The organism is Caballeronia ptereochthonis, assembly GCF_001545075.1.
In the GTDB taxonomy this organism is placed as follows: Bacteria; Pseudomonadota; Gammaproteobacteria; order Burkholderiales; family Burkholderiaceae; genus Caballeronia; species Caballeronia ptereochthonis.
Window position 1 is genome coordinate 1 of record NZ_FCOB02000016.1, and the last position, 111,901, is coordinate 111,901.

A 111,901-nucleotide genomic window follows, 5' to 3' on the forward strand; every position below is an offset into this window, starting at 1 on the left:
CTTCGTGCTGACTTGCCAGTGTCATCCGGTGAGCGAGCGGGTGGTCGTGAGTTTCGACGAGCGCTGAGCGCCACGCAAAGTCAGCGTGCCGCACCCCGGCCCGAACGACATTCGATTCGCGTAGACTAAGGATCGCTCGTCCGAGCGGTCCTTAGTCTTTCTGGCATGCCGACACCATGAACACGATTCACGTCGCGAATGGCGACAGCGCGGCTCAATCCCTCACGGAAGCCCTGCGACGCGCGGAACGCGAAGATCGCGTCGTCACGCTGCGCGACGATCTCGCGGTCGGGCCGGTCAGGGACATCGACGATTCGCCGCTTGCCCGCGCCGCGTTCTGGCGCCAGGTGCTGAACAGCGCGATCGATTTCGAGGGCGAGCTCGAAGAACAGCTGACGCTGCTCGCCCGCCTCGCGCGCGGCGACGCGCAGATCGTCGCGTGGCACGGTCAGAGCGCGGCCGATCAGTTGACCTTGCGGCGCGTCGCCTATCATCTGCGAAACGCGCCCCAACGTCTGAACGAAGCGAAGCTGTCTCACGACGACCTGAAAATCGCGACGGACGACAAGGAATCCGCGCACCTCGGCCGCGCCGACCGCGCAACCGCCGTCGGGATGTTCTCCCCGAAGCAGCTGCTCGCGAAACTGCCCAGCGCCGCGCCGATTTCGGTCCTGCGCATCAGCCGGCTCGCGCTCGAGTGGCAGGAAGCGAAACACGTCAACGCCGAGACGCGCCGCCTGCGCGACAACATGCTCGTCGCCGGAACCTGGCTCGACGTCGATGAAGCGCTGCTCCATCTTGCCGGTCCCGAGTGGAAGCCTGCCCGCAAAATCGCCGGCGCGGCAATGGGACAGCGCTTCGATTTCATGCTCTCCGATTCCATCGCTTTCTGGCGCTGCCGCGAGCTCGTCACGGCGGGCCGGCTGAAAATCCGCGGCACGCCGTCCGAAATCGAGCAGGCCGAACTGCGCCGCTAAATCAAACCAATAAGAACGCATTCTTCGAACACATGGCCCGTACCAAAGCGCCCGATCACGAGACGCAACGCGAACAGATCCTGGAACTCGCCGCTGCGAAATTCGCCCAGACGAGCTATCCGAGCACGTCGATGGCCGATCTGGCCGCAGCCAGCGGCACGTCGAAAGCCCGCCTCTATCACTACTACGAGAGCAAGGAAGCGATCCTCTTCGATCTGCTCGATCGCTACACCAAGCGGCTCATGCTGATCATCGCGGAGGTCGAAGGCGCGAGCCAGCGGCGCGGACTCGGCGAGCGCGAGGCCTTCGCCGAGCTCGTGCGCGCATTTCTCGTCGAGTACGAAACGTCGCATAGCCGGCACGTCGCGCTGCTCAACGACGTGAAGTATCTGGAGGACGCGCAGCGCGAGATCATCCTCGATCGTCAGCGCGATATCGTGGCGGCGTTCGCTCGCCAGCTCGCGCGCGCTTATCCGAAGCGCGCCTCGAAGGACAACCAGACCGCGCTCACGATGATGGTCTTCGGCATGATCAACTGGACCTTTACCTGGCTCAAGCCCGGCGGCACGCTCGGCTATCGCGAATTCGCGGAACAGGCGGTCGACATGATCGAGCACGGGCTCGGCGGCGAATAGCAGAAATGTTGCGTCACAACAAAACGCCCGTTCGCGGGCGCGTTGCTTTTGCACACTAGACACAAGCCATTGATTTATATCGATTTAAATCGTTTTCAGCGGTTATTTAGAACGACTCCCCTAGGTCTTTTTAAGGGTTTTCCCGTACTCGTTTCTCCGGAATCCGCTAAAATTCGTTTTGCTTTGCAGCACGCTGCATGACGAATGAAGGAGGAACTGCCGTGGAACTGACCATCAACCGCACCGCCGAGCAGATCGTCGCGAACGATCAGTTGCTCAAAGACGCGCGTATGCCGGCTCTCGTCCGCGAACTGTCCTCTGCCGACCGCGAGCGTCTCCTTACGCACTTTCTCGCGCTCGACGAGGACGACCGTCTCCTGCGCTTCGGCCAACTCGTGCCGGATCACGTGATCGAGAACTACGTGCGCAACATCAACTTCTCGAACGACAAGGTGTTCGGCGTATTCGGAAATTCGCTGGAGCTCGTCGGCGTCGGCCATCTGGCCTATCTGCCCGCCGAGGGCGACAAGCGCACCGCCGAGTTCGGCGTGTCCGTGCTCGAAAGCGCGCGCGGCCGCGGCATCGGCACGAAGCTGTTCGAGCGTGCGGCCATGCGCAGCCGCAATACGCATGTGTCGGTGCTCTACATGCACTGCCTGTCCCGCAACTCGACGATGATGCACATCGCCAGGAAGTCGGGCATGAAGATCGAATACGCGTACGGCGAAGCGGACGCCTATCTTTCGCTCGCGCCGGCGGATCAGAGCAGCATCATGGCCGAAATGCTCCAGGAGCAAGCCGCCGTGTTCGACTACGCGATCAAGCGCCAGGCGCACCGCGCGTCGCAGGTTTTCCAGGCGTTCATGCCGACGGCCGACGCCGCGTAAGTATTCTCAGGACAGCGCGGGGTTGGCGCTGCGAGCGGGACCAGCACAACAAGGGCGGCTTCGACCGCCCTTTCTCATCTCCGCGCGATTCAGCGCAGCGGCAATACCGTCGTCTCCTTGATGCGCTCGAGCGAGAAGCTCGAGCGCACGTCGATCACCGAAGGGTGATGCAGCAGTTGATCCTGTACGAAGCGCGAGAAATCGTCCATGTCGCGCACCTGCACACGCAGCAGGAAGTCCATTTCACCGGTCATCGCGTCACAGGCGACGACTTCAGGCCACGAGCGCACCGCCTCGCGAAACAGGTCGCCGTGCGTCGGCGCTTTCGGCCTGCCCGCCGCAGCCTGCACGCCGCCGCGTTTTTCGAGACGCACGTTGACGTAGGCGAGCAAGCCGAGCCCGAGCTTTTTCGCATCGAGCAACGCGACGTAACCGCGAATCACGCCGATTTCCTCGAGCCGCCGAATGCGCCGCAGACACGGACTCGGCGACAAATTGACTCGATCCGCGATTTCCTGATTCGACAATCGCCCATTTTCCTGAAGAATCGCAAGGATCTTCAGGTCTATCGTGTCCAACTCGGTCTCAGCCATTTCATGGCTCCAAAGTGCATTGTATTGGCAGCATCGTGCGCAATAATATGAAGGCGCGATTTGTTTCGCAAGTTATTGCCGCGCCCGGCTGACTACACTGTCTCCACGTTGCGCACTCGCGCCGAACGCATATCAGGAGACACCGCATGACCGCATCGAACTGGGAAAATCCCGTCGGCACCGACGGCTTCGAATTCATCGAATACACCGCGCCGGACCCCGTCGCGCTCGGCAAGCTGTTCGAGCAGATGGGTTTCACCGCGATTGCGAAGCACCGTCACAAGAACGTGACGCTGTATCGCCAGGGCGAGATCAACTTCATCGTGAACGCCGAGCCGGATTCGTTCGCGCAGCGCTTTGCACGCCTGCACGGCCCGTCGATCTGCGCGATCGCATTCCGCGTCGCGGACGCCGCCCAGGCGTACAAGCGCGCGCTCGAACTCGGCGCCTGGGGCTTCGATCACAGGACCGGCCCGATGGAGCTGAACATCCCGGCGATCAAGGGCATCGGCGATTCGCTGATCTATTTCGTCGACCGCTGGCGCGGCAAGAACGGCGCGCAGCCGGGCAGCATCGGCGATATCAGCATCTATGACGTCGACTTCGAGCCGATTCCGGGGGCGGATCAAAACCCGGTCGGTCACGGGCTCACCTATATCGATCACCTGACGCACAACGTGCACCGCGGCCGCATGGTCGAGTGGGCGGAGTTCTACGAGCGGCTCTTCAACTTCCGCGAAGTCCGCTACTTCGATATCGAAGGCAAGGTGACGGCGGTGAAATCGAAGGCGATGACTTCGCCGTGCGGCAAGATCCGCATCCCGATCAACGAGGAAGGCTCGGAGAACGCGGGCCAGATCCAGGAATATCTCGACGCGTACCACGGCGAAGGGATTCAGCACATCGCGCTCGGCACGAGCGATATCTACAGGACGGTCGACGGCCTGCGCGGCGCGAACATCGCCCTGCTCGACACCATCGACACGTATTACGAACTCGTGGACCGCCGCGTGCCGAACCACGGCGAATCGGTCGCGGAGCTGAAGAAGCGCAAGATTCTGATCGACGGCACCAAGGACGAAATCCTGCTGCAGATCTTCACGGAGAACCAGATCGGCCCGATCTTCTTCGAGATCATCCAGCGCAAGGGCAATCAGGGCTTCGGGGAAGGCAATTTCAAGGCGCTGTTCGAATCGATCGAACTGGATCAGATGCGCCGCGGCGTGCTGAAGGACACTAGCGCGAGCTGAACGCTCAAAGACCGGGCGATAAAAAAGGGACATGGACCGCGAAGGTCCATGTCCCTTTGTCTATTCTGGCGGCCCATCCTGACGATATGGACCGCGATGACGGGATCAGCCCGCCGTCTCGTCGTCGCTGCTTTCCGACGCGCGGCGCTTTTCGGCGCCAGCCTGGACGGATTGAACGCGCGCTTGCGCGACCTGTGCAACCGACGACGCCCCGAATGGCGACGCATTATTCGCCCGGGCGCCGCTCACCGGCGCGCTGATGGCGAAAAAGGCCGCCGAAACCATGAGAAAGCTCTGGATGTGGCGTTGTTTCATCGTTATCTCCTTCTAACTACATGCGTACTACTGGCTTTCGGAATCTAATGTACGCGAAAAAACACAGCGCAGAAATTCCGGAAGAGCCATTTTAGACTGAGTTGAGCCGGAGGGTTCCCCGATCCGGTCGGTTTTACACGCTGTAACAAAGCCACCGCAATCCAGGTCAAACCGTCAAGAATTTGACGCAAAGCGCTGTTAAGTGAGGAATTTTTTAACGGGTTTATACCAGTGCCTCAAAGCGGGCCGCCCCGGCAAACTTGAAGTCCCGGCCTACGCGTTCACAAGACGCCGCGGTCCGAAACATGCTTTGGCGATCCCAAACTCGGGTGGAGGAAGACACATAATGAACGCCCCGCTAGACGCAGAACAAAGAGCTTCTCTAGAAGCCGCGTTGAAGTCCGTCACGCTAGACGACAAATACACGCTGGAACGCGGCCGCGCCTACATGAGCGGCATCCAGGCGCTGGTGCGCCTGCCGATGCTCCAGCAAGAGCGCGACAAGGCCGCCGGCCTCAATACCGCCGGATTCATCTCCGGCTATCGCGGTTCCCCCCTTGGCGGTCTCGACCAGTCGCTCTGGAAGGCGAAGACGCATCTCGCCGCGCATCAGGTCGTATTCCAGCCGGGCGTGAACGAAGATCTCGCCGCCACCGCCGTGTGGGGCTCGCAGCAAGTCAACCTGTACCCGAGCGCCAAATACGACGGCGTCTTCTCGATGTGGTACGGCAAGGGCCCGGGCGTCGACCGCTCCGGCGATGTCTTCAAGCACGGCAATTCCGCCGGATCGTCGCAGCACGGCGGCGTCCTCGTCCTCGCCGGCGACGATCACGCCGCGAAGTCATCGACGCTCGCGCACCAGTCGGAGCACATCTTCAAGGCGTGCGGCCTGCCGGTGCTGTTTCCGTCGAACGTGCAGGAATATCTCGACTTCGGCCTGCACGGCTGGGCGATGAGCCGCTACTCCGGCCTCTGGGTCGCGATGAAATGCGTGACCGACGTGGTGGAGTCGTCGGCGTCGGTCGATATCGATCCGCATCGCACGAAGATCGTGATTCCGACCGATTTCGTGATGCCCGAAGGCGGACTGAACATCCGCTGGCCCGATCCGCCGCTCGTGCAGGAAGCGCGTCTGCTCGACTACAAGTGGTACGCCGCGCTCGCCTATGTGCGCGCGAACAAGCTGGATCGCGTGGAAATCGATTCGCCGCATGCGCGCTTCGGCATCATGACCGGCGGCAAGGCGTATCTCGACGTGCGTCAGGCGCTGACCGATCTCGGTCTCGACGATGCGACGTGTTCGCAAATCGGCATCCGTCTCTATAAGGTCGGCTGCGTGTGGCCGCTCGAAGCGCAAGGCGCGCATGAGTTCGCGCGCGGGCTCGAGGAAATCCTCGTCGTCGAGGAAAAGCGCCAGATTCTCGAATACGCGATCAAGGAAGAGCTTTACAACTGGCCGGATGCGCAGCGTCCGCGCGTCTACGGCAAGTTCGACGAAAAGGACGGCGCGGGCGGCGAATGGTCCGTGCCGATGGGCAACTGGCTGCTGCCGGCGCACTATGAACTGTCACCGGCGATCATCGCGAAGGCGATCGCCACACGCCTCGAGAAATTCGACCTGCCCGCCGACGTGCGCGCGCGCATCGCGACGCGCATCGCCGTGATCGAGGCGAAGGAGAAGGCGCTCGCGCGGCCGCGCGTCGAAGCGGAGCGCAAGCCGTGGTTCTGCTCGGGCTGTCCGCACAACACGTCGACCAACGTGCCGGAAGGCTCGCGCGCGATGGCGGGCATCGGCTGCCACTACATGACGGTCTGGATGGACCGCAACACGAGCACGTTCAGCCAGATGGGCGGCGAAGGCGTCGCGTGGGTCGGCCAGTCGCCGTTCTCGAACGACAAGCACGTGTTCGCCAATCTCGGCGACGGCACGTACTTCCACTCCGGCCTGCTCGCGATCCGCGCGGCGATCGCGGCGAAGGTAAACATCACCTACAAGATTCTCTACAACGATGCGGTCGCGATGACGGGCGGCCAGCCCGTCGACGGCGTGCTGACCGTGCCGCAGATCACCCATCAGCTGGCGGCGGAAGGCGCGGCGAAGATCGTGATCGTCACGGATCAGCCGGAGAAATACGACGCGAACGTCGGTCTTGCGCCGGGCATCGAAGTGCATCATCGCGACGAACTGGACGACATTCAGCGCCAGTTGCGCGAGATTTCCGGCACGTCGATCCTGATCTACGACCAGACCTGCGCCACCGAGAAACGGCGCCGCAGGAAGCGCGGCGCGTATCCCGATCCGGCGAAGCGCGTCGTCATCAACGAGGCGGTCTGCGAAGGCTGCGGCGATTGCTCGGTGAAGTCGAACTGCCTGTCGGTCGAGCCGCTCGAAACCGAGTACGGCACGAAGCGCCAGATCAACCAGTCGACGTGCAACAAGGACTATTCATGCCTGAACGGCTTCTGCCCGAGCTTCGTCACGGTGGAAGGCGGTCAGTTGAAGAAGCCGAAGGCGACGGGCGCCGCCGGCGACGCGATGCCGCCCGTGCCCACGCCGGAGCTTCCGGAAATCGCGCGGCCGTATGGCGTGCTGGTGACGGGCGTCGGCGGAACGGGCGTCGTGACGATCGGTGCGCTGCTCGGCATGGCGGCGCATCTGGAGCAGAAAGGCGTCACGGTGCTCGACGTCACCGGTCTCGCGCAGAAAGGCGGCGCCGTGATGAGCCACGTGCAGATCGCAAACCGCCCGGCCGACATCCACGCGACGCGCATCGCGATGGGCGAGGCGGATCTCGTCATCGGCTGCGATGCCATCGTCACGGCGAGCAACGAGTGCGGCTCGCGGATGCAGCCGGATCACACGCGCGTCGTCGTGAACAGCGCGCAGACGCCGACTGCCGAGTTCATCAAGAACCCGAACTGGAGCTTCCCGGGCGCGAGCGCCGAAGCCGACATTCGCGCGGCGGCGGGTCAGCACGTCGCGCTCGTGGATGCGAACCGCTTCGCCGTCGCGCTGATGGGCGATGCGATCTATACGAATCCGTTCGTGCTCGGGTTTGCGTGGCAGAAGGGATGGGTGCCGCTGCGGCACGAGTCGCTCGTGCGTGCGATCGAGCTGAACGCGGTGCAGGTCGAAAAGAATCTGGCGGCGTTCGAATGGGGACGCCGCGCCGCGGACGATCTCGAAGCGGTGCGCCGGATCGCGGATGCTCAGCAGGGCGCGCAGGAGAGCCCGAGCAAGGTCATCGCGCTGCATACGCCGAAGGCGCTCGATACGCTCATCGACAAGCGCCTCGACTATCTCGCGAAGTATCAGAACGCAGCGTATGCCGCACGTTTTGGGCGGCTGGTCGCGGAAGTGCGCACGAAGGAAGCCGAGCTCGCCGGCGGCGACAGCCAGTATCCGCTCACCGAAGCCGTTGCGAAGAATCTGCACAAGCTGATGGCTTACAAGGATGAGTACGAGGTTGCGCGGCTCTATGCGGATCCGGCGTTCCTCGACAAGGTGAAGAGCAGTTTCGAAGGCGACTGGAAGATCAAGGTCCATCTCGCGCCGCCGAGTTTGTCGAAGAAGGATGCGCACGGGCATCTCGTCAAGAAGCAGTACGGTCCGTGGATGATGTCGGCGATGCGCGTGCTCGCCCGACTCAAGTTCCTGCGCGGCACGGCGCTCGATCCGTTCGGGCGCACGGAAGAACGCAAGATGGAACGCGCGCTGGTCGGCGAGTACGAAGCGCTGGTGAAGGAGCTGATCGCCGGATTGACGGCGCAGAAGCTGCCGCTTGCGATCGAACTCGCGAATCTGCCGGATTCCATGCGCGGGTACGGGCACGTCAAGGAGAACAACGTGAAGGCGGCGAAGATCAGGTGGGAGAAGCTGCTGGCGCGTTGGCGGACCAACGAGGGTGGAGAGAAGCGGCAGGTGGCTTGACGCGCGGCCTTCATCCGAGGCGGTTCGTGAAAACGCGAACCGCTTTTTTTTCGCCCATGAAAAACGGCGATCCAGTCACCCGGATCGCCGCTCATCGCAACATCGAAGCAGAAGACGTTACTTCGCCTTCGCCACGCTCGCATTCGCCGAAGCCACTGCCGTCATATTGATGATCCGCCGCACGGTCGCAGCCGGCGTCAGAATATGAACGGGCTTGGCAGCACCCAGCAGGAACGGCCCGACCGTCACGCCCTCGCCACTCACCATCTTGAGCAGGTTGTACGTGATGTTCGCCGCTTCCACGTTCGGCATGATCAGCAGATTCGCCTCGCCGTGCAGCGTCGTCCCCGGGAACGCCGCCTTGCGCACCGCCTCCGACAGCGCCGCATCGCCGTGCATCTCGCCATCCACCTCGAGATGCGGCGCGCGCTCCGCGATCAGCTTGCGCGCTTCAGCCATGCGCTTGCTCGACGCGCTCGGCACGCTGCCGAAGTTCGAGTTCGACACCAGCGCCACCTTCGGCTGAATGCCGAACCGCTCGATCTCGCGCGCCGCCAGAATCGTCATGTCGGCAAGCTGCTCGGGCGTCGGCGTCTCGTTGACGTACGTATCGCTGATGAACAGATTGCGCCCCTGCAGCATCAGCAAATTCATCGCCGCGAAGTTGTTCGCGCCTTCAGCCTTGCCGAGCACCTGTTCGACGAACTTCAGGTGATCCTGATATGTGTCGATGAGACCGCAGATCATGCCGTCCGCATCGCCGGTGTGGATCAGGATTGCGCCGATCAGCGTGTTGAACTTGCGCAGCGCGGCCTTCGCGCTTTCCGGCGTCACGCCCTGCCGCGCCGCGATTTCCTGATACGCCTGCCAGCTCTTCTGATAGCGCGGATCGTCCTCCGGGTTCACGACCTCGAAATCGACGCCCGGCTTCAGCTTCGAGCCCATCTTCTGCAGACGCATCTCGACCACGGCCGGACGGCCGATGATGATCGGCTTCGCGATCTTCTCCAGCAGCACGAACTGCGCGGCGCGCAGCACGCGCTCGTCCTCGCCTTCCGCGAACGCGATGCGCGCGGGCGCGGCCTTCGCCGCCGCGAACACCGGGCGCATCACCATGCCCGTGCGATACACCGTCGCGCCGAGCGTCTCGCGGTACGCGTCCATGTCCTTGATCGGACGGGTCGCGACGCCCGAATCCATCGCGGCTTGCGCCACCGCCGGCGCGATCTTGATGATCAGACGCGGATCGAAGGGCTTTGGAATCAGATATTCCGGACCGAATTCGAGCGAGTGACCTTCGTACGCCTTCGCGACTTCATCGCCCTGGTCGGTTTCTTCCGCCAGCTCGGCGATCGCGCGGACGCACGCGAGCTTCATCTCTTCCGTGATCGTCGTCGCGCCGACGTCGAGCGCGCCGCGGAAGATGAACGGGAAGCACAGCACGTTGTTGACCTGGTTCGGATAATCCGAACGGCCCGTCGCGACGATGCAATCCGGGCGCACCTTCTTCGCTTCTTCCGGGCGGATTTCCGGCTCCGGATTCGCGAGCGCGAGAATGAGCGGCTTGTCGGCCATCGTCGCGACCATTTCCGGCTTCAGCACGCCGGCGCTGGAGCAGCCGAGGAAGACGTCGCAGCCGTGCATCGCATCGCCGAGCGTGCGCGCGTCGGTCGTCGCCTGATAGCGCTCCTTCGACGCATCGAGATTGCCGCGGCCTTCGTAGATCACGCCCTTCGAGTCGACCACGAGCGTGTTCGACTTCTTCAAGCCCAGATGGACGAGCAGGTCCAGACACGCGATCGCCGCCGCGCCCGCGCCGGAGCAGACGAGCTTCACGTCTGCCAGCTTCTTGCCGACCACCTTCAGCCCGTTAAGAATCGCCGCCGACGCAATGATCGCCGTACCGTGCTGATCGTCATGGAAAACGGGAATCTTCATGCGCTCGCGCAGCTTCTTCTCGATGTAGAAGCATTCCGGGGCCTTGATGTCTTCGAGATTGATGCCGCCGAGCGTCGGCTCGAGCATCGCGATCGCATCGACGAGCTTGTCCGGATCGGTTTCGGCCAACTCGATGTCGAACACGTCGATGCCCGCGAACTTCTTGAACAGGCACCCCTTGCCTTCCATCACCGGCTTCGCCGCGAGCGGGCCGATGTTGCCGAGGCCCAGCACGGCCGTGCCGTTCGTCACGACGCCGACGAGGTTCGCGCGCGAGGTGTACTTCTGCGCGTCGAGCGGCTCGTCGTAGATCGCCATGCACGCGGCCGCGACGCCCGGCGAATACGCGAGCGAGAGGTCGAGCTGGTTCGAGAGGGGTTTGGTCGGCGTGACCGAAATCTTGCCGGGACGCGGATTCTGGTGATACGCGAGGGCGCTTTGCTTCAGTTGTTCGTCCATGATTGACCTGAGACGTTTGGGAATTATTTGAACAGGGTTCACACTGCCGTCGACCGTGCTGCAATGAATGCGGGAATGTGAATCGATGGACCAAGTTTCACGTGCTCGGCGCGTCGGATGGACGCAGCGTGCCGCTCGCAGGGGATGACGCGAGCGGACGGAGCTATTTTTTTGGGACGTCCAGTGTACACCCCGAGCCTGAAATGACGCGAAGCAGCATTGCGGCGCGCGCCGGGCGCCTTCGTCGGACAAACTCGCGCGACGTCACTCGAGTTCGGCGCCGCGCTTTTCGGGGATCAGGAAGAGCGTCGCGATGACATCGAGCAGATAAATCGACGCCAGAAACGCAAGCGCGACCGCGAACGAATAGCGCGCCGCCAGCGCGCCGACCGCCACCGGCCCGAGACCGCCCACCGCGCGCCCGATATTGAACAGCACGTTCTGCGCGGTCGCGCGCGCTTCGGTCGGGTAGAGCTCGGAGATGAGCGCGCCGTAGCCGCCGAGCATGCCGTTCACGAACACGCCCATCACCGCGCCGCCGATCAGCAGCGCCGCCGGGCTCGTCAGATTCGAGTAGACGAACACCATCGCGACGGCGCCGAGCTGATACGCCAGAAACGCCGGCTTGCGGCCGAAACGGTCCGCCGCCAGGCCGAACAGCCAGATGCCGAGCGCCATGCCGAGCACGGTGGCCGCAGTCCAGAGCCCGGACCTGGTGAGCGAATAGCCGAACGTCTTCGAGAGATAGCTCGGCAGCCAGATCATGAGCCCGTAGTAGCCGAAGTTCTGCACCGAGCACAGGATGATCACGCCGAGGCTCGCGCGCGCGGTGCGGGCGTCGTCGAAAAGGCGTCTGAGCGGCAGCTTGCGTGCGGCGGTGGAAGCGGCGGACGCGCGGCGCTCGACGAAGATCCCGGGCTCGGCCACGCGCCGCCGCACGAAGAACGAAACGACGGCGGGCAAAAGCCCCACCGCGAACATGCCGCGCCAGCCGATCACGGGAAGGAGCATCGGCGTGATCAGCGCGGCGGCGAGCACGCCCAACTGCCAGCCGATCCCCACATACGACGACACGCGCGCCCGCAGCCGCGCGGGCCACGCCTCCGCAACCAGCGCCATGCCGATGCCGAACTCGCCGCCAAGCCCGATTCCGGCGATGGTTCGGTAGATCAGCAGATCCGCATAGCCTTGTGAGAGTGCGCACAAGCCGGTGAAGATGGCGAAAACGAGGATGGTCCACGTCAGCATGCGCACGCGGCCGAAGTAGTCGGAGAGCATGCCGAACACGACGCCGCCCGCAACCGCCCCGGCGAGCGTCCACGTGACGAGTGCGCCGGATTGCGCGGGCGTCAGATGCAGGTCGGCTGCGATCGCCGGCAGCATGAAACCGAGGATGAGCAGGTCGAAGCCGTCCATCGCATAGCCGAGCGCGGACGCGACGAGCGCATGCAGTGCGTGACGGGAGGGAGCGGCGGCGGAATCGGCCGTGGGAGAGCGGGGAACGGATGTCATCGGGGAAAAGAAGAATATTCAGCAGCGCCGGGAGTTTACGTGCGAGCGTCGCGCCTTCACAACCTTGAAACAATCGTCGTGGGCGCCTGCTACCGCAGCCCTCGCCCCGGCACGCCGCCTCGGGTAAAATTGCGGGCTAGCTGTGCATGGGACTGTCCTGAGGCGCTGAAGCGCCAGGTCCCGTCGACACGCGCGCAGGAAACGCCAAAAAGCCGGTCACGAGACCGCTCGTTTCGCGTCGAATCATGCGCCAGGGCCCTCGCGGCCGCCTCCCGCTTCTTCAAGCGCCATATCAAGTCCAAGGATTCGCCCATGACAGGCTTCGATCGCCAGACGATCTCCGACACCACCGCCAAGATGCTGCTCGAAGTGCAGGCGGTGCACTTCAACGCGGAAAAACCGTACATCTTCACGTCCGGCTGGGCGAGCCCGGTATATATCGATTGCCGCAAGCTGATCTCCTACCCGCGCGTGCGCCGCGGCCTCATGGAAATGGCCGAGGCGACCATCCTGCGCGACGTCGGCTACGAGCAGATCGATGCGGTCGCGGGCGGCGAAACGGCGGGCATTCCGTTCGCCGCGTGGATCGCCGACCGCCTGATGGTGCCGATGCAGTACGTGCGCAAGAAGCCGAAGGGTTTCGGCCGCAACGCGCAGATCGAAGGTTTGCTGACCGAAGGCCAGCGCGTGCTGCTCGTCGAAGACCTGACGACGGACAGCCGCAGCAAGATCAACTTCATCAATGCGCTGCGCACCGCCGGCGCGACGGTGAACCACTGCTTCGTGCTGTTCCACTACAACATCTTCAAGGAGAGCGTGTCGGTGCTGAAAGACATCGACGTCGATCTGCATGCGCTCGCCACGTGGTGGGATGTGCTGCGCGTCGCGAAGGAACAGGGTTACTTCGAGACGAAGACGCTCGATGAAGTCGAGAAATTCCTGCACGCGCCGGCGGAATGGTCGGCCGCACACGGCGGCGCGACCGCTGCTCCGCAATAAGCATTACCGTTCGCGAAGCATTAACAGAAAAAAGCCGCTGATAAAAATCAGCGGCTTTTTTTATTTCAGCGAGCCGAAGCAACTATAGCGAATGCGGGTTCGAAACCGACGAATCGTCAGTATTTCCGTCGCCGGAATACGCGGAAAGATTCATTAACCCGTTGCTTTGCGCGTACTGAAATAGTTCGGAATCGCGTTCAATGCCGAGTTTTCGCATAGCCGTATTCTTTTGCGTGCTGATCGTCTTGATACTGCGCCGCAATTGACCCGCGATTTCCGTGATCGTCATGCCCGAGACGAACAGCCGCACCACTTCGAGCTCGCGCTTGGACAGGATCACGCTGCGCTGCTGCCCGTTCGCGCCGAGCCCCATGCTGTCGAGCGCCGCCTTGACCGACGGGCCGAGGTACTCCTGCCCGCGCATGACGTGCTGGATCGCCCAGCCGATATGATTCATGTCGTCGGCCTTGTTGATGATGGACATCACGCCCACCTCGCGCAAACGTTTGAGCAAGGCCGGATTCTCGAGCATGGTCAGCACGACGAGCTTGACGCGTGGAAACTGCCGCCCGATATAGCCGAGCAGCGGCATGCCGTCGCCATACGAGCCGCCGGGCATGGCGAGATCGGTGACGAGGACATCGCATGGTGTTTTCTGCAGGAGCTGGATGAGTTCGGTCGACTGGCGCGCCTGACCGACGACATCGACCTCGGGAAACTTGTTGAGCGCCTGGGTCGCGCCGAACAGAATCACGGGGTGGTCGTCTGCGATGATGACTTTTATTCGCTGGCTCATTTAATTCTCCTGCAATTCGGTCGATTAGATGCCGCGCGAATCTGCATCGAATTACTCATTTTTACATTCAATATCGTCGGAAGTCACTGCCGTCAAGGCGCCGCGCGCTTCCGTCCAAACCGATGTACGCACTCCGTGCTATCGGTTAATTCCCAAGGGTTCGGGGCTTTAAAGCTTTGTTGCAATGTTAAACTGCAACCTGTCACGAAGCGCATCCCTGAGACAAAAAACATCGTTGCAGTCAGCGAAACGCTGATATAACGCGACGATACCGACAGGAGTTCAGCCCATGCGCCTCACAGGCCGAAGCGGGAATTCGATTGGCCTTGTCGCATTTTCACTGTTCATCACCTGCGCGGCCGCGGTTCTCTCGAATTCGCGCGAGGCCGCGGCCGAACCCGCCTTCACCGTCTCGAGCGCGGACCTCGCGTCGGGCAAGACGATCGGGCGCGAACTGCTTTTCGACCAGTCCGAGTGCAAGGGCGGCAACCGTTCGCCGCAGATTTCATGGCATGGCGCGCCGGCGAACACCCGCAGCTTCGCCGTCACCATCTTCGATCCCGACGCGCCCGGGCGCGGATGGTGGCACTGGGCCGTCGCGGGCCTCCCTCCCGGCACGGATCGCCTGCCGAACAACGCGAGCGCCTCGGGCGTCCTGCGCAAGCTGGGCGCCGTCGAGGCGCGCAACGACTGGGACACCGACGGCTACGGCGGCCCGTGCCCGCCGCCCGGCAAGCCGCATCGCTACGTGGTGACGGTCTACGCGCTCAACAGCGACGATCTGCGCCTGCGTCAGGGCACGCCCGCGCTGATGTTCGAGCATGAAATCCGCACGATGAGCATCGCCAGCGCACAACTCACCTTCACTTACGGCCGTTAGCCTTCATGGCGAGAACCGTACGCTCGCGCCGGTAAGCCGGAAATCGTCTTTGCTAGACTGGCCGGAATCATCCGCCGGCCGCGTCCGATCACATGTTCGCGCCGAGCGCCACCGGCTCGCGAGCCCATCATCCGCGCTTCTGGCGCGCCGCGACGCGCGGAAAGACTCAAGGACATCATGTCGAATATCGTCATCGTTTATCACAGCGGCTATGGCCACACGAAAAAAGTCGCGGAAGCCGTGCGGGCCGGCGCGACCCAGGCCGGCGCCGACGTCAGACTGATCGCCGTCGGCGACCTGGACGACGCCGCCTGGGCCGAGCTGGACGCCGCGGACGCCATCGTCTTCGGCGCGCCGACGTACATGGGCGGGCCATCCGCCGACTTCAAGAAGTTCGCCGACGCGAGCTCGAAGCCCTGGTTCGCGCAGAAATGGAAGGACAAGATCGCCGCCGGTTTCACCAATTCCGCGGCCATGAACGGCGACAAGTTCCTGACCATCTCCTATTTGGTCACCCTGGCGATGCAGCACGGCATGATCTGGGTCGGCACCGGCATGATGCCGTCGAACACGAAGGCGGCCACGCGCAACGATCTGAACTTCGTCGGCGGCTTCACGGGCCTGCTCACGCAGTCGCCCGCCGACGCCTCGCCCGACGAAGCGCCGCCGCCCGGCGACCTCGAGACGGCGAAGGCATTCGGCGCGCGCATCGCCGCCGTAACGGCGCGCTGGACCGGCAGCCACGCAAGCGGCGAAAACGGCGGACATCAACCCGCCTCGGAATCGCCTTAAAATGTCGGTTTTGCGGCGAGCGCCCGCACGAACCAGCGAGATCGAGATGACCACGAAAGTATTTGTCGACGGACAGGAAGGCACCACCGGCCTGAAGATTTTCGAATATCTGTCGCAGCGCCGTGACATCGAGGTGTTGCGCATCGACGAAGCGAAGCGCAAGGACGTCGAGGAGCGCCGCCGGCTCATCAACGCGTCGGACGTGACGTTCCTGTGCCTGCCGGACGTCGCGTCGCGCGAGTCGGTTTCGCTCGTCGACCGCGACAACACGCGCACCGTGATGATCGACGCCAGCACCGCGTTTCGCACGCAGGACGACTGGGCATACGGCCTGCCCGAGCTCGCGCGCGCGCAGCGCGAGCGCCTGCGCACGGCGAAGCGCATCGCGGTGCCGGGCTGCCACGCGTCGGCATTCGTGCTCTCGGTGCAGCCGCTCGTCGCGGGCGGTCTCGTTTCCGCCGATTTCGACGCGCACGCCTACTCGATCACCGGCTACAGCGGCGGCGGCAAGAAGATGATCGCGGAGTACGAAGCGGGCGGAAACGAGAAGCTCATGAGCCCGCGTCCCTACGCGCTCGGCCTGACGCACAAGCATTTGCCGGAGATGGCGGTGCGCACGGGCCTGAAGCGCGCACCGGTCTTCACGCCGATCGTCGGCGCGTTTCTGAAGGGTCTCGCGGTCACGACCTACTTCTCGCCGGATCAGCTCGCGCGCCCCGCGAAGCCGCAGGACGTGCGCGACATGCTCGCCGAGTACTACAACAACGAGCCGTTCATCCGCGTGCTGCCGTTCGATGCCGAAAGCAACCTCGACGCCGGTTTCTTCGATGTACAGGCCTGCAACGAGACGAATCGCGTGGATATCTTCGTGTTCGGCAACGACGAGCGCTTCGTGACGGTCGCGCGCCTCGACAATCTCGGCAAGGGCGCGTCGGGCGCGGCGATCCAGTGTATGAATCTCGCCATCGGCGCGGACGAGGAGACGGGTCTCGCGCGCTGATCCCGCGCCGTCCAATAGCAGCATCAACGCAAAAGGCCGATCCGCTTCATCGCGGATCGGCCTTTTTTATCGATGTCGGTGCACTGCAGCATCGATGCGTACGGACGAAAAAAAGCCCGCCAATGCTGGCGGGCTGAATCCATATCAGTGGAGACATGGAGGAGACAGGAGTAAATATACCAAAAACTTTGGTGCATCGCAACATCACGTGTTGCGGCACGCTGACGCACGCCCGTTCGAAAACTCTCAGGGCTGCGTCATCGAGAGGATGAAGTGCAGCTGATCCGCCGAGATCGGCTTGACGAGATGCACGTCGAAACCGGCGTCCAGCGTCATTTCCCGATGCTGCGGCTGGCCCCAGCCGGTGAGCGCGACGAGCATCATCGCGTGGCCGTTCGGCAGGCGGCGCAGCTCCCGCGCCGCCGCGAGACCGTCCACGAGCGGCATGCCGAGATCGAGAATCACGACTTCCGGCTCGAACTGGGCCGCGACTTCCACCGCCTGCGCGCCGTTCGCCGCGAGCGCCACTTCGTGTCCCATGCCGTTCAGCAGGTACGCGAGGCCTGCGAGCGCATCGTCGTCGTCATCGGCTATGAGGATGCGCTTGCTCACGATGACCTCAGCGGGATCCGGAAACTTCGAGTTTCAGCTTGTTCGATCCCGCCTGCGCCGCCGTGATTCCGGTGCGCGCGCCGCGTGCGCCCATATAGAAGTGCTGGCGGGCGGGCGAGTTCTGGTCGTGCGTCGCGTCGGGCAGGCAAGACGCGATATCGGCCGCGACGCCTTGCAGCGCGTCGGCGCTGGAGCCGCCGTGCGGCGTCCAGGTGCAGCGATAGCTGGTCTGCGAGGCGGCGCAGGTCACGTCGTCTCCGCAGGGCAGCGCGACCGCGCGGCCCTCGGTCGCGGAGAGCGGCGAGAAGTTCGGCGCCGCGGCCACGATGTGCTTGAGCGCGTTGCACGGGCTGGGCGTGTCGTCGGCGCGGACGGGCGCGGAGATCGCCAGAACGCCGCAACAGAGCGGCAAGAGCGCGGCCCGGACGGCGCGTCGGCCAGTCAGATGCATGAGGCGTCTCCTTTTTGGCTGTTCTTGTCGGTTTCGTGGCGAATCGGACGGACGATCGTCACTATCCGCCCGTCGCTTGCGAATGTATGTTCGAAAGCGAATGAAGCACTGCAGACGCGAGCAAGTCGTGCGCCCGCTCATCCAGACATTTTGCGGTCAGTGGCGCACGAGCGCCATCATCGCGCCGAAGCCGACGAACACGCCGCCCGTCAGCCGGTTGAACGCCTGCGCGACGCTCGCGCTCTTCAGCCGGTCGCCGATGCGCGCGCCGAGGCCCGCGTACACCGCGTACCAGCTCACTTCGATGACGGCGAAGCTCGACACGAGCACCGCGAACTGCGGCAGCACGGGGCGGCTCGCGTCAATGAACTGCGGCAGGAGCGCCGCCGCGAAGAGAATCGCCTTCGGATTGCTGCCCGCGACGAGAAAGCCGTTGCGAAAGAGCGCGAGTCGCCTGGTCGATTGCGCGGCGCCGCTTTCATCGCGGACATCGACCGCACTCGCCTTTGCACGCCAGCTCTTCACGCCGAGCCAGACGAGATAGGCCGCGCCGAGCAGCCGCAGCGCATCGAAGAGGCGCGGCCACGCTTCGAGAAAAACGCCGAGCCCCGCCGCCGACACCGACAGCATGATGACGAGCGCCGTGAGACAGCCGGCCATCGTGGCCGTCGAGCGCTCGAGGCCGTGACGCGCGCCGTGCGTCATGACGAGCAGCATGTTGGGACCGGGAATCGCGGAGACGACGAAGACAGTGGCGACGAACAGCCACCAGACATGCAGATTCATTGCGGCGGGCGAGGAAGAAGGAAGGACCCGCATTATGCCGTCTGTGGGCATTGATCAAGGCAGAACGCCGCCTTCGCCGTACCACCGCAATGGAATCAGCGGAAATCAACGCCCCGCGCGACGCGCCGCCACTTGACCCAGCACGGCGAAATCCTTCTCGCCGTCGCCGTGGGCGAGCGCATCGACGAGGTTGTCGCGCACGACGCTCGCCACGGGCAGCGGCACGTTCGCGGCGTCGCCCGCGGCGATTGCGAGGCGCACGTCCTTCAGCCCGAGACGCGCCTTGAACAGCGCGGGCTCGTAGCGCCGCTCGGCGATCATCTTCCCGTAGCCCTGATACACCGGCCCCGGGAACAGCGAGTTGGTGATGACGTCGAGCAAGGTCTGCGCCTCGATGCCGTGGCCGCTCACGAGCGCCGCCGCCTCGCCGAACGACTCGATCGCCGAGGCCAGCATGAAATTCGCCGCGAGCTTGAGCACGTTCGCGTGCTGCGGTTCGCTGCCGACACGCCAGGTTTTCTGCCCGAGCGCATCGAGCACGGGCTGCACGCGGTCGATGGCATCGCTCGCGCCCGCCGCGAGGATATTGAGCTTGCCCGCAGCCGCGACGTCCGGCCGTCCGAGCACGGGCGCGGCGACATACGCGACGCCATGCTGCGCATGCAGCTCGGCCAGCTCGACGGCGAGCGCCGCCGAGATCGTCGCCATGTTGACGTGCACGAGGCCTTTCGGCGCGTGCTTGAGCAAACCGCCATCGATCAGCACGGAGCGCAGCGCGTGGTCGTCGGCGAGCATGGAGAACGCGGCGTCGCCGGCGAACGCCTGCTCGGCCGTATCGACCACGGTCGCGCCCTGATCGGCGAGCGCGCGTGTCTTGTCGCGCGAGCGGTTCCAGACGCGCACCGTGTGCCCCGCCTTCAGCGCGTTGCTCGCCATCGCGCTGCCCATCTCGCCCAATCCAATGAATCCGATATCCATGCTCGCTCCCTTGCGTTTGTCCGCTCGCCGCTCGCCCGGTGGCGGCGCGGCCCGAGCGGCCAGTTAAGCACATCGCAGGAAAGCGCGCAGAGGCGCGCGATGCGATACTGCCTGCATGGTCAAGGCGCGCTTTCACTTCCATCGCGAACTGAACGATTTCCTCGCTCGGCCCATGCGCGGGCACACGTTCGCGTGCGCGTGCGCGAAGACGTCGTCGACCAAGCACATGATCGAGGCGCTCGGCGTGCCGCATACGGAGGTCGGGCTGATCGTGAGGAACGGCCGCCCCGTCGGCTTCGATGCGCAGATCGAGCCGGACGATTTCATCGAGGTCTATCCCGTGCGCCACGCCCCCGAAGGCATGGCGAACGGAGCGCTGCTGCTGCGCCCGCCGCTTCATGCGGCCGACCTGCGCTTCATCGCGGACGCGCATCTCGGCGGGCTCGCGCAACTGCTGCGGCTGGCGGGCTTCGATACGCGCTACGACAACAACTTCCCCGACGACGAAATCGAGCAGCTCGCGCAGGACGAATCGCGCATCGTGCTCACGCGCGACCGGGAACTGCTCAAGCGCCGCAGCGTGCTGCGCGGCTGCTACGTGCGCGCGCTGCAGCCGGACGAACAATGGCGCGAAGTCGCCGACCGGCTCGATCTCGCGCCGCACCTGCGCCCGTTTCGCCTCTGCCTGATGTGCAATGCGCCGTTGCGTCCCGCCGGTCTGGGCGAGATCGACGGCCGCGTGCCCGAAGGCGTGCGCGAGCGGCATACGCGCTTCGTCACCTGCGACGTGTGTCATCGCGTGTTCTGGGAAGGCTCGCACTGGCGGCGCATGCGCGCGCGCATCGACGCGCTGGCGGAAACGAGCCGTTAGCGCGCGTCTCGCGTTCCGTACAATACGGCCCCTGGACACAACCTCGCCCCTGGAGCATCGCGTGAACAAATTCGAACTGGAACAGAACAAGGCGTTCAAACTCGCCAACGACCTCAAGCAAGGCAGCCGTGCGCGCGCGGGTGCCGCGGAAGCGCAGAAAATCGACCGGCGCGAGCAGCGCAAGCTCGATCAGGCGAAGGGACTCGTGCCTTTTGCCTGCAAGCTCGATGAAAAGCTCGTGAAGCAGTTGAAGGAGCGCGCCGAAGCGCACGAAGGCGGCATGACGGAAGTGGTGGCCGAGTTGCTGGTGAAGGCCGGGCTGGAGCGGTGAATCCTTCGCTCGCCCGGCGCTATTTGTCTGCGTAGTGTCCGCGGCAGCGAACGATGAGGCGCTGCGCCTCCGAAACCGCATAGGCGAATCGATTCTTCTCGTCGATCCGCCTTGCCGTACCGTCCGGCGGACTACGGCAGCGCTCGTTGATGAGACGAGTCAGTTTCTCGAAGTTCTTTGAGTCTGATCCGCGCCGGTGCGTCGTAGTCGCGCCCGACTTTCTCAACAATCCTTACCATTCCGCCGTCGCACCCGTAACAGCGCAACGAGAGGCGGATTATCCCGGCCAGCGCCGCGTACCTTCGAACGAGTCGTCCCTCAAACGCTGCCTTCCTTCTCGATCACGAGAATGCGCGCCTCTCCGACCGGTTCGGCGAAATGCTCGTCGCCGGCCTGCGCGTAGAAGATGTCGCCCGCGCGGAGTGTCAGCGTGCGCTCGCCCTCGCCGTCGCGCACATGCATGCGCACTTCGCCCTGCATCACGGCGAACACCTCCTCGCCGTCGTTCACGTGCCATTTGTACGGCTTGTCCGTCCAGTGCAGACGGCACGACGTGCCGTTCATCACGCAGATGTCGAGCGCGCCCCACGCGCGCCCGGCCGTGAATTTGCCGCTTTCGATCACTTTCATTTCGATGCCGCCTAACGGACGATGTCGCGCGCTTCGTCGACGTCCGCGTGACGCGTCGCCGGGATGCACGCCACCGCGATCAACGAGAGCGCGAGGCCGCCCATCACGTAGAAGGTGGGCGCGAGTTGCGATTCCGTGACGCGGATGAGCCACGTCACGATGAACGGCCCGAAGCCGCCGAAGATCATCACCGCGATGTTGTACGCGAGCGAGAGGCCCGTCGAGCGCACGTGCGCGGGGAAGAGCTCGGCGATGAGCGCGCCGAAAGGACCATAGTAGCCCGACAGCGCGATGGAAAGCAGGCTCTGCACGATGACGAGCCGCATCACGCTCGGCTCCGCCCCGAGCCACGCGAACAGCGGATAGATCGCGACGAGCGTGATGAGCAGCGACCACAGCGACAAGCCCTTGCGCCCGATGCGGTCCGACCACGCGCCCGCGACCGGCGAGAGCACCGTCAGCAGCAGATTGCCGACGATCAGCGCCGTGAACGACTGCCCGAGCGGCAGCTTCAGCTGCTTGACGGCAAAAGTCGGCAGATAGGCGATCAGCACATACACCGTCACCGTCAGCGCGATCACGGAACCGAGCCCGCACAGCACTTCGCGGCTATGGCTCTGGAACACTTCGCCGAGCGTCGCGCGGCGCGCGGTCTTCTGCGCGTGCAGGAACGCCTCGGTGTCGGCCATGTTGCGGCGGATGTAGAGGCCGATCGGGCCGATCACGAGGCCGAGGATGAACGGTACGCGCCAGCCCCAGGAATCGAGCGCTTCGGGCGAGAGGCCGCGCGAGATCGCGGAGCCGACGAGCGCGCCGAGCAGCAGAGACGCGGCCTGGCTCGCCATCTGGAAGCTGCCGTAGAGACCGCGTTTGGAAAACGGCGCGGCTTCGATCAGCAGCGCGGTCGAACTGCCGAATTCCCCGCCCGCCGAGAAGCCTTGAAGAAGACGCGCGAACACGATGATGAGCGGCGCGCCGATGCCGATCGCCGAGTACGGCGGCGCGATCGCGAGCAGGAAAATGCCGAGCGTCATCAGCGCGATGACCAGCGTGAGCGCCGCCTTGCGCCCCGCGCGGTCGGCGTAGAGACCGAGCACGATGCCGCCGACCGGCCGCATCACGAACGCGACGCCGAACGTCGCGGTGGTGAGGAGAATCGACGAGTAGTCGCTCTCGCTCGGAAAGAACAGACGCGCGATGACCACCGTCATGAAGCCGAACACGGTGAAGTCGTACCACTCCAGCGCGTTGCCGATGACCGCCGCCGTCACGGCGCGCGCGTTCAATGGTCTTCCTGTCATGCGATCCCCTGAGTTCATTGGGTTCGTGCCGAGGTCGGTAAGGTCAGGCGCCCCCGCCCCGCTGGTCTGGTCGTCCGCGTTTCGCCGATCGGAATCGCACGCGCGGCTCTTTTTGCCTTGGCGAGTGTAAAGACGGATTTTCTCCCGATCAAGCTAATTGCAAACGAAGAAAAGCGCGCCGGGCCTTGCAGCCGGGCGCGCTCGCCGGAAAATGCCTGTCGCGTTATGCCTTCTTCACGTAAGCACTGCACCAGCCCTTCGATGCGACCAGCTTGCTGCTGAACATCGGGCACGGCGCAAAGGCGTCCGTCGGCTTGCCCTGATAGAACTGGCAATTGCCGCAGTCCTGGCCGGCGGCGTACTTCGCGAACTTGGCCTTGTCGACCTTGCTCGCATCGGCCTTGTAGCCGAGGGCCTGCGCGGTGGGATCGGCTTCGTCGACCTTCGGCGCATCGGCGAAGGCGGTTCGGGCGCCGAGCGCGAACGTCGAGGCGACGCCCACGCTGGTAATGAGAAACGTGCGACGTGATGTCTTCATGGTGACTCACTCCATGTTGTATTGGGGGATTGCGCCGTTCTTGGCGACGGCGATATCCGAGCATAACAACCTGGAAGCAAATCGAAGAAGTCAAATGTTAGAGATAAGAGACGACGGAAAGTCGCATGTAAGCTAGCGCGCCATGTCCGCTACGCGTTCGGCGATCGCGAGCGACGCGGTGAGCCCCGGCGACTCGATGCCGAACAGATTCACGAGCCCCGGCACGCCGTGCGCCGACTTGCCCTGGATCATGAAGTCCGCCGCCGCCTGACCGGGACCGGAGAGCTTCGGCCGGATGCCCGCGTACGCGGGTTGCAGCGCGTCGTCGGGCAGGCCCGGCCAGTACGCGCGGATCGCGGAGTAGAAGGAATCGGCGCGACGCGGATCGACGTCGTAGTTGAGCGTCGGCACCCACTCGACGTCCGGGCCGAACTTCGCCTGCCCGCCGAGATCGATCGTCAGGTGCACGCCGAGGCCCGCTTCATTCGGCATCGGATAGATGAGCCGCTCGAATGGCGCGCGTCCGCTCACGCTGAAGTAGTTGCCCTTCGCGAAGTAGAGCGGCGGCACATGGCGATCGTCGAGGCCGCGAATCTTGCGCGCGATCTCATTGGCGTGCAGCCCCGCGCTGTTGATCAGATACGACGCCCGGAAGCGCGCGGGCGATTCGCCGCCGGTATCGACGATGAAGCAGCCCTCGCGCGCATCGATGGCCGCGACCGGCGTATGGAACACGATGTTCGCGCCATGATTCTCCGCGTCGCCCTGGAGCGCGAGCATGTACTGATGACTGTCGACGATGCCCGTCAGCGGCGAATACACCGCCTCGACGCACTGCAGTTGCGGCTCCATCTCCGCCGCCTGCGCGCCGCTGATGCGCTCGAGCCCCTCGACGCGGTTCTCGATGCCCTTCTGCTCCAGCGCCGCGAGCTGCGGCACCTGATTGCGCGCCGTGGCGACGAGCAGCTTGCCGCATTGCCGGTGCGGCACGCCGTAGGCCCTGCAGAACTCGTAGAGCATGTCGCGGCCGCGCACGCACAATTCCGCCTTCAGCGAGCCGCGCGGGTAATAGATGCCCGCGTGGATCACTTCGCTGTTGCGCGAGCTCGTGCCGATGCCGATGCCCTCGCCCGACTCCAGCACGACGACTTCGCGCCCGCGCATCGCCAGCGCCCTGGCGATCGCCAGCCCGACGACGCCCGCTCCGATCACTACACACTCGATCCGATCCATGTCTTTTTTCCGCCGCAGATTCATCCCAACTATTTTACGTTCGGGACTATTGCGTGATACACAACAAATGCATCTGGATTGCATCGTTTTCCGGTGCAATTCAAAAAAAGGCAGGAATCTGGCCGCCGGATGTCAAAAATGACAGGTTTTGGCGGCCTTTTTGGCAATTTCACGATCAGCGACTTTTCAGAAACCGATTGCTTTCCGGCGCGAATTGCGGTCGAGCTGGATGTCGCGCGCCTCGACGTGATGCCTTCCGTCGATGCGCGCGTTGCCGAACGCGTTGAGCATGGCGCGCCGCATGCCGCGCGGCGAGGCCTGCGTAAGCGCGTCGAGCGGCGCGTCGCCGAGCGTTCCGGGAAAGCGCGCCCCCCACGTGTGGGCGTTGCGGATTTCGGCGTAAATCGACTGCGCGATGCGGCGCGCACCCTCGCGGTCCGGCGCGGGAATCTCGTAGACGTTCATGCGGTTCACGAGCGGCTCGGGAATCGCGCGCGCGTCGTTGGCGGTCGCGATCCACACGACGTTGCCCGCGTTGATCGGCACCTCGGCGAATTCGTCGATGAAGGCCTGCGCCGTATCGTGCTCCAGCAGCGCGTAGAGCGCGCCGAGCGGGTCGTATTGCGCGTCGCCGGTGGCCTTGTCGATTTCGTCGACGGTGATGACGGGGTTTGCGTAGCTGCCGTTGACGAGCGCGTCGAAGACCTTGCCGGGCTTCGCGTTGCGCCATTGCGACGACGCGCCCGACAGAACCCAGCCCGCCGTGAGCGAGCTCATCGCGACGTAATGACAGGACGTGCCGAGCAGCCGCGCCAGTTGCTTGGCGAAATGCGTCTTGCCGATGCCCGGCTCGCCGAGCAGCAGCATCGGCATGAGTTCGAGGCGATCGTCCGTTTCGAGGCACAGTGCGATCTGCTTGCGGATGTCGGCGAGCGGCTCCTCGAAGTTCGGCAGCGTGGCCGCGAGATCGTCGATGGACGGCATGCGATTCGGCTTCACGCAGAAGCGCAGGTTGCCCACCTTGAGCATTTTTTCGTAGGTGGCGCGCAAGGCCTCGCTCGCGCCTTCGGACAGGTCGTTGAGCGCGGTTTCCACGTCGTCGAGACTGTAGACCTTGCTGAACGATGCCACCGCGAGCTCCTGTTTGACCACGGCTGTCGTCATGTCACACCCCGTCATTTTTTATGGTCGACAGGCTCAGTGTATCGACGCCAAAACGCCGGGCGAAGCGAGCAGTCGGGCCGGTGTGCTGCTAATCGGAACGCCCGTTTCCCCCGATGAAGCCGCGATCTGCGCGCGCTAGTATCATCGTCTGGATCGACGCGGCGGGCGGGTTCGAAACGTGCTTTGTCCTCTGCCGGGTTGAGTTGTGTTTCGGCCAGCCCCATATGCGTATTTCACGGGCGCGCTGAACCGGCTCCGTGCCGCCGTGTCAGAAAGAAGTCGCCGAGGAACGCCGATCCAGCGGCCGCCGCAAGGCGTGCCGCCATCCGAACAGTCCGCGCGCAGGAGTTGCTTTCAATGCAAACAACCTTACGCAATACATTCAGCACCGTTTTCCTGAGATCCGCGCTGATCGCGAGCGTCTGCCTTGCCGCGGCGATCGGCGCTCAAGCGCAGACCGCGCCGCCGCAGCCGGTGACCTGGGAGCTGCAGGTCGTGCGCGACGGCCAGCAGATCGACTCGTTCTCAGCCACGACCAACGTCGGCCAGGCGCGCACCGACACGCATCACGACAAGGTGCAGAACCGCGTCGGCTGTGCGGACCAGCCCGCGGGCAACATCGACCTGCAACGCACGCTCACGGTCTCGCCGACCCACGCGAGCGCCGACGACATCACGCTCGCCATCGATGCGCAGGAAACCCTGCAGGAAGAAAGCACGCGCGTCTCGCCTTCCGGCTGCAAGCTGCCGCCGGTGCCGCGCCAGGTGAGCGCTTCGCATCCCGGTCTCGTGCTCAAGCCGGGCGAATGGGCGCAATGGCAGATCGTCGACAGCAATCCGTCGCTCGCGTACCGGGTCCGCGCGAGCCTCGGTTCATCCCCGGCGGCGCAATGAGAACCGCGGTGACATAGACTCAAATGGCCGCCGCCCGAGACAAAGAACGCATGCGAAACCCAGAACATCTTCCGCCAGGCCCGTCCGCCTACTCGGCCACGCCGGATTTCACGGCGGTCAGCTGGAACCTCCACAAGGGCCGCTCGCCGCTCGGCCTGCGCGCCTGGAACGCGATGCAGCGGTGGGTCCAGACCACCAACGCGGACGTCTATTTCCTTCAGGAAGCGATGGCGCGGCGCCTGCCGCAGCCCTTGCTGGCAAGCGGCTTCGGCAATCCGCTCAGCGTGCCGCTCGACGATGTCTGGCATTGCCAGGCGACCGAGATCGCGACCGCCCTCGAATTGCAGATCGCGCTCGGGCCGAACGTATTCAAGCCGTCGTGGCGGCACGGCAATGCCATTCTGTCGCCGCATCCCCTCGATCTCTCCGGACGCTGGGACATCTCGGCGCATCGCTTCGAGCGCCGCGGGCTGCTGGTTGCGCGCGCCACCTTCGCCGGTCAGGCGATCACGCTGCTGTGCGCGCACCTCGCGTTGACGCGCCAGGCGCGGCTGCGCCAGATGAACTGGATCGCGCACTGGATCGCGAAGGAAGCGCCCGAAGGCCCGCTCGTCCTCGCGGGCGACTTCAACGACTGGCGCAACGACTCCGTGCCGCTGTTCAGCGAACTGGGCATGAGCGAAGTCGCGACGATGCTCGGCGAATCGGGGCGCACGTTCCCGGCGTTTTCGCCCGCCCTCGCGCTCGACAAGATGTTCGTGCGCGGGCTGAAACCGGTCGAGTGGATCGTGCCGACGCAGGACACCGCGTGGCTGTCCGATCACCTGCCGTATATGGCCCGGCTGCGGGTGGAGTAAAAACGCCTAGGCTCTCGGCCTGGCGAGCACCACTTCCAGATCGGCAATGCTGATGGGCTTCGTCAGATGATGATCGAAGCCCGCGTCGAGGGCGCTCTGACGGTCGGCGTCGCTGCCCCAGCCCGTCAACGCGAGCAGGAGGGCGTCCCTGGTCGCCTCGCGCTTTCTCATCTCGCGCGCGACGTCGAAGCCGCTCATGCCCGGCAGGCCGATGTCGAGCACGACCACATCGGGCTTGAAATCGTCGATCGACGCGAGCGCGCGCGGGCCGTCGTGCTCCGTGCGCACCTGATGCCCGAGCGCTTCGAGCAGCATCGACAGGGCAAGCGCAGCATCGACGCTGTCGTCGACGAGCAGGATGCGGTGGCACGGCGCCGCGCCGCCGCTTGCTTCGGCGGTGGTGTTCATGCGAGTCCCCATGAGTCGTCGCCGCGCTAAACCGGTCGTCCGACCGTCGTCGCGACTTTATTGAGATGATCCGCCGACTGTAGCACAGCGTCCGCGCGCAAAAAAATGGAGGAGCAATACGGCGCGCGACGGCTCTGCTATCGTGAACGCTTCACGCGCCGCCGTCCTTTACGCACCCCGTCATGTTCGATCTCTTCGACGACATCCCCAAGCCCGACATCGTGTGGCACCCGGACTGGCTCGGCACCGACGAAGGCTCCGACCTGATGGGCGCGCTGATCGAGGAAGTACGCTGGCAGCAGGACACGATGACGACGCCCGGCGGCCGTGTGCCGCTGCCGCGCCTGACCGCGTGGCAGGGCGAGCCGGACGCGGTCTACGTGTATTCGGGTATCCGCAACGTGCCGCAGCCGTGGACGCCGGCCGTCGCGCAACTGCGCGAGCGCGTCGAGCAAGCGTGCGCCGCGCGCTTCAACAGCGTGCTGCTCAACCGCTATCGCAGCGGCCTCGACAGCATGGGCTGGCACGCCGACAAGGAACGCGAGCTCGGCCCCGAGCCGGTGATCGCATCGGTGAGTCTCGGCACGACGCGCACCTTCGAGTTTCGTCACGCGCGCACCCACACGACGCACACGCTCGCGCTCACGCACGGCAGCCTGCTCGTGATGCGCGGGCGCACGCAGCTCGAATGGGTGCATCGCGTGCCGAAGGAGCCGGCAGCGCGCGGGGAGCGCATCAATCTCACTTTCCGCTGGGTCGATGCGTCGAAGCGCGTCGTGAAGCGCGCTTAGGTCCGCTTCGCGACGAAATCGATCTCCACGAGCGCATCGCGCGCAAGCCCCGTCACGCCGATGCAGGTGCGCGCCGGCAGCGGCTTCGGCAGGAAGTACGAGCGATACACCGCGTTCATCGCGTCGTAATCGCGCTTGAATTCGGTCAGGAAGATGCGCACGCTGACCACGTTGTCGAGCGTGAGGCCAAGCCCGGTCAGCACGAGAATCAGATTGTCCATCACGCGCCGCGTCTGGGCCGCGACGCCTTCGGGCAGCGGCGCGCTGTCGTCGTTCGGGTCGGTGGGCATCTGGCCGGTCAGGAACACCCAGCCGTCGGCTTCGGCCGCGTGCGAAAAAGGGCCCACCGGCGTCGGCGCGGCATCGACCATCGTGAATTTGGGCAGCTGGCTCACTTCGTCTCCTCGATTGCGTTTCGTATCGTCGGGAACCGGCACGTTAGCGCGCCAAAATTGCGCACGCGTGTTTCAGCCTCGCGACTGCCGCGACGATGCTTTTAGTGCGAAGATGGCGCGGCTTACAATCACATTCTTCCGCGCGATGCTCCCCTACCCCATTCTCGCCGACGCCGTCATGCGCATGCTGACCGCGATGCTGATCGGCTGCATCATCGGCATCGACCGCGATCTGCACGGCAAGCCGACCGGCATGAAGACGCTCGGGCTCGTGTCGCTCGGCGCGTGCATCGCGACGATGTGCGCGCAGGGCTTCTCCATGACGCTTTCCGACAACGCCGACGTGTCGCGCGTCGTGCAGGGCATCGTGACCGGCGTCGGCTTTCTCGGCGCAGGCGTGATCCTCCAGAATCCGCGCGAGAACCGCGTGCGCGGACTCACCACGGCGGCGTCCATCTGGGTGACGGCCGCCGTCGGCATCGTCTGCGGGTTGGGCGTGTGGAGCGTCGCGTTCATCGCCGTGATCCTGCTCATCGCGCTGCTGACGATCGGCCGCGTCGTCGAGAAGCGCCTGTTGCGGCGCTGGATGAACAAGCCGGAAAACGAACGTGAGAGGTACGGAGACGTCGAAGAGATTTGACGCCGGCGGCTCAACTCAACTCAACTCGACTCAGCTCAGCGCGTCGGCGGCGGGCGCCTTCACGCGATTGCGGCCCGCGACTTTCGCCGCGTAAAGCAGGCCGTCGGCGCGGGCCATCAGCGAGGCGAGCGATTCGCGCCCGTCCCACGCGGCGATGCCCGCGCTGAAGGTGTAATGCAGCACGCCGCCGGGCACACTGGAGGGCGTCGCCTCGACCGTCTTGCGCAGGCGCTCGACGAGCGCGGTCACATCATCGAGGCACCCGGCCGTGCAGAAGAGACAGAACTCCTCGCCGCCGATGCGACCGAACGCATCGTCCTCGCGGATGCGAGCACGCACGATCGACGCGAAATGGCGCAGCACTTCGTCGCCGGCCGCGTGGCCGTAACGGTCGTTCACGCTCTTGAAATGATCGACGTCGACGACCGCGACATACTCGCGCCGCCCGTCCTGCGCCGCGCGCGCGAGCCGTTCGGCGGCCGCCGCGAGCAGCGCCTTTCTCGATAACGCGCCGGTGAGATCGTCGAAGCGCGCGAGCCGCTCGAGCCGCTGCGCGAGACGATCGTGCGCCATGATCACGAGGCCGATGCACAGCGACGGCAGCACCAGAATGCCGAGCGCGAGGAACGTGATCTGCATCGGGCCAGGCTGCAGCAGCGCGGCCTGCGCGGGCGGCTTCACGACGTAGATCGCGCCGCGGATCGTGTGACCGAGCGCGCCGAGCGCCGCCGCGCCGACGACGAACAGATAGTTGTAGCGCGGCCGCTCCTTCGGGCGTGCGAGCAGCACGCGTCCCGCGATGGCGAGATCGCACGCGGCATGAAACGCGGAAACGATCACCACGCGCACGTGCGCATCGGGCACGACATAGGTGAAGTATGCGATACCCGCCAGCACGCCGAGCCACATCATCCAGCCCGTCCAGCGCCGCGTGCCGCTCGTGCGCACGTCGAAGAAGTCATTGCAGCCTTCGTAGACGAGCAGGATCGTCGCGGCCAGCAACTGATTCGCGACGACGATGCCGAGCCAAGCGGGCGCGACGTTCTGCAGCGCGAACAGCACGAGCGAAGCGATTGCGAGCACGTTCGCCCAGATCCAGCGCGGCACGCCGGCGATCGCGTGCGAGCGCAGCGAAATCAGCACCAGTATCGAGAGAATGCTCGACAGCGCGGTGACGACGAGAATGCTGACTGGACTGAACATCGCTGAAAGTGGATGGGATATCGCTCATGCCGAGGGACGGCGGCGCCGGATGCGCGACGCGGCGAGAAGATCCGGCGGCAGGATGCGCGACGAAAACAGCACGAGTACCCGGCATCGCTCACGCGTTTACGGCACGAACGTCCGAACCTTGAGCCGCTTCGGATGCGGCACGCGGTCGCTCCGGGCGGGCAAAACGTGACGCAAGCAAAAACGCGGCGCGGCCTCCCGGCCCGCCGCGTTCAGTTGCGGATCACGATGTGCGATCGGCATGGATCGCACATCGCCACTGCAGCTTACCAGCCGTGACGCTCGCGCCAGCGTTCTTCGCGATGCATCTCATGACGCCAGTGACGCTCGCGCCACTCATGGCGGCGCCATTCGCGCTCGCGCCAGTGGTCGTCGCCATCGCCGTATCCGTAGTAGCCGACCGGCACCGCGGGCTGCGCGTACACCGGCACGCCCACGCCCACCGCCACGTCGACGTGCGCATTGGCCGACGCCGACATTGCAAGCGCCGCAATCCCCGCAAGCCCGATAGCCGTTCCGAGAAGTTTCTTCTTCATGTCGCTTTCTCCTTGCACCGAGTGCTCCGTGAGTCAGATGCAGTCTAGAAGGCGATGTCTGATACAGGTGCAACGGGTCTGCCAGAAAGGTAACGCCAGGTAACGGTCAGGCAGCGCGCATGGGAGTCAGCGCACGCGCTTGCCGGATCCGTCGATCACGACTTCGCCGTCTTCCTTCGTGAACGGCCCTTTCTGCGGCTCGGGCAGGATATCGAGCACGAGCTCTGACGGACGGCACAACCGCGCACCCTTCGGCGTATCGACGAACGGCCGGTTGATGAGGATCGGATGCGCGAGCATCGCGTCGATGAGCTGATCGTCGGTCAGGCCCGGATCGTCGAGGCCGAGCTCGGCATACGGCGTGCCCTTTTCGCGCAGCGCCTCGCGCACCGAGAGACCCGCGCGCGCGATCAGCGCGACGAGCGTCTCGCGGCTCGGCGGTGCGATCAGATACTCGATCACGGTCGGCTCGATGCCCGCGTTGCGAATCAGCGCGAGCGTGTTGCGCGAGGTTCCGCACTTCGGGTTGTGGTAGATGGTGACGGTCATTGTCGCGATATCCTTGCGTTCGTGAGGAGGAGTGCAGCCTCGCATTCTAGAACCGTTGCGCGCATTCGATCTGCGGCGCATCGATGACATGCGCGCCAGCCTCGCGTCACGCGCACGACCGCCTGCGCTGCGAATGTTCAATTATCCTGTTCATTCCAGCATCCGCGGCCTATAACGAAATGTGCAGCGCGGCATGCGTTTTCTGCGGACCCGCGGGTCCCATTCGCCGGCAAGGGCACCGGCGCTCCGGCTGCATCGCATCGGCAGGAGGCCGTGCGTGAGTCGCATACGAACAAGTTCGGAATACCGGCCGCGGAACACGCAGCCAGACCGGGAACCGGCACCGATGTCGGTCCGCCCGGCGCGCCACGCATGACAAACGGAAGACACGTGGCACGCTCCGTGCGGATCAACGATCCGAATCAGCGAATAGCGTTGCGCGGTGTATACGCGGGCGCCGATCAAGGAGTCGACATGAAATCACGTATCGCCATGGCGGCGCTCGCCGCCTCGTTACTCGCCGCCGCGGGACTCGCCTCGGCCCAGCAAACCTACTACCGTACGGCCCAGGTGCCCGGACAGGCAACGGCCGATACCTGGACCGATCCCGGCGCGCCACAGCAAAGCGCCATGCAGGGCCAGCCAAACGACATGTCATATGGCGGCGCGCCGATGACGCGCGGTGAGGCCGGCTCGATGACGATGGACAGCTCCGCATCCAAGCCCTGCACGCGCGGGCCGCAATGCAACATCTTCTTCGGCAACTGAGCGCACGACGAAGCTTTCGCAACTGCGCTAGCATAGGTGCATGACACGGCGCATCCGTTCGCCCCGAACGGATGCGCCCTTCCCTTTTGCGACCCGGGATGACCGACATGCATCGCGACGAATTTCCCGCATCTTCTTCCAGCGCAGGCTTCAACGATGTCGTCACGGGCAGACGCGAGCCGCGCGCCGGCCGCGAGCAGGCGGACGATATCGCCCGATGACCACGCGAAAACAGACAGCCCGCACTGCGCGCATCCACGTCGGCATCGGTGGATGGACCTTCGAGCCGTGGCGCGGCACGTTCTATCCGGAAGACCTCGTGCAGAAGCGCGAACTCGAATACGCGAGCCGCGCGCTCACCTCCATCGAAGTGAACGGCACGTTCTACGGTGCGCAAAAGCCCGCCAGCTTCATCAAGTGGCGCGACGAGACGCCCGATGGCTTCGTGTTCTCGCTCAAGGCGCCGCGCTATGCGACCAATCGCCGGGTGCTCGCCGAGGCGGGCGATACGATCGAGCGCTTTTTCGCGAGCGGCGTGCTCGAGCTTAAGGACAAGCTCGGTCCGATCAACTGGCAATTCGCGCCGACCAAGAAGTTCGATCCCGAGGACTTCGAGCGCTTTCTCGAACTCTTGCCCGCGAAAGTCGAAGGACGTGAGATTCGCCATGCCGTCGAAGTCCGGCACGAGAGTTTCTGCGACCCCGCGTTCGTCGCGCTTGCGCGCAAGTATCGGGTCGCGGTGGTGATCGCGGGGGATTCGAAGTATCCGCAGATTGCGGACGTGACCGCGCCTTTCGTCTACGCGCGCATCATGGGCACGACCGAAAAGCACGCAAAGGGCTATTCGAAGGCGGCGCTCGATCGCTGGGCCGAGCGCGCGAAAGCATGGGCCGCGGGCGGCTCGCCGGACGACCTGCAGACGTTCGGCGAGCCCGCCGCGAAAGCCGTACCGCGCGACGTGTTTCTCTACGTCATCAGCGGTCACAAGGTGCTCAATCCCGCGGCGGGGATGGCTTTGATCGAGCGCCTGAACACGTAGAAGCGGCGCGCGCCGCTTCTACCCTGCAAGGCTCAACGCACGAGACACGGACGCTTGTTGTCGAACGTCCAGTTCGGGATCAGATATTGCATCGCGACGCCGTCGTCGCGGGCACCGAGGCCGTGCTGCAAATAGAGCGCGTGTGCCTTTTCCACTTCGTCCATGTCGAGCTCGACGCCCAGGCCAGGCTGCTCCGGCACCTTCACCTTGCCGCCCACGATCTGCAGCGGATCGCGCGTGAGACGCTGACCGTCCTGCCAGATCCAGTGCGTGTCGATCGCCGTGATCCTGCCCGGGGCGGCGGCCGCGACGTGCGTGAACATCGCGAGCGATACGTCAAAGTGATTGTTCGAGTGCGAGCCCCACGTGAGACCCCAGTCGTTGCACATCTGCGCGACGCGCACCGAGCCCTGCATCGTCCAGAAGTGCGGATCGGCGAGCGGGATGTCGACGGATTGCAGCTGGATCGCGTGCCCCATCTGGCGCCAGTCGGTCGCGATCATGTTGGTCGCGGTCGGCAGACCCGTTGCGCGGCGGAACTCGGCCATCACTTCGCGGCCCGAATAGCCGTTCTCCGCGCCGCAAGGATCCTCCGCGTAAGCGAGCACGTCGTGCTTGTCGCGGCACAGGCGGATGGCTTCCGCGAGCGACCACGCGCCGTTCGGATCGAGCGTCACGCGCGCTTCGGGGAAACGCTCCGCGAGCGCGGTGGCCGCTTCCATTTCCGCGTCGCCCGCGAGCACGCCTCCCTTCAGCTTGAAGTCGTTGAAGCCGTAGCGCGCCTTCGCCGCTTCCGCAAGACGCACGACCGCTTCCGGCGTCAACGCGACTTCGGTGCGCAGCCGCTCCCAGTCGTCCTTGCCGTCCGCGCCCGACGCGTAGGGCAGATCCGTCTTCTTGCGATCGCCGACGTAGAACAGATAGCCGAGCATCTCCACTTCGTCGCGCTGCTGGCCTTCGCCGAGCAGGGCCGCGACGGGCACGCCCAGATGCTGGCCGAGCAGATCGAGCAGCGCGGCTTCGAGCGCGGTCACGGCGTGAATCGTCGTGCGCAGGTCGAAGGTCTGCAGGCCGCGGCCGCCCGAGTCGCGATCGGCGAACGCCGTGCGGACCTTGTTGAGCACGGCCTGCATGTTGCCGATCGATTGTCCGACGACGTAGGCACGCGCATCGTCGATGGTCTTGCGGATATTCTCGCCGCCCGGCACTTCGCCGACGCCCGTGTTGCCCGAGCTGTCCGTCAGGATCACGATGTTGCGCGTGAAGAACGGGCCGTGTGCGCCGGAGAGGTTCATGAGCATGCTGTCGCGGCCCGCGACCGGCACGACGCGCAATTCAGTGACTGTCGGAGTGGCGTTCGGTTTGACTGCGTTCGTGGACATGAGCGTGATCCTGTGAGTTGTGACGTATATGACGTGATTGACCGATGGCGAGAGCCGCGCGGCGTCAGTGCGCCCCGCGCTGCACCGCGTGCCCGCCCTGCGTGTGATCCGGGCGGCGATTGCGTGTGAGGAAAGCCGCGGCGGCCGCAATCAGCGAGGCGACGCCGAGGCCGTACAAGCCGCCGGACACCGAACCCGTATGTTGTTGAAGATAGCCGAAAGTCGCGGGCGCGAAGAAGCCGCCGAGGTTGCCGACCGAGTTGATGAGCGCGATCACGCCGGCCGCGACGCGCGCATCGAGATAGCCTTGCGGAATCGGCCAGAAGAGCGAGGCCGCCGCCTTGAAGCCGATCGCGGAGAAGCAGATCGCGACGAAGGAGAGCACCGCGTTGCCGGTCGTCGAGGCGAAGAGCCCGCAGGCCGCGATCACGAGCGCGGTGGCGAGCCACGCCTGCTGGAAGCGCCAGCGCGCCGAAAGCAGCGCGAAGCAATACATCGCGACCATCGCGATCAGCCAGGGCACCGCATTGAACAAGCCGACCTGGAAGTCGGAGAGGCCGCCCATCTTGCGGATGATCGTCGGCAGCCAGAAGGTCGCCGCGTAGATGGTGAGCTGGATCGCGAAATAGAGCAGGCAGAAGAGAACGATCTGCGGATCCTTCAGCAGCTTGATCGCGGGAACGTGACCGCCGCCGGCGGCTTCGCGCTCGGCTTGCTCGGTGGCGATCGCCTGTTGCAGCGCGCGCTGTTCGTCGGTGCTGAGCCAGTGCGCGTCGCCGATGCGCGATTTCAGGAGCATCCAGCTCGCGCCGCACAGCAGCACGGAGAAGCCGCCTTCGATCAGGAACATCCACTGCCAGCCGTGCAGGCCGAGACCGCGGATCGACAGCAGACTGCCGGTGATCGGGCCGGACAGCACCGATGCGAACGCCGAGCCGCCGAGGAAAATTGCGACCGCCTTGCCGCGCTCCTTCTGCGGCAGCCATTGCGTGAAGTAATAGACGACGCCCGGAAAGAAGCCCGCTTCCGCGATGCCGAGCAGAAAGCGCAGCACGTAGAACGAGGTGTCGTTCCAGACGAAAGCCATCGCCGCCGCGACGATGCCCCACGTGCCCATGATGCGCGTGAGCCACGCGCGGGCGCCGTACTTCTGCATCAGCACGTTCGACGGCACTTCGAAGAGCGCATAGCCGACGAAGAACAAGCCGCTGCCCAGACCATACGCCGCCGCGCCGATGCCGAGATCGGCCTGCATGTGCGAGTTCACGAAGCCGACGTTGACGCGATCGATGTAGTTCGCGATGAACATGATGAGGAACAAGGGCAGCACGTGGCGCTTGACCTTGGAGCTGGCCGACTCGAGGGCGTCGGCGGCGGGACTGGCGAAAGCGGTGTTCAACGGATGTCTCCTGAGCGCATCATGTGGTACGTTGTCTGATGACATTGTATGACGACTATCATTTGGCGCCAATCGCGCGTTTACCCTTTGTCGCCTGATGGCTTAGTAGCAAGGGAGCTTGGGAGATTCCAGGATGCAGGCCTGTTCAGACGCTGGATCGAACTAAGACGTCAGATGACTGTAGCTGGGATGGCGCGGTAGCCGAAAGCCACAAAGCCGGCTCTCGCCGGCTTTGTCGGTCCTGCCTCGCTGCCCTCGGAAGTCGGGCCTTCAACTGAATCCGCTTGAACGGCCCCGCGAGCAGGCCGTACGCGAGGATCGCCGCGATGCCGTGCGCGCCGACGAACCACAGCGCGCGGTCGAACGAGCCGGTGCTCGCCACCACATAGCCGATGATGACCGGCGTCACGATGCCCGCCGTGTTGCCGATGCCGTTGAAGACGCCGCCTGACAAGCCCGTCATCTCGCGCGGCGCGACGTCCGAAAGCACGGCCCAGCCGATCGCGGCGAGCCCCTTGCCGAAGAATGCGAGCGACATGATGACGACGATCGCCGTATTGGTCGACGCGAGCGGCGCGGCCATGATCGCGGTCGCCAGCAGCATGCCGATCATGAACGGGGTCTTGCGCGCGAGCGACACTGACGCGCCGCGTCGAATCAGGAAGTCCGACAGCAGTCCGCCGAGAATTCCGCCCGAGAATCCGCAGATGGCCGGCAGCGCGACGACGAAGCCCACGGTCATCACGTTCATGCCGCGTTCCTCGATCAGATGGATCGGGAACCAGGTGATGAAGATGTATGTGAGCGCCGTGATGGAGTACTGGCCGATGTAGATCGCCCACAGCATGCGGCTCGTGAAGAGCGTCGAGAGTTCGCGCCGCGTGAAGCGGCGACGCGTCGGCATCCGCTCGCGAAGCGCCGCGCGATCGCCGCGAAGGATCTCGGCGGCCGCGAGCGGCGTGCAAGCGGATTACGCGCAGTTCATCGACCAGACGCACACGATCGTCGCGCTGGTGCGCGCGGGCATCGGCGTGGCGAGCGTGCCGGCGTCGGCGCGCGAGCTGTGCTTCGAGGAAGTCGTGTTCCGGCCGCTGTGGACGCAGGACGCGCATGCGGACATCGACCTCGCGTGGAGCGAGGAGCGGACGAATCCGGCTGTGGAGAATGTGCGGCGCTTCGCGATCGAGAATTTCGCGCGCATCGCGAAGCGTCCTTCAAGGAAGACCTGAAACGAAGCTGCCGGCGCGAAGCCGGCAGCTTTCCGGAATGACGCGCGCGGCTTACTTCGCGCCCTGACCGATCTCGTGATTGGCCATGATCTCGAGCGCGCGCACCATGCCCGAGTGGTCCCACGCCTTGCCGCCGTGCGCCGTGCATGCATTGAAGAGCTGCTGGCACGTCGCCGTGGTCGGCAGCGCGACGCCGAGCGATTGCGCCGTCGCGAGCGCCAGGTTCAAATCCTTCTGATGCAGTTCGATGCGGAAGCCCGGATTGAACGTGCGCTTGGTCATGCGTTCACCGTGCACCTCCAGAATGCGCGAAGACGCGAAGCCGCCCATCAGCGCGGTGCGCACTTTCTCGGCATCGACGCCCGCCTTCGACGCAAGCAGGAGCGCTTCGCCCACCGCCTCGATGGTCGCCGCGACAATCACCTGATTGGCGACCTTGCACACTTGCCCCGCGCCGACTTCACCGATGAGCGAGATGTTCTTGCCCATCATCTCGAAGAGCGGCTTGACCTTGTCGAAGGTGGCCTGCGTGCCGCCGACCATGATCGTGAGCGAGCCCGCCTTCGCGCCGACTTCGCCGCCGGAGACGGGCGCGTCGAGATAGTCGGCGCCTTTCTCGCGCACCTTCGCCGCGAACTCGCGCGTCGCGATCGGCGAGATCGAACTCATGTCGACGACGATCTGCCCGGCCTTCAGCGTGCTCGCGACGCCGTTCTCGCCGAACAGCACTTTTTCGACGTCGGGCGTGTCCGGCACCATGAGGAAGATCACCTCTGCCTTCTCGGTGACGGCGGCGGCCGAATCGCACGCCGTGGCGCCCGCCTGCGTCAGTTCGGCGGGCACGCCGCTGCGCGTGTAGGCCGCGAGCTGCACGCCGTTCTTGAGAAGGTTGGCCGCCATGGGATTGCCCATGATGCCCAGTCCGACAAAGCCTGCCTTTTGCATGTATCGCTCCTTGCTTGATATCGATCCGTTTGAGAGTGGCGTGCGTGGTGCAGCAGCGTTCACTCCGGGATGAAGTGTTTCCTCATGGCCTGTGCCGCGTTCCTGAGCAGGCCGAGGTCGGCGCACACGGCGACGAACGTGCTGCCCATCGCGATATATCGCTCGGCGTCTTCCCGCACCGGCGCGAGGATGCCGCTCGGCTTGCCCGCCGCGTGCGCGCGCTCGAACACATGCGCGATGGCTGCCTGCACGTCGGGGTGACCCGGGTTGCCGAGGTGCCCGTACGCGGCGGCGAGATCGGACGGCCCGACGAACAGCGCATCGACGCCTTCGACCGCGACGATCTCGTCGATCGACTCGACCGCCGCGCGGCTCTCGATCTGCACCGCGACGCAGATATTGTCATTTGCGGCCTGGAAATAGTTCGCAACCGTTCCGTACCGGTTGCCGCGATGCCCGACCGACACGCCGCGGATGCCATGCGGAGGATAACGCGTCGCGGCGACGGCGCGCCGGGCGTCGGCGGCGCTGTCGACGAACGGGATCAGAAAATTGACGAAGCCCGCATCGAGCAGCTTCTTGATGGCGATGGCATCGTTCGCCTGCGGACGCACCACGGGCGCGCTGACGCTGTCCTTCAGCGCCATGAGCTGCGGGATGAGCGTAAGGGCGTCGTTCGGCGCGTGCTCGGCATCGAGCAGCATCCAGTCGAAGCCGACCACGCCGACGAGCTCGGTGACGATCGGGCTTGCAAGCGACATCCAGCATCCGATCAGCTTCTTGCGCTCGAGCAGCGACGTTCGGAACGCGTTGGGCAACGGTTGGTACGGTGACGATGACGGCATGATGCCTCCCTGTGACGACGGCGATCCGATTTGCAAAGCGGCACGTCCGAGAGCGCTTATGTCATCAGACGTCTTAACACAGAGTACAGGCAGATCAAGGTTTAAAGACAGGCGCGTTAACCCCTAGTCCGCTTGATTATCCGGGGTTTAAGTTGTTGTGCATCAACCTTTGTTTGTACGATGTCTTATATCATCGCGCGATGAGAGCACTGGGAGTCGCCGAATTGACGAAAGGACCTCTGGGCAGGATGATGCGTTGTCGGACATCCTCGGTCGCAACCGTGCGTGCCCTTCCGGGTGTACGCATCCCACGATGCCACGTCATGCGAAGACGTCCGACAACGAGCGAAAAACGCCGAGTTCCGAAACAACAACCAATCACGATCAGCAGCGAATCAACATGAGCAGTCTCACCGATAAAGTCGTCGCAACCTTGTTCGAGGATATCGAGCGCGGGGTTCTGCGTCCCGGCGACAAGATCCCGACCGAAGTCGCGCTGATGAAGCAGTTGTCGGTGAGCCGGTCGGTCGTGCGCGAAGCGGTGTCGCGTTTGCAGGCGGCCAATGTCGTCGAAACGCGCCATGGCGTCGGCACGTTCATCCGGGCGCCGGAGGAGCGCGAGTCGGTACGTCTGCCGGACGCCGATCTGTCGAGTCTGCTCGACATCATGGCGATCATCGAGTTTCGCATCGATCTGGAAGGCGCGGCGGCGGCGCTCGCCGCCGGACGGCGCACGGACGCGCATCTGAAGCAGATTTCAGCGGCGCTCAGGAAATTCGAGGAGCAACTGGCGAACGGCAGCACGGACGTGGTGCAACACGACGTCGAGTTTCACTTGCAGATCGCGCGCGCGAGCGGCAATCGCTATTTTTACGACGTGCTGAGCCAGATGGGGCGCGGTGTGAGTCCGCGCACGCGCCTGGGCAAGGCGGAGATCGAGGAGCTGGATCAGATCGAGCGATTGCGTCACGTGCTCAGCGAGCACAAGGCGATCTATCAGGCGATCGTGCGGCAGGATCCCGACGACGCGCGCGCCGCGATGCGCATGCATTTGAGCAATAGCCGGGAGCGGTTGAGGCAGGTGCATGGGGCGGCGTGAGGTCGAGCTACTTCGCGCCGCGCGGCTTGCGGTTCGGTGACTTGCCCGATCGCCACCTGTGTCTCGCCTTCGGTTCAATGAATGCGCGGAGAAGGCGCGCTCAATTTCCGGGCGATGCGGCCCGATTGCCTAAGTAAACAAAAGAGTTCGTATGTATACGTGGTAGTAGTTAACAAGCATCACGGATCTCCGTGGATAACCGGCGTTGCGCGTTTTGCATCAGGGACTTATCAGGAAAACAAGTCCGGTATATCGCGTCCGGTTTTGGCTTGAGCCTGGGACAACTTTTGAGACGCGTCGACAAGTGTCGAGTTGTTCAGAAAGCGCCAACAGTTAATGCCACGATGTGCCAACAAGGTTGTCCACAGGCGATCGGAGGATAGTCGTCACGATGTCGCCGGTTGTGACTCGTCGTCGCGCTCGGGCGGCACATTCACGCTGGTTACGTGCGACGACAGGAAGATCGGGCACGCCGGCAACGGAGATAAAAACGGAGATAAAAAAAGCGCCTCCGAAGAGGCGCTTCCAGACAAGAAGACACATCAACAATCCGCGTCGATCACTCCACCGTGACCGACTTCGCCAGATTCCGCGGCTTGTCGACATCCGTCCCGCGCGCACAAGCCGTGTGATACGCCAGCAACTGCAACGGCACGACGTGAAGAATCGGCGACAGCGCTCCGTAGTGCTCCGGCATGCGGATCACATGAATGCCGTCCTCGCTGACGATGCGCGTATCCGCATCCGCGAACACATACAGCTCGCCGCCGCGCGCGCGCACTTCCTGCATGTTCGACTTGAGCTTCTCCAGCAGCGCATCGTTCGGCGCGACGGTCACGACAGGCATCGCCTCCGTCACGAGCGCCAGCGGCCCGTGCTTCAGCTCGCCCGCCGGATACGCTTCCGCGTGGATGTACGAGATTTCCTTCAGCTTCAGCGCGCCCTCCAGCGCGATCGGATAATGCAGCCCGCGCCCGAGGAACAGCGCGTTCTCCTTGCGCGCGAACTCCTCCGACCACGCGATGATCTGCGGCTCCAGCGCCAGCACGCTGTTCAGCGCCGCCGGCAAGTGCCGCAGCTGCGCGAAGTACGCCGCCTCCTGCTTCGCATCGACATGACCGCGCATCTTCGCGAGCGTCACCGCGAGCACGAACAGGGCGGCGAGCTGCGTCGTGAACGCCTTCGTCGAGGCCACGCCGATCTCCGTGCCCGCATGCGTCAGGAACGCGAGCTCGGTCTGGCGCACCATCGCGCTCGTCGCGACGTTGCACACCGCCAGCGTGTGCTTGTGACCGAGCGATTGCGCGTGCTTCAACGCAGCGAGCGTATCGGCGGTTTCGCCGGACTGCGAGATGACGACGACCAGCGCCTTCGGATTCGGCACCGACTCGCGATAGCGATACTCGCTCGCGATCTCCACTTGCGTCGGAATCTTCGCGATCGATTCGAGCCAGTACTTCGCCGTCAGCCCCGAGTAGTAGCTCGTGCCGCACGCGAGAATCAGAATGCTGTCGATGTTCGCGAAGGCCTCGGCCGCGCCGGCGCCGAACAGGACCGGATCGAAATGATCGGCTTGCGGAATCGTGTCGGTGATCGCGCGCGGCTGCTCGAAGATTTCCTTCTGCATGAAGTGGCGATACGGCCCGAGTTCGACCGCGCCGCCGTAGGCCGTCACCACGCGCACTTCGCGCTCGGCGGGCAGGCCTTCGCGATCGACGATCTTCACGCCGTCGAGCCCGATCTCCACCACGTCGCCTTCTTCGAGGAACGCGAAGCGGTCGGTGCTGCCCGCGAGCGCAAGCGCGTCGGAGGCGAGGAAGTTCTCGCCCTCGCCCACGCCGACGACGAGCGGCGAGCCCTGGCGCGCGCCGACCACCGTATGCGGCTGATCCTTGTGCATCACGGCGATCGCATACGCGCCGTGCAGTTGCTTCACGGCGTCGCGCACGGTCTGGAACAGGTCGCCGCGATACATGCTGTGAATCAGGTGCGCGATGACTTCGGTATCCGTCTGCGACACGAACTCGTAGCCCTTGCCCTTGAGCATCTCGCGCAGCGACTCGTAGTTCTCGATGATGCCGTTGTGCACGAGCGCCACCGTGTCGCGCGAGAAAATGGGGTGCGCGTTGTCCGTGACGGGCGCGCCGTGCGTCGCCCAGCGCGTGTGCGCGATGCCCGTCGTGCCGCCGAGCTTCGACTCGCGCACTTGCGCATCGAGATCCGACACGCGCGCGACGCTGCGCGCGCGGCGCGGCTCGCCGTTGCTCAACACGGCCACGCCACACGAGTCGTAGCCGCGATACTCGAGGCGGCGCAGGCCTTCGACCAGCACCGAGACGATGTTACGTTGCGCTACCGCGCCGACAATTCCGCACATGGGCGTTCATCCTTTGAAACTTGTATTTGAAAGCGCGGCGCATGAGAGGCCGCGCGTCTGACTGAACGAGATCGACAGCCTTAAGACTTCTTCTTGACCGGGCGCACGTATCCCGCACGGCTCACCTGCACCTTGTCGTTGAGCACCAGCTCGCCTTCGCCCACATCCTTCCACACCGTCGTGCCCGCCGCGATCGTCACGCCGCGCCCGACGCGCACCGGCGCGACCAGCTGCGTATCGGAACCGATGAACACGTCGTCCTCGATCACCGTGCGATGCTTGTTCGCGCCGTCGTAATTGCAGGTGATCGTGCCCGCGCCGACATTCACGCGCGCGCCGATATCGGAATCGCCGATATAGGTGAGATGGTTCGCCTTGGAGCCGTGCCCGAGCACGGCGTTCTTCACCTCGACGAAGTTGCCGACGTGCGCTTCATCGCCGAGCGCAGCGCCCGGACGCAGCCGCGCGTACGGCCCGAGCACGACATTCGCCCCGGTCGTGGCCCCTTCGATGTGCGTGTACGCATCGACCCGCGTGCCCGCGCCGATGACGGCATCTCGAAGCACGCAGTTCGGCCCGATCGTCACGTTGTCGCCGATCGTCACGCGCCCTTCGAACACGCAGTTCACGTCGATCGATACATCCGCCCCGCATTCGAGCGTGCCGCGCACGTCGATGCGCGCCGGGTCCATCAGCGTCACGCCCGCGTCGAGCAGCGCGTTCGCCACGTTGCGCTGGTGGACGCGCTCCAGTTCCGCGAGCTGAATCTTGCTGTTCACGCCGAGTGTTTCCCATTCGGCATCCGGCTGCGCGGTGACGACCTCGACGCCCGCCTCGATCGCGCGCTCGACGACATCGGTCAGATAGAACTCGCCCTGCGCGTTGTCGTTCCTCAACGACGCGAGCCACGCTTCGAGCGTGCGCGTCGGCGTAATCACGATGCCGGTGTTGATTTCCGCGATGCGCCGCTCCTCCTCGCTCGCATCCTTCTGCTCGACGATCTTCCTCACCTTTCCGCCCGCGTCGCGCACGATGCGCCCGTAGCCGGCCGGATCGCTCACGGTCACCGTCAGCACGCCGTAGCGGTCGGCGCCCGCGGCATCGATCAGGCGCTGGAGCGTGCTCGCGCGCGTGAGCGGCACGTCGCCGTACAGCACGAGTGTCGGCACCGAGGGATCGAGAAGCGGCAAAGCCTGCTGCACCGCGTGTCCGGTGCCGAGCTGCTTGTCCTGGATGGCGAACTGGACGTCCGGCGCGCCGACGGCCTCGCGGACCTTCTCCGCGCCGTGTCCGACGACGACCACGAGACGCGTCGGCGACAGCGTGCGCGCCGTGTCGATGACGTGAGCGAGCAGCGGCTTGCCCGCCAGCGAATGGAGTACTTTCGGCAGGGCGGAGCGCATGCGCTTGCCCATGCCGGCAGCCAGTATCACGATGTTCATCGCACGAAGCCTTGCTGGGTATGACGAGCCGCCAATATATCATCCGGCTCTTTGACGCAGTGCGGCAAAACCCACGCTGCGCCTTGTTGGACAATGGTTACAGGTCGTCGAACTGCACAATTGAAATAGCGTTCGACGATGCCGACGGTTCGCTCGCACACGGTTCCTCGTCGAACGCGATGTCGCCTTGCGGGTCGGCTTCGCCCGTCGCGCGCAGGCCGGCGAACGGGAAGAGCCGGTGGTCCATCAAGTGCGACGGCACCACGTTTGACAGCGCGTTGAACATGTTGTCGACGCGCCCCGGGAAACGCTTTTCCCACTCGCGAATCAGCGCTTTCATCTCCGCGCGCTTCAGGTTCGGCTGGCTGCCGCACAGGTTGCACGGAATGATCGGGAACTCGCGCAATTCGGCGTACTTTTCCAGATCCGCTTCCTTGACGTAGGCGAGCGGACGGATCACGACGTTCTTGCCGTCGTCCGATTGCAGCTTGGGCGGCATGCCCTTCAGCTTGCCGCCGTAGAACATGTTGAGCAGCAGCGTCTGGAGAATGTCGTCGCGATGATGGCCGAGCGCGATCTTGGTCGCGCCGAGCTCGCCCGCCACGCGGTACAGGATGCCGCGGCGCAGGCGCGAGCACAGCGAGCACGTGGTCTTGCCTTCCGGCACCAGGCGCTTGACGATGCTGTACGTGTCCTGATTCTCGATGTGGAACGGAATATCGAGCTTCGCCAGATACTCCGGCAGCACGTGCTCCGGAAAGCCCGGCTGCTTCTGGTCGAGATTCACGGCGACGATCTCGAAGTCGATCGGCGCGCGCTCGTGCAGGCGCAGCAGGATGTCGAGCATCGCGTAACTGTCCTTGCCACCCGACAGGCACACCATCACCTTGTCGCCGTCCTCGATCATGTTGAAGTCGCCGATCGCCTGGCCGACCTGCCGCACGATCCGCTTGAAGAGCTTGTTGTTCTCGTACGCTTCCTTCTGCTGGCGCTTCGTCAGCGTCTCGCGCACGGGCTTCTGGTCCTCGAAGGTTTCTTCGCGCGCGTTCATGCTCGTTCCTCTTTGATGCGAAAGACTTCGACGCCCACCGCGTCGCAGTCGGGATAGACGTCGGGCTTTTCCGTCGACACGGCCACCGCACGCACGTGCGGATGCGCGAGCAAGGCGGCGGCGACGTCGTCGCACAGCGTTTCCTGCAGGTGGATATGGCCGCGCTTCACGCGCGCCGCGATGGTCGAGCGCATGAAGTCGTAATCGACCACTTCGGCCAGCTTGTCCGCGACGGGCGTCGACAGCGCGAGCGGCACGAACAGCTCGACATTGATCACGACGCGCTGCTCGCCGCGCTTCTCGAAGTCATGCACGCCAATGTTGATGCGCACTTCGTAGTTGCGCAGAAAAAGCCGCCGGCAATCGGTCAGCCGGGGATGCGAAAGTGCGGCAAGCATGGTTTCGTCCAAAAGTTATACGTGGCGCGCCAAGGCTTACGGCTGGCGCGTGCCGATCATGTACATCACGTCGCGCGGGCTCGGCACCAGATGCTGCCCGCCATCGACGACGAGCGTCGTGCCCGTCACGCCGTGCGCGTTCGCCAGGTAGCATGCGGCCTGGGCCACGTCCTCCACCGTCGATGCGCGGTTGAGCGGCGTCACGCGATGCGCCGACTCGAACGATGCGGGCGTCTGCCCGGTGGAAATCAGCGTCAGACCCGGCGCCAGGCCGACGACGCGCAGTTTCGGCCCGAGCGCCTGCGCCAGCGCGACGGTGGCGTTCTCGAGCGCCGCCTTCGTCAACGTGTACGACAGGTAATCCGGGTTCATGTTGTAGAGCTTCTGGTCGAGCACGTTGATGACGACGCCGCGCAGGTCGTCGCTCTCCGTGGCGGCATCCGGCACGATCTCGTGCAGCATCCGCGCGAGCGTGAGCGGCGCGGCGACGTTCACGGCGGTCATCTCCAGCAGCTTCGCGTAGCCGAAGTCGATGGCCGTGTCCTCGTCGAAGCGCGACGCGCAATTCACGACGCAGTTCAGCCCGCCGAACGCCTCGATGCACGCGGGAACCAGCCGCCCGACTTCCGCCTCGACGCCCAGATCCGCCTTCAGCGCGACCGCGCGCCGTCCGAGCGCCTCGATATCCGCAACGGTTTCGCGCGCCTCGCGCTCCGAGCCGCCGTAGTGCACGGCGACATCCCAGCCCTGGCGCGCGAACTCCAGCGCGACACCGCGCCCGATGCGCTTCGCCGCGCCCGTGACGAGCACGGCGCGGAAACGGGGGGCCGAACCGGAAGACGGCGAGTTGGCGAAAGAAAACGGCGTGGAGGCGCTCATTTACAATACGGGGATGAATCTGAATGCTCGACAATCCGATAGTTTACCTGCTCCGGGCGCCGACGCGCTCGCGCAGTCAGAAGCGCTTGCAGACCTGATCCGCGGACGCATCGCGGCGGCGGGCGGCTGGCTGCCTTTCGACCGTTATATGGATCTCGCGCTCTACGCGCCCGGGCTCGGCTATTACGGCGGCGGCGCAATGAAGTTCGGCCGCCGCGCCGAAGACGGCAGCGACTTCGTCACGGCGCCCGAATTGTCCCCGCTTTTCTCGACCACGCTCGCGCGTCCCGTCGCGCAGGCGCTCGCGCGGAGCGGCACGCGGCAACTGATGGAATTCGGCGCGGGCACCGGCAAGCTCGCCGCCGGCCTGCTGACCGCGCTCGCCGATCTCGACGTGCCGTTCGACAGCTACGCGATCGTCGATCTTTCGGGCGAGTTGCGCGAGCGCCAGCGCGAAACCATCGAGAAGCACGCGCCCGCGCTCGCCGCGAAGGTGAAATGGCTCGACGCGCTGCCCGACCGGTTCGAAGGCGTCGTGATCGGCAACGAGGTGCTCGATGCAATGCCCGTGCGCCTCGTCGTGCGCAAGCTGGGCGCGTGGCACGAGCGCGGCGTCGTGGCGCTGAACGATCGCTTCGCCTTCGACGACCGCCCGATCACGCCCGACGCGCAGATCGACCTGATCGACGCCGCCATCGACGAAGCCAATGACGAACCGTTCGCGGAATACATGACGGAAACGCACGAGGCCGCGCTCGCCTTTACGAAGACCGTCTGCGCGATGCTCACGCGCGGCGCGGCGTTCTTCATCGATTACGGCTTTCCGCGCCGGGAGTTCTATCACGCGCAGCGCGCGACCGGCACGATGATGTGTCACTACCGGCATCGCGCGCACACGGACCCGTTTTTGTATCCCGGTTTGCAGGACATCACGGCGCATGTGGAATTCACGGGCATCGCGGAAGCGGGCGTCGAAACCGGCGCCGATCTGCTCGGCTTCACGTCGCAGGCGCGTTTTCTGATGAACGCGGGTATCACCGATGTGCTCAACGACCTCGATCCCTCGGATGTCAGGCGCTTCCTGCCGGCCGCAAATGCCGTGCAGAAGCTGCTTTCCGAGGCGGAGATGGGCGAGCTTTTCAAGGTGATCGCGTTCTCGCGCGGCATTCCCGGCACGCTCGACGCGTTCGCCGCCGGCGATCGCTCTCACACGCTATGAGTGCGCGATCATGATCCGCTGGCTGCTGACCACCTTCATCGCGCTCGCGATCCTCTCCGGTTCGATGCCGTGGCTCAGGAAAATCGGCATCGGGCGGCTGCCGGGCGATTTCACGTTGCGGATCTTCGGGCGAGAGTACTCGTTTCCGTTCATGTCGACGCTGTTGCTGTCGATACTGCTCTCCTTCATCGCACGAGCGCTCTGACCGGCGCGTGCAAGACGGCATTTCGCCGGCTGCTTCCGGATTCGGATCAGGATTAGGCCACGCGTCGCCACCCGCATCGACAATCGGTCGTTTTGCCGGTCGACGGACACGTGAGCTGCCCCGCCGCGCTCGCTGTACCGCGCCTTCGAAACCCGAACGGGAGACGCGCATTGTCGGTATCCGAAAACGATCCATCCTTCGCGGATGAGAAATGTTCCGAAGCGGAAGACTGTTATCGGAACGGTCGATTCGATGAAGCACTGAACGCCGTCGACGCCGCGTTCCGGGCCGGTTTCGAGTCGGCCGCGCTGTGGAACGTGGCCGCCGCGTCGTTCATGGCGCTCCGGCGCGAAGCGGATGCGGAGCGCTGCCTGCGCCGCGCCATCGAGCTATATCCCGCGTCCTGCCAGGTTCACTCGAATCTGGGCGCGCTGCTCTCGGCTCAGTCGCGTTACGCGGAAGCCGAAGCCGAGTTTCAGGAAGCGCTCAGGATCGATCCCGCTCACGCCGAAGCCAGCAACAATCTCGGTGTCGCGCTGCAGGCGCAAGCTCGCTGGGCCGAGGCGGAAGCAGCCTACCGGCATGCGCTTCGCGTGAAGCCGGATTTCGCAAACGCCTCCTTGAACCTCGGCATTCTGTGTCGCGATCAGGGCCGTTTCGACGACGCGAAGGAGGCGTTCTGCCGCCTGCTCGCCGGACGGCCGGATCAGCACGATTCGGCGCGCATGAATCTGGGCATTCTCTATCGGGACAATGGCCGCCTTCCGGAAGCCGAGGCCGCCTTCAGACAGGTGTCGACCGATCATCCGGAACAGGTGTCGGCAAAGGCGGAACTCGCGCATCTCGCGCTCTGCGCCGGAAACTATGCCGAGGGCTGGGCGCTTTATGAGAACCGGTACGACAGCCGGCTGCGCGGACGCAACACCATCCCGCCTGACATCGCGCTGCCACAGTGGCGCGGCGAGTCGCTCGCGGGCAAGTCGGTGCTGGTGTTCCACGAGCAGGGCAACGGCGACACGATTCAATTCAGCCGATACTTTCCCGTTCTCAAACAGATGGGCGCCGCGCGCGTCACGTTCGCGTGCCCGGAGCGCTTGCATCGGCTGATGAGGACGGCGCGCGGTCTCGATGTGGTCATCGGCGACGAAACGCTGCCGGCCCCGAAGGGTTACGACTGCTGGACCTTCCTGATGAGCGTGCCGCTTCACGCGGGAACCACGCTCGAAAACATCCCGGACGCGCCCGGTGTGTTGTCCGTCGCCGAGGAGGATATGCACCGCTGGCGTCCACGCCTCGCGGGGCTGGAAGGCGTCAAAGTCGGACTCGTGTGGAAAGGCAGCGCCATTCATCCCAACGACCAGACGCGCTCGCTGCCCGGGCTCGCGGCGCTCGCGCCGCTGTGGACTTGCCCGTCCGTGAGCTTCGTGAGCCTGCAAAAGGGACAAGGCGAAGACGATGCGGCGCATCCGCCGCCCGGCCAGCCGCTCGTGCACGTCGGCTCCGAGCTGAGCGACTTCGCCGACAGCGCGGCCGTCATTGCTCAGCTCGATCTCATCGTGTGCGTGGACACGGCCATCGCGCATCTGGCGGGTGCGCTCGGCAAGCCTTGCTGGATGATGCTGCCCGCGATTCGCACCGACTGGCGATGGATGCGCGATCGTCCGACCACGCCCTGGTACCCGACGATGCGCCTCTTCCGGCAAGCCCGCCTGCACGACTGGACGACGCCCATCGAGGCGATGCGCGCCGCTCTGGCCGCCGGGTCGCGCCTTTAAGCCTGCGGAGCGTCGATGCCCGCGCCCTGCAATGACGCTTTCACCGCGGCGACACGCGCGTCGTGCACGGCTTCCTTGATCTTCGCAGGCTGGCTGGCGTACTGCTGAGCGACCGCGCCCGCATCCACGGAGCGCGCCGCGACGAGCGCCTCGCGCAAGCGCTCCGCCTGCGGATACGGCTGCTGGTCGAGCCCGAGCCTGCCGCGTGCATCGGCGAGACACGCCTGCAGCGCTTCGGCAAAACGCGCCGGCTTGCGCAGCGCATCCGCGCGCTCGAACAGCCGCACGAGCGCGGCCGCGCCCATTTCCATCACGCGATGGATATTGCCGTGCTCGCGCGCGACGAGCACCGCCAGATCGCGGCATTCGTTCGGCACGCGCAGGCGCTCGCACAACGGCCGCAGCAGATCGACGCTGCGTCCTTCATGTCCGATGTGACGGGGCAGCACGTCTTCGGGCGTCGTGGCCTTGCCGAGATCGTGCGTGAGCGCCGCGAAGCGCACCGGCAACGCGAATCCCTGCGACGCCGCGTAGTCGAGCACCATCATCACATGCACGCCGGTGTCCACTTCCGGGTGATAGTCGGCGCGCTGCGGCACGCCCCACAGCGCATCGACCTCGGGCAGGATGCGCACGAGCGCGCCGCAGCCGCGCAGCACCTCGAACATCCGCGACGGCTTCTTTTCCATCAGCCCGCGCGACACTTCCTGCCACACGCGCTCGGGCACGAGCGCATCGACTTCGCCGGCTTCGACTATCTTCTTCATCAAGTCGGCGGTTTCCTGCGCCACATCGAAATCGGCGAAGCGCGCCGCGAAACGCGCGAGCCGCAGAATCCGCACCGGATCCTCGATGAACGCATCGCCGACATGCCGGAAAAGCTTGTTCGCGAGATCGGCCTGGCCGCCGAACGGATCGATCACCGGGCCGGTCAGCTCGCCCGCCGGGTTCACCTCGCGCGCCATCGCGTTGATGGTGAGATCGCGCCGCGCGAGATCCTCCTCGAGCGTCACGTCCGGCGAATAGTAGAACTGGAAGCCGTGATAGCCCGCGGCCGTCTTGCGCTCGGTGCGCGCGAGCGCGTATTCCTCGTGCGTCTCGGGATGCAGGAACACCGGAAAGTCCTTCCCGACCGGACGATATCCCTGCGCCACCATCTGCTCGGGCGTCGCGCCGACCACCACGTAATCGCGATCCACCACCGGCACGCCGAGCAGTTCGTCGCGGATCGCGCCGCCCACCGCGTAGATGTTCATCGCGCTTCCTCGCGAGCGCCGTCGATCCACGCCGCGACCGCGGGCAGCTCGGTAATGCGCTTCGCATAGGCGCGCGACGTCTCGCTCAGTTCGGGCTCGTAGGAATTGAAGCGCATGACGACCGGCGCGAACATCGCGTCCGCAATGCCGAACTCGCCGAACAGGAACGGCCCGCCGGACTTCGCCAGGCACTCGGCCCAGATTGCCTCGATCCGCGCGATATTCGCAAGCGCGCCCGGCGTCGCGCCGGCGCCCGGCGCGTGCATCGTGATTTCCATCGGCATGTGCTGGCGCAGGTCCGCGAAGCCCGCGTGCATCTCCGCGCTGATGCTGCGGGCGCGCGCGCGGGCGGCGGCGTCGCGCGGCCACATCGCGTGCCCGGGATGCATTTCGGCAATCGTCTCGACGATCGCAAGCGATTCCCACACGGCCTCGCCCGCATCGGTGACGAGGCACGGCACCTTGCCGGACGGCGAGACTTCGAGAATCTTCGATTTCGTGTCGGGGTGGCTCAGGCGAATCAGCGTTTCCTCGAACGGGATGCCGAAATGCTTGAGCAGCACCCACGGACGCATCGACCAGGAAGAGTTGAACTTGTCACCGATAACGAGTTTCATGCAATCAAAGGTAAGAGGTTTAACGATGCGCGGTTGCGCGGAAAGCGTTGAAGCGCGAGCGCGACGAGTTGCCGGTGAGATACAGCGGCGCGATGGCCTCGATGCTCGCCGGCTCGTCGATGCCGAGTTCCGGAGCGAGCGGCCCGCTCGCGATGCTCGGCGTCTTCATCGAATCGAGATTGTCGCGCGAGAGGACGGGCACGCCGGGCGCCATTTCCATCGTCATCGCCTGCAGGCGGCCGAGGCTTTCGGGCAGCTTGACGATGCGCGAATGCTTGCCGATGGTCGCGCCCGCGAAGCGCACGAGCTCCGCGAGCGTGTAGACGCCCGGGCCCGCGAGTTCGTAGATCTGGCGGTTGGCGGCATCGAGATCGAGCACGTTGACGATCGCCTTCGCCACGTCGCCGACGAACACCGGCTGGAACTGCGCATCGGCGCAGGCGAGCGGAATCACGGGAAATATGCGCTCGAGGAACGCAAACTGGTTGAGCAGATTGTCCTCGGGGCCGAACACCACCGAGCTGCGGAAGAGGGTCCAGTCGAGACCGGATTCGCGGATGATCTTCTCGCCGTCGCCCTTCGAGCGCAGGTACATGCTCGGGCCTGCGGGATCGGCGCCGATCGCGCTCATGTGCAGCAGGCGCCGCACGCCCTTCGCCTCGCACGCCGCGGTGATCTTGCGCGGCAGCTCGACGTGCGCCTTCGCGAAGTCCGGTCCGTACGGTTCGTCGCGCCGCCCCTGCAGAACGCCGACGAGATTGATCACCGCGTCGCTCTGATCGATGAACGCGGCGAGCTGCACGGGATCGTGCACGTCGGTTTCGATGACGTCGATGGGCAGCAGCGTGAGATGCGCGGCGTTGGCGCGCCGCCGGGTCGCCAGGCGCACCTTCTTGCCGAGATCGACGAGCGCATTGACGAGATGGCTGCCGATGAAACCAGAACCGCCGATCAGCGCTACATGTTGGTGTCGCATATTCGCCCCTTGGGTCGCGGCTTGACGGATGCGGCTTCGGAACGGCGAGCCGAAAATGAGAACGCCCGCGCGTCCTGTCATTGGACGCGCGGGCGTGAGGGTTCGCGTCAAGACGCCGTCAGGGAGCGATGTAGCCCAGACGCGCCTTCAACGACTGCGGACGGCCCTCGAACAATGCGGCGTAATAGACGGTGTTCGACAGCACGTTCTTCACGTAATCGCGAGTCTCGGTGAACGGAATGGTTTCAGCAAAAACCGCGCCCTCCACGGGCGCGCGCAAATCCTGCCGCCACTGGCGCGGCCTGCCCGGACCGGCGTTGTAGCCGGCGGTGGCGAGCACGGGCGAGTTGTCGAATTGATTGTAGATCATCGACAGGTAATTCGTGCCGAGCAGGATATTGGTGTTGATGTCGTTCATCTGCGCGCGCGACACCGGGCCGAGACCGATCTTCTTCGCGACCAGTTGCGCGGTGCCGGGCATCAGCTGCATGAGGCCGCCCGCCCCGACTTCCGAGCGCGCGTTGATGATGAAGCGCGACTCCTGGCGGATCAGGCCGTACGCCCATTCGATATCGAGGCCGGTGCTCTGCGCATCGCGCTCGACGATGTCACGGAACGGCGACAGATAGCGCAACGTGAAGTCGTGCTCGGCCTTCGTCTTGTCGGCCGTGTTGACGGTGCGGTCGAACAGCTCGATGCGCTTCGCGTACTGCGCGGCGGCGAGCAGTTGTCGGTCGGTCATCGTGCGCAGCGGCCAGTTCCACTCGCGGTTGCCTTCGAGGCGCATGTTCAGCGCGTAGAAACGCTGCGAGAGCGCGAAGCCCGGCACCGACTGCATCTGCGCGATTTCCTCATCGGAGACGGTCGTGCGCGGCGGCACGGTGATTTTCTGGCCGAGTTCTTCCAGCGCGAGCTGGCCGTAGAAATTGTATTGGTCGGAAATCGTCTGGAATTCCTGATTCGCCGTGGCCGTGTCGCCGGCCTGCTTCACGGCGCGCGCGTGCCAGTAGACCCACGCGGGCTGGCTGCGCAGCGTGGGCGGCATCTGCTCGATGGACCAGCGCACCATGTTCCAGTCGCCGACGAGCAGCGCACTGCGCGTGCGCCATTCGTAGGCCGGATTCGACAATTGCGCATTCGCCGACAGGCGATACCAGTCCGCCGCCGGCGGCATGCGCTTGATCGCCGCCTGGTAGCCGATCGTGCCCCAGCCGGTCGCACGCTCGGTGGGCGTGAGGCTCGGCGCGACCGAGCTGAACGTGGCGGCGGCCATCGCCGGATCGTTGCGGGCCATGCGCGTGATGGCGAGCAGCGTCAGCTGGTGCGCGGGCGTGTTGGGCATCACGCCGCGCGCGATGTAGAGCGGCGGCTTGTTGACGGCGTCGTCGAGCAGCGAGTCCTTCGGCTTTTCCTTCCCGAGCGCCTCGACGATGTTCGCGCCCGTCGTCGTGTAGTTCTGCTCGTAGGCGAGGCGAATCTGCTGCCAGATGTCGTCGCTCGTGAACTGGCCCGACTCCGCGAGCGCGCCGATCAGGTCGACGCAGCCGTCGCCGTACCATTTGGGCTCGACGAGCAATGCGCGCGCGGCATCCGCGACATTCTCGCCGCGCGACAGGCGCGCTTCGAGCGCGTAGCACTTGACCTGCGTGTCGTCGTTGAGAACGAAACGGGAATACTGCTGCTCGAAGTTCTTCCAGTCGTGACGGCTGCCGAGCACGACGAGATAGTCGTTGCGCATGCGATCGGCGATCGCCTGGCCGTCGTAGCGCTGCAGGAACGAGAGCACCGGCGCGTCGGGCGCGTCGATGCGCGCGTGACCCTGCGAATCGAAGAGCTGCGGCTTGATCGTGAAGTATTCGAGATAGCTCGGCGCCGGGTAGTCTGGAATCTGCGCGGCGAGCGCGGCGGCCTTGCCGGCATCGTTCGTGCGCGCGGCATCGCGCAGCTGCATGAAGATGCGGTCGTCGGACGAAGGCGAGAAATCGGCGTCGGGACGAACGGCGGAAGCCGTTCCACAAGCGACGAGCGTCACCGCGGCAAGGGCTGTACCGACCGCGAGATATACTCGGTTGAGGCGTTTTGACATCTTTATTTCTGGAGCGCGAATGGTCTTGAACCGGGTCCTGAGATCGGAGGAAAGCATAGCACGCAACGTTTGCGTGGAACCCAAGAGCGAGCGGAAAAGCGAACCGAAAAGCGCCTTGCGCGCAACACTTCTCGAGCGCCGCGAGGCGCAGAGCGAGCAGCCCGGACAAGCCGCGAAGAACGAGGCGCTCGCCAAGCGTCTTCAGGAAGTGCTCGCGCGGCACTCGGCGACGTGCATCGGTTTTTGCTGGCCCGTCGCGGGCGAGTTCGACGCGCGCGACGCGATGGCGCACTGGCTCGCCGCCGGCACGACGCGCGAAGCCGCGCTGCCGGTCGTCGTCAAGCCGCATGCGCCGATGGTCTTCCACGCCTGGCGCGCCGACGCGCCGATGAAGGAAGGCCGCTACCGGATTCCGGTGCCCGCCGAAGAAAGAGTCGTGGTGCCGGACCTGCTGCTGATTCCGTGCGTCGGTTTCGATGCGGACCGTTATCGGCTGGGATACGGCGGCGGCTATTTCGATCGCACGCTCGCCGCGTGGCCGGACGCGAAACGGCCGGTGACCATCGGCATCGCGTACGAATCGGGCAAGTGCGGCGCGTTGCCGCGCGAGGCGCACGACATGCCGCTCGACGCGATCGTCACCGAAGCGGCGACTTACTAGAGCGAGGCGGCCGCGCGCGCGGCGGTGTCGTAGAGACCGGATGCATTGCGCATCAACTGCGCGGCCTCGCCAATCTGCTCGTTGGTGAGGCCGCTCTCGCGCAGCGTGGCGATGAGGCAGGCCTCGCGCACCTCGCGATACTTGCCGCACAGTTCGCGCCCCGCCGGGGTCGCGGAGAAGAACACTTCCTTGCCCGTCTTCTCGCTTTGCACGTAGCCGCGAGCGACGAGCTTCTTGAGTGCATACGTGGCGACGTGCGTGTCCTCGATGTTCAGCACGAAGCAGATGTCGGCGAGCTTCTTCTTGCGGTCGCGATGGCTCACGTGATGCAGCAGCGACACTTCCACCGCCGTCATGTCCTTCGCGCCCGCCGCGGACATGCAGCGCACCATCCAGCGATTGAACGCGTTGCCCGCCATGATGAGGCCGTACTCGAACTCCGACAGTTCCGCGCTGGTTTCGGAGACGAGATGCTCGGACGAGACAATCTTCGTGGGATGGCGCGGCATGGTATCGAACGGTGAGAAATGCGTTGAAGTTTATTGGCGCAACGTCTTTTTTGCGAGCAGACGGAGCGCGTCGGAGAAAACGTGAATTGATAATTTCTTGATAATTTATTGACAATGTACCATTCTGCGACGGCGCGAAGGTCGCTCGATCCAGCAATTTTCGCGCGCGCAAAGGCAATCAGAGGCATGACAAGACCACGCATTTATCCGCTGGGCGAAACCGCGCTCGTGTGCGAAGCCGCGCCGCCCGCCACGCTCGACTGCCAGCGCCGCATCTGGGCGCTGGCGGAGCACGCGCGCCTCATGCCGCATGTCGTCGAGGTGGTGCCGGGCATGAACAATCTGACGATCGTGTTCGATCCGCTGGTAGCGGATTACGAAACGCTCGCCACGCAGCTGGAAAGCGGCTGGGACACCGCGCAGGCAACCGGCGCGGAAGGCGCCGAGATCGAGATTCCGGTGCGCTACGGCGGCGCCGACGGCCCCGATCTCGTCGCGCTCGCGGAACATACGGGCCTGTCCGTCGACGAGGTCGTGAAGCGTCATACCGAGGCCGAATACATCGTGTTCTTTCTCGGCTTCCAGCCGGGGTTCGCGTATCTCGGCGGGCTCGATCCCGCGTTGCACATGCCGCGCCGCGCCGAGCCGCGGCTGGAGGTGCCGGCGGGATCGGTGGGCATCGGCGGAGCGCAGACGGGCATCTATCCCGCAACCTCGCCGGGCGGATGGCAGTTGCTCGGGCGCACCGAACTGAGGCTCTTCGATCCGGCCAGAAATCCGCCGACGCTCCTGCAGCCCGGCGACCGCGTGCGCTTCAGCGCGCTGGAGGTGCGAGCATGATCGACGTGATTCGCGCAGGCGTGCTGACTTCGGTGCAGGACCTGGGCCGCCACGGCTATCGCCATCTAGGTGTGAGCTCGGGTGGCGCGCTCGATGCGCTGTCGCTCGAAGTCGGCAATCGCATCGTCGGCAACAGGCCGGACGCGGCGGGCATTGAAGTGACCTTCGGGCCGACCGTGCTGCGCTTCAAGCAGGCGACGCGCATCGCCATCGCCGGGACGGATTTCGGCGCGACGCTCGACGACAAGCCGGTGTATTCATGGTGGAGCCTGCCGGTGCGCGCGGGCCAGGAGCTGACGCTGCGCGCGGCGAAGCGCGGCATGCGCTGTTATGTGTGCATCGCGGGCGGCATCGACGTATTGCCGATGCTCGGCTCGCGCTCAACCGATCTCGCCGCGTGTTTCGGCGGTCTCGGCGGACGCGCGCTGCGCGACGGCGACCGCCTGCCAGTTGGCGTGCCGCAGCCGCACAAGGGCATCGCGTTTTCGCCTGAGGAACCCGCGTTCGGCGTGAAGGCGCCCGCCTGGTGCAAGTTCGTGCTCGTCGACGAACCCGTGCGGCGCGGACGCCATTCGCCGGGCCTCGCGTGGGCGGCGCCGATCCGCGTGCTGCGCGGTCCCGAGTACGAAAGCTTCAGCGAACAGGGGCAGCGCGATTTCTGGAACGAGGAATGGACGATCACGCCCAACAGCAACCGCATGGGTTTTCGCCTCGCGGGCACGGCGCTCGAGCGCAGCCGGAAGATCGAGCTGCTGTCGCACGCGGTGCTGCCGGGCACGATCCAGGTGCCGCCGAACGGCCAGCCGATCGTCCTGATGGGCGATGCGCAGACGACGGGCGGCTACCCGAAGATCGGCGCGGTCATCAAGGCGGATTTGTGGAAGCTCGCGCAGGTGCGGCTGAACGGCGGCGTGCGCTTCATCGAAGCCTCGGTGGAAGAGGCGCGGCGTGCGCTCGCGGAGGAACGGCAGTACGTGGGTCAGGTGGAAACCGCGATCGCCATGCACGAGGAACGCATCGCGCGCGCCGGCTCCTGAATCGAAAGCCGCGCGACAGACGCGGCGCATCACATTCAACACTCAACGGAACGACCGCAAAAGACATCATGGAAATCGATCTCAATGCCGATCTCGGCGAAGGCTGCGGCTCCGACGAAGCGCTGCTCGATCTCGTGAGTTCCGCGAACATCGCGTGCGGCTGGCACGCGGGCGGCGCCACCGCGATGCGCGATTGCGTGCGCTGGGCCGTCGAGAAGGGCGTCGCCATCGGCGCGCATCCGAGCTTCAACGATCCGGAGAACTTCGGCCGCAAGGAAATGAACCTGCCGCCCGAGGAAATCTACGCGGGCGTGCTGTACCAACTGGGCGCGCTCTCGGCGATCGCGCAGGCGGAAGGCGGGCGCATCGCGCACGTGAAGCCGCACGGCGCGCTCTACAACCAGGCGGCGAAGAGCCCCGAAATCGCCGATGCGATCGTCTCCGCCGTGCACGACTTCGATCCGTCGCTGCTCGTCTTCGGGCTTGCGAACAGCGGACTCGTCGAAGCCGCGCGGCGCGCGGGGCTGACCGCGATCGAGGAAGTGTTCGCGGATCGCGGCTATCGCGCGGACGGCTCGCTCGTGCCGCGCAAGGAGCCGGGCGCATTGCTCGACGACGAAAACCTCGTGCTCGACCGCACGCTCGCGATGGTGCGCGAGCAGCGCGTGCAGGCCGTGTCCGGCGAATGGGTGCCGCTCAATGCGCAGACCATCTGTCTGCACGGCGACGGCGCGCATGCGCTGGCATTCGCGCGGCGCATCCGCGGTGCGCTCGCCGATGCGGGCATCGAAGTACGCGCCGCCCACGCCACCGCCTGACGCCGCAGTCGAAAGATAGAACGCCCCGCGAAACCGGGGCGTTTTAGCAAGCGGCCGTCGCAGGCGAAAAGAGCCGCATGTCGTAAAACCACGCGCCCGGTTCGAGGCGTGACGTTTGATTCGTTTGGAGAACTCATGGCAACCCCAGTCAATCTATGGCCGCTCATCGGCGTGGCCGTCATCATCGTGGGCTTCGTGCTGCGCTTCAATCCGATGCTGATCGTCGCGGCCGCGGCGATCATCACCGGCTTTGCGGCGCATTTTCCCGTCGAGCGAATCCTGACCGCGATCGGCAGCGGCTTTCTCAAGACGCGCAACATACCGCTCATCATCCTGCTGCCGCTCGCGGTGATCGGCCTGCTCGAGCGCCACGGCCTGCGCGAGCGCGCGCAGATGTGGATTTCGAGCATCAAGGCGGCGACGGCCGGACGTCTCCTGATCGTCTATCTGTTCGTGCGTGAAATCACGGCCGCGGTCGGCCTGACGGGCCTCGGCGGCCATCCGCAGATGGTGCGCCCGCTGCTCGCGCCGATGGCCGAAGGCGCCACCGAAGCGCGCTACGGCAAGCTGTCCGACGCGGTGCGCTACAAGCTGCGCGCTTACTCGGCGGCGACCGACAACGTCGGCCTGTTCTTCGGCGAGGACATCTTCGTCGCGTTCGGCGCGATCGTGCTGATGGTCACGTTCCTGAAGGAAGCGGGCATCGTCGTGGAGCCGATGCACGTCGCCGTGTGGGGCATTCCCACCGCGATCTGCGCGTTCCTGATCCACGGCTTCCGCCTGTGGCTGCTGGACCGCAGACTCGCGCGCGAGCTCGACGCGCTCACGCGCAACGTCGCGGGAGAGAAAGCATGACGTTCACGATCAACTATCTCTTCTATCTCGTCGGCATCGTGCTCGTGGTCGTCGCGGGCATGATCCTCACGGACAAGTCGCATCCGCGGCGGCTGTCCACGGGCGTTTTCTGGCTGATCTACGCGCTCATCTTCCTCGTCGGCGACTGGCTGCCGGTGACGGTGGTCGGCATGCTCGTCGTGGCGATGGCGCTGATCGCGGGCCTGGGCGGCGTCACCGGCGCGAAGCCGAAGATGCTCTCCGAGGAAACGCGCCGCCAGAGCGCCGTGCGGCTCGGCAACAAGCTCTTCGTGCCCGCGCTGACGATTCCGGTCGTGACCGTGATTGTCACGCTCGGCGCGAAGTATCTCGTGTTCGAAGGCACGCCGCTGATCGAGCTCAAGAACGTGACGCTGATCGGCTTCGGCATCGGCTGCGTGATCGCGCTCGCCATCGCGTGCGTGATGACGCGCGACACCGTCGGCCAGTCGATGCGCGAGACGCGGCGGCTCATCGACGCGCTCTCGTGGGCCGCCGTGCTGCCGCAGATGCTCGGCATGCTTGGTCTCGTGTTCTCGGATGCGGGCGTCGGCAAGGCGGTCGCGCACGTGACGACGGCTTACGTCAACATGGATTACCGGCTCGTCGCGGTGGCGGTGTACGTGGTCGGCATGGCGCTCTTCACGATGGTGATGGGCAACGGCTTCGCCGCGTTCCCGGTGATGACGGGCGGCGTCGGCGTTCCGATTCTCGTCGGCGTGTTCCACGGCAATCCCGCGACGATGGCCGCGATCGGCATGTTCTCCGGCTACTGCGGCACGCTGATGACGCCGATGGCCGCGAACTTCAACATCGTGCCCGCCGCCTTGCTGGAGTTGCCGGACAAGAACGCGGTGATCAAGGTGCAAGTGCCGACTGCGTTGACGCTCATGATCGTGAACATCTTTCTGTTGAACTGGCTGATGTTCATTTGAGCACATCCCGGCGCGCGTTCTCGCGATGAGTTCCGCACGCGCATCCCTTCCTGCAATGCGCATGTCGCGGACCGAATCCGCGCATGCGCGCCTCGCGCCGTGTCACGGCGGCCGCGACGATCCGTCTCCTCTCCCTCATCACAACACTGGTGTCTCAGCGCAGTTTGATTGAGACATTCGCTGCCGTTTCCCCGCCTTATTCGACGCACGATTTCCCTGCCTCACAGGATCGACTTCGCCGGTTTCGATGACACTCAAAGGTCATCATCTGACCCCGGCTAATTAAGACACCGCCTATGGCTGCTACATGCACCTATCGGGGAGACTCTCGCTCGTTCCGATCGGAGCTTGGACCGCATGGCTGCATTGACCGCACCGCGTGATCCCTTCATGTCGTATGGCGCCTGACGCGTCGCGCAAACCGCAAACGACGCTCCGATCGCGTGTTTCCTGAATTGACCGAGGACATCGGCTCTCCCTCCTGCGCTCATCGCGCGGACTTCGACAAGCCGGCCTCCGTCATCGATTCCCGTCATGCGTTTGCCGAGTTATTCCCATCTGCTCGCCTTGCCCGCTGGTCCCCACCTGCTGCTTCGCCTGCTCGAAACGATCGTCGTCGCGGCTTGCTCGATGGCCACTCAACGGCTCTGCGGCAATAGCACCGCCGCCGGCTACGACAGCGCGGTCGCTGCCTTCGCGATCGTCTTCGCGTGGAGCCTGCTGTCCGGTTCTTACCTCAGACGTCCGGCGCGCCGCCCATCCGCGTGGCGCGCGGTGTTCCTGCCGGCGCTCGGCTGGGTGCTCTGCGAAGCGGGCGCCGTCGGCATCGTGAAATGGATGAATCCCGAATACGCGCCTTCGATGGACCGGCTCGCATGCTTGGGCGCGCTGACGGCGGCGAGCGTTATCGTCTGCCGCGTCGTCGACCGCATCGCCGGCGCGCGGCGCCCCGGCCTCGCTTCCGTGGCCGTCGTCGGCTGTGGCGAACGGTGCGCGGCGTTCGTGCGCCGCATCACGGCGATGCGGGATCCGGCATGCAGCGTCCGCGCGCTCTTCGACGTGCACCCGCACTCCGGCGCGAAGGCGGCGGGCGTCCCGCTCTTTCACGACATCGAGACATTCGCCGCCCATGTGCGCACGCATCGCATCGACGAGTTGTGGCTCGCGCTGCCGCTCTCGGACGAAGAAACGCTGCTGCGCTTTCTCGACGTTTTCCGCGACGACCTGCTGAACATCCGCTTCCTGCCAGACGTGCGTCATGTCGCGCGCTTTCACGGCGAGCGTGTCGATCTCGATGGCGCGCTCGCAATCGATCTGGTCGCCGCGCCGCTCACCGCGCATGCCGTCAGCAAGGCGCTGTTCGACTTCGTGTTCGCCGCCTGCGCGGTGGTCGCGAGCGCGCCTCTGCTCATCGCGATCGCGCTCGCCGTCAAGCTGTCGTCGCCCGGGCCCGTGCTGTTCAGGCAGCGGCGCCAGGGTGCGAACGGCCAACCCTTCGAGATCTACAAGTTCCGCACGATGCACGTGCATGCGAACGACGACGGCACGCTCGTGCAGGCGACGCGCAACGATCCGCGCATCACGCGCATCGGTGCGTTCCTGCGCCGCACGAGCCTCGACGAGCTGCCGCAGTTCTTCAACGTGCTGCGCGGCGATATGTCGGTCGTCGGGCCGCGCCCGCATGCCATCGAGCACGACGCGCTCTATCAGCACCTCGTCGATGACTACGTGCACCGCTACCGCATCAAGCCAGGCATTACCGGCTGGGCGCAGATCAACGGACTGCGCGGCGAGACGGATTCCGTGGAGAAGATGCAGCGGCGCGTCGAACACGATCTCTATTACCTCAGCAACTGGTCGTTCGCGCTCGACATGCGCATCGTGCTCTTGACCATCGTGCGGGGCTTCGTTCATCGCAATGCGTACTGACCCGCAGGACCACACCATGAAGTACTCGATAAAGCACATGCGCCAGACGATGCGGCGCGCTTCGTTTCCCCGGGCGGCGTCGGCGCTCGCGCTCGCCGGCCTGCTCGGTGCGTGCGCGTCCGCGCCCGGCTTTCGTATGCCGGTCAGCCAGGGCGCGGCGGCGAATCAGGCCGACGGCCCGTACGTCGAAGCCACCGCGGCGACACCCGCGATTCCCATCACGGAGCTCGATCTCGGTCTCGTGAAGCGCCTCGCCGCGGAGCGCAGGAATCGACAGGACGACGAGGCGCAACGGCTCTTCGGCGCGCCGGACACCTACACGGTGGGCGCCGGCGACGTGCTGCAGATCGTCGTGTGGGATCACCCTGAATTCGCCGCGGCGCTCGGCGCGGCGCAGAACCAGGCATCGGCGAAACCGAGCGATCCCGCGTCCGGTTTCGTCGTCGATCAGAACGGCAATCTGCAGTTTCCCTATGCGGGCAAGCTCGCCGTCGCCGGCTTGCGCACCGACCAGATTCAGCAGCGGCTGACCGCCGCGCTTTCGACGTATCTCGTCAGGCCGCAAGTCACCGTGCGCATGGCGTCGTACCGCTCGCGCCAGGTGTACGTCGACGGCGAAGTCCACAACGCCGGCGCGCTCTCGCTGACCGACGTGCCGCTCAGCTTCTACGATGCGATCGCGCGCGCCGGCGGCTTCAGCGACAGCGCAGATCAGAGCGATGTCGTGCTGGTGCGCGCAGGCGCATCGCACCGCATCGACGTGCCGCAGCTGCTGGCGCAGGGGCTCAGCCCGTCGAGGCTGTATCTCAAGGCCGGCGATCTCCTGCGCGTCACGTCGCGCGACGAAAACGACGTCTACGTGATGGGCGAGGTGAACAAGCCGGGCTCGGCGCTGCCGCGCCGCGACGGCCGGCTCTCGCTCGCCGATGCGCTCGCGCAGGCCGGCAGCATCAACTCGAACACCGCCGACACCGCGCAGATGTTCGTGATCCGCTCGCGCGACGGCGCGCCGCGCGTGTTCCATCTCGACAGCCGCTCGCCGGTATCGATGCTCGTGGCGAAAGAATTCGAGCTGCAGCCTAAGGACATCGTCTATGTCGACGGCAGCGGTCTTGTGCGCTTCAACCGCGTGATCAGCCTGTTGATGCCGCTTATCAACGCGGGGCTCACCGCCGGAGTGATCGCGAAATGATCCGCTCTGTGCTGATGGTCTGCGAGGGCAACATCTGCCGCAGCCCGCTGGCGGCGGCGCTGCTCGCGCGGGCGATGCCGCAAGTCGAGGTGAAGTCGGCAGGGACACACGCGCTGGTGGGCGAGCCCGTGAACGCGGCCATCGCCGATCTCGCGGGTGCTCATGGCATCGCGCTCGACTCGCATGTCGCGAGGCAACTCGACGCAGGCCTCGCCCACGCCGCCGACCTGATCCTCACGATGACGCAAGCCCAGCGCGAATGGGTCGAGTCCGCCTGGCCATCGACGCGCGGCAAGGTGTTCCGCCTGTGCGATGAACAGGGCGCGGATGTCACCGATCCCTACAAGCGCCATCGCGCGATATTCGACCTGGCCTTCGCCCAGATGCGGCAGGGCATTTCGCAATGGACCCGCACGCTCGCGGAACAACGATGAACGATCTTTTCCTCCAACCTTCCCGGCACCCGGTCCCCGCAGCCGGTGACGACGAAATCCGCCTCTCGGAGATTTTCGCCGTGTTGCGCGAGAGCCGCGGGCTCATTGCGCTCGTCACCGCGTGCACGCTGGCGGCCGGCTCGTTGTATGCATTCCTCGGGACGCCGACCTATCGCGCCGACGTGCTCGTGCAGGTCGACGACGACAGCGGCTCGGGCACGCTCAACGACAAGCTGGGCGACCTCGCGGCGCTGTTCCAGAACAAGGCGAGCACGGACGCCGAAATCGAACTGATGCGTTCGCGCAGTGTGATCGGCGATGCCGTCACGCGACTGCATCTCGATATCGATGCGCGTCCGCACTACTTTCCGCTCGTCGGCGCGCCGTATGCGCGCTATACGGCCGGCGACGCGCTCGCGCGCGCGCCGCTCCGGCTCGGCGGTTACGCATGGGGCGGCGAGCGCATCGGCGTCTCTACCTTCGACGTGCCGGCACGGCAATACGACCAGGCCTTCACGCTGATCGCCGGCGACGGCGAGCGCTACGAATTGCGCTCGCCCGACGGCACGACGATTCTGCGCGGCCGCGTCGGCGAAACCGAAACCGCCCGCGGCAGCGCCGGCCCGATCAGGCTGACGGTGATGTCATTGCTCGCGCGCCCCGGCACGCGCTTCGATCTGAAGCGCGCGTCGACGCAGCAGACCGTCGCCGATCTGCAAAAGGATCTCAAGATCGCCGAGAAGACCAAGCAGTCGGGGATCATCGGCATGTCGCTCGACAGCGCGAATGCTGAACGCGTCACGACGACGGTCAATACCATCGCGACGCTCTACGTGCAGCGCAACGTCGACCGGAAGTCCGCGCAGGCGCAGCAGATGCTCGCGTTCCTCGGCGATCAGTTGCCGCAGCTGCGCGCCGACCTCGATCGGGCCGAAGCCCGCTACAACGCATTTCGCGCGCGCAACGGCGCGGTCGATCTGGAAGAGCAGAGCAAGCTGCTGCTGCAGTCGGTCGTCGATAACCGTTCGAAGATCGTCGAGCTGCAGCAGCAGCGCGCCGACCTCGTGCAGCGCTATACCGCGATGCATCCGTCGGTCACGGCGATCGATGCGCGCATCGGCGAATTGCAGCGCCAGTCCGGCGACTTCGAGAAGCAGATCGGCGCGCTGCCCTCGGTTCAGCAGGACGCCGTGCGCCTGCTGCGCGACGTGAAGGTCAGCAACGATCTCTACACGAATCTGCTCGACAGCACGCAGCAGTTGCGCGTGCTGAAGGCTGGACAGCTCGGCAACGTACGCACCGTGGACTACGCGGTGATTCCGGAGAAGCCGGTCGCGCCGAAGAAGGCGCTGACTATCGCGCTTTCCCTGGTGTTCGGATTCATGGCCGGCTGCGCGCTCGCGCTCGGGCGGCGCATGTTCAATCGCGGCCTCGAAACGCCCGCGGAAATCGAGCAGGCGATCGACCTGCCGGTCTACGCGATCATCTCGCACTCGGAACAGCAGGCGGCGCTTCAGCTTTCGCGCCGGCATGTGCCGACCAAGCCGCGCGTGCTTGCCGATCTGTCGCCGAACGATGTTGCCGTCGAAGGGCTGCGCAGTCTGCGCACCGCGCTGCAGTTCGGCGTCCTGGCGCCGCGCAACAACGTCATCATGGTGACCGGTCCTCGTCCCGGCATCGGCAAGTCTTTCGTGGCGGCGAACTTCGCGACCGTGCTCGCCGCGGGCGGCCAGCGCGTGCTGCTGATCGACGGCGACATGCGGCGCGGCGATCTCCACCGGATGTTCGCGCTGCCGCGCAAGCAAGGCTTCGCGGAGCTGCTCGCCGGCGTCGAGCCGGATGCCGTGATCCATCACGACGCGCTTGCGCAACTCGACGTAATCACCGGCGGCAGCGCGCCCAATCTGCCTGCGGAACTCCTGATGCGCGAGCGTTTCGCCCGCGTGCTCGACGACCTGCGCGCGCGTTACGACTTCGTGATCATCGACTCGCCGCCGGTCCTGGCGGTCACCGATTCCGCGCTGATCGGCAGGCACGCTGGCGCGACGCTGCTCGTCGCGCGTCACGGCAGCCATAGCGCCGCCGAACTCGTCCAGACCAGGCATCAGCTCGTCAGCGCGGGCGTCCAGGTGGATGGCGTGCTGCTCACGGATACGCCGCCGCGCGGCATGGCCTACGGCGCCTTCTCCCAATACGCGAATCGCGGCGAATGACCTGTCGCGCCACACGAATTTCCCACCAGCCTCGACCTCTGTGAAGAAACTGCTTTTTACGTTCGGCACCCGTCCCGAAGCGATCAAGATGGCGCCGCTCGTCAAGCGCCTGGCGCTCGACGCCGGCTTCGAATGCCGCGTGTGCGTGACGGGCCAGCATCGCGAGATGCTCGATCAGGTGCTCGCGCTTTTCGATATTTGCCCCGACTTCGATCTGAACATCATGAGGCGCGGGCAAGACCTCTATGACGTCACCGCCGCGATTCTCGCCGGCATGCGCGGCGTGCTCGCGACGTACCGTCCGGACATGGTTCTCGTGCACGGCGACACGACCACCACGATGGCGACGACACTGGCCGCGTTCTACCAGCGCATTGCCGTCGCGCATGTCGAAGCGGGCCTGCGCACCGGCAATCTCGCTTCGCCGTGGCCGGAGGAAGCGAATCGCAAGCTGACCGGGGCGCTCGCGTCGCTGCACTTCGCGCCGACCCTGCGCGCGCGCGACAACCTGCTTGCGGAAGGCGTGCGCGACGAGACCATCGTCGTGACCGGCAATACCGTCATCGATGCCTTGCTGCAGGTTCGCGAGCGCCTCGCGAACGATGTCGAGCTCTGCGCGCTCGCCGATCGCGCGCTGCCGTCGTTCGCGCCCGGCCGACGCCTCGTTTTGGTGACGGGCCATCGCCGCGAGAGTTTCGGCGGTGGCTTCGAGCGCATCTGCACGGCGCTCGCGCAGATCGCGCATGCGTCGCCCGACGTCGACATCGTCTATCCGGTCCATCTGAATCCGAACGTGCGCGAGCCCGTGAACCGTCTGCTGACCGGCATCGCCAACGTGCATCTCGTCGAGCCGCTCGACTATCTCCCGTTCGTCCGGTTGATGGATCGCGCGGACGTGATCCTGACCGACTCGGGCGGCATCCAGGAAGAAGCGCCGTCGCTGCACAAGCCGGTGCTCGTGATGCGCGACACCACGGAGCGTCAGGAAGCGGTGGACGCCGGCGTGGTGAAGCTCGTCGGCACCGACGCGCGCGCCATCGTCGACAGCGTCATGCACCTGCTGCGCGACGCCGATGCGTACGCGGCGATGAGCCGCGGCGCGAATCCCTACGGCGACGGTCGCGCATGCGACCGCATCGCCGCGGCCTTGCAGCGGTTCGAGCTTCCTCTCGCTCTGGCCGCCTGAACACCTTCGCAAAATAGAAGCACAGTCTATGGAATTCGAAACCATCTCCGTCATCGGCCTCGGCTATATCGGCTTGCCGACAGCGGCCGCATTCGCCGCGCGGCGCAAGAAAGTGATCGGCGTCGACGTGAATCAGCATGCCGTCGATACGATCAATCGCGGCGAGATTCATATCGTCGAGCCGGAGCTCGACATGCTGGTGCAGGCGGCGGTGACGCAAGGCCATCTCACCGCGACGACCGCGCCGCAGCCGGCCGATGCGTTCCTGATCGCGGTGCCGACGCCCTTCTCCGATGGCTACAAGCCGGATCTTTCCTACATCGAAGCCGCGAGCCGTGCCGTTGCGCCTGTGTTGAAAAAGGGCGATCTCGTCGTGCTGGAGTCGACGTCGCCTGTCGGCGCGACCGAGCAGATGGCTGCGTGGATGGCGGAGTTGCGTCCGGATCTCACTTTTCCGCAAGAGGCGGGCGAGGCCTCGGACATTCGCGTCGCGCATTGTCCCGAGCGGGTGTTGCCCGGCCATGTGATTCGCGAGCTGGTGGAGAACGATCGCGTGATCGGCGGAATGACGCGCCGCTGCGGCGAAGCGGCGCGCGAGTTGTATCAGATCTTCGTGCGCGGCGAATGCATTCTCACCAACGCGCGCACCGCCGAGATGTGCAAGCTGACCGAAAACGCGTCGCGCGACGTGGGCATCGCGTTCGCGAACGAGCTTTCGCTGATCTGCGACCGGCTCGACATCAACGTGTGGGAGTTGATCCGGCTTGCCAACCGTCATCCGCGCGTGAACATCCTGCAACCGGGGCCGGGGGTCGGCGGTCATTGCATCGCGGTGGACCCGTGGTTCATCGTCGACTCCGCGCCGGACGAGGCGCGGCTCATCCGCACGGCGCGCATCGTCAACGACTCCAAGCCGCATTGGGTGGTCGAGCGCGTGGAGCGCGCGGCGATGCGCTTCAAGGAGCCGGTGATTGCTTGTCTGGGGCTGGCGTTCAAGGCGGATATCGATGATCTGCGCGAGAGTCCGGCGGTGGAGATCGCGGCCGATCTGGCCAGGCGGCATCCGGGTTGCGTGCTTGCCATCGAGCCGAACATTCGCGAACTGCCGGCGCATCTGAGAGATGCGGTCGAACTCTGCGCGCTGAACGAAGCCTTGCTGCGCGCAGACGTGATCGTGATTCTGGTCGATCACGCGCCGTTCAAGAGCGTCGATCCGATTCGCTTGCAGACGAAGGTCGTGATCGATACGCGTGGGATGCTGGCGCGGGCATGATGCAATTCCGGCGGAAACAGGCTGAGGCGCGTGGCACCGCGGCGGGAGCAGGCGGGAACGCGCGCATCGGCCGCAACGTGACTGTGATGGTGCTGTCGTTCGTCGGCAATTACGCGGCGGCGTTCGCAACGTTTCCGTACCTGACGCGCGTGCTCGGACCGATGCATTTCGGCATGCTCGCTTACGCGATGGCGATCACGGCGTACGGCACGCTGCTCACCGAGTGGGGCATCAATCTGTCGGGGCCGCGAGCCGTCGTCGCCTGCCGCGACGATCCTTCTCTCCTCAACGCACTGCTTTGGTCGGTGTTGGGTGCGAAGACGCTGTTGTGTATCGCGGCAACGTTCATGCTCGTCGTGCTGCTGGGGTCCGGCATCGGCGCTGCCGCCGCGCGTCCGGTGTTGTGTCTGTCGTGGCTTGGCGTCATCTCGAGTGTCTGCACGCTGTACTGGCTGTTCCAGGGCCTCGAGCGATTCAAGCTCATCGGCTGGATGATTTTCGTCAACCGCGCCGTGACGCTGCCGCTCACGTTCTGGCTCGTGAAAAAACCGCAGGACGTCACGATCGCCGCTGCCATCCAGGCGGCCGGCCCGGTCATCGCCGCGGTGTTCTCAGTGTTTATCGCGATGCGCGAGGGCTTGCTGCGGCGGCCCGTGCTCAGCTGGCGCGCGATCATGACCCGCCTGACCGAAGGAGCGGACATGTTTGTCGCAACCGCATCCGTCACGCTGTTCGGCGCTGCGAACTCGATCATCCTTACCTCGTATTCGGGCTCCTATGCCGCGGGCATCTATGCCGGGGCTGACAAGATCCGCACAGTCTGCACGCTCGTGCCGGCGCAACTCGGCGCCGTGCTTTATCCGCGTATCGGACGCATGTTCGAGCGTCGGAAGCGCGAGGCCGCGCGTCTCACGGCGTATGGCGCGGGCTTGACGATGCTGATCTCTCTGCTGGGGGCGGCGATTTCGATCGCCTTCGCCGAATCGATCACGTCGATCGTGCTCGGCAAGCAGTTCGCCGGTGCGTCCGGCGTGCTGCGCGTGTTGGCGCTGTCGACCGTGTTCGGCAATCTCGCCTACTTCGTCGGGTTGCAGATCCTCGTGCCCTCAGGCGCCAGCAAGCTGCGATCGGCGACGATCTTCGCGACGGGCTGCATGAACGTAGCGCTCGCGCTGCTGCTGGTCCGGCGCTATGAAGCGATGGGCGCCGCGATGTCGTTTCTCGTCTGCGAGGCGCTGATACTCGCGATCTACGTGGCCCTCATCGTCAGAAGTCGGCGGCTGCGACGTTATCTGTCGCTTTGTTCGGTCGGCCGACGTCACGTCGCCGTCCACGAAGGAGCCGAAGCATGAAGGACGTCAGCAATATGCGGCCCATACGTGTTCTGCACGTCGGTCCGGGTTGGGGGCAGCGTGGCGGAATCGCCTCGGTGCTCGAGGAACTGAAAGCGTTCTCCGACGTGTTCCTCGCGCGTGGCGTCAGTGTGCGTTTCTGCGAGACGCACGGCTTCAGGCGCAGTAGCGGGATGCTTCGTTTCTTGGTGACCGATGTACCAAACTTCCTACGGCACCTGATCGGAGGCGTCGACATCGTGCATCTGCACGTGTCGGTCAAGGGCTCCTTCTACCGCAAGCTCTTGCTTTGCGCGATCGCCCTCCTGCTGCGCAAGCGCATCGTGTTTCATCTGCACGCGGGCAACTTCTCCACGTTCGTCTGCGAATCGAAGCGATTCGTCACCGATGTCGCGCGTGCGTTCCTGCGCGCGTCGAACGCGATGATCGGCGTTTCGCACGCAATTGCGGAGGAGCTGGTCGAACTCGGTGGCGACCGTGCGCGTCTTTTCGTCGTCGGCAACAGCGCCAGTCTGGCCGAGCGCGCGTTGGCCGAGGCCGGACCGTGCGACCCGGCGCGCGTCGAAGAGCCGCCGCACATCCTCTTCGCCGGACGTCTTGCCGAAACGAAAGGTATTGGTGATCTGCTCGAAGCCGTCGCGTTGCTCGTCGCTCGGGGCGTGGCCGTGAGGCTCATCGTCGCGGGGAGCGGCGATCTGAAACGCTGGGAAGACGAAGCGCATCGGCTATCGATTCGTGATCGGGTGGTGTTTCCCGGCTGGCTCGAAGGCGATGACAAGCTGGAGTGTTATCGAACCGCCCGAATCTTCTGCATGCCCAGTCACTACGAAGCATTCGGCATCGCCACGCTGGAGGCGATGTTCGCGGGACTGCCTGTTGTCGGGACGAGCGTAGGCGGCTTCCCCGATCTGGTCGAACAGGGACGCAGCGGCTTCCTCGTATCACCGTCGAATCCGTCCGAGCTTGCGCAGGCCTTGCGCACGCTTCTCGATGACGATGCGCTGGCCGCAGAGATGGGGCGACGTGGCCGGCAGCAGGCGTTTGAGCGTTTCTCGTGCAATTCGATCGTCGAACGCTATGTCGACGTATATCGGCGAACGATGAGGAGCAAGCCTTGAATCCATTCCGCCATCTCGTTGCTTTGCTCCGTTCGCGGCCGGTTCTGGTCGCGTGGAGACGCTGCACCGTTACGACTGCAATCTTGGGGAGCGGCGCTCTTTGCGCGCAGAACCAGCAAGTTCTCTATCAGACGAACTGGCAGGACGGCCTCGACCCGCATTTCGGCGTTCAAGCGAATTCCGGCGATATCGCCATCGTTGCCGATCCTGCGGGTGAGTACACGAAGGCGTTGCAGACGACGATCCGGCTCTCGGAGGACTTCTCGCACGTTGCAAACGGCGTACCGCGTGCCGAGTTGCTGTTTCCCTCACCGGTGCGGTTTGCGCAAAGTCAGACATATCGTGTCCGCTGGTCGACCATGTTGCCACCCGGGACGCAGTTCGACGCGCGCCAGTTCGTGATCATCACGCAGATCAATCAAGGGACTTGGCTCGGCGGGCCCACCTTGGCGCTTGCCCTGCAGGGCAAGCGATACGCGATCTCCCAGCGCGGTGGCGGGCGGCACGACACGGTCTCGGCGGGCAAGTGGTTGTGTTGCGCGGATGCCGACGTCGGCAAATGGGTTCATTGGGAACTCATCTACGGTCCGCAGGAAAGCGGCAAGAACGCGGTTACCGAGTTGCGCCGTGATGGAAAACAGGTCTTTCTCGCGCAAGACGTTCCCAACGCTTATCCCGGCGTTCAGAACGCCTATCTGAAAATCGGCCTGTACAAGCCCGACTGGCAAAAGGAAGCCACGGACGTTGCGCAGGTGTCGCTGCTGTATGGGCCGGTGACGGTATCACGCGAGTGATCCCCTCCAGGTTCGAAGTGAGAGTTGAGGAATCGAAGTGAATCGCATTGAGTTGTTTGGCTGTCCCGCGGATGTTTCGACGATGGACGAGACGGTCGAGTGGATTGGACGACGTATCGAGAAGCGCCAGTTCACGCAGCACGTCGTCGTGAATGTCGCGAAGCTGGTAAACGCGCAATCCGACCGGAAACTGGCGGAGTCGGTGCGTGCTTGCGACATCGTCAACATCGATGGAATGGGTGTCGTATGGGGCGCGCGGCTGCTGGGATTCGGAGTTCCCGAGCGCGTCGCCGGCGTCGATCTTTTCGCGCGCCTGCTGGCGCTTGCCGCGCAGCGCGGCTTGCCGATCTTCCTTCTCGGCGCGAAGCCGGAGATCGTCGAGGAGGTGGCACGGCGATCCACGGAAGCGAATCCCGGGCTGCGGATCGCAGGCTTTCACCACGGCTACTTTTGGGACGATGAGCGCGCGGTCGTCGAGCGGATTCGTGCGTCGGGCGCGAGGCTGCTGTTCGTCGCGATCACTTCGCCGAAGAAGGAGAACTTCATCAACCGCTGGCGCGACGAGCTGGGCGCCGATTTCGTGATGGGCGTCGGCGGAACGTTCGACGTGGTCGCGGGCAAGGTGAAGCGCGCGCCGCCGTGGATGCAGCGCGCCGGCCTTGAATGGCTTTACCGCGTCGTTCAGGAACCCCGGAGAATGTGGCGGCGATACCTCGTCACCAATTCGAAGTTCTCCCTGATGCTGGCAAAGGCCTGGGTCCTGCGCCGTTTCAGTCAGACGAAGCAAGCATCGTGAACGCGCTTCGTGTCGTTGCTGCTACCTTGCAGCCGAAAAAGCCGAAACGACTTGGTCCGGTAACGATCTTCACTGCAGCGTATCTTGTCTATAACCTGCTGGGCTTGTTGCGGGCGCCCTGGATGATCGCGAACGCATATGACAAGTCGCTCTGCTGGGACCTGTTCCTGATCGGGCTGGCAGGCCTCGCGGGTGGCGCGTGGCTCGGCAGGAGAATGCTCCGCGTGCGCCGGCGAGCGGCGCCGGCACGCGGCCGCACCTCGAAACAGCTATCGATGCTGTTTCTGTTGACGTTCTGCGGATGCATCGGCTTCGCGGTGATCGCCAATCACGGCATTCCGCTGCTACAGGGTGAAGATCGTTTCGGCAATTCCGCGCTGATATCGAATCTCGCGCCCTTTTACGGCTTCTGGGTGCTGGTGCGGTTGATCTCCGATGCGGAGCACGGCCGACGTCCTTCTCTTCTTCCGCCGCTCGTGTACGTGACGGGCGTGCTGATACTCGGCTATCGCTCGCCGGTTCTGGCGTTCGTTTTAACGTACACCTGCTATCTGGCGATATTCCGGCTGTCACGCCGCCGCGCTGTTTGGTGCGGGCTGGCGGTCGGCGTGGCGCTCGTGGTCTTTGCGGCGTCGCTCGCACTCTTTCGCGTGACGCAAAACTACGACGCAGCCCGATTCTTCGCCAACGTCGACGTCGCCTTCATTGCCGATCATCCTTATCTCCTGCCGGTGATACCCGCGCTCTCGATGTTCGATTTCAGCCAGAGCACGATCGCAGCGCTTGGCTCGGTACTTCACGAGCCGATGTATGGAGGCCTCTTTCTCAGCAACTTCGAAACGTTCTTGCCCGGCAAGCATTGGGGCGCACGCAACATCATCGGTGATCTGACCGGCGCCCGCTGGATCGCGGGGCGCCCGATGAGCATAACGCCGACGCTGCAAGGAGCGCTCTTCGTCGATTTCGGCCAAGCTGGAGTATTCGCAGGCTTCTTCCTGCTCGCGATCGCGATCCGCATGTGCCACGCCGCCGCAACATCGGGCGGAGCGTTGGCGCGATTCTGCTTCTGTTTCTTCTTCGCGATGACTTTGATGGCGATTCACGCCGGCTACTGGGACGTCAGCTTCGTTTTCGTCGGCATCTTCGTGCTGACGATCAAGGTGTTCGACCGGCTCAAGGCTTTCAGTCGGACACACGAATCACTTACCTGAACGTTACGACATGATCTACATCTTCCGTCTGTCCAGTTTGCTGCACCGCCTGCGCGTTCCGTTCTTGCCGTGGATATTGAAGGTGCTGAACCGCATCCTGTTCTCGGTCGCGCTGCCGCCGTCCGTCAAGGTAGGCCGCAACGTCACGTTTGGCTATCAGGGACTCGGCATCGTGGTGCATCGTCACGCGGTGCTCGGCAGCAATATCGTCATCGCGCCGAACGTGGTGATCGGCGGACGCGGGCGACCGGGCGCGCCGGTCATCGGGGACGACGTGCTCATCGGCGCGGGTGCCTGTGTGCTCGGGCCGATCGCGATCGGCAAGGGCGCGAGGATCGGCGCGAATGCCGTTGTGCTGACCGATGTGCCGCCGGGAGCCACGGTGGTCGGCGCACCGGCGCGGATGATCGAAGATTGAGGAACGCGGAGTGACTCACGCCGCCTCCACGACAAATCCCCTCTTCCTGAGCAGTTCGAGCACGCCCCTGGGTCCGCCGAGATGCAACGCCCCGATCGCCACAAACACCGGCTTGTCCGGCGAGGCCAGCTGCACCATCCGCTGCACGAACCGCCGGTTCCTGTCATACACCACGCGATTGTCGACCTGCGCCGCCAGCGCCTTCGACCGCGCGAGCTTGCTGCTCTTCGCGTCGTCCCAGGCCTTGAGCGCATCCGCATCGCCGATGCGCCATAGCCGATGCAACTCCTTCACGTCCGCGATATTCTCCGCGGGCGTCTGTGCCAGGTCCTGCCCGAGCATCTCGCGCTGTTGCGCGGACGTCAGCCGCGTGAACGTCGAGATCTGCTCGTTCAGGCTCTCCAGCCCGACGATCTTCCCCCGCGCCCGCAGATACACATTCTGCAACTGCGCCTCGGTGCCGTACTCGCTCTGAAACCCGGCCTTCAACGTGTCGTACGTTTCGATCAGCATCGACGCCAGCCACGGCCGCGTATGGCGCAACTCCTTCAGCGCCTCCGGATTGCCGCGCATGCGCGCCTCGACCTTCTTCCACATGGCGTCCGGCAGATAGTCGATCAGGCACTCGCTGCGGCACATGCCGTAGCGGTTCACGTCGTCCTGGGAAAGCAGCAGCTCGTCGGGTGAGATTTCGAGCGCCAATGTCGGCGATGCATCGAGCGCGGCGAGAATCGGTTGGCGAAACGGTTGCCCGGGCGGATAGTCGCTCGCGAAACCCACATGCAGCGTGCCCAGCACGTAGAGGGTCGTCGTGCCCTTCGTCGCAACGTAGAACGGCATGCGCGGCGGCTGCGCGCGCACCGGGCCGCTCGCGGTCGTGCCGTTCAAGCGGTCCGTGCGAGGCGCGGGAGCCGGCTTGGAAGCCGTGGCGGCCGTTCCCGCATCCCCCGCGGCTTGAGGCGTGCGCAATCCGACCACGGCGAAACTCGTCGTCGATACGGCCACGCCCGCCGTAAACAGCACGAACGACAGCACGAAGGCTGTCGCTTTGGCGAACGCCGCGCGGCAGAAACGCGGCTTGTCGTATGAATCCGGCACGACCGACATCTTAAAACATTCGTGTGTCGCGTCGTGCACCCGGCCCCGCGAATCAGGCCTCGTCGTCCCCGACTTCCTCGGCGCGATGGCACGAGACCTGACGCCCGTCCACGACGCGCAGCTTCGGCTCTTCCACGCGGCAACGTTCGATCGCATACGGGCAACGCTGATGGAACGTGCAACCCGAAGGCGGATCGAGCGGCGACGGCATTTCGCCCTGCAGCTTGATCTTGATGCGCCGGTCTTCCTCGAACAAGGCGGGCGTCGCGGACATCAGCGCGCGCGTGTACGGATGACGCGGCTTCGCGAAGATCGTCTGCTTGTCGCCCAGCTCGGCGATGCCGCCGAAGTACATCACCATCACGTCATCGGCGATATGCTCCACCACCGACAGGTTGTGCGAGATGAACACGTAGCTCGTGCCGAACCGCTCCTGAAGGTCCATGAACAGATTCAGGATCTGCGCCTGAATCGACACGTCGAGCGCGGACACAGGCTCATCGGCGACGACGATCTGCGGATCGAGAATCATCGCCCGCGCGATCGCCACACGCTGGCGCTGGCCGCCCGAGAACATGTGCGGATAGCGCGACGCATGCTCCGGCCGCAGGCCGACCGTGCGCATCATGTGCGCGATGCGCTCGGCGCGCTCGTTGGCGCTGAGCTTCGTGTTGATCGCGAGCGGCTCGCCGAGCGTCTGCTCGACCGTCTTGCGCGGATTCAGCGACGCGAACGGATTCTGGAACACCATCTGCACGCGCTGGCGCAAATGGGCGATCTTCTCCTTGCTCGCACCCGCGACGTCTTCTCCGTCGATCAGGAGACGCCCCGACGTGGGCGTTTCGATCATCGTCAACTGGCGCGCGAGCGTGGACTTGCCGCAGCCCGATTCGCCGACCACCGCGAGCGTGCGCCCGCGCTTCAATTCGAACGAGACACCGTTCAGCGCCTTCACCGTGCCCTGCTCGAACATGCTGCGCTTCACGGTGTAGTGACGCGCGAGGTTGTCGGCGGCGAGCACGATGTCCTGATTGATTGCCTTCGGTACCGCGTTCATCGCGCGCCTCCTTCCACCACGACATCGATATTCAGCGGCTTGATACAGCGCGCGCGCACCGCCGGATCGTTGCTGTCGAGCTGGAACAGATTCGGCCGCCCCTTCCAGCAATCCTCGACGGCATACTTGCAGCGCGGCGCGAAAAGACATCCGCTCGGACGATCGTCCTTGCCCGGCACCATGCCCGGCAGCGCGGCGAGACGCGCGGCGCCGCGGCTGTGCTCGGGAATCGCGGCGAGCAGCGCCTCCGTGTAGGGATGATGCGGCTCGCTGAAGATCGTCGGCACGCGGTTCGTCTCGATGATCTCGCCCGCATACATCACCGCGACGCGCTGCGCCACTTCCGACACCACGGCGAGATCGTGCGAAATCAGCACGAGCGCCATGCCGCGCTCCTTCTGCAGGCGCACGAGCAGCTCCATGATCTGCGCCTGGATCGTCACGTCGAGCGCGGTGGTCGGCTCGTCGGCGATCAGGAGCTTCGGATTGCATGCGACGGCCATCGCGATCATCACGCGCTGGTTCATGCCGCCCGACATCTGGTGCGGAAACGCGTTGATGCGGCTCTTCGCATCCGGAATGCCCACCTGATCGAGCAGCTCCAGCGCGCGCCTGTCGAGCGCGTCGCCGCGCAGGCCCTCGTGCAGCTTCAGCACCTCCTTGATCTGATAGCCGACGGTGTAGCTCGGGTTCAGGCTCGTCAGCGCGTCCTGAAACACCATTGCGATGTCCTTGCCGATGATCTTGCGGCGCTCGCGCGCCGAAGCGTTCAGCAAATCCTTGCCGTCGAAACTCACCTGGTCTGCCGTGACCTTGCCGGGCGCATCGATGAGGCCCATGAGCGCCATCATCGTGACGCTCTTGCCCGAGCCGGATTCGCCGACGACCCCGACGACCTCGCCCGGCTTCACCGAGAGATCGATGCGGTCGACCGCCTGCGTCCCGCCGAACGTGACCTGCAAATTGCGGATAGTCAGAAGATCGTTCATGTCATCCCATCCGTTTCAGTTTCGGATCGAGCGCGTCACGCAGCCCGTCCCCGAGCAGGTTGATGACGAGCACCGAGACCAGGATAGACAGACCCGGCATCGTCACGATCCACCAGGCGCTTTCGATGTAATCGCGCGCGGACGCCAGCATCGCACCCCACTCGGCCGCCGGCGGCTGCACGCCGAGACCGAGGAAGCCGAGCGCGGCGGCATCGAGAATCGCAGAGGAGAAGCCGAGCGTCGCCTGCACGATGAGCGGCGCAGCGCAGTTCGGCAGCACTTGCGAGAACATCAGGCGCACCACGCCCGCGCCCGCCACGCGCGATGCCGTCACGTATTCCTTCTGCAATTCGCCGAGCGCCGATGCGCGCGTCAGGCGCACATAGCCCGGCAGCGCGACGATCGCGATCGCGAGCATCGTGTTGACGAGGCCCGGCCCGATGATCGCGACGACGGCCACCGCGAGCAGCAGCGACGGCAACGCGAGCAGCACGTCCATCACGCGCATGATCGGCGTATCGAGCCAGTGGAAGAACGCGGCCATCAGGCCGAGCACGATGCCCGGAATCAGCGCGAGCATCACCGACACGAAGCCGATCCAGAACGACAGCCGCGCGCCGTACATCAGGCGCGAAAGGATGTCGCGGCCCGCCTCGTCGGTGCCGAGCAGGAACATGCGGTTGCCGCCTTCGAGCCACGCGGGCGGAATCTTCACGTAATCGCGGTATTGCTCGATCGGGCTGTGCGGCGCGATCAACGGAGCCGTCAGCGCGACGAGAATCAGCAGAACGACGATCACGCCCGCGGCGACGGCGCCGCGATTGCGCGAGAAGTTCGCCCAGAACTCGCGCGCCGCGACCATGCGGCCGGACGGCGGCGGCGTGATCGCCTGCGGCGGGAGATTGTTTTGAATGTCAGCCATCAAGTTACCTCACCTCGTATGGCGAATGCGCGGATTCAACACGCCGTAGAGCAGATCGACGACCAGGTTCACGACGATCACGAGCGTCGCGATCATCAGAATGCCGCCTTGCACGACCGGATAGTCGCGCCGCGAAATGGCGTCGATGAGCCACTTGCCGACGCCCGGCCACGAGAACAGCGTCTCCGTGAGCACCGCGCCCGCGAGCAGCGTGCCGACCTGCAAACCGATCACGGTGACCACGGGAATGAGCGCATTGCGCAGCGCATGCACGACCACGACACGCAACGGCGACAGCCCCTTCGCGCGCGCTGTACGGATGTAGTCCTCGCGCAGCACTTCGAGCATTGACGAGCGCGTCATGCGCGCGATCACCGCGAGCGGAATCGTGCCGAGCACGATGGTCGGCAGGATCAGATGGCTCACCGCGGACGTGAACGCGCCTTCATCCGTCGAGAACAGCGAATCGATCAGCATGAAGCCCGTGACGTGCGGAATGTCGTACTCCACCGCGATGCGGCCCGACACCGGCGTCCAGCCGAGCTTTGCGGAGAAGAACATGATGAGGATCAAGCCCCACCAGAAAATCGGCATGGAATAGCCGGTGAGCGCGGTGCCCATCACGCCGTGATCGACGACGGTGCCGCGCCGGAGCGCCGCCGCGACGCCCGCGGGCAAGCCGACGACGAGCGCGAAGATCATCGCGCAAATCGAGAGCTCGACGGTGGCCGGAAAGCGCGCTAGGAATTCGCCCATCACGCTGGTATTCGTGATGATCGACGTGCCGAGATCGCCTTTCAGCGCATTGCCGACGTAGTGGAGATATTGCAGCGGAAGCGGCTGGTCGAGGCCCAGGCGCTTCATGGCTTCGGCGTGCATGGCCGGATCCACGCCGCGCTCGCCCATCATCACTTCGATGGGGTCGCCCGGGATCAGGTGGATGAGCGCAAACGCAAGAATCGTAATGCCGATGAACGTCGGTATCACCATTCCTATGCGTCGCAAAACGAATCGGAACATGATCGCCCTTTGGTTCGTTCTTGGGAGGACAGAATGTGCATCCGGCGGCGAGATCTCGTGGACCGCGCCGCCGGAGCATTTCGAATAGTTATGGTTTAGTGCAAAAAGCGTTCCGCAGCAAAAAACTTACTGCATGCCGACGCCGTCGAAGCGTGCGTAGCCGAGCGGCTCGATCTTCATGTTGGTCACCTTCTTGCTGACGGGCTGATAGACCGTCGAGTGCGCGATCGGCGAGAACGGCAATTGCTGCGCGAAGATCTGCTGTGCGTCGGTGTAGGCCTTCGTGCGCGCGGCGACGTCGGTGGTCGAGCGGCCCTTCACGACGAGATCGTCGAACGGCTTGTAGCACCACTTCGAGAAGTTGCTGCCCTTGACGGCGTCGCAGCCGAGCAGCGTGCCGAGCCAGTTGTCGGGATCGCCGTTGTCGCCGGTCCAGCCGATCAGGAGCGCATCATGCTCGCCCGCGTGCGCGCGCTTCAGATACTCGCCCCACTCGTACGACACGATGTTCGCCTTCACGCCGATCTTCGCCCAGTCGGCCTGGATCATTTCCGCCATCAGGCGCGCGTTCGGGTTGTAGGCGCGTTGCACCGGCATCGCCCAGAGCGTGATCTCCAAGCCGTTCGGGTAGCCCGCCTTCGCGAGCAGCGCCTTCGCCTTGGCGGTGTCGTACGCCTGACTCTTCAGGTTCTTGTCGTAGGACCATTGCGTCGGCGGCATCGGTGCGGTGGCCGGCTGGCCCGCGCCCTGATACACGGAATCGATGATCGCCTTCTTGTTGATCGCCATGTCGAGCGCGCGGCGCACGTCGGTGTTGTCGAGGCCCTTCTTCGTCACGTTGTACGCGACATAGCCTTCGTTGAAGCCCGCCTGCGACGGCGTATCGACGTTCGACGCCGACTTCAGCGCCGCGATATCGCCCGGACGCGGATAGCTCATCACCTGGCATTCGTTGCTCTTCAGCTTCTGCACGCGCACGGCGGCATCCGGCGTGATCGAGAAGATCAGCTTGGAGATCTGCACCGCGTTCGGCTTCCAGTAATCGGGATTGCCGTCGAAGCGGATGGTCGCGTCCTTCGTGTAGCTGCGGAAGATGAACGGGCCCGTGCCGACCGGATACTGGTTGATGTCCGCGGCCTTGCCGTCCTTCAGCAGCTTGTCCGCGTACTCGGCGGAGAGGATCGACGCGTATTCCATCGCCATGTTCTGGATGAACGGCGCGCTCACTTCCTTCAGCGTGAACTTCACGGTGTACGGATCGACCTTCTCGATCTTCGAGATCAGCTTGTCCATGCCGAGGTCCGTGAAGTACGGGAACTGCACGTTGTACGCCTTGCGGAACGGCTGATTCGGGTCGAGCATGCGGTTGAACGTGAAGAGCACGTCGTCCGCGTTGAATTCGCGCGTCGGCTTGAAGAACGACGTCGTCTGGAACTTCACGCCGTGACGCAGATGGAACGTGTAGGTCAGACCATCCGGCGATACGTCCCACTTTTCCGCGAGGCCCGGCTCGACCTTCGTGCCGCCGCGCTCGAATTCGACGAGGCGGTTATAGACCGTGAAGGTGTTCGCGGTGAAATCGGTGCCGGTCGTGTACTGGGCCGGATCGAAGCCGGCCGGACTGCCTTCGGAGCAGTAAATCAGCGTCTTGTTCGGGATGGCGGCGTTCGCCGCATTCCCCGCGGTCGCAGCGAAAAGCGCTGCCGTGGCCACGGCGCCCGCGAGCGCCGATCTGCGGACGGCTCGCAACAGGCTGTTTTTCTTCATGTTTCCTCCAAGTCGATGCCGGCTTCTGGCCGGCGTGGCGCGAGTGTACTTGATCGCGCCGCCCCCGTTTTGCGGCGTGCATGCGCGAAGTCGGGCGCTACCCTAGCACGAACAAAAGTGACGCGCGTACTTGGTTTTCCCCACTAGAGTTTGTCGTCGATGGCACTTCGATAAGAGTAGGTTATCGGCCATGCGCGAAGGTAATGGACTGGAGGACGAAATATTGCGCGCGTGGGCGCGAGCCGGCGCAAAAAGGCGAAAATCACAAGGGAAGAGAAAAGAACCGCGCGGCGGACGCCGCGCGGGCGAAGCAGTGATGCGTTTTCAGACGCTCTTGAAGCCGAGGCGCTCGCAGATCGTCTTTGTGGCCCACGCGCCGTTGAGCGTGTAGAAATGCAGGCCGGGCGCGCCTTCGTCGATGAGGCGGCGGCACAGGCCCGTCACCACATCGACGCCGAAGGCGCGAATCGACTCGCGGTCGTCGCCGAAGCTTTCCAGTCGGCGCGCGATCCACTTCGGCACTTCGGCGCCGCACATGTCGGAGAAGCGCATCAGTTGCGAGAAGTTCGTGATCGGCATGATGCCCGGCACGATCGGCACGTCGACGCCGAGCTTGCGCGCTTCCTCGACGAACTCGAAGTACGCGTCCGCGTTGAAGAAGTACTGCGTGATCGCGGAATTCGCGCCCGCTTTCACCTTGCGCACGAAGTTTTCGAGATCGGCGCGCGGCGACTTCGATTGTGGATGGAACTCCGGATACGCGGCCACTTCGATGTTGAACCAGTCGCCGTGCTCCTGGCGGATGAACGCCACGAGCTCGGACGCATAGCGCAGCTCGCCGACTGCGCCCATGCCCGAAGGCAGATCGCCGCGCAGCGCGACGATATGGCGAATGCCGTGCTCGCGGTACTGCGAAAGAATCGCGCGCAGGTTCTCCCTCGACGAGCCGATGCACGACAGATGCGGTGCGGCCTCGAAGCCTTCCGCGGCCATTTCGAGCACCGTGTCGAGCGTGCCTTGCTGCGTGGAGCCGCCGGCGCCGAAGGTCACGGAGACGAACTTCGGCGAGAGTGTCGCCAGTTGCGCGCGCGTCGCGCGCAGTTTGTCCACGCCTTCCTGCGTCTTCGGCGGGAAAAACTCGAATGAGAGTTCGATCGGTTTCATGATGATGGTTGATCGAGCGGCGGCGAGGCCTGATCGACCCGACTCAGCCGAAGTTGCGGTTCCCGAAGATGAGCGCCGACAGCAGCCACGACACGATGCTGTAGAGAATCGAGCCGAAGAACGCCGACCAGAATCCCGACACTTCGAAGCCCTTCAGCAGCGACGAGCACAGCCAGAAGCACAGCGCGTTCACCACGAGGATGAACAGCCCGAGCGTGAGGATCGTCACCGGCAGCGTGAGGAGGATGAGGATCGGCCGGATCACCGCGTTGATGAGCCCGAGCACCACTGCGATGATGAGCGCCGTGCCGAAACTGCGGATGTGAATCGACGGCACGAGATAGGTGATGATCAGGAGCGCGAGCGCGTTGATCAGCCATGTCAGCAGCACGGTCATCTAAAGTTCTCCGGTTGATGCGTCAGGTCGCAAGCGCCGCACGGATGCGCGCACCCGTGCGGACGTACGCCGCCGCTTGCGATTAATAGCGGTAGTGGTTCGGCTTGAACGGGCCGTTCTTGTCGACGCCGATATAGCCGGCCTGCTCGTCCGACAGCACGGTCAGATCCGCGCCGATGCGGCCCAGGTGCAGGCGCGCGACCTTCTCGTCCAGATGCTTCGGCAGCACGTACACCTTGTTCTCGTACTTCTTGCCTTGCGTGAACAGTTCGATCTGCGCGAGCGTCTGGTTGGTGAACGAGTTCGACATCACGAACGACGGATGGCCCGTCGCGCAGCCGAGGTTCACGAGACGGCCTTCAGCCAGGATGATGATCTTCTTGCCGTCCGGGAAGACGATGTGATCGACCTGCGGCTTGATGTTGTCCCACGTGTACTGACGCGTCGACGCGATATCGATTTCCGAGTCGAAGTGGCCGATGTTGCAGACGATCGCGTTGTTGCGCATCGCCTTCATGTGGTCGTGGTTGATGACGTGGTAGTTGCCGGTCGCCGTCACGAAGATGTCGGCCTTGTCGGCGGCGTATTCCATCGTCACGACACGATAGCCTTCCATCGCCGCCTGCAGCGCGCAGATCGGATCGATTTCCGTGACCCACACCGTCGCGCCGAGCCCGCGCAGCGATTGCGCGCAGCCCTTGCCCACGTCGCCGTAGCCTGCGACGACCGCGATCTTGCCCGCGATCATCACGTCGGTCGCGCGCTTGATGCCGTCGACGAGCGACTCGCGGCAGCCGTACAGGTTGTCGAACTTCGACTTCGTGACCGAATCGTTCACGTTGATGGCCGGGAACGGCAGGCGGCCTTCCTTCTCCATCTGATACAGGCGATGCACGCCCGTGGTGGTTTCTTCCGTCACGCCCTGAATGTGCGCGAGGCGCGTGGAATACCACGTCGGATCGGCGTCGAGGTGGCGCGCGATCGACTTGTACAGCGCGACTTCTTCCTCGTTCGTCGGCTTGGCGATGACCGAGCGGTCTTTTTCGGCTTTCGAACCGAGAATGAGCAGCAGCGTGGCGTCGCCGCCGTCATCGAGAATCATGTTGGCGAACTCGCCGTTCGGCCATTCGAAGATGCGGTGCGAGAACTCCCAGTATTCGTCGAGCGATTCGCCCTTGAACGCGAACACCGGCGTGCCGCCCGCGGCGATGGCGGCGGCGGCGTGATCCTGCGTCGAGAAGATGTTGCACGATGCCCAGCGCACGTCGGCGCCCAGCGCGGTCAGCGTTTCGATCAGCACGCCGGTCTGGATGGTCATGTGCAGCGAGCCCGCGATGCGCGCGCCTTTCAGCGGCTGCTGCGCCTTGTACTCTTCGCGCGTCTGGATGAGACCGGGCATCTCCGTCTCGGCGATGTCGAGTTCCTTGCGGCCCCATGCGGCCAGCGACATGTCGGCGACGACGAAATCCTTGGAATTCTTGGAATCGAGAACTGCGGCGTTCATCACGCCCTCCTTTCTAAAAATGACTAGAAATGTTGACGTGAGCGCCGTTCGAATGCGGTGGCTCAAGGGGCATTTGACGTGCCTTCGAACCGTCCGGATTGAATGCTCCGAGCCTGGCAGCCGATGTCATGCTCGGCCGTCGCAACGCTCCTCGGAAGCGAACGCCGATTGTAGCAAAGTCTCGTCGGAGGAACCGGGATCGGGCGTGCGCCGATTCTATTTTTTGGCGGGGCCTGATGAGCCGTTTGACAGAGGCGTCAGAAAGGAATGACGGACAGCAGCGGCGCGAGCAACACCATCGCCACGCCCGCGATCATCATCGTGAGACTGGCGACGACGCCCTCTTCGTTCCCCAGTTCGCGCGCCTTCGCCGTGCCTACGCCGTGCGCCGCCGCGCCGAACAGCGCGCCGCGCGCGAGCCGCGTGCGCAGCGGCACGAGCGCGAGCACGATCTCGCCGAACAGCATGCCGCAGACACCCGTCGCGATCACGAAAAGCGCGGTGAGGTCCTTCGGCGCGTGGATCTTGTCGGAGACGGCGAGCGCGAACGGCGTGGAGACGGAGCGCGTCGCGAGGCTGCGCTGCAATTCCGGCGAAAGATGCAGCAGCTTCGCGAGCGCGAGCGAGCCGCCCACCGCCACCAGAATGCCGACCGTGACGCCGACGGTGAGCGAAATCCAGTGGCGCCTGATGAGCGCGCGATATTCGTAGATCGGCACCGCGAACGCGACGGTCGCCGGGCCGAGCAGCCACATGAGCCAGCGCGTGTCGGCGAAGTACACCGGGTACGGAATGCGCGCCATCACCACGATGACGGCGAGCACCACCGGCACGGCGAGCAGCGGCGTAAGCCACGGGCGCCTGAAGCGGGCGTACAAGTGCTTCGCCGCGAAATACAGCGCGACGGTCAGCACGAAGCAGCCCGCCGCGATGAGGCGCGCCGAGTCGTCCGCGAAGAGGGATGCGTAGAAGCGGTTCATGTCGGCTTACTCAGGCCCGGGCGTGCCGCGCCACGAGCGCGCGGCGCAACGCGAGACGACGCTCGAGACGCGCCGCCTGGTCGACTGCGAACGCGACCGCCACCATGACCATCAACGTTCCCGCGACGACCACGAGCGCGAGCCGCCAGCCGTCTTCCATGAAAAGACCGCCGTACTGAACCGCCGCGACCGCCGCCGGAATGAAGAACAGCAGCATGTCCGAAAGCAGCCAGTCCGCGCCCGCCTTCACCCAGCGGGGCGCGACGCCGCCGCAGAACAGCAGCGCGAGCAGAACCACGAGCCCGATCACGCCGCCCGGAACAGGCAGCGCCAGCTTGCGCGCGACGAAATCCGCCGCGACCCAGATGCCGGCGAGCGCGGCGGACTGGAGCGCGACGCGCAGGAAGCGGCCGAGCGCCGCGCGGGCGTTCGCGGTTTGCATTTTGGTCGTGAGGGCGGCGGACATGGCGGACTCTTCTACGGTTGAAGTCAAGAACTAGGGTTAACCTGTAGTCCGAGTATATGGGCGCACTTTGCATAATAAAAATGACTTAACCTTATTCAAATCATTCCAAACTGGAATTCCGGAGTCGAGAATGGAACTGCGCGCCTTGCGGTACTTCGTCGAGGTCGTGAAGCAGAAGAGCTTCACCGCCGCCGCCGAGCACATGTTCGTGACCCAGCCGACCATCAGCAAGATGGTGAAGGCGCTGGAGGACGAGGTCGGCTCGCCTCTGCTGTTGCGCGAAGGCCGTCAGATGGTGCTCACCGACGTCGGGCAGATCGTCTACCAGCGCGGCGTGGACGTGCTGGCGGCGCATGCGCGGCTGGAAGCCGAACTGAACGATCTCGGCACGTTCGGGCGGGGCACCCTCACGATCGGCATTCCGCCGATGGGCGGTGCGCTCTTCACACCGGCCATCGCCGCGTTCCGGCGCCGTTATCCGAAGGTCGAGCTCAAGCTGTTCGAACGCGGCTCGAAGGCGATCGAGGCCGCGCTCATCGACGGCGAGCTGGAACTGGGCGGCGTGCTGCAGCCCGTCGATAGCGAGGTGTTCGACGTCCTGCCCGTCAGCCGGCAGATTCTCTGGCTCGTCGCGCAGAAAGGCTCGCGCTGGGACGAGTCGCGCGAGGTCGCGCTCACGGATCTCGCCGCCGAGCCGTTCGTGTTCTACGGCGAGAGTCTCGCGCTGAACGACGTCGTGCTCAACGCGTGCCGCGAGGCGGGGTTCGCGCCGACGATCGTCGGCCGCAGCGGGCATTGGGATTTCATGGCGGCGCTGGTGCAGGCGGGCATCGGCATCGCGCTCCTGCCTGCGCCTTATTGCCGGCGCCTCGATGCCGACGCGTTCACCTGCCGTCCGGTGGTCGCGCCGGAGATTCACTGGGACATGGCGCTCGGCTGGCGGCGCAACGGCTATCTGTCGCATGCGGCGCGCGCGTGGATCGAAGTCGCGCGCGAAATGCTGCCCGCCAATCTCGATCAGGACTTCATGGCGGACGGCTTTCCGCGCGTGCGGCGCGGCGAGCCGAAATGAAAACGCGCCGGCCCGCGATGAGCGGGCCGGCGCGCTTCGTGGTTTGAGGGCGCTGCGCGGATCAGCTCAACGCCTTGAACTCGATGCGCCGATTTGCCGAACGGCCGGCGGCGGTCGCGTTGTCGGCAACCGGACTCGCGTCGCCGAAGCCCTCCGCCGTCAGCGTGTCCGCCGGCACGCCGTGCCGGATCAGATACGTGCGCACGGCTTGCGCGCGCTTCCGCGACAACCCGACGTTCAGCGCCGAAGCGCCCGTGTTGTCCGTATAGCCGCCGATCTGCAGCTTGATCGGCGTGCCGGCCGCATGGCAATCCTTCAGCGATTTCGCGGATTCCGCGAGGCTCGCGAGTGCGACGCGCGGCAGCGTGTTCGAGGCGAAGCCGAAGTTGACCCGAGCGAGCTTCAGCTTGTTCGCGATGTCGCCGGCCGCGCAGGCACCGGTGGTCTGCGTGCCGGATGCGGCTTGCGCGGCGGCCGCGCCGCTCGCGGTGATCGTCCAGCCATCGCCGAAGGAGGCCTTCAGCTTGTCCGCCCAGCCGAGCGTCGCATCGGCGGCGCGGCCGCTCAGTTCGACCTGCTCGCCCGCAATGCGCACCTGCGCGCCCGGCAGCGCCATGACCGGCAGCAGCTCATCGAGCTTGCCGATCCACGCGGCCGGCTTCGTGTCAGGATCGACCGTGATGTTCGCGTGGAACTTGTCGACGCCGAGCTTCGCGGCCAGCGCGTCGATCAGGCGCTGCCGCTCTGCCTCGCTGCTGACCGTGGCTGTCAGCGTAGGGACCCCGGACGTGTCGACGAGGAAGGACATCGCCGAATCAGTGGCGGGCGCAGCCACGGGCGCCGAAGCCTCGACCGAGGCCGAAACGGCCGTGTCGGCAACCGGGCCGGAAGCGGCCTCCGGCTTGGCGGCCGGAGCGGCTTCCTGCTCCGAAGTCCCGGACTGCGTCGTCGAGCAACCGCGGCCGAGCAGAGCGGCGAGCAGCGCGAGCGCGGCGGCGAGCGCGACCCACCACCATTTCTTCCGGCACGCGTTCTCTTTCTCCGCCGGTTGCTCGGCGGCAGGCGCCTCCGACTGCAGCGGGAATTCGGCGGCCTCCTGCGTCGCCGGATGCTCGAGATGCGCCGACACCGCCTTCAGCCGCGACGCGACACCCGCGAGAAACGCGCCGACCGGGCCGAGACCGAGCGCCCGGGCGAACGCGTCGGTCATGTTCGCGCGCACCACCGGCAACTGATGGCCGAGCAGCGCGGGAAGCTGGTCCGGGCGGCCGTTGTGCTGCGACAGGTGACGCTTGAGCACGCCGAGCATCGTCGCGCAGACCACGCCGGCAAGCGTGCGGGTAGCGCTCGCCGCGACGCCCGTGTATTCGGCGATGCGCTCGGCGAGCACGTTGAGGCTGTCGTGCGAGGCAACTGCTTGATCCAGCTTCGCGCCGTTCTCGACGAGCGTCCTGAAGCCTTCGTCCTGCACGACGAAATGTGGCAATTCTTCGGCGATCAGCGCATTCGTGGCGGGCGACATGACAGCCGCGAAGAGGTTGCGCGCGCCTTCGAGCGAAGACGCCTTGTTCATCATGGCGCCGATGAGCGCCGGCGCGCAGAGCGAGACCACGCGCTTGGCGGATTCCGGCGCGCAACCGATGCGCCCGGCGATATGCTGCAGAACGCTTTCGGTCAAAGCGCCTTGCACCAGCTGATTGAGGTTGATGCTCATTGAGGATGCTTCCTTGAAAAGCGAACTTGCGTCCGCCGAAATAGGCGGGGCGATTATAGGTTCGGGCTCCTGCGCGTCATCGGGGAGGAACGAACAATCGGATTAGTCTCAGGCAGTGGCGCTTTAGGACTGCGCATCGGAAATGCATGGGCGATTCCGAAAAGAACGACGCCTCTACCACCGAACCAACGCCCGGCCTATGATTCTTGAATTCGAGATGACGCCCGCAAGGCCTGAAGCGGCTGTTGCGCTCGCCCGACAGGGCGATGCCCGATCCGGCCCGGTTCGCGCCGCGCAAAAGGAGACCGACGATGCCCTCGTCTTCGCCCGCTCAATCCGACTCCGCCCGTCCCGCCGGTCGCCCGTTCGGGCAGACGCATGAAGTCACGAATCAGGCGGAGCCGCTGGTCGGCTACGACGCCTTCGCCTTCGATCACGCCCTGTCGGCGGCCGTCGAGCGCGAAGGCGCGCAATGGCATGCGGAGGCGCTCTCGCGCGACGGAATGGCGCTGACGCAGCCGGATGTCGTCGCGCTCGCGGATCTCGCCAACCGGCACGGACCGGAACTCGCGACGCACAGTCCGCGCGGCGAGCGCATCGATGCGCTGGAATTCCACCCGGCCTGGCATGAACTGCTGCGGCGTCTGCGGCACGAAGGCCTGCATGCGTTGCCGTTCGAACCGTCCGCGCGCGCCGGCGCGATGGCCGCGCGCTGCGCCGGCTACTATCTCCACGGACAGCTCGAATCGGGGTCGCTGTGCCCGATCACGATGACCTTCGCGAGCATTCCGGTGTTGCTCAACGAGCCGGACCTTTTCGCGCGGCTCGCCCGCCCGCTGCTTTCGCGCGAGCACGATCCGCGCGACATTCCGCTCGAAGCCGGCAAGCATTCGATGATGATCGGCATGGGCATGACGGAAAAGCAGGGCGGCTCGGACGTGCGCAGCAACCGCACGCGCGCGCACGCGCTCGGCGCGCCGGGACGCGGCGGCGCGTACCGGCTGATCGGTCACAAGTGGTTCTTCTCGGCGCCGCAATGCGATGCGCATCTCGTGCTCGCCCGCACGGAGGACGAAGGCGGCCTGTCGTGCTTCTTCGTGCCGCGCTTTCTGCCCGACGGCCGCAAGAATGCGGTCCAGATCCAGCGCCTGAAGGACAAGCTCGGCAACCGCTCGAACGCCAGCAGCGAAGTGGAGTTTCTCGACGCGTACGGCGTGATGATCGGCGAGGAAGGGCGCGGCGTGCCGACCATCATCGAGATGGCGAACTACACGCGGCTCGATTGCGTGGTCGGCAGCGCGGCGCTGATGCGCGCGGCGCTCGTGCAGGCGATTCACCACGCGCGCCGTCGCACGGCGTTCGGCGCGCATCTCGTCGATCAGCCGCTGATGCGCAACGTCCTCGCCGATCTCGCGCTCGAATCCGAGGCGGCGACGGTGCTGTTCATGCGGCTCGCGGGCGCTTTCGAGGAAAGCGCGACGTCCGGCGGCGCGTTGCAGGCGCGCGCATGGCGGCGCATCGTGACGCCCGCCGCGAAGTTCTGGGTGTGCAAGCGCGCGCTCGAATTCACCGGGGAGGCGATGGAAGTCTGGGGCGGCAACGGCTACGTCGAAACCGGGCCGATGGCGCGTTTCTACCGTGAGGCGCCGGTCAATTCGATCTGGGAGGGCTCGGGCAACGTGATGTGCCTCGACGTGCTGCGCGCCTTCGAGCGCGAACAGGACGCCGCGCACGCGCTTCTGGACGACTGGAAGACGACGGCGGGCGCGCATCCGGCGCTGGCGGGCGCGCTGTCGTCGCTGGTGGCGATGCTGACGGGCGATCCCGCCGGGCGCGAGGCGTCGGCGCGGCGCATCGCGCAGCAACTGGCGCTGTGCGCGCAAGGCGTGCTGATGGCGCAGCATGCGCCGCAGGCAGTGGCCGATGCCTTCATCGAAACGCGCCTGGGCGACGCGCGCGGCGAAACCGGACGCGTGTACGGCACGCTGCCCGCGCGCTTCGATCACGCGGCGATCGTCACGCGCGCGTTCTCCGCCTAGCCGGGATGGTCCAGGATGGTTGGCGCGCGCCGTCAGCGGATCGCGCGGCCCGTCTCGCGCATCGGCGCCTCGTTCTCCAGCCGATACACCCACGACAGCAATTCCGCCACCGCCTGATACAGCGCGGGCGGAATGTGCGCGTCGAGGTCGACCTGCATCAGCAGCGACACCATCTCCGGCGACTGGTGCACGTACAGCCCCGCTTCCTTCGCCCGCTGCACGATCATTTCCGCGACCATGCCGTAGCCCTTCGCGACGACGCGCGGCGTCGACTCGCGGTTGCCCGCTTCGTAGGCGAGCGCGGTCGCCTGTCTGCGCGTGTAGGGCGGGTTGCCGGCCGCGCTCATGATCCGCTCCCCTCGCCGGGCGCTGCGCGGAACAGGTGTTCGAGCGGCGAGCGCACCGGCTTGCTCGCCGCGGCGCGATCGTCGCCGGACATCGCCAGATCGGTCGCGCCGTCCGTCGAGCGCACGGAAAGCGACGTCAGCGCGAGCCCGGCCGCTTCGAGCTGGCGCGCGAACGCGGCGCCGTCGGCGGCGAGACGGCGCGCGCCCGAGTCGCTCGCCTTGATGCGCGCGACGAGCTTGTCGCCCGCCAGGACGAGTTCGGCGTCCACCGTGCCGAGCGCGGGCAGCGACAGCGTAATGCGCGTGCGCCAGGCGCGTTCGTCGGCGGCGTCGTCCGCCGGGCGCGGATCGTGCGGCTCGCGGGCGATTTCCCATTCGAAGCGCGTGCCCGGCCATGCCTCGCCCTGCCAGCGGAACTGCTGATTGTCGAGCACGTCGAGCTGCTGGCGCACGACGTTGATCGTCGCCGGGTGGATGCCCGCCGCGATCGAAGCCTGCAGCGCCGATTCCTGCTGGCCCGGCTGCGCGGCTGGCGCGCTCGCGCCGCTCGTACCGTTCGTGCCCTGTGAATTCGAGAGCACGGACGCCGGCGCATCGCGCACCGACGCGGCGAGCGCGGCCGCCTGCTGCGGCGTCTGCGGCGTCGCGATGGAGCGCGCGGGCGCGTGAAAATCGGGCAGGTCCGGTGCGAATTGCGGCGCGCGGGCGTCGTCGAGCCAGGCGTCGCCGGTCGCGGCGTTGTTTGCGGCGTCGTTTGCGAAATCGAGCGGCAGGGACAGCGCGCGCGCATCGACGCGCGCCTGTGGCTCGTTGCCGAGCGAGGCGGCGCTGCGCTGGCCGGCGAGCCATTGCATCAGATGCGATTCGTAGAAGAGCCCGCTATCGCCGACGGTCCTCGCCAGTTCGGCGGCGAGCGCGGCGGCGGGCAGCGGCGGCAGGTTCTGGCTCGCGGCGCGCGCCGCGGCCACCGCTGCGGCGTTGGAAGAGAATGCCGTATCGAAGAGGCCCGTCGTGAGCGCGGCGAAGGCGCTCGCGGGGCGCGGCGGCGTCGGCCAGAGCGGGGTATCGCCGGAAACGGGGAGCGTCGTGCCGCCCAGGCGCGAAATCACGTCGAGCGTGCGCGCGACGCTGGACAGCGCGGTCTGCGCCGATGCCGCCGGCGCGGCGGTGCCGGGCGGCGTGCCGGCGACCTGGGACATGTCCGCCTGCGCGGTCGTCTGCCCGACGCTCGCGCCGGTGACGCCGCTGCCGCCGACGCCGTTCGGCGCGCGAATCGCGGACAGAAGGAGCTCGGTGCGGCTGGCGAGCAGCGTTGCGATCGCGGTATCGAGTCCAGTCATGCCCACATCCTCATATGCGCTGCGGCCGGCCCCGGGCGAACGACGCGCGGGAGGTCCGGTTCCTGCGCGAACGAACGCCTAGCGCAGTCCGATCATCTTTTTCAGTACGCGCGCCGGACTGTTGACCGTGAAGAGCGCGGAAAGGCGCGCGAGGCTCGGCGACGTCAGATCGCGAATCGCCGCGTCGTCGGCGAGGATCTTCTTCACGAGGTCCAGCTTGCGCGCCCGGGCGCTGTCGTCGAGTTCCGAGCCGGAATCCACTTCCCTCAGCTTGTCGATCAAATCGCGGTAAGTGCCTTGCAACGCCTTCAATTCGCTCCATTCTCCGCCGCGTGCGGCAGCCAGCATCCGGCCCGAGACCGCCGCAATCGCTTCGTAGTGGGCGAAATATTCTTGTGTCGTTTTCATTCTTTTGAGGCAGTCGTCGCGGCTTTCCGTCAAACGGGCGCCGCGGTCATTTGAGCCACTTCCGGTCCAATGCCCACCCAGGCTTCCTCGAGCGTCGCAAGCAGACTGTCGACTTCCACGAGCATCGTCTCGTCCTGCTTCAGATTCGCTTCGAGCAGCCGGCGCGACATGTACGTATACAGCGCGTCCAGACGCCCGGCAATCTCGCCACCCGCTTCCTTGTTGAGCGCCTGCTGAAGACCGCTCTCGATGATGCTGATGGCCTTGCCGATCGCCATGCCGCGCGCGCCGATGTTGTTCTGCTGCATGTGCATCCGCGCCTGCGCGATCGCCTGGCGTGCGCCCTGGTAGAGCATCGTGATCAGCCGGTGCGGGCTCGCTCCCATCACCCCTGTCTGGACGCCCACGCGTGCATAGGCGTTGGCTCCGGCGTGTCCTGGGGAATACATCTCTCGCTTCTCCTTTTACGATGCCGCGGCGCGTGCCGCACTCGTCGTCCTGTGTCAATCCGGTGTCGGTCGGGCATGAAACCGGTGCAGACGAGCGGGCCGCTCGCCGAAGCGAGCGAACCATCGTTCGCCGTGCCGTTATCGAGGTTATCGGAGAAACGCGGCAAAGCTTTAGGACGCAAGGCTCGAGAGCCCGTAGAGGAGCCAGTGAAGGGGGCGAAGCCGGGCGAGCGGAACGTCAGACCGAGATCTGCATGACGTCGTTGTAGGCCGAGACGAGCTTGTTGCGCACCTGCAGGCCGAACTGCAGGCCGACGTTCGCCTTCTGCATGTCCACCATCACGTCGTTGAGCGATACGTTCGGCGCGCCGATCTCGAACGCGTGCGCCTCGTTGAGCGCCTTGGTCTGGTTGTCGCTGATCTTGTCGATCGACGATTTCAGCGCGTCGGCGAAACTGCCCACGCTGGCCGCGCCCGATTGCCCGCTTCCGCTGACGGCGCCCGACGCAACGGTCGGGCCGCTCGCCGCGCCGGTGCCGCCGGCGGCTTGCGATGCCATCGACTGAATCGCCGAGAGGGCGGCGGAAAGCGGATTGATCGGAAAGTTCATGTTGACTCCGGGTGACAGTAGGAAGCCGGCGGAACGCGTCCGAAGGCGGAACGGCCCGCGTCGCGCTCAGGCAGTGGCCTGGTGCTCGGTGCCGCATCTGTGGAGGTTGACCGAGTACGACAAAGCTTAGCAGCGGGCGGTCTTTCAAAGCGCGGGAAGAACGGGGGAAACCCCGCTCTATTCGCCGAATCGACTTGCAATCTTCTGCGGATAATCCCCATCGTGAAAAGTCCTCCACCGCCGCTTACATCAAAGCAGCAAGCGGCGCGAGGAGACACCAGGATTCGGAGCTTCGACGCCAAATGGAAACGCCCAACAACTCACTGATCACGCCCGATGCCAGAATGGGCCTGGCGGGCGCGCAACCGGGCGCAGCCGGCACAGCCGCGGGCCCGAGCCTCGCGGGCGGCGCGGGCGCCGACTTCGGCGGTTTCGCGCAGCGCGTGCCGATGTTCAACCAGTTCCGCTCGAATCCGCGCGTGCCGCTCATCGTGGCCGTCGCGATTCTGGTGATGGTGGTCGCGGGCCTCGTGATGTGGTCGCGCCAGCCGGACTACCGCGTGCTGTTCTCCAATCTCTCCGACCGGGACGGCGGCGCAATCGTTGCCGCGCTCCAGCAGGGCAACATTTCCTACAAGCTGTCGGACGGCGGCGGCGCGATCCTCGTGCCCGCCGAACAGGTTCACGAAACGCGCCTGCGTCTCGCGAGCCAGGGCCTGCCGAAGAGCGGCTCGGTCGGCTTCGAGCTGATGGACAACCAGAAGTTCGGCATCAGCCAGTTCGCCGAGCAGATCAACTACCAGCGCGCGCTGGAGGGCGAGCTGGAGCGCACCATCGGCTCGATCTCCTCGGTGAAGTCGGCGCGCGTGCATCTGGCGATTCCGAAACCGAGCGTCTTCGTGCGCGACAAGGAGCTGCCGACCGCTTCCGTGATGGTCAACCTGTATCCCGGCCGCGTGCTCGACGAAGGCCAGGTGGTCGCGATCGCGCACATGGTGGCGTCGGGCGTGGCGGACATGCCGGTGAAGAACGTCAACATCGTCGATCAGGACGGCAACCTGCTCACGACGCAAAGCGCCGCGAACGGCCTCGACGCGTCGCAACTGAAATATGTGCAGCAGATCGAGCACAACACGCAAAAACGCATCGACGCGATCCTCGCGCCGCTCTTCGGCGCCGGCAACGCCCGCTCGCAGGTGAGCGCCGACATCGACTTCTCGAAGCTCGAGCAGACCGCCGAAAGCTACGGCCCGAACGGCAACCCGCAGAACACGGCGATCCGCAGCCAGCAGTCGAGCGAATCGACCGAAACGACGGGCAGCGGCGCATCCGGCGTGCCGGGCGCGCTCTCGAACCAGCCGCCGCAGCCGGCTTCCGCTCCGGTCACGGCGCCCGCATCGGATGCGACCGGCGCGGCCGCCGCCTCGGCCAAAACCACGCCGCAGAACCAGCGCCGTGACACGACGACGAACTACGAAGTGGATCGCACCGTGCGCCACTACGAGCAGGCGACGGGCGGCATCAAGCGCCTGTCGGTGGCGGTGGTCGTGAATTACGAGAAGAAGGTGGACGCGAAGGGCAATGTCACGATGACGCCGCTCGCCGCCGACAAGCTCGCGCAGGTCCAGCAGCTCGTCAAGGACGCGATGGGCTTCGACGAAAAGCGCGGCGACTCGGTGAACGTCATGAACAGCGCGTTCTCCTCGGATCTGATCGTGACGCCCGAGGTGCCGTGGTGGCGCACGCCGCAGATGATCGCGTGGGGCATCCAGGCGGCGAAATACGTGGGCATCGGCATCGTCGCGCTGTTCCTGTACTTCAGCATGGTGAAGCCTGCGATGCGCCGCGCGTTCCCGCCGCCCGAGCCCGCCGCGCTCGCCGCGCCGGATGAACTCTCGCTGCTCGACGGCCCGTCGGCGGGCGACGAGAAGACGGACGACGAAGACAAGGATGCCGAGGTGAGTCTCCTCGGTCATGAAAGCAAGAAGGCCAAATTCGATCGCAATCTCGACTACGCGCGCATGGTGGCGCGTCAGGACGCGAGAATCGTTGCGACGGTCGTGAAGAACTGGGTGTCCGATGAACGCTGAAGGCCTGAACAAAGCCGCCCTCCTCCTGATGTCGATCGGTGAGGAGGAAGCCGCCGAGGTATTCAAGTATCTTGCCCCGCGCGAGGTGCAGAAGATCGGCGCGACCATGGCGGCGCTGAAAAACGTGACGCGCGAGCAGCTCGACCAGGTCCTGACCGAATTCGTCGACGAGGCGGAGAAGCACACGGCGCTCTCGCTCGATTCGAGCGAGTACATCCGCTCGGTGCTGACCAAGGCGCTCGGCGAGACCAAGGCCGGCGCGCTGATCGACCGCATTCTGCAGGGCAGCGACACGAGCGGCATCGAAGGCCTGAAGTGGATGGACTCGGGCGCGGTGGCGGAGCTCATCAAGAACGAGCATCCGCAGATCATCGCGACGATCCTCGTCCATCTGGACCGCGATCAGGCTTCGGAAATCGTCTCGCTGCTGAATGAGCGGCTGCGCAACGACGTGCTCCTGCGCATCGCGACGCTCGACGGCATCCAGCCCGCCGCGCTGCGCGAACTCGACGATGTGCTGACCACGCTCCTCTCCGGCAGCGACAACCTGAAGCGCGCGCCGATGGGCGGCATCCGCACGGCGGCGGAGATTCTCAACTTCATGTCGAGCAATCACGAGGAAGGCGTGCTCGCGAACGTGCGCGACTACGACGCGGAGCTCGCGCAGAAGATCATCGACCAGATGTTCGTGTTCGAGAACCTGCTCGATCTGGAAGACCGCGCGATCCAGCTGCTGCTGAAGGAAGTGGAATCGGAAACGCTCATCGTGTCGCTCAAGGGCGCGCAGCCCGCGCTGCGTCAGAAATTCCTGTCGAACATGTCGCAGCGCGCGGCCGAGTTGCTCGCCGAAGACCTCGACTCGCGCGGCCCGGTGCGCGTGTCGGAAGTCGAGCAGCAGCAGCGCAAGGTGTTGCAGATCGTGCGCAATCTGGCGGAAAACGGCCAGATCCAGCTCGGCGGCAAGGCGGAGGACGCGTATGTCTGACGCGGCCCGCACGCAGAAGGCCCCGCTTTCGGCGTATCAGCGCTGGGAGATGGCGTCGTTCGATCCAGTCACGGTGGACAACAGCGCGGCGGAACAGGCCGCGCTCGAAGCGCACCTGCGCCGCGTCGAGGAAGACGCGCACGCGCAGGGGCTCGCGAAGGGCCATGTCGCCGGACAGGCGCTCGGCTATCAGGCGGGTTTCGAGCAGGGCCAGGCGAAGGGTTTCGAGGAAGGCCGCAAGGAGGCGCTCGCGCAGGCCGCGCGTCTCGCCGAAATCGCCGATACCTTCAAGACCGCGCTGCAAGCCGCCGATGCGGTCATCGCGGAGGCGCTCGCCGAGCTCGCCGTCGATATCGCGCAGCAGGTCGTGCGCCAGCATCTCGCGCTCGATCCGACCGCGCTCGTCGCCGTGGCGCGCGAAGTCATCGCCGCGGAGCCCGAGTTGTCGGGCGCGCCCACGCTCGTCGTCAATCCGGCCGACATGCCGATCGTCGACGCGTATCTGAAAGACGAACTCGAAGGCGCGGGCTGGACCGTGCGTCCCGATCCGGTCGTCGAGCGCGGCGGCTGCAAGGCGCACGCCGCGACAGGCGAAATCGACTCGACCAACGTCTCGCGCTGGGAGCGCGTCGTGGCCGCGCTGGGGAGACACAAGCCGTGGTAAATCAACCCGCGACCTCGCACGCTCATCGCATCACGCAGGAGGGCTTGACCGCGCTCGAGCAGGAGCTCGCGCGCGCGTCGTTCGGTCCGCTCGCCGGCGATGGCGCCGCCGCGGACGAATCGCCCGACGCGCTCGCCGCGCGCACCATCGCCGAGCTGGCCGAGATCGCCGGCAATCCGCATATCGACACGTGGCGCGAGAAGCTCGACGCGCTCAAGACGCGCAGCGAGCTCGCCAAACCGCTGCGTTCGTGCGGGCGGCTCACGCGCGCGGCCGGTCTCGTGCTCGAAGCGGTCGGCCTGAAGATGGGCGTCGGCTCCGAATGCATGATCGAGCTGCCGCCGGGCAGCGCGATTCCGACTGCCGAAGCCGAAGTCGTCGGTTTCGCGGGCGACAAGCTCTTTCTGATGCCGACCACCGAAGTGGCCGGCCTTCTGCCCGGCGCGCGCGTCTATCCGCTCGAAAGTGCGCCGATCAACGATCCGATGGCGGGCGCCAAGCGCCTGCCCGTCGGCTGGGAAATGCTCGGCCGCGTGGTCGACGCGTCGGGCCGTCCGCTCGACGGCCTCGGCCCGCTCGGCGCGAAAGTCGATGCGCCGCTCTCCGCGCCGGTCATCAACCCGCTGAACCGCGAGCCGATTCACAGAGTGCTCGACGTCGGCGTGCGCGCGATCAACGCGCTCCTCACGGTCGGACGCGGCCAGCGCATGGGTCTCTTCGCCGGCTCGGGCGTCGGCAAATCGGTGCTGCTGGGCACAATGGCGCGCTACACGAGCGCGGAAGTGATCGTGATCGGGCTGATCGGCGAGCGCGGCCGCGAGGTGAAGGAATTCATCGAGCAGATTCTCGGCGAGGACGGCCTCGCGCGCTCGGTCGTCGTGGCGGCGCCGGCGGACGTCTCGCCCGTGCTGCGCATGCAGGCCGCCGCGTACACGACCTCGCTCGCCGAATATTTCCGCGATCAGGGCAAGCACGTGCTGATGCTGATGGATTCGCTGACGCGCTACGCGATGGCGCAGCGCGAAATCGCGCTCGCGATCGGCGAGCCGCCCGCGACCAAGGGCTATCCGCCGTCGGTGTTCGCGAAGCTGCCCGCGCTGGTCGAGCGCACCGGCAACGGTCCGGAGGGCGGCGGCTCGATCACCGCGTTCTACACCGTGCTCACCGAAGGCGATGACCAGCAGGACCCGATCGCCGATTCGGCGCGCGCGATCCTCGATGGCCACATCGTGCTGAACCGCTCGCTGGCGGAAGCGGGGCACTATCCCGCCATCGACATCGAGCAGTCGATCAGCCGCGCGATGACCGCGCTGATCGACGACAAGCACCTCGAGCGCGTGCGCCTGTTCAAGCAGATGCTCTCGCGCTATCAGCGCAACCGCGACCTGATCAACGTGGGCGCGTATTCGAGCGGCCGCGACGCGCTGCTCGACCGCGCGATCGCGCTGTATCCGCGCATGGAGTCGTTTTTGCAGCAGGGTTTTCGCGAGCAGGCGCCGTTCGAGCCGAGCATCGCGATGTTGAATCAGCTTTTCGACTAGTTTTCGACTAGTATCCAAAGCATTCGTCACACGAAAGCCAAAAGACCAAACGGGACCGCCACGCCATGTCCAAGAACCTGCCGATCAACACCCTCATCGAACTTGCCGAAGAGGAACTCGATGCCGCCACGAAGAAGCTCGGCAAGCTTCAGCAGGAGAGAAACGAGATCGAGACGCAGCTGAACTCGCTCGTGACCTACCGCGACGAGTACCACGCGCGGTTCACGGCATCGGCGCAGGAAGGCACCACGGCGCAGACGCTGCGCAATTTCCAGGCGTTCGTCGATACGCTCGATGCCGCGATCGCGCAGCAGCGCGCGGCGCTCGTCGCGGCCGATGCGCGCATCGAGGCGGCCAAGCCGGACTGGCGCCTGAAGAAGCAGAAGCTCGGCAGCTACGAAGTGCTGGCCGCGCGCGGCGAGGCGATGCTCGCCAAGAAGGCTGCGCGCGTCGAGCAGCGCGAAGCCGACGAGCACGCGGTCAAGGTGCTGCGCATGCGCGCCGAGCGTGCTTCTTCGTAAGCGTTCGGGCGCATTCCACTTACAGAATTCTCGAGGTCACGCATGTCCTCCGTTTCCCTCCTCGGCGCGCTGACGGGCGCCACGTCTTCGAGCAAGGCCGCCGCGCAGCGCGCGGCGAGCGCGGGCGCGTCCTTTGGCATGACGCTGCAGAGCATCACCGACAAGGCCAACGCGGACGCGCAGGCGGCCCAGGCGCTGGCGGATTCGGCACAGGCATCGGGCGACAAGTCGAGCGTGCATGACGCGCCGAAGCCCACGGACAGCGCGGCCCCGGGCAAGAGCGACGACGCGTCGGATGCGCATGCGGCAGCCAAGTCCGATCAAGCCGATTCGAGCGCGAAGACGGACGCGGCGAAAGACGCATCGAAGCCGGCGCCGCAATCGGCCAGGCAAGCCGACGCAACCGCCGCCACGGGGCAGGCGAAGGCGCGCGCGGACGCCGCGGACGCGAACGCGAACGCGAACGCGAACGCCGACGACGCCGACACGACGCTCGCGGAACTGACCGATGCGGCAGCCGCCGACCCGGCGAGCGCCTCGACGGATGACGCCAAATCGACGGCCGAAACGCACAAGAGCGGCGACGCCAGAACGGCGCAGAATGCGCTGCAGGCCGCGCTCGCGGCGATGAGCAATCCGCAGCCGAACGCGCTGCCGGCGAACGCGGCGGCGCTGGCGAACGGTTCGGCGGCGGCGGCGCGCGAGGGCGCGAGCGGCGAGGAGCAAGGCGGTCTTTTCGGCAAGGGCGGAAAGGGGGTTGGTCTGATCGGGCTGGCGAACAACGCGAACGTGGACGCGAAGACGGCGAACGCGGCTGCGCCGACCGACACCGCTGCGCTGGCGAGCGCGCAGGCTGTCGCGACGACGCCCACGGATGCCGCGACAGCGGCGTACAAGCAGGCCGCCGACGCCGCCGCGCACGCGGTGGCGCTGCAGGCGGCATCGGCAAGCTCGGCTGCGTCTGGGCCGCAGGGTGCGATGACGGCGGCGACCAGCGCGGCGATCGCGCCGCACGTGGGCGCATCGGGTTGGGACGATGCGTTCAGCCAGAAGGTCGTGTTCCTGTCGAAGGCGGATCAGCAGAGTGCTGAACTGACGCTGAATCCGAGGGATCTTGGGCCGTTGCAGGTGACGCTGCAGGTTTCGGAGAATCACGCGCACGCGCTTTTCGTTTCGCAGCATGCGCAGGTGCGGGAGGCGGTCGAGGCCGCCATGCCGAAGCTGCGCGAGGCGATGGAGGCGAACGGCATCAGTCTTGGCAGCGCTTCTGTCTCGGATGGGTCTGCTTTTGCGCAGCAGTCGCAGCAACAGAGTGGTGGCGAGCGCTCGGGGGCGGGGAAGTCCCGCAGCGCTGGCGGGATCGGAGGAGTGGATGATGTGGGCGCCGCCAGCGTAAGTGTGCCGGTCCGGCGGACCGTGGGGCTTGTTGATACGTTTGCTTGAGCTTTTTTTAGCTGTGCTCGTTCGCTTGGGCTTTCGGGGAATCCTGAATTCTTAGTGGTCTATTGGCGTTGCCCCTGTGCGGGGCGGCAGTCACTTTCTTTGCTGCTGCAAAGAAAGCAACCAAAGAAAGCAGCTTTGGCCCAGAGTGCTTGAGGCGAACGCGTCGTCATCGTTCGGCGTGGCCCAGCCCCTAACGAGTGCCCACATAGGCCTAACCGGACTTGGATCGCGGACCCACTGTGTCATCGCACCGTTTAGCTGGCTGGTGCAGCACCAGCTAGCTCCGGCCCGCTACGCGGCCGTCCGGTCAATCGGGTCTGCCCGTGCTTCTTGGCTTACGCCTCCATCTCTCCGCATATGCCTCCCGCTGGTTTCCCTTGCATGCCTTGCGGCAGCGCGCAGCGCTGTGCCGGAACGCTTCGGTGCTGAACCAGCGCCCTTGGATAGCTAGCTCGTCAGACCGTGCGCGAGCCAAGCCGCGTTAGTCCTTTGAGGGCGACACTTAGGGGCTGGGCCACTCCGAACCAATGACGACGAGTCCGCCCGGGCCCAAAGCTGCTTTCTTTGGTTGCTTTCTTTGCAGCAGCAAAGAAAGTGACTGCCGCCCCGCACAGGGGCAACACAAACAGACCACTAAGAAATCAGGATTCCCCGAAAGCGCAAGCAAGCGAACGAACAAAAAAACCCCAACCTCAAGCCCCCGAAGCACCACCAGAACAAGGCCCCGTAAGCAACGAACCCGAAGAGCCAGAAGAGCCAGAAGAAACCTTGGCGGTAGCCGCCACCTTCCTCCGCTGCCGATTCTCGAACCATCCCATGCCCAGCACGGCGAACGACCCGCCCGGCAGCAAAAACACGATCAGATACAACGCGAGTCTCCACGAATTCAGCTTCGGCGGGACGAAGTGACGGGAAGCGTTAACAATCGTGCTGCTGACATGGCCGAAACGTCGGCGGGCGGCGTGTGCAAAGCGGGTCATTGGGTTGGTCCTTCGAGCGTCGGACGAACGACGCGGCTGGCGATCAGAACATAGTCTCGGGCGGCGCATCAAGCGCGTAACTCGTTGCATAAAATAATATTGACTGTGCAACTACTTTTCAAGATACTGCTGATTGCTTTTTCGCGACTGTTGCCTTCGCGAAACGCGACGCAGTGTCGCAACCGTGTTTCATCCGCATGACCCACGTCGCATGAACAGCGAACCGCTCTACGATCCGGCCACGATTCAACTCGAAACGAGCCTCGGCTATTACCTCGCCAAGGCGCGCAACGTGCTCGTCGCGCGGACCGATCAGGCGCTCGAGCCGCTCGAACTGACGTCGCAGCAAATCGGCGTGATCCTGCTGCTCGCGTCGGGGCGGGCGCGCACGCCGCTGGAGTTGTCGCGCGAGATGTCCTACGACAGCGGCTCGATGACGCGCATGCTCGACCGGCTCGAAAAGAAGGGCTTCGTGAGCCGTACGAGAAGCGAGGTGGACCGGCGCATCGTCGAGTTGAACCTGACCGGGCGCGGGCGCGAGGCGGCCGAACGTCTTCCCGTGATCGGCGCGGCGGTGCTCAACGAGCAACTGCGTGGGTTCAGCCGCGCGGAGCTGGATCTGCTGATCGGCATGCTGGCGCGCATCATCGGCAATACGCCGATGGGCGAATGCGCCGCCTGCGGGCTGGACGAGGAGTAACGCAATCAATCCGACGAAACCGGCGTTTTGCGTCGATTTCACTGTCTGGGCAGAGAATGCTGCGACAATAAATAGTTTGCGCGTGATGCGAGTCTGAGGCACCGTTCGCGCGCCGGAGAACCGACGATGTCAACGACCGCGACAGGCACGCCACCCGCGCCGCCCGCTCCCACGCCGCTAACAGGCGGCATCCTCGCCCTGCTGACGATGGGCCTCGCGCTCGGCACCTTCATGGAAGTGCTCGACACGTCGATCGCGAACGTCGCCGTGCCGACCATCTCCGGCAGTCTCGGCGTGGCGACGAGCGAAGGCACGTGGGTGATCTCCTCGTATTCGGTCGCATCCGCGATCGCCGTGCCGCTGACCGGCTGGCTCGCGCGGCGCGTCGGCGAGGTCAAGCTGTTCACGATCTCCGTGCTGCTGTTCTCGGTCGCCTCGGCGCTGTGCGGCCTCGCGCACAACTTCGAATCGCTGATCGCGTTCCGGCTGCTGCAAGGCCTCGTCTCCGGCCCGATGGTGCCGCTCTCGCAAACCATCCTCATGCGCAGCTATCCGCCGGAAAAGCGCGGGCTCGCGCTCGGCCTCTGGGCGATGACGGTCATCGTCGCGCCGATCTTCGGCCCGGTGATGGGCGGCTACATCACCGACAACTACACGTGGCCGTGGATTTTCTATATCAACGTGCCGATCGGCGTGTTCTCGGCGGCGATCGCGTACTTCCTGCTGCGCGGCCACGAGACCAAGACGACGAAGCAGCGCATCGACGGCGTGGGCCTCGCGCTGCTCGTGATCGGCGTAGCGAGCCTGCAGATGATGCTCGACCTCGGCAAGGACCGCGACTGGTTCAACTCGAACTTCATCGTGACGCTCGCGATCGTCTCGGCGGTGTCGCTCGCGTTCATGTTCGCGTGGGAGCTGACCGAGAAGGAGCCGGTGATCGACCTCTCGCTCTTTCGCGACCGCAACTTCGCGATGGGCGTGCTCATCACGTCGCTCGGCTTTCTCGCGTTCTTCGGCTCCGTCGTGGTGCTGCCGCTGTGGCTGCAAACCGTGCTCGGCTACACGCCGTGGCTCGCGGGCCTGGCCACCGCGCCGGTCGGGCTGCTCGCGCTGGTGCTGTCGCCGATCATCGGGCAGAACATGCATCGGCTGAATCTGCGCGTCGTTGCCAGTTTCGCGTTCATCACGTTCGCGTTCGTCTCGCACTGGAACTCGACCTTCACGCTCGATACGCCCTTCCACGAAATCATCTATCCGCGTCTGATTCAAGGCATCGGCGTCGCGTGCTTCTTCGTGCCGATGACGACGATCACGCTCTCCAGCGTCTCCGACGAGCGGCTCGCCGGCGCGGCAGGTTTGTCGAACTTCCTGCGGACGCTGTCGGGCGCGATCGGAACGGCGGTCAGCACGACCTTCTGGGAGAACGACATGATCCGCCATCACGCGGTGCTCACCGAATCGATCACGCCCTATTCGGCGGGCACGACGGCCTATTCGAACCTGCTTTCGGGCGTCGGCCTGTCGGGGCAGGCCCTCACGGCGCAACTCGATCGCGTCGTGTCGGCGCAGGCGTACATGATGTCGACCAATGACTTCTTCCGCATTTCCTTCTATGCGTTTCTCGTGCTGGCCGTGATGGTCTGGCTGACGCGGCCGAAGAAAGGCGCGTCAGCCTCGATGGGACACTGACGTTCTTACTGAGGCGTGAGCGGCGTGGCCGACTGGCCAGGCTGGCTTTCGAGATTCAGCGGCACCGGCTGCGTGAGCGGGCTCACCTGCACGCCGCTCGGCGTGGGCGCGGCCTGCGGCGCGACGCCGGCCTGCGGTGTCGTCATCTGCCTGAGCGCCGGACCGTTGCGTATGAACTGCTTGAAGTCCGCGCCCGCCTGCCACGGATTCGGCTCGCAGCCGAGCGGGTTGTCGCAGTGCGCGGCGAAGCCGATCGTGGCCGTACCTTCGTTCGTAGGTGTCTTGGTGATCTGATACGCGAGCGCACGCTTGCCGCTCGACGGACCGGCGGTCATGATGATCGAATCGGTAATGGTCTGAATCCGGTATTCCGAATGATTCGTCACCCACACTTGCGCGCGCGCCCACCAGGCGTCGCATTCCGCCTTGCTCATGCAGGTGAGCGGCTGGGTGGCCTGCTCCATTGTCGTGCTGCTGACCTGGTCCTGCGCCGCGCAGCCGCCCAATAGCGCAAGCGACACGGCCCCCAGCGCGGCCGCGCCGAAGAACTTCTTTTTCATTGCTCCCCCGATCGTCGATAAGTCGGCAATATTTTGACCTGCCAAACCGGTTGATGTTGCGACGCGTTTCCCTCTGTTGCACAAACCGGTAAGCTTGCCAGCGCGCCAAGGCCCCGGTGAGGAAAAACCTGCCTGAGTCTGTGGAAGCGCCGCTCAGACGCTCGCGCGATTCAGCGTGTAGACCTGATATTCCGCGACGAACGCGTCGAACGACTCAGTGTCGTTGCGCTCGACCTCTGCCTGATCGACGAGCGATTTCGCTGCTAGTGCTTCCATCGCACGCTCTTCGTCGACGGACAGCGGCCGCGCGCGGAACCACTCCGCGTGCCGCGTGCTCAGTTCGAGCGCGAATTCGTCGAAGGACTGCTGCCTGTCGCGCATCGTCTGCAGCACGCGCGCGGAAGGCGTGAGCGACGCATCCGCGATGCGCGGACGCAGCGCCGCGAGCGTGCGCGTGTGGTCGTCGTTGCCGTTGAGCGCATCGAGCGTTTTCGCGACGGGCTCGATCGCATCGAACAGTGCTTCCGCCCACTCCCGCATCGGCACGCTCTTGCCGTCGCGTTGCAGCGTGAGGCCCGGCTTGCGCCCTTCCTTCGCCACCGCGCTGAAGTTGCCGTTCGCTTCGATGCTCGCGCGGGGCGGCAGCAGCGGGCTGTCCTCCAGCGCGCAATAGAGCAGATACGCATCGAGAAAGCGCGCGGTTTCGAGCGAGATGCCGGTCGGCTCGAACGGATCGATGTCTAGGCAGCGCACTTCGATGTACTGCACGCCGCGCTCGGACAACGCGTGCAGCGGACGCTCACCCGATTGCGTCACCCGCTTCGGGCGAATCGTCGAGTAGAACTCGTTTTCGATCTGCAGAACGTTGGTGTTGATCTGCACCCATTCGCCGTCGCGCTGCGTGCCGATGGCTTCGTACGGCGCATACGGCTGGCTCACGGCTTTCGCGAGCACGTCGAGATAGGCGTCGAGATTGTCGTAGCTCGGCAGCAGGTCCGCTTGCGCGGGATTATTCGTGTAGCCGAGATCGCTCATGCGCAGGCTGGTCGCGTGCGGCAGATAGAACGTGTCGGCATCGAACGTTTCGAGACGATGCGCCTTGCCTTCGACGAAGCGCCTGTTCAACGCAGGCGATGCGCCGAACAGATACATCAGCAGCCAGCTCGTGCGGCGGAAGTTGCGGATGAGCGCGAAGTAGCGTTCAGACTGGAAATCCCTGGCCGTCAGCGTGCTCGTGGGATCCAGCGCCTGCCACGCGCGCCACACATCTTCGTTCAGTGAATAGTTGTAGTGGATCCCGGCGATGCATTGCATCGTGCGGCCATAGCGCAGTGCGAGCCCGCGACGGTACACGTGCTTCAGCGTGCCGATATTCGACGTGCCGTAAAGCCCAAGCGGAATCTCGTCCTCGGGCGGCAGCGAATTGGGCATCGAGTTGTTCCACAGCAGCTCGTCGCCCATATGCGAATACGCGAAGCGATGCAGCACGTCGAGGCGATCGAGCGTGAGCGCTGCGTCGGTTTCGGCGGGCGTGATCAGTTCGACGAGCGCTTCAGAGTAGTCGGTCGTGATGAGCGGATGCGTGAGCGCCGATCCGAACGCGCGCGGATGCGGCGTCATCGCGAGCTTGCCTTGCGGTGTCACGCGCAGGCTTTCTTTCTCGATGCCGCGCAAGCCTTGACGCAACGCGTCGGCGTGCGGGCCGGACGCGAGCGCGGCAAGCCTGCGCTGAAAAGCGCCGGCCTGGGGGTGAGCGGAATTCTGGTTTGCCATTGAAGCAATCTGCGAGGAGCGCGAGCGATGTAGGCCCGAGTCGTATTTTTAGGGTAGCGGGCACTTTAACATCTCGGTGTCAGGCGTGCTTGGGCCCAGAACCAGCAAGGGTTTGCGGGTTTTTCAGAGCATTCGCGGGACGCTTTGCGGGTAGACGCCAAGCCGGTTGCGGACGGCTCGCGAGGAGAACGAAGCGCCGGGCGGCGCTTCAGTTCATAGGGAACGAGACAGGGCGCACACGCGTCATGGCTACGGCGAACGCCCCGTTCCTCACGCGACCTCGTTGGCCGCGTGGTGCGTGCGCTCCGTTTCGAGCAAGGCCTCCTTGCGCGGCTTGCCCCAGCGATAGCCCGCGATCGCGCCATCCTTGCCGATCACGCGATGGCACGGAATCGCGAGCGCCACCGGATTCGACGCACACGCATTCGCGACCGCCCGCACCGCCCGCGGCGAGCCGAGCGATTCGGCGATGTCGGTATAGCTGCGCGTCTGGCCGTACGGGATGCGCCGCAGCGCGTCCCAGACGCGGCGCTGGAACGCCGTCGCGCCGATGTCGAGCGGCAGGTCGAAGCGCTCGCGCGTGCCTTGCAGATACGCGCGGACCTGCGCGATGAACGGCGCCATTTTCGCGGCATCCTCCACGCGTTCGGCTTGCGCGAAGTCGGCGGCGAGCTGTTCGATTAGCGCGCCGGCATCGTCGCCGAAAGCGATCTTGCAGACGCCCTTGTCGGTTGCGGCGACGAGCACCGTGCCGAGCGGCGTGTCGGCGCTCGCATAGCGCACCGTCAACCCCGCGCCCTGGCGCTTGTACGCGGAAGGCGTCATGCCGAGCTCGGCGGGCACGGCTTCATACATCCGCGACGGCGAGCCGAAGCCGGCGTCGTGCGTGGCGCGCGTGACGTCGCGGCCACGCTGCAGGGCGTCGCGCAGCACGCCCGCGCGCTGCGCCGCCTGATACTGACGGGGCGAGATGCCGACGATCCGCGAAAAGAGCCGCTGCAAGTGGAACGGGCTGACGTGCACGGCGTCGCTCAGCTGCGCGAGCGTCATGCGTTGCTGAGGATCGGCGTCGAGCACCTTGCACGCGCGCTCGACGATCGCGAGTTCGCGCGGCAGGCTCGTCGGCCGGCAGCGTTTGCAGGGGCGGTATCCGGCTGCCTCGGCGGCATCGGTCGTCGGGAAGAATTCGACGTTTTCGCGACGCGGCGCGCGCGAGGCGCACGATGGCCGGCAAAACACGCCGGTCGTGCGCACGGCGAAGAAGAAGGCGCCGTCGGCGTGCTCGTCGCGCTCGACGACCGCCTGCCAGCGGCTTTCATCGGTAGTGAAAATGGGGTCTGGACGACGATTTGCTTCGGTTTTCATGACGACCTCGATGGCTCGTTGGTACGAAACCACTGTAGAGCCGTCCAGACGAGGTTACGCGCCGTTTCTTGCTGTGTCATCGGCAGGCAGATTCCGAAAAGTGACGCGCAGATACCACAGAATGACGCCATAGGGGTTTTTACTAAAATTTCTATTGCATCGCATCAAGTGGCTGTGTATGATTGGAACTGTCTCCTCCATGTCTCCTCCTGATATGGATTCAGCCCGCCAACCTAGGCGGGCTTTTTTTTGCCCCGCTTTTTTGTCCACGTTCACGCGCGGCAGACACAAAAAAACCGAGCCTCGCGGCCCGGTTTTTCGTTTCGACAGCGCGCGTCGACCAGAAGATCAAAGCACGTAGCGCGACAAGTCCTCGTCCTGTGCCACGTCGCCCAGCGCGCGATCCACATACGCCGCGTCGATCCGCACCGGCTGGCCCGTATGGTTGCCCGCCGCGAAGGACACTTCCTCCAGCAGCTTCTCGATCACCGTATAGAGCCGCCGCGCGCCGATGTTCTCGGTCTTCTCGTTGACCGAGTACGCGACTTCGGCCAGGCGACGGATGCCGTCTTCGCCGAAATCGAGCTCGACGCCTTCCGTCGCGAGCAGCGCCTTGTATTGCTTGACGAGGCTCGCGTCGGTCGCGTTCAGGATCGATTCGAAGTCCCCGACGGACAGCGAGTCGAGTTCGACGCGAATCGGAAAACGCCCTTGCAGCTCGGGAATCAGATCGCTCGGTTTGGCGAGATGGAACGCACCGCTCGCGATGAACAGGATGTGGTCGGTCTTGATCATCCCGTACTTCGTGTTGATGGTCGTGCCTTCGACGAGCGGCAGCAGATCGCGCTGCACGCCCGCGCGCGACACTTCGGCGCCGCCCGCCTCGCTGCGCGACGCAATCTTGTCGATCTCGTCCAGGAACACGATGCCGTTCTGCTCGACGTTCTGCACCGCCTTGCTCTTGACCTCCTCGTCGTTGAGCATCTTGCCGGCTTCCTCGTCCGTGAGGAGTTTCAGCGCTTCCTTCACCTTCACCTTGCGGCGCGTCTTCTTGCCGCCGCCGATGTTCGCGAACATCGAACGGATCTGCTCGGTCATGTCTTCCATGCCCGGCGGCCCCATGATGTCCATGCCGACCTGCGGCATTTCGATGTCCAGCTCGATGTCCTTGTCATCGAGCGAGCCTTCGCGCAGGCGCTTGCGGAAAGTCTGGCGCGTGACATTGTCGCCATCGGTGCCCGTCTCGGACGCGGCAAAGCCGACCGGACGCGCGCTCGGCAGCAGGATGTCGAGGATGCGGTCTTCCGCGCGGTCCTCGGCCTTGGTGCGCACCTTCTTCATCTCGGATTCGCGCGTCTGCTTGACCGAAATCTCGATCAGATCGCGCACGATGCTGTCGACGTCGCGGCCCACGTAGCCGACCTCGGTGAACTTGGTCGCCTCGATCTTGATGAACGGCGCGTCCGCGAGCTTGGCGAGACGTCGCGCGATCTCGGTCTTGCCGACGCCCGTCGGCCCGATCATCAGAATGTTCTTCGGCGTGATTTCCTGGCGCAGCGGCTCGGCGACCTGCTGGCGGCGCCAGCGGTTGCGCAGCGCGACGGCCACGGCCTTTTTCGCGCGCGTCTGGCCGATGATGTGCTTGTCGAGCTCGGAGACGATCTCGGAGGGAGTCATGGTGGTCATCGTGGTTTCCTTTTACTCGATCGTCTCGATGACGCGGTTGTGGTTGGTGTAGATGCACATGTCGCCGGCGATGCTGAGCGCCTTCTCGACGATCTCGCGCGGCGAGAGGCCGGTGTTCTCGACGAGCGCCTGCGCCGCGGCCTGAGCGTACGCGCCGCCCGAGCCGATCGCGCAGATGCCGTTTTCCGGATCGAGCACGTCGCCATTGCCGGTGATGACGAGCGTGGCATTCGCGTCGGCGGCGATCAGCATTGCTTCGAGGCGGCGCAGCATGCGGTCGGTGCGCCAGTCCTTCGCGAGCTCGACGGCGGCGCGCGTCAGATTGCCCTGATGTTTCTCGAGCTTCGCTTCGAAGCGATCGAGCAGCGAGAACGCGTCGGCGGTGCCGCCGGCGAAGCCGACCAGCACCTTGCCGCCATAGATGCGGCGCACCTTCTTCGCACCGCCTTTCATGACGATGTTGCCGAGCGTCACCTGACCATCACCGCCCAGCGCGACCTTGCCGTCGCGGCGCACGGAGACGATGGTCGTGCCGTGAAATTGTTCCATGTGCGTTCCTTAAGAAAACCAGAGGGACGCGGGGCGGGTTTCGTCGTTCGGAAGTCCGCCGCGCAATCAAGAATTCGAGGGAGTGCACGGCGCGGGGTTCCGCCCGGCCGTAGGCCTCGGGCGGACGGCGCCGCGCGCGCGCCTGGCCGCGGTCATGCTTTTACGGGGCGCGTCGGAATCATTTTAGGGCGACGGGAGATTTATCAAGACGCGCGGTGTCGATGCATCCGCGATTTACCCGGCTGAAAGCAAAAAGGCACACGTTCGACGTGTGCCTTTTTCCTGGTGCGGATGCTGGCTTGCAGCTTTTCGCGGCGGCGTCTTCCCCGTTGCGGGCGGTCCCGCGACGCACGCCCGCCGGCTGCGGAATCAGTCGCCGAAGAGCTTCTGGCGCAGTTCGCGGCGCTCCTGGGCCTCGAGCGAGAGCGTGGCCGTCGGACGCGCGAGCAGGCGCGGAATGCCGATCGGTTCGCCGGTTTCCTCGCACCAGCCGTATTCGCCGGACTCGATGCGCGCGAGCGACTGCTGCACCTTCTTCAGGAGCTTGCGTTCGCGATCACGCGTGCGCAGCTCCAGTGCATGCTCTTCCTCGATGGTCGCGCGATCCGCCGGGTCCGGCACGATCACCGTTTCCCGCAGATTTTCGGTCGTCTGGCCGGCATTCTTCAGAATGTCCGCTTGCAACTGCTCGAGCCGGTTCTTGAAGAAGGCGAGTTGATCCTCGTTCATGTAGTCCTTCTCGCTCATCTTCAGGATTTCGGCTTCGGTCAAGAGTTTCGTTGTCATCTGCTTGCTTCTTCAATGTAAGGCGATGTTCTCTCGCAACGCCCGCAACTGCGTTACCCGCATGCAGCGCGCCGTTACGCTCAAGGCTCGCGCGACAGGTCGATGCGGGGCCGAACTCCTCTGGAAACCGATATTGGATGATGCTCCGGACGGCCGGGCGCATTTGGCATGGCCCGGAATTTCCGGCCCCGGTGCTTTGTCTTGATTCGCCTTCCCCCGGCGAATCCAGGCATCGTCCCGACGGGACATCCTTTCTCCTCATCCGTTGGCCGAACGCCCGAAGACGCGCGTCCTACGGAACTGCCCTTCTCCAGTGGGGCTGTATTGTAACTGAACCGCAATTTCCGACGACAACCGAGGAAAACCCTGTCGATTAGTGCCGGAATTTCAAAAATATAACGCCTGGTCGTGCAAAAAGCGATGTCGGTGCGTGGTCGCGACTACACATCCGCGATGAAAGTCGGCCACGAAAAACGCCGCACGCGGGCTTC

At 65.1% G+C, this 111,901-nt stretch carries 107 protein-coding genes, 1 pseudogene and 1 riboswitch; of the genes and pseudogenes, 50 read left to right on the forward strand and 58 right to left on the reverse strand.

The annotated features are described in order from the left end of the window. Positions 1–176 precede the first annotated feature (176 nt). The 3 genes from AWB83_RS17645 to AWB83_RS17655 all read left to right on the forward strand — a co-directional run bounded on the left by AWB83_RS17645 (position 177) and on the right by AWB83_RS17655 (position 2,499). Positions 177–977, forward strand: coding sequence for a DUF1835 domain-containing protein (locus tag AWB83_RS17645; protein WP_087046915.1), 801 nt, complete (start codon positions 177–179; stop codon positions 975–977). 32 nt (positions 978–1,009) lie between these two features. After that, entirely contained in the window at positions 1,010–1,612 is a 603-nt protein-coding gene (locus AWB83_RS17650; protein WP_087046916.1) for a TetR/AcrR family transcriptional regulator, read from the forward strand. Positions 1,613–1,809: 197 nt separating this feature from the next. After that, positions 1,810–2,499 (forward strand): GNAT family N-acetyltransferase, encoded by a 690-nt coding sequence (locus AWB83_RS17655; RefSeq protein WP_208636765.1) that lies wholly within the window; start codon positions 1,810–1,812, stop codon positions 2,497–2,499. Between the two features lie 89 nt (positions 2,500–2,588). Here AWB83_RS17655 and AWB83_RS17660 read toward each other — a convergent pair whose 3' ends face one another. Beyond that, a complete protein-coding gene (locus tag AWB83_RS17660) occupies positions 2,589–3,092 on the reverse strand; it encodes an Lrp/AsnC family transcriptional regulator (RefSeq protein ID WP_087046917.1) in 504 nt (167 codons plus the stop codon). Between the two features lie 146 nt (positions 3,093–3,238). Between AWB83_RS17660 and hppD the strand changes: the two genes are divergently transcribed. Further along, positions 3,239–4,342, forward strand: a complete 1,104-nt coding sequence (gene hppD / locus AWB83_RS17665; protein WP_087046918.1) for a 4-hydroxyphenylpyruvate dioxygenase — start codon at positions 3,239–3,241, stop codon at positions 4,340–4,342. Positions 4,343–4,447: 105 nt separating this feature from the next. Here the strand turns inward: hppD and AWB83_RS17670 are convergent, their stop codons facing one another. Next, positions 4,448–4,657: a hypothetical protein gene (locus AWB83_RS17670; RefSeq protein ID WP_087046919.1), complete on the reverse strand. Its 210-nt coding sequence runs from the start codon at positions 4,655–4,657 to the stop codon at positions 4,448–4,450. Positions 4,658–5,003: 346 nt separating this feature from the next. Between AWB83_RS17670 and AWB83_RS17675 the strand changes: the two genes are divergently transcribed. After that, positions 5,004–8,588, forward strand: coding sequence for an indolepyruvate ferredoxin oxidoreductase family protein (locus AWB83_RS17675; protein ID WP_087046920.1), 3,585 nt, complete (start codon positions 5,004–5,006; stop codon positions 8,586–8,588). Positions 8,589–8,705: 117 nt separating this feature from the next. Here the strand turns inward: AWB83_RS17675 and AWB83_RS17680 are convergent, their stop codons facing one another. Then, entirely contained in the window at positions 8,706–10,985 is a 2,280-nt protein-coding gene (locus AWB83_RS17680; protein ID WP_087046921.1) for an NADP-dependent malic enzyme, read from the reverse strand. A gap of 264 nt (positions 10,986–11,249) precedes the next feature. After that, positions 11,250–12,497 (reverse strand): MFS transporter, encoded by a 1,248-nt coding sequence (locus AWB83_RS17685; protein ID WP_096059379.1) that lies wholly within the window; start codon positions 12,495–12,497, stop codon positions 11,250–11,252. Between the two features lie 312 nt (positions 12,498–12,809). Between AWB83_RS17685 and AWB83_RS17690 the strand changes: the two genes are divergently transcribed. Next, positions 12,810–13,496 carry an orotate phosphoribosyltransferase gene (locus AWB83_RS17690; protein ID WP_008352701.1) on the forward strand — a complete coding sequence of 229 codons (687 nt, stop codon included), beginning with the start codon at positions 12,810–12,812 and terminating at the stop codon, positions 13,494–13,496. 82 nt (positions 13,497–13,578) lie between these two features. Here AWB83_RS17690 and AWB83_RS17695 read toward each other — a convergent pair whose 3' ends face one another. Next, complete coding sequence (locus tag AWB83_RS17695; RefSeq protein ID WP_087046922.1) at positions 13,579–14,292, reverse strand: response regulator; 714 nt, start codon at positions 14,290–14,292, stop codon at positions 13,579–13,581. A gap of 289 nt (positions 14,293–14,581) precedes the next feature. Between AWB83_RS17695 and AWB83_RS17700 the strand changes: the two genes are divergently transcribed. The 3 genes from AWB83_RS17700 to argC all read left to right on the forward strand — a co-directional run bounded on the left by AWB83_RS17700 (position 14,582) and on the right by argC (position 16,964). Further along, complete coding sequence (locus tag AWB83_RS17700) at positions 14,582–15,172, forward strand: YbhB/YbcL family Raf kinase inhibitor-like protein (RefSeq protein WP_087046923.1); 591 nt, start codon at positions 14,582–14,584, stop codon at positions 15,170–15,172. 177 nt (positions 15,173–15,349) lie between these two features. Further along, the gene (locus AWB83_RS17705; RefSeq protein ID WP_087046924.1) at positions 15,350–15,964 is read left to right on the forward strand and encodes a flavodoxin family protein; all 615 of its coding nucleotides are present in this window, start codon (positions 15,350–15,352) and stop codon (positions 15,962–15,964) included. A 46-nt stretch (positions 15,965–16,010) separates the two neighbouring features. Further along, positions 16,011–16,964 (forward strand): N-acetyl-gamma-glutamyl-phosphate reductase, encoded by a 954-nt coding sequence (argC, locus tag AWB83_RS17710; protein ID WP_087047064.1) that lies wholly within the window; start codon positions 16,011–16,013, stop codon positions 16,962–16,964. A gap of 246 nt (positions 16,965–17,210) precedes the next feature. On the opposite strand, the gene AWB83_RS17715 is transcribed toward argC, so the two are convergent. The 4 genes from AWB83_RS17715 to AWB83_RS17730 form a co-directional block, all read right to left on the reverse strand. Next, a complete protein-coding gene (locus tag AWB83_RS17715) occupies positions 17,211–17,576 on the reverse strand; it encodes a response regulator (RefSeq protein WP_087046925.1) in 366 nt (121 codons plus the stop codon). Between the two features lie 7 nt (positions 17,577–17,583). Further along, positions 17,584–18,027, reverse strand: a complete 444-nt coding sequence (locus AWB83_RS17720) for a hypothetical protein (RefSeq protein ID WP_087046926.1) — start codon at positions 18,025–18,027, stop codon at positions 17,584–17,586. 156 nt (positions 18,028–18,183) lie between these two features. Next, positions 18,184–18,813, reverse strand: a complete 630-nt coding sequence (locus tag AWB83_RS17725) for a LysE family translocator (protein WP_096059380.1) — start codon at positions 18,811–18,813, stop codon at positions 18,184–18,186. Positions 18,814–18,918: 105 nt separating this feature from the next. Continuing rightward, positions 18,919–19,791: an NAD(P)-dependent oxidoreductase gene (locus tag AWB83_RS17730; RefSeq protein ID WP_087046928.1), complete on the reverse strand. Its 873-nt coding sequence runs from the start codon at positions 19,789–19,791 to the stop codon at positions 18,919–18,921. A 115-nt stretch (positions 19,792–19,906) separates the two neighbouring features. Here AWB83_RS17730 and AWB83_RS17735 point away from each other — a divergent pair, with 115 nt between their 5' ends. Next, positions 19,907–20,662, forward strand: coding sequence for a Mut7-C RNAse domain-containing protein (locus AWB83_RS17735; RefSeq protein WP_087046929.1), 756 nt, complete (start codon positions 19,907–19,909; stop codon positions 20,660–20,662). 61 nt (positions 20,663–20,723) lie between these two features. Then, positions 20,724–20,993, forward strand: a complete 270-nt coding sequence (locus AWB83_RS17740) for a hypothetical protein (protein ID WP_087046930.1) — start codon at positions 20,724–20,726, stop codon at positions 20,991–20,993. Between the two features lie 318 nt (positions 20,994–21,311). On the opposite strand, the gene AWB83_RS17745 is transcribed toward AWB83_RS17740, so the two are convergent. From AWB83_RS17745 to AWB83_RS17765, 5 genes are all read right to left on the reverse strand, one after another. Then, a complete protein-coding gene (locus AWB83_RS17745; RefSeq protein WP_087046931.1) occupies positions 21,312–21,623 on the reverse strand; it encodes a cupin domain-containing protein in 312 nt (103 codons plus the stop codon). A gap of 11 nt (positions 21,624–21,634) precedes the next feature. Next, entirely contained in the window at positions 21,635–22,924 is a 1,290-nt protein-coding gene (locus AWB83_RS17750; protein WP_087046932.1) for an MFS transporter, read from the reverse strand. Positions 22,925–23,147: 223 nt separating this feature from the next. Further along, positions 23,148–23,462, reverse strand: coding sequence for a high-potential iron-sulfur protein (locus AWB83_RS17755; protein WP_087046933.1), 315 nt, complete (start codon positions 23,460–23,462; stop codon positions 23,148–23,150). A gap of 132 nt (positions 23,463–23,594) precedes the next feature. Next, positions 23,595–24,695 (reverse strand): NAD(P)/FAD-dependent oxidoreductase, encoded by a 1,101-nt coding sequence (locus AWB83_RS17760; RefSeq protein ID WP_087047065.1) that lies wholly within the window; start codon positions 24,693–24,695, stop codon positions 23,595–23,597. Positions 24,696–24,881: 186 nt separating this feature from the next. Beyond that, complete coding sequence (locus tag AWB83_RS17765; protein WP_087046934.1) at positions 24,882–25,859, reverse strand: AAA family ATPase; 978 nt, start codon at positions 25,857–25,859, stop codon at positions 24,882–24,884. A gap of 357 nt (positions 25,860–26,216) precedes the next feature. Here AWB83_RS17765 and AWB83_RS17770 point away from each other — a divergent pair, with 357 nt between their 5' ends. Together AWB83_RS17770 and AWB83_RS17775 are read left to right on the forward strand one after the other, a co-directional pair. Then, positions 26,217–26,753 (forward strand): hypothetical protein, encoded by a 537-nt coding sequence (locus AWB83_RS17770; protein WP_087046935.1) that lies wholly within the window; start codon positions 26,217–26,219, stop codon positions 26,751–26,753. A 50-nt stretch (positions 26,754–26,803) separates the two neighbouring features. Beyond that, complete coding sequence (locus tag AWB83_RS17775) at positions 26,804–27,610, forward strand: endonuclease/exonuclease/phosphatase family protein (RefSeq protein ID WP_087046936.1); 807 nt, start codon at positions 26,804–26,806, stop codon at positions 27,608–27,610. 6 nt (positions 27,611–27,616) lie between these two features. Here the strand turns inward: AWB83_RS17775 and AWB83_RS17780 are convergent, their stop codons facing one another. Further along, the gene (locus AWB83_RS17780) at positions 27,617–28,018 is read right to left on the reverse strand and encodes a response regulator (protein WP_087046937.1); all 402 of its coding nucleotides are present in this window, start codon (positions 28,016–28,018) and stop codon (positions 27,617–27,619) included. A 182-nt stretch (positions 28,019–28,200) separates the two neighbouring features. Here AWB83_RS17780 and AWB83_RS17785 point away from each other — a divergent pair, with 182 nt between their 5' ends. Then, positions 28,201–28,809 carry an alpha-ketoglutarate-dependent dioxygenase AlkB family protein gene (locus AWB83_RS17785; RefSeq protein ID WP_087046938.1) on the forward strand — a complete coding sequence of 203 codons (609 nt, stop codon included), beginning with the start codon at positions 28,201–28,203 and terminating at the stop codon, positions 28,807–28,809. Here the strand turns inward: AWB83_RS17785 and AWB83_RS17790 are convergent. Next, the gene (locus tag AWB83_RS17790; protein WP_087046939.1) at positions 28,806–29,204 is read right to left on the reverse strand and encodes a RidA family protein; all 399 of its coding nucleotides are present in this window, start codon (positions 29,202–29,204) and stop codon (positions 28,806–28,808) included. The genes AWB83_RS17785 and AWB83_RS17790 overlap by 4 nt on opposite strands. A 145-nt stretch (positions 29,205–29,349) precedes the next feature. Between AWB83_RS17790 and AWB83_RS17795 the strand changes: the two genes are divergently transcribed. Beyond that, complete coding sequence (locus AWB83_RS17795) at positions 29,350–29,844, forward strand: MgtC/SapB family protein (RefSeq protein WP_087046940.1); 495 nt, start codon at positions 29,350–29,352, stop codon at positions 29,842–29,844. A gap of 30 nt (positions 29,845–29,874) precedes the next feature. Here AWB83_RS17795 and AWB83_RS17800 read toward each other — a convergent pair whose 3' ends face one another. The 3 genes from AWB83_RS17800 to arsC all read right to left on the reverse strand — a co-directional run bounded on the left by AWB83_RS17800 (position 29,875) and on the right by arsC (position 32,159). Beyond that, complete coding sequence (locus tag AWB83_RS17800; RefSeq protein WP_087046941.1) at positions 29,875–31,047, reverse strand: GGDEF domain-containing protein; 1,173 nt, start codon at positions 31,045–31,047, stop codon at positions 29,875–29,877. 293 nt (positions 31,048–31,340) lie between these two features. Then, positions 31,341–31,610 carry a hypothetical protein gene (locus tag AWB83_RS17805; protein WP_087047066.1) on the reverse strand — a complete coding sequence of 90 codons (270 nt, stop codon included), beginning with the start codon at positions 31,608–31,610 and terminating at the stop codon, positions 31,341–31,343. 126 nt (positions 31,611–31,736) lie between these two features. After that, positions 31,737–32,159 (reverse strand): arsenate reductase (glutaredoxin), encoded by a 423-nt coding sequence (gene arsC / locus AWB83_RS17810; protein WP_087046942.1) that lies wholly within the window; start codon positions 32,157–32,159, stop codon positions 31,737–31,739. 474 nt (positions 32,160–32,633) lie between these two features. Here arsC and AWB83_RS17815 point away from each other — a divergent pair, with 474 nt between their 5' ends. After that, on the forward strand, positions 32,634–32,927 hold the full coding sequence (locus AWB83_RS17815) for a hypothetical protein (protein ID WP_143750073.1): 294 nt from the start codon (positions 32,634–32,636) through the stop codon (positions 32,925–32,927). Positions 32,928–33,144: 217 nt separating this feature from the next. Beyond that, entirely contained in the window at positions 33,145–33,966 is an 822-nt protein-coding gene (locus tag AWB83_RS17820; protein WP_087046944.1) for a DUF72 domain-containing protein, read from the forward strand. A 32-nt stretch (positions 33,967–33,998) separates the two neighbouring features. On the opposite strand, the gene gudD is transcribed toward AWB83_RS17820, so the two are convergent. The 3 genes and pseudogenes from gudD to AWB83_RS17835 all read right to left on the reverse strand — a co-directional run. Then, complete coding sequence (gene gudD, locus AWB83_RS17825; RefSeq protein ID WP_087046945.1) at positions 33,999–35,348, reverse strand: glucarate dehydratase; 1,350 nt, start codon at positions 35,346–35,348, stop codon at positions 33,999–34,001. A gap of 64 nt (positions 35,349–35,412) precedes the next feature. After that, positions 35,413–36,747, reverse strand: a complete 1,335-nt coding sequence (locus AWB83_RS17830; protein ID WP_087046946.1) for an MFS transporter — start codon at positions 36,745–36,747, stop codon at positions 35,413–35,415. 271 nt (positions 36,748–37,018) lie between these two features. Further along, positions 37,019–37,654: pseudogene (locus AWB83_RS17835) on the reverse strand (MFS transporter); the annotation flags it as partial. Positions 37,655–37,706: 52 nt separating this feature from the next. Between AWB83_RS17835 and AWB83_RS17840 the strand changes: the two are divergent. Continuing rightward, a complete protein-coding gene (locus AWB83_RS17840; RefSeq protein WP_244197783.1) occupies positions 37,707–37,976 on the forward strand; it encodes a LysR substrate-binding domain-containing protein in 270 nt (89 codons plus the stop codon). Positions 37,977–38,027: 51 nt separating this feature from the next. Here AWB83_RS17840 and AWB83_RS17845 read toward each other — a convergent pair whose 3' ends face one another. Together AWB83_RS17845 and garL are read right to left on the reverse strand one after the other, a co-directional pair. Then, a complete protein-coding gene (locus tag AWB83_RS17845; protein ID WP_279629090.1) occupies positions 38,028–38,942 on the reverse strand; it encodes a 2-hydroxy-3-oxopropionate reductase in 915 nt (304 codons plus the stop codon). Between the two features lie 38 nt (positions 38,943–38,980). After that, positions 38,981–39,766, reverse strand: a complete 786-nt coding sequence (gene garL, locus AWB83_RS17850; protein WP_087046949.1) for a 2-dehydro-3-deoxyglucarate aldolase — start codon at positions 39,764–39,766, stop codon at positions 38,981–38,983. Positions 39,767–40,166: 400 nt separating this feature from the next. On the opposite strand from garL, the gene AWB83_RS17855 reads away from it, so the two are divergent. Beyond that, positions 40,167–40,865, forward strand: coding sequence for a FadR/GntR family transcriptional regulator (locus AWB83_RS17855; RefSeq protein WP_087047067.1), 699 nt, complete (start codon positions 40,167–40,169; stop codon positions 40,863–40,865). A 559-nt stretch (positions 40,866–41,424) separates the two neighbouring features. Here the strand turns inward: AWB83_RS17855 and glmS are convergent. From glmS to AWB83_RS17880, 5 genes are all read right to left on the reverse strand, one after another. Then, entirely contained in the window at positions 41,425–43,242 is a 1,818-nt protein-coding gene (gene glmS / locus AWB83_RS17860) for a glutamine--fructose-6-phosphate transaminase (isomerizing) (RefSeq protein WP_087046950.1), read from the reverse strand. A gap of 80 nt (positions 43,243–43,322) precedes the next feature. Beyond that, positions 43,323–44,684: a bifunctional UDP-N-acetylglucosamine diphosphorylase/glucosamine-1-phosphate N-acetyltransferase GlmU gene (gene glmU / locus AWB83_RS17865; RefSeq protein WP_087046951.1), complete on the reverse strand. Its 1,362-nt coding sequence runs from the start codon at positions 44,682–44,684 to the stop codon at positions 43,323–43,325. Between the two features lie 97 nt (positions 44,685–44,781). Continuing rightward, positions 44,782–45,735 carry a tRNA 2-thiocytidine(32) synthetase TtcA gene (gene ttcA / locus AWB83_RS17870; protein ID WP_087046952.1) on the reverse strand — a complete coding sequence of 318 codons (954 nt, stop codon included), beginning with the start codon at positions 45,733–45,735 and terminating at the stop codon, positions 44,782–44,784. Then, positions 45,732–46,133 carry a dihydroneopterin aldolase gene (locus AWB83_RS17875; protein ID WP_050334553.1) on the reverse strand — a complete coding sequence of 134 codons (402 nt, stop codon included), beginning with the start codon at positions 46,131–46,133 and terminating at the stop codon, positions 45,732–45,734. The genes ttcA and AWB83_RS17875 overlap by 4 nt, the downstream gene beginning before the upstream one ends. Positions 46,134–46,169: 36 nt before the next feature. Continuing rightward, positions 46,170–47,012, reverse strand: coding sequence for an SDR family oxidoreductase (locus tag AWB83_RS17880; protein ID WP_087046953.1), 843 nt, complete (start codon positions 47,010–47,012; stop codon positions 46,170–46,172). A gap of 13 nt (positions 47,013–47,025) precedes the next feature. On the opposite strand from AWB83_RS17880, the gene AWB83_RS17885 reads away from it, so the two are divergent. The 3 genes from AWB83_RS17885 (at position 47,026) to AWB83_RS17895 (ending at position 50,211) form a co-directional block, all read left to right on the forward strand. Further along, positions 47,026–48,231, forward strand: a complete 1,206-nt coding sequence (locus AWB83_RS17885) for a class I SAM-dependent methyltransferase (RefSeq protein ID WP_087046954.1) — start codon at positions 47,026–47,028, stop codon at positions 48,229–48,231. Between the two features lie 10 nt (positions 48,232–48,241). Then, positions 48,242–48,436 (forward strand): DUF2905 domain-containing protein, encoded by a 195-nt coding sequence (locus AWB83_RS17890; RefSeq protein WP_087046955.1) that lies wholly within the window; start codon positions 48,242–48,244, stop codon positions 48,434–48,436. A gap of 170 nt (positions 48,437–48,606) precedes the next feature. After that, on the forward strand, positions 48,607–50,211 hold the full coding sequence (locus tag AWB83_RS17895; RefSeq protein WP_087046956.1) for a tetratricopeptide repeat-containing glycosyltransferase family protein: 1,605 nt from the start codon (positions 48,607–48,609) through the stop codon (positions 50,209–50,211). Here the strand turns inward: AWB83_RS17895 and AWB83_RS17900 are convergent. The 4 genes from AWB83_RS17900 to AWB83_RS17915 form a co-directional block, all read right to left on the reverse strand. Continuing rightward, positions 50,208–51,467, reverse strand: a complete 1,260-nt coding sequence (locus AWB83_RS17900; protein ID WP_087046957.1) for a multifunctional CCA addition/repair protein — start codon at positions 51,465–51,467, stop codon at positions 50,208–50,210. The two genes, AWB83_RS17895 and AWB83_RS17900, sit on opposite strands and share 4 nt — an antisense overlap. Beyond that, positions 51,464–52,084 (reverse strand): glutathione S-transferase family protein, encoded by a 621-nt coding sequence (locus tag AWB83_RS17905; RefSeq protein WP_087046958.1) that lies wholly within the window; start codon positions 52,082–52,084, stop codon positions 51,464–51,466. Before AWB83_RS17905 ends, AWB83_RS17900 begins: the two co-directional genes overlap by 4 nt. A gap of 19 nt (positions 52,085–52,103) precedes the next feature. Then, positions 52,104–53,060, reverse strand: coding sequence for a complex I NDUFA9 subunit family protein (locus AWB83_RS17910; protein ID WP_087047068.1), 957 nt, complete (start codon positions 53,058–53,060; stop codon positions 52,104–52,106). 118 nt (positions 53,061–53,178) lie between these two features. Further along, positions 53,179–55,146 (reverse strand): lytic transglycosylase domain-containing protein, encoded by a 1,968-nt coding sequence (locus AWB83_RS17915; protein ID WP_087046959.1) that lies wholly within the window; start codon positions 55,144–55,146, stop codon positions 53,179–53,181. Between the two features lie 19 nt (positions 55,147–55,165). Between AWB83_RS17915 and AWB83_RS17920 the strand changes: the two genes are divergently transcribed. Then, positions 55,166–55,807, forward strand: coding sequence for a 5-formyltetrahydrofolate cyclo-ligase (locus AWB83_RS17920; RefSeq protein WP_087046960.1), 642 nt, complete (start codon positions 55,166–55,168; stop codon positions 55,805–55,807). Here the strand turns inward: AWB83_RS17920 and AWB83_RS17925 are convergent. Then, positions 55,804–56,316: a winged helix DNA-binding protein gene (locus AWB83_RS17925; RefSeq protein WP_087046961.1), complete on the reverse strand. Its 513-nt coding sequence runs from the start codon at positions 56,314–56,316 to the stop codon at positions 55,804–55,806. The genes AWB83_RS17920 and AWB83_RS17925 overlap by 4 nt on opposite strands. Before the next feature lie 186 nt (positions 56,317–56,502). On the opposite strand from AWB83_RS17925, the gene pxpB reads away from it, so the two are divergent. From pxpB to AWB83_RS18010, 17 genes are all read left to right on the forward strand, one after another. Then, positions 56,503–57,156, forward strand: coding sequence for a 5-oxoprolinase subunit PxpB (gene pxpB, locus AWB83_RS17930; RefSeq protein ID WP_087046962.1), 654 nt, complete (start codon positions 56,503–56,505; stop codon positions 57,154–57,156). Continuing rightward, positions 57,153–58,193, forward strand: a complete 1,041-nt coding sequence (locus tag AWB83_RS17935; RefSeq protein ID WP_087046963.1) for a 5-oxoprolinase subunit C family protein — start codon at positions 57,153–57,155, stop codon at positions 58,191–58,193. The genes pxpB and AWB83_RS17935 overlap by 4 nt, the downstream gene beginning before the upstream one ends. Before the next feature lie 68 nt (positions 58,194–58,261). Next, entirely contained in the window at positions 58,262–59,011 is a 750-nt protein-coding gene (gene pxpA, locus AWB83_RS17940; RefSeq protein WP_087046964.1) for a 5-oxoprolinase subunit PxpA, read from the forward strand. A gap of 135 nt (positions 59,012–59,146) precedes the next feature. Further along, positions 59,147–59,866: a DUF969 domain-containing protein gene (locus tag AWB83_RS17945; RefSeq protein WP_087046965.1), complete on the forward strand. Its 720-nt coding sequence runs from the start codon at positions 59,147–59,149 to the stop codon at positions 59,864–59,866. Continuing rightward, complete coding sequence (locus tag AWB83_RS17950) at positions 59,863–60,819, forward strand: DUF979 domain-containing protein (protein ID WP_087046966.1); 957 nt, start codon at positions 59,863–59,865, stop codon at positions 60,817–60,819. The genes AWB83_RS17945 and AWB83_RS17950 overlap by 4 nt, the downstream gene beginning before the upstream one ends. A 534-nt stretch (positions 60,820–61,353) precedes the next feature. Continuing rightward, positions 61,354–62,748 carry an undecaprenyl-phosphate glucose phosphotransferase gene (locus AWB83_RS17955; RefSeq protein WP_087046967.1) on the forward strand — a complete coding sequence of 465 codons (1,395 nt, stop codon included), beginning with the start codon at positions 61,354–61,356 and terminating at the stop codon, positions 62,746–62,748. A 16-nt stretch (positions 62,749–62,764) separates the two neighbouring features. Further along, positions 62,765–63,940, forward strand: coding sequence for a polysaccharide biosynthesis/export family protein (locus tag AWB83_RS17960; RefSeq protein ID WP_374729123.1), 1,176 nt, complete (start codon positions 62,765–62,767; stop codon positions 63,938–63,940). Beyond that, positions 63,937–64,374, forward strand: coding sequence for an arsenate reductase/protein-tyrosine-phosphatase family protein (locus AWB83_RS17965; protein ID WP_087046968.1), 438 nt, complete (start codon positions 63,937–63,939; stop codon positions 64,372–64,374). Before AWB83_RS17960 ends, AWB83_RS17965 begins: the two co-directional genes overlap by 4 nt. Further along, positions 64,371–66,587, forward strand: coding sequence for a polysaccharide biosynthesis tyrosine autokinase (locus AWB83_RS17970; protein WP_087046969.1), 2,217 nt, complete (start codon positions 64,371–64,373; stop codon positions 66,585–66,587). Before AWB83_RS17965 ends, AWB83_RS17970 begins: the two co-directional genes overlap by 4 nt. Positions 66,588–66,627: 40 nt before the next feature. Further along, positions 66,628–67,773, forward strand: a complete 1,146-nt coding sequence (gene wecB / locus AWB83_RS17975) for a non-hydrolyzing UDP-N-acetylglucosamine 2-epimerase (RefSeq protein WP_087046970.1) — start codon at positions 66,628–66,630, stop codon at positions 67,771–67,773. 28 nt (positions 67,774–67,801) lie between these two features. Beyond that, positions 67,802–69,046 (forward strand): UDP-N-acetyl-D-mannosamine dehydrogenase, encoded by a 1,245-nt coding sequence (gene wecC / locus AWB83_RS17980; protein WP_087046971.1) that lies wholly within the window; start codon positions 67,802–67,804, stop codon positions 69,044–69,046. Beyond that, complete coding sequence (locus AWB83_RS17985) at positions 69,043–70,398, forward strand: flippase (RefSeq protein WP_087046972.1); 1,356 nt, start codon at positions 69,043–69,045, stop codon at positions 70,396–70,398. The genes wecC and AWB83_RS17985 overlap by 4 nt, the downstream gene beginning before the upstream one ends. Next, entirely contained in the window at positions 70,395–71,516 is a 1,122-nt protein-coding gene (locus AWB83_RS17990) for a glycosyltransferase family 4 protein (RefSeq protein ID WP_244197784.1), read from the forward strand. Before AWB83_RS17985 ends, AWB83_RS17990 begins: the two co-directional genes overlap by 4 nt. Further along, the gene (locus AWB83_RS17995; RefSeq protein WP_244197785.1) at positions 71,513–72,310 is read left to right on the forward strand and encodes a heparin lyase I family protein; all 798 of its coding nucleotides are present in this window, start codon (positions 71,513–71,515) and stop codon (positions 72,308–72,310) included. Before AWB83_RS17990 ends, AWB83_RS17995 begins: the two co-directional genes overlap by 4 nt. Positions 72,311–72,392: 82 nt before the next feature. Continuing rightward, positions 72,393–73,106, forward strand: coding sequence for a WecB/TagA/CpsF family glycosyltransferase (locus tag AWB83_RS18000; protein WP_208636766.1), 714 nt, complete (start codon positions 72,393–72,395; stop codon positions 73,104–73,106). 749 nt (positions 73,107–73,855) lie between these two features. After that, positions 73,856–74,317 carry a hypothetical protein gene (locus tag AWB83_RS37285; RefSeq protein ID WP_279629091.1) on the forward strand — a complete coding sequence of 154 codons (462 nt, stop codon included), beginning with the start codon at positions 73,856–73,858 and terminating at the stop codon, positions 74,315–74,317. Positions 74,318–74,327: 10 nt separating this feature from the next. Continuing rightward, entirely contained in the window at positions 74,328–74,735 is a 408-nt protein-coding gene (locus tag AWB83_RS18010; protein WP_087046976.1) for a serine O-acetyltransferase, read from the forward strand. 15 nt (positions 74,736–74,750) lie between these two features. Here AWB83_RS18010 and AWB83_RS18015 read toward each other — a convergent pair whose 3' ends face one another. The 11 genes from AWB83_RS18015 to AWB83_RS18065 form a co-directional block, all read right to left on the reverse strand. Further along, on the reverse strand, positions 74,751–75,842 hold the full coding sequence (locus AWB83_RS18015) for a TraB/GumN family protein (RefSeq protein WP_087046977.1): 1,092 nt from the start codon (positions 75,840–75,842) through the stop codon (positions 74,751–74,753). A gap of 43 nt (positions 75,843–75,885) precedes the next feature. Next, positions 75,886–76,890, reverse strand: a complete 1,005-nt coding sequence (locus AWB83_RS18020; RefSeq protein ID WP_087046978.1) for a peptide ABC transporter ATP-binding protein — start codon at positions 76,888–76,890, stop codon at positions 75,886–75,888. Further along, complete coding sequence (locus tag AWB83_RS18025; RefSeq protein ID WP_087046979.1) at positions 76,887–77,879, reverse strand: ABC transporter ATP-binding protein; 993 nt, start codon at positions 77,877–77,879, stop codon at positions 76,887–76,889. The genes AWB83_RS18020 and AWB83_RS18025 overlap by 4 nt, the downstream gene beginning before the upstream one ends. 1 nt (position 77,880) lies before the next feature. Then, on the reverse strand, positions 77,881–78,801 hold the full coding sequence (locus tag AWB83_RS18030) for an ABC transporter permease subunit (RefSeq protein WP_087046980.1): 921 nt from the start codon (positions 78,799–78,801) through the stop codon (positions 77,881–77,883). 9 nt (positions 78,802–78,810) lie between these two features. Next, complete coding sequence (locus tag AWB83_RS18035) at positions 78,811–79,821, reverse strand: ABC transporter permease subunit (RefSeq protein ID WP_087046981.1); 1,011 nt, start codon at positions 79,819–79,821, stop codon at positions 78,811–78,813. A gap of 126 nt (positions 79,822–79,947) precedes the next feature. Beyond that, complete coding sequence (locus tag AWB83_RS18040; protein ID WP_087046982.1) at positions 79,948–81,588, reverse strand: ABC transporter substrate-binding protein; 1,641 nt, start codon at positions 81,586–81,588, stop codon at positions 79,948–79,950. 324 nt (positions 81,589–81,912) lie between these two features. After that, complete coding sequence (gene metF, locus AWB83_RS18045; protein ID WP_087046983.1) at positions 81,913–82,752, reverse strand: methylenetetrahydrofolate reductase [NAD(P)H]; 840 nt, start codon at positions 82,750–82,752, stop codon at positions 81,913–81,915. 43 nt (positions 82,753–82,795) lie between these two features. Further along, positions 82,796–83,149 (reverse strand): phage holin family protein, encoded by a 354-nt coding sequence (locus AWB83_RS18050; protein ID WP_087046984.1) that lies wholly within the window; start codon positions 83,147–83,149, stop codon positions 82,796–82,798. A gap of 82 nt (positions 83,150–83,231) precedes the next feature. Continuing rightward, a complete protein-coding gene (gene ahcY / locus AWB83_RS18055; RefSeq protein WP_087046985.1) occupies positions 83,232–84,653 on the reverse strand; it encodes an adenosylhomocysteinase in 1,422 nt (473 codons plus the stop codon). A 32-nt stretch (positions 84,654–84,685) separates the two neighbouring features. Further along, positions 84,686–84,812, reverse strand: a riboswitch (S-adenosyl-L-homocysteine riboswitch). Between the two features lie 98 nt (positions 84,813–84,910). Beyond that, positions 84,911–85,633 (reverse strand): LrgB family protein, encoded by a 723-nt coding sequence (locus AWB83_RS18060; protein WP_087046986.1) that lies wholly within the window; start codon positions 85,631–85,633, stop codon positions 84,911–84,913. A 10-nt stretch (positions 85,634–85,643) separates the two neighbouring features. Continuing rightward, positions 85,644–86,099: a CidA/LrgA family protein gene (locus AWB83_RS18065; RefSeq protein ID WP_087046987.1), complete on the reverse strand. Its 456-nt coding sequence runs from the start codon at positions 86,097–86,099 to the stop codon at positions 85,644–85,646. Between the two features lie 130 nt (positions 86,100–86,229). Here AWB83_RS18065 and AWB83_RS18070 point away from each other — a divergent pair, with 130 nt between their 5' ends. Beyond that, positions 86,230–87,171, forward strand: coding sequence for a LysR family transcriptional regulator (locus AWB83_RS18070; protein ID WP_087046988.1), 942 nt, complete (start codon positions 86,230–86,232; stop codon positions 87,169–87,171). Positions 87,172–87,232: 61 nt separating this feature from the next. Here the strand turns inward: AWB83_RS18070 and AWB83_RS18075 are convergent, their stop codons facing one another. After that, positions 87,233–88,885 carry an OmpA family protein gene (locus AWB83_RS18075; protein ID WP_087046989.1) on the reverse strand — a complete coding sequence of 551 codons (1,653 nt, stop codon included), beginning with the start codon at positions 88,883–88,885 and terminating at the stop codon, positions 87,233–87,235. Between the two features lie 311 nt (positions 88,886–89,196). Between AWB83_RS18075 and AWB83_RS18080 the strand changes: the two genes are divergently transcribed. Next, complete coding sequence (locus tag AWB83_RS18080; protein ID WP_087047071.1) at positions 89,197–90,924, forward strand: isovaleryl-CoA dehydrogenase; 1,728 nt, start codon at positions 89,197–89,199, stop codon at positions 90,922–90,924. A gap of 32 nt (positions 90,925–90,956) precedes the next feature. Here AWB83_RS18080 and AWB83_RS18085 read toward each other — a convergent pair whose 3' ends face one another. The 5 genes from AWB83_RS18085 to fliE all read right to left on the reverse strand — a co-directional run bounded on the left by AWB83_RS18085 (position 90,957) and on the right by fliE (position 94,078). Beyond that, complete coding sequence (locus AWB83_RS18085) at positions 90,957–91,271, reverse strand: EscU/YscU/HrcU family type III secretion system export apparatus switch protein (RefSeq protein WP_087046990.1); 315 nt, start codon at positions 91,269–91,271, stop codon at positions 90,957–90,959. Further along, positions 91,268–92,611: a flagellar hook-length control protein FliK gene (gene fliK, locus AWB83_RS18090; RefSeq protein WP_087046991.1), complete on the reverse strand. Its 1,344-nt coding sequence runs from the start codon at positions 92,609–92,611 to the stop codon at positions 91,268–91,270. The genes AWB83_RS18085 and fliK overlap by 4 nt, the downstream gene beginning before the upstream one ends. Positions 92,612–92,689: 78 nt before the next feature. Then, complete coding sequence (locus AWB83_RS18095; protein WP_087046992.1) at positions 92,690–93,019, reverse strand: flagellar protein FliT; 330 nt, start codon at positions 93,017–93,019, stop codon at positions 92,690–92,692. 29 nt (positions 93,020–93,048) lie between these two features. After that, a complete protein-coding gene (gene fliS / locus AWB83_RS18100; RefSeq protein WP_087046993.1) occupies positions 93,049–93,468 on the reverse strand; it encodes a flagellar export chaperone FliS in 420 nt (139 codons plus the stop codon). A 238-nt stretch (positions 93,469–93,706) separates the two neighbouring features. Continuing rightward, positions 93,707–94,078: a flagellar hook-basal body complex protein FliE gene (gene fliE / locus AWB83_RS18105; protein ID WP_087046994.1), complete on the reverse strand. Its 372-nt coding sequence runs from the start codon at positions 94,076–94,078 to the stop codon at positions 93,707–93,709. Between the two features lie 302 nt (positions 94,079–94,380). On the opposite strand from fliE, the gene fliF reads away from it, so the two are divergent. From fliF to AWB83_RS18135, 6 genes are all read left to right on the forward strand, one after another. Next, on the forward strand, positions 94,381–96,168 hold the full coding sequence (gene fliF, locus AWB83_RS18110; protein WP_087046995.1) for a flagellar basal-body MS-ring/collar protein FliF: 1,788 nt from the start codon (positions 94,381–94,383) through the stop codon (positions 96,166–96,168). Further along, the gene (gene fliG / locus AWB83_RS18115; protein ID WP_087046996.1) at positions 96,158–97,153 is read left to right on the forward strand and encodes a flagellar motor switch protein FliG; all 996 of its coding nucleotides are present in this window, start codon (positions 96,158–96,160) and stop codon (positions 97,151–97,153) included. The genes fliF and fliG overlap by 11 nt, the downstream gene beginning before the upstream one ends. Next, positions 97,146–97,817, forward strand: a complete 672-nt coding sequence (gene fliH / locus AWB83_RS18120) for a flagellar assembly protein FliH (protein WP_087046997.1) — start codon at positions 97,146–97,148, stop codon at positions 97,815–97,817. Before fliG ends, fliH begins: the two co-directional genes overlap by 8 nt. Beyond that, a complete protein-coding gene (fliI, locus tag AWB83_RS18125) occupies positions 97,811–99,358 on the forward strand; it encodes a flagellar protein export ATPase FliI (RefSeq protein WP_087046998.1) in 1,548 nt (515 codons plus the stop codon). Before fliH ends, fliI begins: the two co-directional genes overlap by 7 nt. A gap of 65 nt (positions 99,359–99,423) precedes the next feature. Beyond that, positions 99,424–99,879 (forward strand): flagellar export protein FliJ, encoded by a 456-nt coding sequence (fliJ, locus tag AWB83_RS18130; RefSeq protein WP_087046999.1) that lies wholly within the window; start codon positions 99,424–99,426, stop codon positions 99,877–99,879. Positions 99,880–99,921: 42 nt separating this feature from the next. Beyond that, positions 99,922–101,322: a flagellar hook-length control protein FliK gene (locus AWB83_RS18135; protein ID WP_087047000.1), complete on the forward strand. Its 1,401-nt coding sequence runs from the start codon at positions 99,922–99,924 to the stop codon at positions 101,320–101,322. Between the two features lie 692 nt (positions 101,323–102,014). Here AWB83_RS18135 and AWB83_RS18140 read toward each other — a convergent pair. Beyond that, a complete protein-coding gene (locus tag AWB83_RS18140) occupies positions 102,015–102,302 on the reverse strand; it encodes a hypothetical protein (RefSeq protein ID WP_087047001.1) in 288 nt (95 codons plus the stop codon). Between the two features lie 211 nt (positions 102,303–102,513). Here AWB83_RS18140 and AWB83_RS18145 point away from each other — a divergent pair, with 211 nt between their 5' ends. Further along, positions 102,514–103,002 (forward strand): MarR family winged helix-turn-helix transcriptional regulator, encoded by a 489-nt coding sequence (locus AWB83_RS18145; protein WP_087047002.1) that lies wholly within the window; start codon positions 102,514–102,516, stop codon positions 103,000–103,002. 126 nt (positions 103,003–103,128) lie between these two features. Further along, on the forward strand, positions 103,129–104,691 hold the full coding sequence (locus AWB83_RS18150) for a DHA2 family efflux MFS transporter permease subunit (protein WP_087047003.1): 1,563 nt from the start codon (positions 103,129–103,131) through the stop codon (positions 104,689–104,691). Between the two features lie 5 nt (positions 104,692–104,696). Here the strand turns inward: AWB83_RS18150 and AWB83_RS18155 are convergent, their stop codons facing one another. The 6 genes from AWB83_RS18155 to dksA all read right to left on the reverse strand — a co-directional run bounded on the left by AWB83_RS18155 (position 104,697) and on the right by dksA (position 111,410). Beyond that, entirely contained in the window at positions 104,697–105,251 is a 555-nt protein-coding gene (locus AWB83_RS18155) for a hypothetical protein (RefSeq protein WP_087047004.1), read from the reverse strand. A 153-nt stretch (positions 105,252–105,404) separates the two neighbouring features. Next, a complete protein-coding gene (gene gshA, locus AWB83_RS18160) occupies positions 105,405–107,024 on the reverse strand; it encodes a glutamate--cysteine ligase (protein ID WP_087047005.1) in 1,620 nt (539 codons plus the stop codon). A 270-nt stretch (positions 107,025–107,294) separates the two neighbouring features. Further along, on the reverse strand, positions 107,295–108,389 hold the full coding sequence (ada, locus tag AWB83_RS18165; protein WP_087047006.1) for a bifunctional DNA-binding transcriptional regulator/O6-methylguanine-DNA methyltransferase Ada: 1,095 nt from the start codon (positions 108,387–108,389) through the stop codon (positions 107,295–107,297). 348 nt (positions 108,390–108,737) lie between these two features. Beyond that, positions 108,738–110,075, reverse strand: a complete 1,338-nt coding sequence (hslU, locus tag AWB83_RS18170) for an ATP-dependent protease ATPase subunit HslU (RefSeq protein WP_087047007.1) — start codon at positions 110,073–110,075, stop codon at positions 108,738–108,740. 12 nt (positions 110,076–110,087) lie between these two features. Further along, entirely contained in the window at positions 110,088–110,624 is a 537-nt protein-coding gene (hslV, locus tag AWB83_RS18175) for an ATP-dependent protease subunit HslV (protein WP_087047008.1), read from the reverse strand. A gap of 369 nt (positions 110,625–110,993) precedes the next feature. Beyond that, positions 110,994–111,410, reverse strand: a complete 417-nt coding sequence (dksA, locus tag AWB83_RS18180; RefSeq protein WP_087047009.1) for an RNA polymerase-binding protein DksA — start codon at positions 111,408–111,410, stop codon at positions 110,994–110,996. Positions 111,411–111,901 lie beyond the last annotated feature (491 nt).

Bases quoted from the DNA above. Each gene is read 5' to 3' on its own strand.
- AWB83_RS17805 (WP_087047066.1), bottom strand. From the start codon at position 31,610: ATGAAGAAGAAACTTCTCGGAACGGCTATCGGGCTTGCGGGGATTGCG.
- AWB83_RS17650 (WP_087046916.1), top strand. From the start codon at position 1,010: ATGGCCCGTACCAAAGCGCCCGATCACGAGACGCAACGCGAACAGATC.
- AWB83_RS17780 (WP_087046937.1), bottom strand. From the start codon at position 28,018: ATGAACACCACCGCCGAAGCAAGCGGCGGCGCGGCGCCGTGCCACCGC.
- AWB83_RS18060 (WP_087046986.1), bottom strand. From the start codon at position 85,633: ATGAACCGCTTCTACGCATCCCTCTTCGCGGACGACTCGGCGCGCCTC.
- AWB83_RS17910 (WP_087047068.1), bottom strand. From the start codon at position 53,060: ATGCGACACCAACATGTAGCGCTGATCGGCGGTTCTGGTTTCATCGGC.
- glmU (WP_087046951.1), bottom strand. From the start codon at position 44,684: ATGAACATCGTGATACTGGCTGCCGGCATGGGCAAGCGCATGCGCTCC.
- AWB83_RS17945 (WP_087046965.1), top strand. From the start codon at position 59,147: ATGGCAACCCCAGTCAATCTATGGCCGCTCATCGGCGTGGCCGTCATC.
- AWB83_RS18000 (WP_208636766.1), top strand. From the start codon at position 72,393: ATGGACGAGACGGTCGAGTGGATTGGACGACGTATCGAGAAGCGCCAG.
- AWB83_RS17875 (WP_050334553.1), bottom strand. From the start codon at position 46,133: ATGCTTGCCGCACTTTCGCATCCCCGGCTGACCGATTGCCGGCGGCTT.
- AWB83_RS18065 (WP_087046987.1), bottom strand. From the start codon at position 86,099: ATGTCCGCCGCCCTCACGACCAAAATGCAAACCGCGAACGCCCGCGCG.
- AWB83_RS18085 (WP_087046990.1), bottom strand. From the start codon at position 91,271: ATGAGCGCGGCCGGCAACCCGCCCTACACGCGCAGACAGGCGACCGCG.
- AWB83_RS17785 (WP_087046938.1), top strand. From the start codon at position 28,201: ATGTTCGATCTCTTCGACGACATCCCCAAGCCCGACATCGTGTGGCAC.
- argC (WP_087047064.1), top strand. From the start codon at position 16,011: ATGACCACGAAAGTATTTGTCGACGGACAGGAAGGCACCACCGGCCTG.
- AWB83_RS17670 (WP_087046919.1), bottom strand. From the start codon at position 4,657: ATGAAACAACGCCACATCCAGAGCTTTCTCATGGTTTCGGCGGCCTTT.
- AWB83_RS17760 (WP_087047065.1), bottom strand. From the start codon at position 24,695: ATGGATCGGATCGAGTGTGTAGTGATCGGAGCGGGCGTCGTCGGGCTG.
- AWB83_RS17765 (WP_087046934.1), bottom strand. From the start codon at position 25,859: ATGACGACAGCCGTGGTCAAACAGGAGCTCGCGGTGGCATCGTTCAGC.
- AWB83_RS37285 (WP_279629091.1), top strand. From the start codon at position 73,856: ATGTTCGATTTCAGCCAGAGCACGATCGCAGCGCTTGGCTCGGTACTT.
- AWB83_RS17720 (WP_087046926.1), bottom strand. From the start codon at position 18,027: ATGCATCTGACTGGCCGACGCGCCGTCCGGGCCGCGCTCTTGCCGCTC.
- hslV (WP_087047008.1), bottom strand. From the start codon at position 110,624: ATGGAACAATTTCACGGCACGACCATCGTCTCCGTGCGCCGCGACGGC.
- AWB83_RS17905 (WP_087046958.1), bottom strand. From the start codon at position 52,084: ATGAAACTCGTTATCGGTGACAAGTTCAACTCTTCCTGGTCGATGCGT.
- AWB83_RS17705 (WP_087046924.1), top strand. From the start codon at position 15,350: ATGTCGAATATCGTCATCGTTTATCACAGCGGCTATGGCCACACGAAA.
- AWB83_RS18030 (WP_087046980.1), bottom strand. From the start codon at position 78,801: ATGGCTGACATTCAAAACAATCTCCCGCCGCAGGCGATCACGCCGCCG.
- ada (WP_087047006.1), bottom strand. From the start codon at position 108,389: ATGAAAACCGAAGCAAATCGTCGTCCAGACCCCATTTTCACTACCGAT.
- AWB83_RS17800 (WP_087046941.1), bottom strand. From the start codon at position 31,047: ATGTTCAGTCCAGTCAGCATTCTCGTCGTCACCGCGCTGTCGAGCATT.
- ttcA (WP_087046952.1), bottom strand. From the start codon at position 45,735: ATGAACGCGCGCGAAGAAACCTTCGAGGACCAGAAGCCCGTGCGCGAG.
- metF (WP_087046983.1), bottom strand. From the start codon at position 82,752: ATGAAACCGATCGAACTCTCATTCGAGTTTTTCCCGCCGAAGACGCAG.
- hslU (WP_087047007.1), bottom strand. From the start codon at position 110,075: ATGACCACCATGACTCCCTCCGAGATCGTCTCCGAGCTCGACAAGCAC.
- pxpA (WP_087046964.1), top strand. From the start codon at position 58,262: ATGGAAATCGATCTCAATGCCGATCTCGGCGAAGGCTGCGGCTCCGAC.
- AWB83_RS17960 (WP_374729123.1), top strand. From the start codon at position 62,765: ATGAAGTACTCGATAAAGCACATGCGCCAGACGATGCGGCGCGCTTCG.
- fliH (WP_087046997.1), top strand. From the start codon at position 97,146: ATGTCTGACGCGGCCCGCACGCAGAAGGCCCCGCTTTCGGCGTATCAG.
- AWB83_RS18140 (WP_087047001.1), bottom strand. From the start codon at position 102,302: ATGACCCGCTTTGCACACGCCGCCCGCCGACGTTTCGGCCATGTCAGC.
- AWB83_RS17770 (WP_087046935.1), top strand. From the start codon at position 26,217: ATGCAAACAACCTTACGCAATACATTCAGCACCGTTTTCCTGAGATCC.
- arsC (WP_087046942.1), bottom strand. From the start codon at position 32,159: ATGACCGTCACCATCTACCACAACCCGAAGTGCGGAACCTCGCGCAAC.
- AWB83_RS17725 (WP_096059380.1), bottom strand. From the start codon at position 18,813: ATGAATCTGCATGTCTGGTGGCTGTTCGTCGCCACTGTCTTCGTCGTC.
- dksA (WP_087047009.1), bottom strand. From the start codon at position 111,410: ATGACAACGAAACTCTTGACCGAAGCCGAAATCCTGAAGATGAGCGAG.
- AWB83_RS17675 (WP_087046920.1), top strand. From the start codon at position 5,004: ATGAACGCCCCGCTAGACGCAGAACAAAGAGCTTCTCTAGAAGCCGCG.
- AWB83_RS17820 (WP_087046944.1), top strand. From the start codon at position 33,145: ATGACCACGCGAAAACAGACAGCCCGCACTGCGCGCATCCACGTCGGC.
- AWB83_RS17900 (WP_087046957.1), bottom strand. From the start codon at position 51,467: ATGAACATCTACGCGGTGGGCGGCGCGATCCGCGACGAACTGCTCGGC.
- AWB83_RS17700 (WP_087046923.1), top strand. From the start codon at position 14,582: ATGCGCCTCACAGGCCGAAGCGGGAATTCGATTGGCCTTGTCGCATTT.
- AWB83_RS17935 (WP_087046963.1), top strand. From the start codon at position 57,153: ATGATCGACGTGATTCGCGCAGGCGTGCTGACTTCGGTGCAGGACCTG.
- AWB83_RS17755 (WP_087046933.1), bottom strand. From the start codon at position 23,462: ATGAAGACATCACGTCGCACGTTTCTCATTACCAGCGTGGGCGTCGCC.
- AWB83_RS17970 (WP_087046969.1), top strand. From the start codon at position 64,371: ATGAACGATCTTTTCCTCCAACCTTCCCGGCACCCGGTCCCCGCAGCC.
- AWB83_RS18095 (WP_087046992.1), bottom strand. From the start codon at position 93,019: ATGAAAACGACACAAGAATATTTCGCCCACTACGAAGCGATTGCGGCG.
- AWB83_RS17660 (WP_087046917.1), bottom strand. From the start codon at position 3,092: ATGGCTGAGACCGAGTTGGACACGATAGACCTGAAGATCCTTGCGATT.
- AWB83_RS18010 (WP_087046976.1), top strand. From the start codon at position 74,328: ATGATCTACATCTTCCGTCTGTCCAGTTTGCTGCACCGCCTGCGCGTT.
- AWB83_RS18155 (WP_087047004.1), bottom strand. From the start codon at position 105,251: ATGAAAAAGAAGTTCTTCGGCGCGGCCGCGCTGGGGGCCGTGTCGCTT.
- AWB83_RS17985 (WP_087046972.1), top strand. From the start codon at position 69,043: ATGATGCAATTCCGGCGGAAACAGGCTGAGGCGCGTGGCACCGCGGCG.
- AWB83_RS17885 (WP_087046954.1), top strand. From the start codon at position 47,026: ATGAATCTGAATGCTCGACAATCCGATAGTTTACCTGCTCCGGGCGCC.
- AWB83_RS18050 (WP_087046984.1), bottom strand. From the start codon at position 83,149: ATGACCGTGCTGCTGACATGGCTGATCAACGCGCTCGCGCTCCTGATC.
- AWB83_RS17795 (WP_087046940.1), top strand. From the start codon at position 29,350: ATGCTCCCCTACCCCATTCTCGCCGACGCCGTCATGCGCATGCTGACC.
- AWB83_RS17645 (WP_087046915.1), top strand. From the start codon at position 177: ATGAACACGATTCACGTCGCGAATGGCGACAGCGCGGCTCAATCCCTC.
- AWB83_RS17730 (WP_087046928.1), bottom strand. From the start codon at position 19,791: ATGGATATCGGATTCATTGGATTGGGCGAGATGGGCAGCGCGATGGCG.
- gudD (WP_087046945.1), bottom strand. From the start codon at position 35,348: ATGTCCACGAACGCAGTCAAACCGAACGCCACTCCGACAGTCACTGAA.
- AWB83_RS17950 (WP_087046966.1), top strand. From the start codon at position 59,863: ATGACGTTCACGATCAACTATCTCTTCTATCTCGTCGGCATCGTGCTC.
- AWB83_RS18135 (WP_087047000.1), top strand. From the start codon at position 99,922: ATGTCCTCCGTTTCCCTCCTCGGCGCGCTGACGGGCGCCACGTCTTCG.
- AWB83_RS17915 (WP_087046959.1), bottom strand. From the start codon at position 55,146: ATGTCAAAACGCCTCAACCGAGTATATCTCGCGGTCGGTACAGCCCTT.
- AWB83_RS18040 (WP_087046982.1), bottom strand. From the start codon at position 81,588: ATGAAGAAAAACAGCCTGTTGCGAGCCGTCCGCAGATCGGCGCTCGCG.
- gshA (WP_087047005.1), bottom strand. From the start codon at position 107,024: ATGGCAAACCAGAATTCCGCTCACCCCCAGGCCGGCGCTTTTCAGCGC.
- fliJ (WP_087046999.1), top strand. From the start codon at position 99,424: ATGTCCAAGAACCTGCCGATCAACACCCTCATCGAACTTGCCGAAGAG.
- fliE (WP_087046994.1), bottom strand. From the start codon at position 94,078: ATGAACTTTCCGATCAATCCGCTTTCCGCCGCCCTCTCGGCGATTCAG.
- AWB83_RS18025 (WP_087046979.1), bottom strand. From the start codon at position 77,879: ATGAACGATCTTCTGACTATCCGCAATTTGCAGGTCACGTTCGGCGGG.
- AWB83_RS17920 (WP_087046960.1), top strand. From the start codon at position 55,166: ATGGTCTTGAACCGGGTCCTGAGATCGGAGGAAAGCATAGCACGCAAC.
- AWB83_RS17695 (WP_087046922.1), bottom strand. From the start codon at position 14,292: ATGAGCCAGCGAATAAAAGTCATCATCGCAGACGACCACCCCGTGATT.
- AWB83_RS17680 (WP_087046921.1), bottom strand. From the start codon at position 10,985: ATGGACGAACAACTGAAGCAAAGCGCCCTCGCGTATCACCAGAATCCG.
- AWB83_RS17745 (WP_087046931.1), bottom strand. From the start codon at position 21,623: ATGAAAGTGATCGAAAGCGGCAAATTCACGGCCGGGCGCGCGTGGGGC.
- wecC (WP_087046971.1), top strand. From the start codon at position 67,802: ATGGAATTCGAAACCATCTCCGTCATCGGCCTCGGCTATATCGGCTTG.
- AWB83_RS18020 (WP_087046978.1), bottom strand. From the start codon at position 76,890: ATGAACGCGGTACCGAAGGCAATCAATCAGGACATCGTGCTCGCCGCC.
- fliS (WP_087046993.1), bottom strand. From the start codon at position 93,468: ATGTATTCCCCAGGACACGCCGGAGCCAACGCCTATGCACGCGTGGGC.
- fliF (WP_087046995.1), top strand. From the start codon at position 94,381: ATGGAAACGCCCAACAACTCACTGATCACGCCCGATGCCAGAATGGGC.
- AWB83_RS18070 (WP_087046988.1), top strand. From the start codon at position 86,230: ATGGAACTGCGCGCCTTGCGGTACTTCGTCGAGGTCGTGAAGCAGAAG.
- AWB83_RS17890 (WP_087046955.1), top strand. From the start codon at position 48,242: ATGATCCGCTGGCTGCTGACCACCTTCATCGCGCTCGCGATCCTCTCC.
- hppD (WP_087046918.1), top strand. From the start codon at position 3,239: ATGACCGCATCGAACTGGGAAAATCCCGTCGGCACCGACGGCTTCGAA.
- AWB83_RS18080 (WP_087047071.1), top strand. From the start codon at position 89,197: ATGCCCTCGTCTTCGCCCGCTCAATCCGACTCCGCCCGTCCCGCCGGT.
- AWB83_RS17690 (WP_008352701.1), top strand. From the start codon at position 12,810: ATGACAGGCTTCGATCGCCAGACGATCTCCGACACCACCGCCAAGATG.
- AWB83_RS18145 (WP_087047002.1), top strand. From the start codon at position 102,514: ATGAACAGCGAACCGCTCTACGATCCGGCCACGATTCAACTCGAAACG.
- AWB83_RS17855 (WP_087047067.1), top strand. From the start codon at position 40,167: ATGAGCAGTCTCACCGATAAAGTCGTCGCAACCTTGTTCGAGGATATC.
- AWB83_RS17655 (WP_208636765.1), top strand. From the start codon at position 1,810: ATGACGAATGAAGGAGGAACTGCCGTGGAACTGACCATCAACCGCACC.
- AWB83_RS17775 (WP_087046936.1), top strand. From the start codon at position 26,804: ATGCGAAACCCAGAACATCTTCCGCCAGGCCCGTCCGCCTACTCGGCC.
- glmS (WP_087046950.1), bottom strand. From the start codon at position 43,242: ATGTGCGGAATTGTCGGCGCGGTAGCGCAACGTAACATCGTCTCGGTG.
- fliG (WP_087046996.1), top strand. From the start codon at position 96,158: ATGAACGCTGAAGGCCTGAACAAAGCCGCCCTCCTCCTGATGTCGATC.
- AWB83_RS17965 (WP_087046968.1), top strand. From the start codon at position 63,937: ATGATCCGCTCTGTGCTGATGGTCTGCGAGGGCAACATCTGCCGCAGC.
- garL (WP_087046949.1), bottom strand. From the start codon at position 39,766: ATGCCGTCATCGTCACCGTACCAACCGTTGCCCAACGCGTTCCGAACG.
- AWB83_RS17955 (WP_087046967.1), top strand. From the start codon at position 61,354: ATGCGTTTGCCGAGTTATTCCCATCTGCTCGCCTTGCCCGCTGGTCCC.
- AWB83_RS17990 (WP_244197784.1), top strand. From the start codon at position 70,395: ATGAAGGACGTCAGCAATATGCGGCCCATACGTGTTCTGCACGTCGGT.
- pxpB (WP_087046962.1), top strand. From the start codon at position 56,503: ATGACAAGACCACGCATTTATCCGCTGGGCGAAACCGCGCTCGTGTGC.
- AWB83_RS17925 (WP_087046961.1), bottom strand. From the start codon at position 56,316: ATGCCGCGCCATCCCACGAAGATTGTCTCGTCCGAGCATCTCGTCTCC.
- AWB83_RS18035 (WP_087046981.1), bottom strand. From the start codon at position 79,821: ATGTTCCGATTCGTTTTGCGACGCATAGGAATGGTGATACCGACGTTC.
- AWB83_RS18150 (WP_087047003.1), top strand. From the start codon at position 103,129: ATGTCAACGACCGCGACAGGCACGCCACCCGCGCCGCCCGCTCCCACG.
- AWB83_RS18075 (WP_087046989.1), bottom strand. From the start codon at position 88,885: ATGAGCATCAACCTCAATCAGCTGGTGCAAGGCGCTTTGACCGAAAGC.
- AWB83_RS17750 (WP_087046932.1), bottom strand. From the start codon at position 22,924: ATGACAGGAAGACCATTGAACGCGCGCGCCGTGACGGCGGCGGTCATC.
- AWB83_RS17735 (WP_087046929.1), top strand. From the start codon at position 19,907: ATGGTCAAGGCGCGCTTTCACTTCCATCGCGAACTGAACGATTTCCTC.
- AWB83_RS17685 (WP_096059379.1), bottom strand. From the start codon at position 12,497: ATGACATCCGTTCCCCGCTCTCCCACGGCCGATTCCGCCGCCGCTCCC.
- AWB83_RS17815 (WP_143750073.1), top strand. From the start codon at position 32,634: ATGAAATCACGTATCGCCATGGCGGCGCTCGCCGCCTCGTTACTCGCC.
- fliK (WP_087046991.1), bottom strand. From the start codon at position 92,611: ATGACTGGACTCGATACCGCGATCGCAACGCTGCTCGCCAGCCGCACC.
- AWB83_RS17880 (WP_087046953.1), bottom strand. From the start codon at position 47,012: ATGAGCGCCTCCACGCCGTTTTCTTTCGCCAACTCGCCGTCTTCCGGT.
- AWB83_RS18015 (WP_087046977.1), bottom strand. From the start codon at position 75,842: ATGTCGGTCGTGCCGGATTCATACGACAAGCCGCGTTTCTGCCGCGCG.
- ahcY (WP_087046985.1), bottom strand. From the start codon at position 84,653: ATGAACGCCGCAGTTCTCGATTCCAAGAATTCCAAGGATTTCGTCGTC.